Source organism: Modestobacter sp. SYSU DS0904 (assembly GCF_054051115.1).
Window position 1 is genome coordinate 1 of the sequence record NZ_JBJHAQ010000013.1, and the last position, 112,776, is coordinate 112,776.

106 protein-coding genes, 1 tRNA gene and 1 riboswitch (1 of these 108 only partly in view) are annotated in these 112,776 nt (G+C 74.6%); of the genes, 51 read left to right on the forward strand and 56 right to left on the reverse strand.

What is annotated here, in order from left to right; all coding sequences use genetic code 11:
- The first annotated feature begins 64 nt into the window (after positions 1-64).
- The 4 genes from recR (at position 65) to ACI79U_RS10600 (ending at position 3,555) form a co-directional block, all read left to right on the forward strand.
- Positions 65-664, forward strand: a complete 600-nt coding sequence (gene recR, locus ACI79U_RS10585; RefSeq protein ID WP_457071791.1) for a recombination mediator RecR — start codon at positions 65-67, stop codon at positions 662-664.
- A 287-nt stretch (positions 665-951) separates the two neighbouring features.
- Positions 952-2,046 carry a methionine ABC transporter ATP-binding protein gene (locus ACI79U_RS10590; protein WP_457071789.1) on the forward strand — a complete coding sequence of 365 codons (1,095 nt, stop codon included), beginning with the start codon at positions 952-954 and terminating at the stop codon, positions 2,044-2,046.
- Positions 2,043-2,699: a methionine ABC transporter permease gene (locus ACI79U_RS10595; RefSeq protein ID WP_457071787.1), complete on the forward strand. Its 657-nt coding sequence runs from the start codon at positions 2,043-2,045 to the stop codon at positions 2,697-2,699. The genes ACI79U_RS10590 and ACI79U_RS10595 overlap by 4 nt, the downstream gene beginning before the upstream one ends.
- Positions 2,700-2,736: 37 nt before the next feature.
- On the forward strand, positions 2,737-3,555 hold the full coding sequence (locus tag ACI79U_RS10600) for a MetQ/NlpA family ABC transporter substrate-binding protein (protein ID WP_457071785.1): 819 nt from the start codon (positions 2,737-2,739) through the stop codon (positions 3,553-3,555).
- A gap of 44 nt (positions 3,556-3,599) precedes the next feature.
- On the opposite strand, the gene ACI79U_RS10605 is transcribed toward ACI79U_RS10600, so the two are convergent.
- Positions 3,600-3,959: a Rieske (2Fe-2S) protein gene (locus ACI79U_RS10605; RefSeq protein ID WP_457071782.1), complete on the reverse strand. Its 360-nt coding sequence runs from the start codon at positions 3,957-3,959 to the stop codon at positions 3,600-3,602.
- Positions 3,960-4,132: 173 nt separating this feature from the next.
- Between ACI79U_RS10605 and ACI79U_RS10610 the strand changes: the two genes are divergently transcribed.
- From ACI79U_RS10610 to ACI79U_RS10635, 6 genes are all read left to right on the forward strand, one after another.
- Positions 4,133-4,891 carry a VOC family protein gene (locus ACI79U_RS10610; RefSeq protein ID WP_457071780.1) on the forward strand — a complete coding sequence of 253 codons (759 nt, stop codon included), beginning with the start codon at positions 4,133-4,135 and terminating at the stop codon, positions 4,889-4,891.
- Between the two features lie 86 nt (positions 4,892-4,977).
- Complete coding sequence (locus tag ACI79U_RS10615; protein ID WP_457071778.1) at positions 4,978-7,014, forward strand: TPM domain-containing protein; 2,037 nt, start codon at positions 4,978-4,980, stop codon at positions 7,012-7,014.
- 214 nt (positions 7,015-7,228) lie between these two features.
- Positions 7,229-8,872: an ABC transporter substrate-binding protein gene (locus ACI79U_RS10620; protein WP_457071776.1), complete on the forward strand. Its 1,644-nt coding sequence runs from the start codon at positions 7,229-7,231 to the stop codon at positions 8,870-8,872.
- A 60-nt stretch (positions 8,873-8,932) separates the two neighbouring features.
- Complete coding sequence (locus tag ACI79U_RS10625) at positions 8,933-10,030, forward strand: ABC transporter permease (RefSeq protein WP_457071773.1); 1,098 nt, start codon at positions 8,933-8,935, stop codon at positions 10,028-10,030.
- Between the two features lies 1 nt (position 10,031).
- Positions 10,032-11,099, forward strand: a complete 1,068-nt coding sequence (locus ACI79U_RS10630; protein WP_457071771.1) for an ABC transporter permease — start codon at positions 10,032-10,034, stop codon at positions 11,097-11,099.
- A complete protein-coding gene (locus tag ACI79U_RS10635; protein WP_457071769.1) occupies positions 11,096-12,844 on the forward strand; it encodes a dipeptide ABC transporter ATP-binding protein in 1,749 nt (582 codons plus the stop codon). The genes ACI79U_RS10630 and ACI79U_RS10635 overlap by 4 nt, the downstream gene beginning before the upstream one ends.
- A gap of 16 nt (positions 12,845-12,860) precedes the next feature.
- Here ACI79U_RS10635 and ACI79U_RS10640 read toward each other — a convergent pair whose 3' ends face one another.
- The 14 genes from ACI79U_RS10640 to ACI79U_RS10705 form a co-directional block, all read right to left on the reverse strand.
- Positions 12,861-13,211 (reverse strand): cation:proton antiporter, encoded by a 351-nt coding sequence (locus ACI79U_RS10640; protein ID WP_457071767.1) that lies wholly within the window; start codon positions 13,209-13,211, stop codon positions 12,861-12,863.
- On the reverse strand, positions 13,208-13,462 hold the full coding sequence (locus tag ACI79U_RS10645; protein WP_457071765.1) for a monovalent cation/H+ antiporter complex subunit F: 255 nt from the start codon (positions 13,460-13,462) through the stop codon (positions 13,208-13,210). Before ACI79U_RS10645 ends, ACI79U_RS10640 begins: the two co-directional genes overlap by 4 nt.
- On the reverse strand, positions 13,462-13,896 hold the full coding sequence (locus ACI79U_RS10650; RefSeq protein WP_457071763.1) for a Na+/H+ antiporter subunit E: 435 nt from the start codon (positions 13,894-13,896) through the stop codon (positions 13,462-13,464). The genes ACI79U_RS10645 and ACI79U_RS10650 overlap by 1 nt, the downstream gene beginning before the upstream one ends.
- Positions 13,893-15,467, reverse strand: a complete 1,575-nt coding sequence (locus ACI79U_RS10655; RefSeq protein WP_457071760.1) for a monovalent cation/H+ antiporter subunit D family protein — start codon at positions 15,465-15,467, stop codon at positions 13,893-13,895. Before ACI79U_RS10655 ends, ACI79U_RS10650 begins: the two co-directional genes overlap by 4 nt.
- Positions 15,464-15,883: a sodium:proton antiporter gene (locus ACI79U_RS10660; RefSeq protein WP_457071758.1), complete on the reverse strand. Its 420-nt coding sequence runs from the start codon at positions 15,881-15,883 to the stop codon at positions 15,464-15,466. Before ACI79U_RS10660 ends, ACI79U_RS10655 begins: the two co-directional genes overlap by 4 nt.
- Complete coding sequence (gene mbhE, locus ACI79U_RS10665) at positions 15,880-18,693, reverse strand: hydrogen gas-evolving membrane-bound hydrogenase subunit E (RefSeq protein WP_457071756.1); 2,814 nt, start codon at positions 18,691-18,693, stop codon at positions 15,880-15,882. The genes ACI79U_RS10660 and mbhE overlap by 4 nt, the downstream gene beginning before the upstream one ends.
- A 239-nt stretch (positions 18,694-18,932) precedes the next feature.
- Positions 18,933-19,931, reverse strand: coding sequence for a pirin family protein (locus ACI79U_RS10670; RefSeq protein WP_457071754.1), 999 nt, complete (start codon positions 19,929-19,931; stop codon positions 18,933-18,935).
- A gap of 77 nt (positions 19,932-20,008) precedes the next feature.
- Positions 20,009-20,968 (reverse strand): glycoside hydrolase family 88 protein, encoded by a 960-nt coding sequence (locus tag ACI79U_RS10675; RefSeq protein ID WP_457071752.1) that lies wholly within the window; start codon positions 20,966-20,968, stop codon positions 20,009-20,011.
- Positions 20,969-21,174: 206 nt separating this feature from the next.
- Entirely contained in the window at positions 21,175-21,900 is a 726-nt protein-coding gene (locus ACI79U_RS10680) for an SDR family NAD(P)-dependent oxidoreductase (RefSeq protein ID WP_457072791.1), read from the reverse strand.
- Positions 21,897-23,294: a GH1 family beta-glucosidase gene (locus ACI79U_RS10685; RefSeq protein ID WP_457068272.1), complete on the reverse strand. Its 1,398-nt coding sequence runs from the start codon at positions 23,292-23,294 to the stop codon at positions 21,897-21,899. Before ACI79U_RS10685 ends, ACI79U_RS10680 begins: the two co-directional genes overlap by 4 nt.
- A gap of 83 nt (positions 23,295-23,377) precedes the next feature.
- Positions 23,378-24,466, reverse strand: a complete 1,089-nt coding sequence (locus ACI79U_RS10690; protein ID WP_457068269.1) for an ABC transporter ATP-binding protein — start codon at positions 24,464-24,466, stop codon at positions 23,378-23,380.
- A 51-nt stretch (positions 24,467-24,517) separates the two neighbouring features.
- Positions 24,518-25,429 carry a carbohydrate ABC transporter permease gene (locus ACI79U_RS10695; RefSeq protein WP_457068264.1) on the reverse strand — a complete coding sequence of 304 codons (912 nt, stop codon included), beginning with the start codon at positions 25,427-25,429 and terminating at the stop codon, positions 24,518-24,520.
- A 9-nt stretch (positions 25,430-25,438) separates the two neighbouring features.
- Entirely contained in the window at positions 25,439-26,422 is a 984-nt protein-coding gene (locus tag ACI79U_RS10700) for a carbohydrate ABC transporter permease (protein WP_457068262.1), read from the reverse strand.
- Positions 26,423-26,596: 174 nt separating this feature from the next.
- Positions 26,597-27,916 (reverse strand): ABC transporter substrate-binding protein, encoded by a 1,320-nt coding sequence (locus tag ACI79U_RS10705; protein WP_457068259.1) that lies wholly within the window; start codon positions 27,914-27,916, stop codon positions 26,597-26,599.
- Positions 27,917-28,114: 198 nt separating this feature from the next.
- Here ACI79U_RS10705 and ACI79U_RS10710 point away from each other — a divergent pair, with 198 nt between their 5' ends.
- The 13 genes from ACI79U_RS10710 (at position 28,115) to ACI79U_RS10770 (ending at position 43,306) form a co-directional block, all read left to right on the forward strand.
- Positions 28,115-29,143, forward strand: coding sequence for a LacI family DNA-binding transcriptional regulator (locus ACI79U_RS10710; protein ID WP_457068257.1), 1,029 nt, complete (start codon positions 28,115-28,117; stop codon positions 29,141-29,143).
- Between the two features lie 190 nt (positions 29,144-29,333).
- Complete coding sequence (locus tag ACI79U_RS10715) at positions 29,334-31,010, forward strand: circularly permuted type 2 ATP-grasp protein (RefSeq protein ID WP_457072645.1); 1,677 nt, start codon at positions 29,334-29,336, stop codon at positions 31,008-31,010.
- On the forward strand, positions 31,004-31,954 hold the full coding sequence (locus ACI79U_RS10720) for an alpha-E domain-containing protein (protein ID WP_457068253.1): 951 nt from the start codon (positions 31,004-31,006) through the stop codon (positions 31,952-31,954). Before ACI79U_RS10715 ends, ACI79U_RS10720 begins: the two co-directional genes overlap by 7 nt.
- A 4-nt stretch (positions 31,955-31,958) precedes the next feature.
- On the forward strand, positions 31,959-32,861 hold the full coding sequence (locus ACI79U_RS10725) for a transglutaminase family protein (protein WP_457068250.1): 903 nt from the start codon (positions 31,959-31,961) through the stop codon (positions 32,859-32,861).
- Positions 32,862-32,930: 69 nt separating this feature from the next.
- Positions 32,931-33,575 carry a dihydrofolate reductase family protein gene (locus ACI79U_RS10730; protein ID WP_457068248.1) on the forward strand — a complete coding sequence of 215 codons (645 nt, stop codon included), beginning with the start codon at positions 32,931-32,933 and terminating at the stop codon, positions 33,573-33,575.
- Positions 33,576-33,634: 59 nt separating this feature from the next.
- A complete protein-coding gene (locus ACI79U_RS10735) occupies positions 33,635-35,491 on the forward strand; it encodes an ABC-F family ATP-binding cassette domain-containing protein (RefSeq protein WP_457068246.1) in 1,857 nt (618 codons plus the stop codon).
- 223 nt (positions 35,492-35,714) lie between these two features.
- On the forward strand, positions 35,715-38,603 hold the full coding sequence (locus tag ACI79U_RS10740) for a Na+/H+ antiporter subunit A (RefSeq protein WP_457068244.1): 2,889 nt from the start codon (positions 35,715-35,717) through the stop codon (positions 38,601-38,603).
- Complete coding sequence (locus tag ACI79U_RS10745; RefSeq protein WP_457068241.1) at positions 38,600-39,142, forward strand: Na(+)/H(+) antiporter subunit C; 543 nt, start codon at positions 38,600-38,602, stop codon at positions 39,140-39,142. Before ACI79U_RS10740 ends, ACI79U_RS10745 begins: the two co-directional genes overlap by 4 nt.
- Positions 39,139-40,905, forward strand: coding sequence for a Na+/H+ antiporter subunit D (locus ACI79U_RS10750; RefSeq protein ID WP_457068239.1), 1,767 nt, complete (start codon positions 39,139-39,141; stop codon positions 40,903-40,905). Before ACI79U_RS10745 ends, ACI79U_RS10750 begins: the two co-directional genes overlap by 4 nt.
- Positions 40,902-41,489, forward strand: a complete 588-nt coding sequence (locus tag ACI79U_RS10755; RefSeq protein WP_457068237.1) for a Na+/H+ antiporter subunit E — start codon at positions 40,902-40,904, stop codon at positions 41,487-41,489. Before ACI79U_RS10750 ends, ACI79U_RS10755 begins: the two co-directional genes overlap by 4 nt.
- Positions 41,486-41,827 carry a monovalent cation/H+ antiporter complex subunit F gene (locus ACI79U_RS10760; protein ID WP_457068234.1) on the forward strand — a complete coding sequence of 114 codons (342 nt, stop codon included), beginning with the start codon at positions 41,486-41,488 and terminating at the stop codon, positions 41,825-41,827. Before ACI79U_RS10755 ends, ACI79U_RS10760 begins: the two co-directional genes overlap by 4 nt.
- The gene (gene mnhG / locus ACI79U_RS10765) at positions 41,824-42,315 is read left to right on the forward strand and encodes a monovalent cation/H(+) antiporter subunit G (protein WP_457068232.1); all 492 of its coding nucleotides are present in this window, start codon (positions 41,824-41,826) and stop codon (positions 42,313-42,315) included. Before ACI79U_RS10760 ends, mnhG begins: the two co-directional genes overlap by 4 nt.
- Before the next feature lie 58 nt (positions 42,316-42,373).
- The gene (locus tag ACI79U_RS10770; RefSeq protein ID WP_457068229.1) at positions 42,374-43,306 is read left to right on the forward strand and encodes an LppW family protein; all 933 of its coding nucleotides are present in this window, start codon (positions 42,374-42,376) and stop codon (positions 43,304-43,306) included.
- A 19-nt stretch (positions 43,307-43,325) separates the two neighbouring features.
- Here ACI79U_RS10770 and leuA read toward each other — a convergent pair whose 3' ends face one another.
- Positions 43,326-45,059, reverse strand: coding sequence for a 2-isopropylmalate synthase (gene leuA, locus ACI79U_RS10775; protein ID WP_457068227.1), 1,734 nt, complete (start codon positions 45,057-45,059; stop codon positions 43,326-43,328).
- 226 nt (positions 45,060-45,285) lie between these two features.
- Positions 45,286-45,930, reverse strand: a complete 645-nt coding sequence (locus ACI79U_RS10780; RefSeq protein WP_457068225.1) for a helix-turn-helix domain-containing protein — start codon at positions 45,928-45,930, stop codon at positions 45,286-45,288.
- A gap of 431 nt (positions 45,931-46,361) precedes the next feature.
- Between ACI79U_RS10780 and ACI79U_RS10785 the strand changes: the two genes are divergently transcribed.
- Positions 46,362-47,630 (forward strand): aspartate kinase, encoded by a 1,269-nt coding sequence (locus ACI79U_RS10785; RefSeq protein ID WP_457068222.1) that lies wholly within the window; start codon positions 46,362-46,364, stop codon positions 47,628-47,630.
- Positions 47,627-48,658 carry an aspartate-semialdehyde dehydrogenase gene (locus ACI79U_RS10790; protein ID WP_457068219.1) on the forward strand — a complete coding sequence of 344 codons (1,032 nt, stop codon included), beginning with the start codon at positions 47,627-47,629 and terminating at the stop codon, positions 48,656-48,658. The genes ACI79U_RS10785 and ACI79U_RS10790 overlap by 4 nt, the downstream gene beginning before the upstream one ends.
- A 221-nt stretch (positions 48,659-48,879) precedes the next feature.
- Here ACI79U_RS10790 and ACI79U_RS10795 read toward each other — a convergent pair whose 3' ends face one another.
- From ACI79U_RS10795 to ACI79U_RS10815, 5 genes are all read right to left on the reverse strand, one after another.
- Positions 48,880-50,694, reverse strand: a complete 1,815-nt coding sequence (locus tag ACI79U_RS10795) for a prolyl oligopeptidase family serine peptidase (protein WP_457068216.1) — start codon at positions 50,692-50,694, stop codon at positions 48,880-48,882.
- A 4-nt stretch (positions 50,695-50,698) separates the two neighbouring features.
- Positions 50,699-51,775 (reverse strand): hemolysin family protein, encoded by a 1,077-nt coding sequence (locus ACI79U_RS10800; protein ID WP_457068214.1) that lies wholly within the window; start codon positions 51,773-51,775, stop codon positions 50,699-50,701.
- Positions 51,772-53,175 carry a hemolysin family protein gene (locus ACI79U_RS10805; RefSeq protein ID WP_457068212.1) on the reverse strand — a complete coding sequence of 468 codons (1,404 nt, stop codon included), beginning with the start codon at positions 53,173-53,175 and terminating at the stop codon, positions 51,772-51,774. The genes ACI79U_RS10800 and ACI79U_RS10805 overlap by 4 nt, the downstream gene beginning before the upstream one ends.
- 103 nt (positions 53,176-53,278) lie before the next feature.
- Positions 53,279-53,355 (reverse strand) — tRNA-Pro (locus ACI79U_RS10810).
- A gap of 60 nt (positions 53,356-53,415) precedes the next feature.
- Positions 53,416-54,321 carry a metallophosphoesterase gene (locus tag ACI79U_RS10815; protein ID WP_457068210.1) on the reverse strand — a complete coding sequence of 302 codons (906 nt, stop codon included), beginning with the start codon at positions 54,319-54,321 and terminating at the stop codon, positions 53,416-53,418.
- Positions 54,322-54,389: 68 nt separating this feature from the next.
- On the opposite strand from ACI79U_RS10815, the gene ACI79U_RS10820 reads away from it, so the two are divergent.
- Positions 54,390-54,842, forward strand: a complete 453-nt coding sequence (locus ACI79U_RS10820) for a GatB/YqeY domain-containing protein (protein WP_457068208.1) — start codon at positions 54,390-54,392, stop codon at positions 54,840-54,842.
- A 61-nt stretch (positions 54,843-54,903) separates the two neighbouring features.
- Here ACI79U_RS10820 and ACI79U_RS10825 read toward each other — a convergent pair whose 3' ends face one another.
- From ACI79U_RS10825 to ACI79U_RS10840, 4 genes are all read right to left on the reverse strand, one after another.
- A complete protein-coding gene (locus tag ACI79U_RS10825; protein WP_457068206.1) occupies positions 54,904-57,144 on the reverse strand; it encodes a transglycosylase domain-containing protein in 2,241 nt (746 codons plus the stop codon).
- 122 nt (positions 57,145-57,266) lie between these two features.
- Positions 57,267-58,418 (reverse strand): fatty acid desaturase, encoded by a 1,152-nt coding sequence (locus ACI79U_RS10830; RefSeq protein WP_457068204.1) that lies wholly within the window; start codon positions 58,416-58,418, stop codon positions 57,267-57,269.
- 141 nt (positions 58,419-58,559) lie between these two features.
- Entirely contained in the window at positions 58,560-59,768 is a 1,209-nt protein-coding gene (locus ACI79U_RS10835; protein WP_457068201.1) for an ArsA family ATPase, read from the reverse strand.
- Complete coding sequence (locus ACI79U_RS10840) at positions 59,765-60,757, reverse strand: ArsA-related P-loop ATPase (protein ID WP_457068198.1); 993 nt, start codon at positions 60,755-60,757, stop codon at positions 59,765-59,767. The genes ACI79U_RS10835 and ACI79U_RS10840 overlap by 4 nt, the downstream gene beginning before the upstream one ends.
- Positions 60,758-60,813: 56 nt before the next feature.
- Between ACI79U_RS10840 and ACI79U_RS10845 the strand changes: the two genes are divergently transcribed.
- The 3 genes from ACI79U_RS10845 to ACI79U_RS10855 all read left to right on the forward strand — a co-directional run bounded on the left by ACI79U_RS10845 (position 60,814) and on the right by ACI79U_RS10855 (position 62,452).
- On the forward strand, positions 60,814-60,984 hold the full coding sequence (locus tag ACI79U_RS10845) for a hypothetical protein (RefSeq protein WP_166521355.1): 171 nt from the start codon (positions 60,814-60,816) through the stop codon (positions 60,982-60,984).
- Between the two features lie 7 nt (positions 60,985-60,991).
- Complete coding sequence (locus ACI79U_RS10850) at positions 60,992-61,459, forward strand: RidA family protein (protein ID WP_457068196.1); 468 nt, start codon at positions 60,992-60,994, stop codon at positions 61,457-61,459.
- A gap of 186 nt (positions 61,460-61,645) precedes the next feature.
- Positions 61,646-62,452 (forward strand): NUDIX hydrolase, encoded by an 807-nt coding sequence (locus ACI79U_RS10855; RefSeq protein WP_457068194.1) that lies wholly within the window; start codon positions 61,646-61,648, stop codon positions 62,450-62,452.
- Between the two features lie 101 nt (positions 62,453-62,553).
- Here ACI79U_RS10855 and ACI79U_RS10860 read toward each other — a convergent pair whose 3' ends face one another.
- Entirely contained in the window at positions 62,554-63,228 is a 675-nt protein-coding gene (locus ACI79U_RS10860) for a Crp/Fnr family transcriptional regulator (RefSeq protein WP_457068192.1), read from the reverse strand.
- A 149-nt stretch (positions 63,229-63,377) separates the two neighbouring features.
- Positions 63,378-63,671, reverse strand: a complete 294-nt coding sequence (locus ACI79U_RS10865; RefSeq protein WP_457068190.1) for a hypothetical protein — start codon at positions 63,669-63,671, stop codon at positions 63,378-63,380.
- A gap of 158 nt (positions 63,672-63,829) precedes the next feature.
- Here ACI79U_RS10865 and nth point away from each other — a divergent pair, with 158 nt between their 5' ends.
- From nth to ACI79U_RS10890, 5 genes are read left to right on the forward strand one after another with little or no spacing between them, the layout of a single operon-like run.
- On the forward strand, positions 63,830-64,630 hold the full coding sequence (gene nth, locus ACI79U_RS10870; RefSeq protein ID WP_457068187.1) for an endonuclease III: 801 nt from the start codon (positions 63,830-63,832) through the stop codon (positions 64,628-64,630).
- Positions 64,627-65,232, forward strand: coding sequence for a TlpA family protein disulfide reductase (locus ACI79U_RS10875; protein ID WP_457068184.1), 606 nt, complete (start codon positions 64,627-64,629; stop codon positions 65,230-65,232). Before nth ends, ACI79U_RS10875 begins: the two co-directional genes overlap by 4 nt.
- The gene (locus tag ACI79U_RS10880) at positions 65,229-66,002 is read left to right on the forward strand and encodes an NUDIX hydrolase (protein WP_457068182.1); all 774 of its coding nucleotides are present in this window, start codon (positions 65,229-65,231) and stop codon (positions 66,000-66,002) included. The genes ACI79U_RS10875 and ACI79U_RS10880 overlap by 4 nt, the downstream gene beginning before the upstream one ends.
- Positions 65,999-66,481, forward strand: a complete 483-nt coding sequence (locus ACI79U_RS10885; protein WP_457068180.1) for a plastocyanin/azurin family copper-binding protein — start codon at positions 65,999-66,001, stop codon at positions 66,479-66,481. The genes ACI79U_RS10880 and ACI79U_RS10885 overlap by 4 nt, the downstream gene beginning before the upstream one ends.
- Positions 66,478-67,659 carry a MarP family serine protease gene (locus ACI79U_RS10890; RefSeq protein WP_457068178.1) on the forward strand — a complete coding sequence of 394 codons (1,182 nt, stop codon included), beginning with the start codon at positions 66,478-66,480 and terminating at the stop codon, positions 67,657-67,659. Before ACI79U_RS10885 ends, ACI79U_RS10890 begins: the two co-directional genes overlap by 4 nt.
- A gap of 72 nt (positions 67,660-67,731) precedes the next feature.
- Here ACI79U_RS10890 and ACI79U_RS10895 read toward each other — a convergent pair whose 3' ends face one another.
- From ACI79U_RS10895 to acs, 3 genes are all read right to left on the reverse strand, one after another.
- On the reverse strand, positions 67,732-68,658 hold the full coding sequence (locus ACI79U_RS10895) for an alpha/beta fold hydrolase (RefSeq protein ID WP_457068175.1): 927 nt from the start codon (positions 68,656-68,658) through the stop codon (positions 67,732-67,734).
- A gap of 4 nt (positions 68,659-68,662) precedes the next feature.
- The gene (locus tag ACI79U_RS10900) at positions 68,663-69,166 is read right to left on the reverse strand and encodes a phage holin family protein (protein ID WP_457068172.1); all 504 of its coding nucleotides are present in this window, start codon (positions 69,164-69,166) and stop codon (positions 68,663-68,665) included.
- A gap of 397 nt (positions 69,167-69,563) precedes the next feature.
- A complete protein-coding gene (gene acs, locus ACI79U_RS10905) occupies positions 69,564-71,540 on the reverse strand; it encodes an acetate--CoA ligase (protein WP_457068170.1) in 1,977 nt (658 codons plus the stop codon).
- Between the two features lie 136 nt (positions 71,541-71,676).
- Here acs and ACI79U_RS10910 point away from each other — a divergent pair, with 136 nt between their 5' ends.
- A complete protein-coding gene (locus ACI79U_RS10910; RefSeq protein ID WP_457068167.1) occupies positions 71,677-72,435 on the forward strand; it encodes a (2Fe-2S)-binding protein in 759 nt (252 codons plus the stop codon).
- A gap of 384 nt (positions 72,436-72,819) precedes the next feature.
- On the opposite strand, the gene cobA is transcribed toward ACI79U_RS10910, so the two are convergent.
- From cobA to ACI79U_RS10955, 9 genes are read right to left on the reverse strand one after another with little or no spacing between them, the layout of a single operon-like run.
- A complete protein-coding gene (cobA, locus tag ACI79U_RS10915; protein ID WP_457068164.1) occupies positions 72,820-74,061 on the reverse strand; it encodes a uroporphyrinogen-III C-methyltransferase in 1,242 nt (413 codons plus the stop codon).
- Positions 74,048-75,616 (reverse strand): Rv2231c family pyridoxal phosphate-dependent protein CobC, encoded by a 1,569-nt coding sequence (cobC, locus tag ACI79U_RS10920; protein WP_457068162.1) that lies wholly within the window; start codon positions 75,614-75,616, stop codon positions 74,048-74,050. The genes cobA and cobC overlap by 14 nt, the downstream gene beginning before the upstream one ends.
- The gene (locus tag ACI79U_RS10925) at positions 75,613-76,458 is read right to left on the reverse strand and encodes an energy-coupling factor ABC transporter ATP-binding protein (RefSeq protein ID WP_457068160.1); all 846 of its coding nucleotides are present in this window, start codon (positions 76,456-76,458) and stop codon (positions 75,613-75,615) included. The genes cobC and ACI79U_RS10925 overlap by 4 nt, the downstream gene beginning before the upstream one ends.
- Complete coding sequence (cbiQ, locus tag ACI79U_RS10930) at positions 76,455-77,189, reverse strand: cobalt ECF transporter T component CbiQ (RefSeq protein ID WP_457068157.1); 735 nt, start codon at positions 77,187-77,189, stop codon at positions 76,455-76,457. Before cbiQ ends, ACI79U_RS10925 begins: the two co-directional genes overlap by 4 nt.
- Entirely contained in the window at positions 77,186-77,497 is a 312-nt protein-coding gene (locus tag ACI79U_RS10935) for an energy-coupling factor ABC transporter substrate-binding protein (protein ID WP_457068155.1), read from the reverse strand. Before ACI79U_RS10935 ends, cbiQ begins: the two co-directional genes overlap by 4 nt.
- A complete protein-coding gene (locus tag ACI79U_RS10940; RefSeq protein WP_457068153.1) occupies positions 77,494-78,228 on the reverse strand; it encodes an energy-coupling factor ABC transporter permease in 735 nt (244 codons plus the stop codon). The genes ACI79U_RS10935 and ACI79U_RS10940 overlap by 4 nt, the downstream gene beginning before the upstream one ends.
- Complete coding sequence (locus ACI79U_RS10945) at positions 78,215-79,597, reverse strand: cobyrinate a,c-diamide synthase (protein WP_457068150.1); 1,383 nt, start codon at positions 79,595-79,597, stop codon at positions 78,215-78,217. Before ACI79U_RS10945 ends, ACI79U_RS10940 begins: the two co-directional genes overlap by 14 nt.
- Positions 79,594-80,208, reverse strand: coding sequence for a cob(I)yrinic acid a,c-diamide adenosyltransferase (cobO, locus tag ACI79U_RS10950; RefSeq protein WP_457068148.1), 615 nt, complete (start codon positions 80,206-80,208; stop codon positions 79,594-79,596). Before cobO ends, ACI79U_RS10945 begins: the two co-directional genes overlap by 4 nt.
- 1 nt (position 80,209) lies before the next feature.
- Positions 80,210-82,297, reverse strand: a complete 2,088-nt coding sequence (locus ACI79U_RS10955) for a putative cobaltochelatase (protein ID WP_457068146.1) — start codon at positions 82,295-82,297, stop codon at positions 80,210-80,212.
- 62 nt (positions 82,298-82,359) lie between these two features.
- A riboswitch (cobalamin riboswitch) is annotated at positions 82,360-82,432 on the reverse strand.
- A gap of 103 nt (positions 82,433-82,535) precedes the next feature.
- Between ACI79U_RS10955 and ACI79U_RS10960 the strand changes: the two genes are divergently transcribed.
- From ACI79U_RS10960 to ACI79U_RS10985, 6 genes are all read left to right on the forward strand, one after another.
- Entirely contained in the window at positions 82,536-82,988 is a 453-nt protein-coding gene (locus tag ACI79U_RS10960) for a hypothetical protein (RefSeq protein ID WP_457068144.1), read from the forward strand.
- On the forward strand, positions 82,985-83,461 hold the full coding sequence (locus ACI79U_RS10965) for a hypothetical protein (protein ID WP_457068142.1): 477 nt from the start codon (positions 82,985-82,987) through the stop codon (positions 83,459-83,461). The genes ACI79U_RS10960 and ACI79U_RS10965 overlap by 4 nt, the downstream gene beginning before the upstream one ends.
- Positions 83,458-83,751, forward strand: coding sequence for a transcriptional regulator (locus tag ACI79U_RS10970; RefSeq protein ID WP_457068140.1), 294 nt, complete (start codon positions 83,458-83,460; stop codon positions 83,749-83,751). The genes ACI79U_RS10965 and ACI79U_RS10970 overlap by 4 nt, the downstream gene beginning before the upstream one ends.
- A gap of 33 nt (positions 83,752-83,784) precedes the next feature.
- Positions 83,785-84,861 (forward strand): AbrB family transcriptional regulator, encoded by a 1,077-nt coding sequence (locus ACI79U_RS10975; RefSeq protein WP_457068138.1) that lies wholly within the window; start codon positions 83,785-83,787, stop codon positions 84,859-84,861.
- Positions 84,862-84,959: 98 nt separating this feature from the next.
- Positions 84,960-86,021 carry an AI-2E family transporter gene (locus ACI79U_RS10980; RefSeq protein ID WP_457068136.1) on the forward strand — a complete coding sequence of 354 codons (1,062 nt, stop codon included), beginning with the start codon at positions 84,960-84,962 and terminating at the stop codon, positions 86,019-86,021.
- Between the two features lie 144 nt (positions 86,022-86,165).
- Positions 86,166-86,378, forward strand: a complete 213-nt coding sequence (locus ACI79U_RS10985; RefSeq protein WP_457068134.1) for a hypothetical protein — start codon at positions 86,166-86,168, stop codon at positions 86,376-86,378.
- 4 nt (positions 86,379-86,382) lie between these two features.
- Here the strand turns inward: ACI79U_RS10985 and ACI79U_RS10990 are convergent, their stop codons facing one another.
- Positions 86,383-86,880 carry a type II toxin-antitoxin system PemK/MazF family toxin gene (locus ACI79U_RS10990; RefSeq protein WP_457068132.1) on the reverse strand — a complete coding sequence of 166 codons (498 nt, stop codon included), beginning with the start codon at positions 86,878-86,880 and terminating at the stop codon, positions 86,383-86,385.
- 228 nt (positions 86,881-87,108) lie between these two features.
- Here ACI79U_RS10990 and ACI79U_RS10995 point away from each other — a divergent pair, with 228 nt between their 5' ends.
- Positions 87,109-87,306, forward strand: coding sequence for a hypothetical protein (locus ACI79U_RS10995; RefSeq protein ID WP_457068130.1), 198 nt, complete (start codon positions 87,109-87,111; stop codon positions 87,304-87,306).
- A gap of 10 nt (positions 87,307-87,316) precedes the next feature.
- On the opposite strand, the gene ACI79U_RS11000 is transcribed toward ACI79U_RS10995, so the two are convergent.
- From ACI79U_RS11000 to ACI79U_RS11025, 6 genes are all read right to left on the reverse strand, one after another.
- The gene (locus ACI79U_RS11000) at positions 87,317-87,946 is read right to left on the reverse strand and encodes an MSMEG_1061 family FMN-dependent PPOX-type flavoprotein (protein WP_457068128.1); all 630 of its coding nucleotides are present in this window, start codon (positions 87,944-87,946) and stop codon (positions 87,317-87,319) included.
- Between the two features lie 56 nt (positions 87,947-88,002).
- Positions 88,003-89,502 (reverse strand): cobyric acid synthase, encoded by a 1,500-nt coding sequence (locus ACI79U_RS11005; protein ID WP_457068125.1) that lies wholly within the window; start codon positions 89,500-89,502, stop codon positions 88,003-88,005.
- On the reverse strand, positions 89,499-90,164 hold the full coding sequence (locus ACI79U_RS11010; RefSeq protein ID WP_457068123.1) for a lysophospholipid acyltransferase family protein: 666 nt from the start codon (positions 90,162-90,164) through the stop codon (positions 89,499-89,501). Before ACI79U_RS11010 ends, ACI79U_RS11005 begins: the two co-directional genes overlap by 4 nt.
- A gap of 123 nt (positions 90,165-90,287) precedes the next feature.
- Positions 90,288-91,040 carry a PAS and ANTAR domain-containing protein gene (locus ACI79U_RS11015; RefSeq protein WP_457068121.1) on the reverse strand — a complete coding sequence of 251 codons (753 nt, stop codon included), beginning with the start codon at positions 91,038-91,040 and terminating at the stop codon, positions 90,288-90,290.
- Between the two features lie 207 nt (positions 91,041-91,247).
- Complete coding sequence (gene yczR, locus ACI79U_RS11020) at positions 91,248-92,696, reverse strand: MocR-like transcription factor YczR (RefSeq protein WP_457068118.1); 1,449 nt, start codon at positions 92,694-92,696, stop codon at positions 91,248-91,250.
- Between the two features lie 263 nt (positions 92,697-92,959).
- A complete protein-coding gene (locus ACI79U_RS11025) occupies positions 92,960-93,931 on the reverse strand; it encodes a cobalamin biosynthesis protein (RefSeq protein ID WP_457068116.1) in 972 nt (323 codons plus the stop codon).
- A gap of 47 nt (positions 93,932-93,978) precedes the next feature.
- On the opposite strand from ACI79U_RS11025, the gene def reads away from it, so the two are divergent.
- From def to cobM, 3 genes are all read left to right on the forward strand, one after another.
- Positions 93,979-94,536, forward strand: coding sequence for a peptide deformylase (gene def / locus ACI79U_RS11030; RefSeq protein ID WP_457068113.1), 558 nt, complete (start codon positions 93,979-93,981; stop codon positions 94,534-94,536).
- A 79-nt stretch (positions 94,537-94,615) separates the two neighbouring features.
- Positions 94,616-95,827, forward strand: a complete 1,212-nt coding sequence (gene cbiE / locus ACI79U_RS11035; RefSeq protein ID WP_457068111.1) for a precorrin-6y C5,15-methyltransferase (decarboxylating) subunit CbiE — start codon at positions 94,616-94,618, stop codon at positions 95,825-95,827.
- 139 nt (positions 95,828-95,966) lie between these two features.
- Positions 95,967-96,707: a precorrin-4 C(11)-methyltransferase gene (cobM, locus tag ACI79U_RS11040; RefSeq protein WP_457068109.1), complete on the forward strand. Its 741-nt coding sequence runs from the start codon at positions 95,967-95,969 to the stop codon at positions 96,705-96,707.
- A gap of 2 nt (positions 96,708-96,709) precedes the next feature.
- Here the strand turns inward: cobM and ACI79U_RS11045 are convergent, their stop codons facing one another.
- Positions 96,710-97,792 (reverse strand): cobalt-precorrin-5B (C(1))-methyltransferase, encoded by a 1,083-nt coding sequence (locus tag ACI79U_RS11045; protein ID WP_457068106.1) that lies wholly within the window; start codon positions 97,790-97,792, stop codon positions 96,710-96,712.
- 95 nt (positions 97,793-97,887) lie between these two features.
- Between ACI79U_RS11045 and ACI79U_RS11050 the strand changes: the two genes are divergently transcribed.
- The 5 genes from ACI79U_RS11050 to ACI79U_RS11070 all read left to right on the forward strand — a co-directional run bounded on the left by ACI79U_RS11050 (position 97,888) and on the right by ACI79U_RS11070 (position 104,351).
- Complete coding sequence (locus ACI79U_RS11050; protein WP_457068103.1) at positions 97,888-98,619, forward strand: cobalt-precorrin-6A reductase; 732 nt, start codon at positions 97,888-97,890, stop codon at positions 98,617-98,619.
- Positions 98,616-99,260, forward strand: coding sequence for an HAD hydrolase-like protein (locus ACI79U_RS11055; RefSeq protein ID WP_457068100.1), 645 nt, complete (start codon positions 98,616-98,618; stop codon positions 99,258-99,260). Before ACI79U_RS11050 ends, ACI79U_RS11055 begins: the two co-directional genes overlap by 4 nt.
- 94 nt (positions 99,261-99,354) lie before the next feature.
- A complete protein-coding gene (locus ACI79U_RS11060; RefSeq protein WP_457068097.1) occupies positions 99,355-100,839 on the forward strand; it encodes a P-loop ATPase, Sll1717 family in 1,485 nt (494 codons plus the stop codon).
- A gap of 231 nt (positions 100,840-101,070) precedes the next feature.
- The gene (locus ACI79U_RS11065; protein WP_457068094.1) at positions 101,071-102,768 is read left to right on the forward strand and encodes an ABC transporter; all 1,698 of its coding nucleotides are present in this window, start codon (positions 101,071-101,073) and stop codon (positions 102,766-102,768) included.
- 11 nt (positions 102,769-102,779) lie between these two features.
- The gene (locus tag ACI79U_RS11070; protein ID WP_457068091.1) at positions 102,780-104,351 is read left to right on the forward strand and encodes a GTPase; all 1,572 of its coding nucleotides are present in this window, start codon (positions 102,780-102,782) and stop codon (positions 104,349-104,351) included.
- A gap of 55 nt (positions 104,352-104,406) precedes the next feature.
- Here the strand turns inward: ACI79U_RS11070 and ACI79U_RS11075 are convergent, their stop codons facing one another.
- The 6 genes from ACI79U_RS11075 to ACI79U_RS11100 form a co-directional block, all read right to left on the reverse strand.
- Complete coding sequence (locus ACI79U_RS11075; RefSeq protein ID WP_457068277.1) at positions 104,407-104,793, reverse strand: VOC family protein; 387 nt, start codon at positions 104,791-104,793, stop codon at positions 104,407-104,409.
- A gap of 48 nt (positions 104,794-104,841) precedes the next feature.
- Positions 104,842-106,098: an MFS transporter gene (locus tag ACI79U_RS11080; protein ID WP_457068088.1), complete on the reverse strand. Its 1,257-nt coding sequence runs from the start codon at positions 106,096-106,098 to the stop codon at positions 104,842-104,844.
- 54 nt (positions 106,099-106,152) lie between these two features.
- A complete protein-coding gene (locus tag ACI79U_RS11085) occupies positions 106,153-107,676 on the reverse strand; it encodes a precorrin-2 C(20)-methyltransferase (protein ID WP_457068085.1) in 1,524 nt (507 codons plus the stop codon).
- 32 nt (positions 107,677-107,708) lie between these two features.
- On the reverse strand, positions 107,709-108,329 hold the full coding sequence (locus ACI79U_RS11090) for a precorrin-8X methylmutase (protein WP_457068083.1): 621 nt from the start codon (positions 108,327-108,329) through the stop codon (positions 107,709-107,711).
- A complete protein-coding gene (locus ACI79U_RS11095; protein WP_457068081.1) occupies positions 108,329-109,519 on the reverse strand; it encodes a precorrin-3B synthase in 1,191 nt (396 codons plus the stop codon). The genes ACI79U_RS11090 and ACI79U_RS11095 overlap by 1 nt, the downstream gene beginning before the upstream one ends.
- Before the next feature lie 74 nt (positions 109,520-109,593).
- Positions 109,594-110,316, reverse strand: coding sequence for a DUF4383 domain-containing protein (locus ACI79U_RS11100; RefSeq protein WP_457068079.1), 723 nt, complete (start codon positions 110,314-110,316; stop codon positions 109,594-109,596).
- A 190-nt stretch (positions 110,317-110,506) separates the two neighbouring features.
- On the opposite strand from ACI79U_RS11100, the gene ACI79U_RS11105 reads away from it, so the two are divergent.
- Positions 110,507-110,836, forward strand: coding sequence for a tetratricopeptide repeat protein (locus ACI79U_RS11105; protein WP_457068077.1), 330 nt, complete (start codon positions 110,507-110,509; stop codon positions 110,834-110,836).
- Between the two features lie 99 nt (positions 110,837-110,935).
- Here ACI79U_RS11105 and ACI79U_RS11110 read toward each other — a convergent pair whose 3' ends face one another.
- Both ACI79U_RS11110 and ACI79U_RS11115 read right to left on the reverse strand, forming a co-directional pair.
- Positions 110,936-112,525: an alanine/glycine:cation symporter family protein gene (locus tag ACI79U_RS11110; protein ID WP_457068075.1), complete on the reverse strand. Its 1,590-nt coding sequence runs from the start codon at positions 112,523-112,525 to the stop codon at positions 110,936-110,938.
- Positions 112,525-112,776: the 3' portion of a universal stress protein gene (locus tag ACI79U_RS11115; RefSeq protein WP_457068073.1), read on the reverse strand. Its footprint extends 186 nt past the window's final position; 252 of the gene's 438 nt are visible here — the last part of the coding sequence; its start codon lies off the right edge, out of view — the gene reads right to left on this strand; it ends in the stop codon at positions 112,525-112,527. Before ACI79U_RS11115 ends, ACI79U_RS11110 begins: the two co-directional genes overlap by 1 nt.

The window sequence follows — 112,776 nt, forward strand, 5'->3', positions numbered from 1 at the left end:
CCCCCCGCGGCGCTCCGGCCGCGGCCGGAGCCCCGCGGGAGTTCCTGCCTTCCCGAGGAGAACCGTGTACGAGGGCGCTGTCCAGGACCTGATCGACGAGCTCGGGCGACTGCCCGGCGTCGGCCCGAAGAGTGCCCAGCGCATCGCCTTCCACCTGCTGGCCGCCGAGTCGGCCGACGTGGGCCGGCTGGTCGCCGCGCTGCAGCGGGTGCAGGCGGAGGTCCGCTTCTGCGTGACCTGCTACAACATCGCCGAGGGCGAGCAGTGCCGGATCTGCCGTGACCCGCGCCGCACCCTCGACACCATCTGCGTCGTCGAGGAGCCCAAGGACGTCGTCGCGATCGAGCGCACCCGGGAGTTCCGCGGGCGGTACCACGTGCTCGGCGGTGCGATCAGCCCGATCGAGGGCATCGGCCCCGACGACCTGCGGGTCAAGGAGCTGATGACCCGGCTGATGGACGGCACGGTCACCGAGCTGATCATCGCCACCGACCCCAACCTCGAGGGCGAGGCGACCGCCGCCTACCTGGCCCGGCTGGTCGGGCCGCTCGGGCTGGCCGTCTCCCGGCTGGCCAGCGGCCTGCCGGTGGGGGGCGACCTGGAGTACGCCGACGAGGTCACCCTGGGGCGGGCGTTCGAGGGCCGCCGCCGCATCGACGCATGAGGCAACCACCGCGCCGAAGTGGCCACTTCGGCGCGGTGGTTGAGCGTTCCATCACAGCGGGGGCCCGGAAGTGGCGGGCGCGGCGGGAGCGGGGGAGTCTGGACGAGTGGTCGAGCCGGGTTCGTTGACGCGTCGTCGCGCCATCGACCTGATGCGCGTCGCCAGCACGCTCTGACCGGCGGCGTCCCGCCCCTCCCGCCGAGGAGCTCCCGGACGGCGTCCGTGCGCGATGACGCCGGCCCCGGGGAGCAGCGCCCGACCGCCCGCCCCTGCCCGAGGACCCGCCCATGATCGAGCTGTCCGACGTCCGCAAGGTCTTCCCCGCCCGCCGCGGTGCCGGCGAGGTGGTCGCCGTCGACGGCGTGAGCCTGTCGGTCGCCCGCGGCGAGTTCGCCGGCGTCGTCGGCCCCAGCGGCTCGGGCAAGAGCACGCTGGCCCGGCTGGTGAACCTGCTGGAGCGGCCCACGTCGGGCACGGTCACCGTCGACGGCCAGGTGCTCACCGACCTCGACGACGACGGCGTCCGCCGGGCCCGGCGCAGCGTCGGCATGATCTTCCAGCACTTCCACCTGCTCGACTCGCGCACCGCCGCCGGCAACGTCGAGCACCCGCTGGAGCTGGCCGGGGTGGGCCGCGCCGAGCGCCGCCGCCGGGTCGCCGAGCTGCTCGACCTCGTGGGGCTGGCCGACCGGCACGGCTCCCGGCCCGCTCAGCTCTCCGGTGGCCAGAAGCAGCGGGTCGCCATCGCCCGGGCGCTGGCCGCCCGCCCCACCGTGCTGCTGTGCGACGAGGCGACCTCGGCGCTCGACCCGGCGAGCACCACCGGCGTGCTCGACCTGCTCCGCCAGGTCCGCGCCGAGCTCGGCCTCACCGTGCTGCTGATCACCCACGAGATGGCCGTGGTCAAGGCCGTCTGCGACAGCGCGGTGCTGATGAGCGACGGGCGGGTGGTCGACGGTGGCCCGCTGGCCGAGGTGCTCACCCGCCCGGACTCGGCGCTGGCCGCCCAGCTGGTCCCCGCGCCGCCCGTCGACCCCACCGGGGACGGCGACCTGGTCGCGGTCACCGTCACCGACGCGGCCCCCGAGGCGCGGGTGCTGCGGGTGCTCGCCGGCGAGCTGGGGCTCTCGGTTGAGGTGGCCGGCGGCTCGGTCGAGTCCGTCGCCGGTCACCGGTTCGGCCGGCTGCTGCTGCGGGTCCAGGGCGACGACGGCGGCCGGCTGGACACCGCCCTCGCCCGGCTGCGGGCGGACGGCGCGCTGGTCGAGCGGGCCGTGCCGACCGGGGAACGCCGCATGCCGGGCGCCGACGACCAGCCTGCTGCGGACCCCGGGCCACCCGACGTCCAGCAGCTCGCCGACGCCCCGGAGGTGCAGCGGTGAACTGGGACCGGATCGCGCCCCAGCTGGTCGACGCCAGCGGCGAGACCCTCTACATGGTCGGCGTCTCCACCGCGCTCACCGTGCTGCTCGGCGTCCCGCTCGGGGTGCTGCTGACGGTGACGGCCCCGGGTGCGCTGGCGCCGCACCCGCTGCTGAACCGGCTGCTCGGCCTGGTCGTCAACCTGGGCCGTTCGCTGCCGTTCATCATCCTGCTGGTCCTGGTCGCGCCGGTCACCCGCGGCATCGTGGGGACGACGATCGGCTCGACCGCGACGATCGTGCCGCTGACCATCGGCGCCGTCCCGTTCCTGGCCCGCCTGGTGGAGACCAGCCTGCGCGAGGTGGCGCACGGCAAGGTCGAGGCCACCCTCGCGATGGGCGCCCGCCGGCGCGACGTCGTCCGCACCGTGCTGCTGCCCGAGGCGCTGCCGTCGGTGGTCGCCGGCATCACCGTCACCGTCGTCGCGCTGATCAGCTACTCGGCGATGGCCGGGGCGATCGGCGGCGGCGGGCTGGGCGACTTCGCCATCCGCTACGGCTACCAGCAGTTCCGCACCGACATCACCGTGGTCACCGTCGTGGTGCTGCTCGCCGTCGTCCAGGCCCTGCAGTGGGCCGGCGACCGCTGGGCGCGCCGCCTCGCCCACGCCTGACCCCACGACCGAACCACTCCGGAAGACGAGGACACCCATGCGCTCGAAGCTCACCCTGACCGCCGCCGCGTTCACCACCGCGCTGACCCTGTCCGCCTGCGGGGGCGGCGACGCCGAGCTCTCCGGCGCCGACGAGCCCTTGCAGGTGGGCGCCTCGCCGGTGCCGCACGGGGAGATCCTGCGGTACATCGACGAGGAGCTGGCCGACGACGCCGGCCTGGACCTGGAGGTCGTCGAGTTCACCGACTACGTGCAGCCGAACACCGCGCTGGCCGACGGGTCGATCGACGCCAACTACTTCCAGACGATCCCCTACCTGGAGGAGCAGGAGGCCAGCGCCGGGTACGACTTCACCCCGCTGGCGCCGGTGCACATCGAGCCGCTGGGCATCTACTCCGAGTCGCTGACCGACCTGGCCGCGCTGCCCGACGGCGCCACCGTGGCGATCCCCAACGACCCGACCAACGCCGGCCGCGCACTGCGGCTGCTGGCCGCCAACGACCTGATCACGCTGGCCGACACCGGGGACTCCGCGCCCACCGCGCTGGACGTCGAGGAGAACCCGAAGAACCTGCAGATCACCGAGATCGAGGCCGCGCAGCTGCCCCGCTCGCTCACCGACGTCGACGCCGCGGTGATCAACGGCAACTACGCCATCGACGCCGACCTGGTGCCGGCCGAGGACGCGCTGGCGCTGGAGGAGGCGGAGGGCAACCCCAACGCCAACCTGCTGGTCGTGCGCACCGGCGACGAGGACGACGAGCGGATCCAGCAGCTGGAGGAGCTGCTGCACTCCGACGAGGTGCGCACCTTCATCGAGGAGACCTACGAGGGCGCGGTCATCCCGGCGTTCTGAGCTCCCTCCTCGCCGAAGTGGCCACTTCGGCGAGGAGAGGGAGCTCATCCGTGGACGACGACGTCGTCCCCGGAGCGCACCGCCCGGCGGACCCGCAGCCGGGCCACCTGGCCGAACCAGCGCACCAGCGTCGTGTAGCCCGGCGTCGGCCCGTGCCAGCCGAGGAAACCGCGCGGTCCGGTGACCATCTCCCCGGTGGAGGTGTCGTAGCGGGCCTGGTGCCACGGGCAGACCAGGCAGCCCTCGGCGTCGACGGTGCCCTCGGCCAGGTCGGCGAGCTGGTGGCGGCAGCGCCGGGAGACGGCGGACAGCCGCCCGGCCGAGTTGGTCACCGCCCAGGAGCCGGCCGGGCGCACGGCACCGGGTGGCAGGTCGGCGGCGGGGACGCGGTGGTGGTCGGGCACGGGGCCTCCTGGCCTCGGTGGGTGCCCGGGCACCTACCCACGGCAGCGACACGGGAGTCCTCCGCCGGAGTGCCGGTGCACCGGGCCCGGGAGGTCGGGAAAGCGTCGGACCCCGGCGGGACGGTCGTCGCCTCGGCCGCCCGACCGAGCGCAGTCCTTCCCGAGGAGGAGACATGCCCACTCGCGACACCGCCTGGCCCCCCGGCACGCCCTGCTGGGTCGATCTCGGCACCCCCGACGTCGACGCCGCCCGGTCGTTCTACGCGGCGTTCCTGGACTGGACCCACCGCGACCCGGGCCCGGATTCCGGCGGCTACCTGATGTGCCTGAAGGACGGGCACGAGGCAGCCGGGCTCGGCCCGCAGCAGGACCCGGCCGACCCACCCCGCTGGACGACCTACTTCGCCACCGACGACGCCGACGCGACGGCGGCCCGGGTGACCGCGGCCGGCGGTGCGGTGCTCGCCCCACCGATGGACGTCGGCCCGGCCGGCCGGATGGCGATCGCCGCCGACCCGCAGGGCAACCCGTTCGGCCTCTGGCAGGCCGGCACCACCACCGGGGTGCAGGTGTTCAACGAGCCCGGCGCGGTCGTCTGGAACGAGGTCGCGGTCGACGACCCGGCCGCGGCGCGGGAGTTCTACGCCGCGGTGTTCGACTTCCGCTTCGACGAGATCCCCGATGCCGGCGGGTACTGCACCTTCGCGACCGGGGACCATCCGCTGGGCGGCCTCGGCGGCGTCACACCCGGCCTGCCCCGCGGCTGGCTGACGGCGTTCGCCGTGGCCTCGACCGACGACGCGGTCCGCGCGGTGCAGGCCGGTGGCGGCACGGTGCTGATGCCCGCCGAGGACACCCCCTACGGCCGGGTCGCCGTGGTCGCCGACCCGCAGGGCGCCCCGTTCACGGTGATGCAGGAGCTCGCCGGCTGACCGGGCAGCACGCGGCCGGGCCGTCCCGGCGTCCCGGCCGGAGCGGGCTTGGAGCGCGGCACAGCGTGATCGGCGACGATGGGTGCATGCGCCTCCCCGTGCGATCCCTGACCGTCGGCGTCCTCGGTGCGGCCGGTGTGCTGCTCGGCGCCGGCCCGGCCCTGGCCGTGCCCCCGTTCGCGCCCACCGAGCAGCTGGTCGACCAGGCCGACGTGCTGAGCAGCGCGGAGGAGGCGGAGGTCGAGTCCGCGCTGCAGGAGCTGCAGACCGAGGACGGCACCCAGCTGTACGTCGTCTACGTCGAGTCCTTCGACGGGCTGAGCCAGGGCGCCTGGGCCGAGCAGGCCTTCGACCTGGCGGGGCTGGGCACGAACGAGGCCCTGTTCGCGGTGGCCACGGAGGACCAGTTCACCAGCTTCGAGGTTGGGCCCAACAGCCCGGTGACCGAGGCCGAGTTCGCCTCGCTGGTCACCACCGACGTCGAACCAGAGCTGGGCAGCGGTGACTGGGCCGGGGCCGCGGTCACGCTGGCCGAGGGGATCCGCACCGGCGGTGGATCGGCCGGCTCCACCGATGGCGGGGGAGCGGGGGCGCTGGGCGTGCTCGCCGCGATCGCCCTCGTCGGCGGTGGCGGGTACGCGCTGGTGCGCAGCCGGCGCCGCAAGAAGCAGCAGGCGGCCCAGGAGCGGGCGGCCCGGGAGCGCGCCGCCGCCGAGGCGGCCGCCCGCGACCCGCACCACGGCACCCCGACCGAGCAGCTGATGTTCCGCGCCAGCGAGGAGCTGCTGGCGCTCGACGAGGCGGTCAAGACCTCCGAGCTCGACCTCGCCTACGCCCGGTCGCAGTACGGCGAGCAGCCGGTCGCCGGGTTCCAGGAGGCGCTGGACGCCTCCAAGGCCGAGCTGTCGCACGCGTTCACGATCCGCCAGGAGCTCGACGACGACATCCCCGAGGACGAGCCCACCCAGCGCCGCATGCTCACCGAGCTGCTGCAGCTCACCGCGGCATCGTCCGCCCGGCTGGACGCCCAGTCGGAGGCCTACGCCCGGCTGCGTCACCTCGAGGAGTCCGCACCCGAGGCACTGGCCGCGCTCGTCCCGATGGTCGACACGGTGCGCGCCCGGCTGCCCGAGGCCGAGCGCACGCTCCAGCAGCTGCAGCAGCGCTACGCCCGCAGCGCCTGGTCGCCGGTCGCCGACAACGTGACCGAGGCGCAGGCGCGGACCGAGCTCGCCGAGCAGGCGCTGGCGCACGGCCGGGCCGAGCTCGAGGAGGGCCGCTCGGCGGCCGCCGTGCCGGCGGTCCGCACCGCCGAGGACGCGCTGGCGCAGGCCCGCACCCTGCTGGACTCGGTCGGCCGGGTGGCCGGCGAGCTGGCCTCGGCGGGGGACCGGTTCACCGCGGTGCGGGCGGAGACCGAGAAGGACATCGCGGAGGCCCAGGCGCTGCTCGGCCGCGGGGTGGACACCCCCGGTCTGCGCGAGCAGCTGGCCCGCGCGGAGAGCGCGCTCGCCGCCGCCACCGCCCAGTGGCAGCCGCGCGACGGCGCGCTGCCCGACCCGCTGGCGGTCGTGCGGCAGCTCGACGAGGCCGACCTGGCGCTGGAGGCCGCGCTCGAGCCGGCGCGGGACCTCCGCCAGCAGCAGCAGCGCGCGGCCGCGCACCTGCAGCAGGCGGTGCGGGCGGCGGACACCTCGATCGCGGTGGCGCAGGACTTCATCGCCACCCGCCGCGGCGCCGTCGGCAGCGTGGCCCGCACCCGGCTCGCCGAAGCCGACCGGAGCCTGGACGACGCCTCGCGCACGGCCGCGGACGACCCGGTCGCGGCGCTGCGGTCGGCGCAGCGGGCCGACGCACTCGCCCGGCAGGCGCTGGCCCAGGCTCAGCAGGACGTACAGGACTACATGTCCGGCGGGTACGGCGGCGGCTACCGCCGCGGCGGCGGCGGGCTCGGCGGCGGGTTCGCCGGGGGCATGGCCGGCGGGATGCTCGGTGGCCTCCTGCTCGGCGGCCTCGGCGGCGGTTACGGCGGCGGCTTCGGCGGCGGGGGTGGCGGTGGCGGCTTCAGCGGGGGCGGCAGCTTCGGTGGTGGCGGGGGCTTCAGCGGGGGCGGCAGCTTCTGAGCGCCCCGGGCCGGCAGCGGCCGGCCTTGCCAGACGGTGGACGTGACGTGCCCCTCAGATGAACGGCCGCGGGGTCACAACACCATCACAGGTCGGCACCCGCCGTCCCGTCTGGTGGGAAAGGTGTGTTAGTCATGCATTCCCATGACCACAGGCGGCCGGGGCGGGCGCCTGTGCGCCCACCGGGCCGCCTGGACGAAGAACGAGGTGGCGGATGAACTCCGTGTCCAGGAGCGGCCGGCGTGCGCTGGTCGCGACGGCGGGCATCACGGCGACGGCGCTCGCGCTGGCGGCGTGCGGTGGCGGCAGCGACGACGGCGGCTCCGGTGGGAGCGGTGGCGGCGAGTCGCTGATCATCGGGACCAGCGACAAGATCACCACGATCGACCCGGCCGGTTCGTACGACAACGGCTCCTTCGCCGTGATGAACCAGGTCTACCCGTTCCTGATGAACACCCCGCTGGGCAGCCCGGACGTCGAGCCGGACATCGCCGAGTCGGCGGAGTTCACCTCGCCGACGCAGTACACGGTCACCCTCAAGCCGGGGCTCACCTTCGCCAACGGCAACGAGCTGACCTCCTCCGACGTCAAGTTCTCCTTCGACCGCATGGTCGCGATCAACGACGAGAGCGGCCCGGCGTCGCTGCTGTACAACCTCGACAGCGTCGAGACCCCGGACGAGCAGACCGTCGTGTTCAACCTCAAGACGGGCAACGACCAGGTCTTCCCGCAGATCCTGTCCAGCCCCGCGGGCCCGATCGTCGACGAGGACGTCTTCGCCGCCGACGCGCTCACCCCGGACCAGGAGATCGTCGACGGCCAGGCCTTCGCCGGCCCCTACACGATCACCGACTACGACCAGAACAACCTGGTCTCCTACGAGGCGTTCGACGGCTACGAGGGCCTGCTCGGGGCCCCGAAGACCGACGAGGTCAGCGTCCGCTACTACGCCGACGCCTCGAACCTGAAGCTGGACGTGCAGGAGGGCAACATCGACGTTGCCTTCCGCAGCCTGAGCGCGACCGACGTCGAGGACCTGCGCGGCAACGACGAGGTCCAGGTCGTCGACGGCCCCGGCGGCGAGATCCGCTACATCGTCTTCAACTTCAACACCCAGCCCTACGGCGCGACCACGCCGGAGGCCGACCCGGCCAAGGCGCTGGCCGTGCGCCAGGCGGTGGCCGGGCTGATCGACCGCGAGGAGCTGGCCGAGCAGGTCTACAAGGGCACCTTCACCCCGCTGTACTCCTACGTGCCCGAGGGCCTGACCGGTGCCGTCGAGCCGCTGCGGGAGAAGTACGGCGACGGCGAGGGCGGCCCGGACGCCGAGGCCGCCGCGCAGCTGCTGCAGGCCGCCGGGGTGCAGACCCCGGTGCAGCTGAACCTGCAGTACTCCAACGACCACTACGGCCCGTCCTCGGGTGACGAGTACGCCCTGATCAAGGACCAGCTGGAGTCCTCCGGGCTGTTCACCGTCGACCTGCAGACCACCGAGTGGACGCAGTACTCCGAGCAGCGCACCGCCGACGTCTACCCGGCCTACCAGCTCGGCTGGTTCCCGGACTACTCCGACGCCGACAACTACCTGACGCCGTTCTTCCTCACGGAGAACTTCCTGGGCAACCACTACGAGAACCAGCAGGTCAACGACCTGATCCTGCAGCAGGCGACGACGGCCGACCCGGCCGAGCGGCAGGCGCTGATCGAGCAGATCCAGCAGCTGGTGGCCGACGACCTGTCGACCGTCCCGTACCTGCAGGGCGCCCAGGTGGCCGTCACCGGCACCGACGTCGACGGCGCCCAGGACACCCTGGACCCGTCGTTCAAGTTCCGGTACGGCGCCCTCTCCAAGGGCTGATCCACCCTCCGCACCACCCCGGCCCGCCCTCCGACGGGTCGTCCTGATGGACTGGGAGCGATGACCACGACCTCCGAGCTGGCCGGGAAAGCCACCGAGCCGGCCGCACCACCCGCGAGCCGCCGACGGCGCACCGGCGGCGGACTGGGGAGCTACCTCCTCGTCCGCTTCCTGCTGATCTTCCCGACGATCTTCATCCTGGTCACCACCGTCTTCTTCCTGATGCGCGCCACCGGTGACCCGATCACCGCCGCGCTCGGCGGCCGGCTGCCGGCCGACCAGCTGCAGGAGCGGATCAGGGAGGCCGGCTACGACCGGCCGCTGTTCACCCAGTACCTGGAGTACCTCGGCAACGTCTTCACCGGGGACTTCGGCACCACGCTCAGCGACCGGCGCCCGGTCACCGAGGTGCTCACCACGTTCGGTGCCGCCACCCTCGAGCTGACCTTCTACGCCCTGCTGGTCGCCTTCGTCGTCGGCATCCCGCTGGGGCAGCTCGCCGCCTACATGCGGGACCGGGGGCCCGACGCGATGCTGCGGGTCTTCGCGATCCTCTGCTACGCCACCCCGGTCTTCTTCGCCGGCCTGCTGCTCAAGCTCGTGTTCGCCGTCCAGCTGGACTGGCTCCCGGTCGCCGGGCGGGCCTCCACCCGGACCGAGATCGAGCTGCAGCGCCTGGACGGGCAGACCGGCATCTACCTGATCGACGCGATCCGCACCGGCGACCCCGACGTGCTCGTCGACGTGCTGCAGCACGCCGTCCTGCCCGCGGTCGCCCTGGGCCTGCTCACCGCCGGGGTCTTCCTCCGGCTGGTGCGCACCAACGTCATCGGCACGCTGGGCAGCGGCTACGTCGAGGCCGCCCGCTCGCGCGGGGTCGGGGAGTACCGGCTGCTGCGCAAGCACGCATACCGCCCCGCGCTGATCCCGATCATCACCGTCATCGGCATGCAGATCGCCATGCTGATGGCCGGCGCGGTGCTCACCGAGACCACCTTCGAGTGGAAGGGCCTGGGCTTCCAGCTCGCCCAGTACCTGCAGGCCCGCGACTTCGTCGCGGTCCAGGGGATCGTCGCGCTGCTGGCGGTCATCGTCGCGGTCACCAACTTCGTCGTCGACGTGATCGCCGCGCTCATCGACCCCCGGGTGAGGTACTGAGATGGCCACCGCCACAGACGCCGCCACCGCGTCCACCGGCCGCCGCCGCACCTGGCGGCAGCTGCCCGTCGTCCACCAGCTGCGGCAGAGCGTCGGCCTGCAGCGCGGCATGCTCGTCGCCGGGCTGGTACTCGCCGCCGTCTTCGTGCTCACCGCGGTGTTCGCCCCGCTGCTGGCGCCCTACGAGTACAGCCAGCTGCGCGACGCGCAGGGCTCCTTCGGCGCGCAGCAGCCGCCGTCGGCCGACCACTGGCTCGGCACGACCGTCGGCGGCTACGACGTGCTGTCCCGGGTGATCTGGGGCTCCCGGACGGCGCTGTACGTGATCATCGTCGCGATCGCCCTGTCGCTGGTCCTCGGCGTGCTGCTCGGCCTGGTCTCCGGCTACTTCGGCGGCTGGCTGGACCGGGTGCTCGTGGTCGTCGCCGACGCCATCTACGCCTTCCCCCCGCTGCTGCTGGCGATCATCGTGGCGATCGTGATCAGCGGTGGGCAGTCGAGCATGTGGGGCGGCATCTGGGCGGCCGCCATCTCGATCACCGTGGTCTTCATCCCGCAGTACTTCCGGGTGGTCCGCGCGGAGACGGTGCGGATCAAGTCCGAGGCGTTCGTCGAGTCCGCCCGGGTGATCGGCGCCAGCAACCGGCGGATCATGCTGCGGCACGTGCTGCGCAACGCCACCCGCACGCTGCCGCTGATCCTCACGCTCAACGCCTCCGAGGCGATCCTCACCCTCGCCGGGCTGGGCTTCCTCGGCTTCGGCATCGAGCCGACCGAGGCCGCCGAGTGGGGCTTCGACCTCAACCGGGCGCTCTCGGACGTCACCAGCGGCATCTGGTGGACCGCGCTGTTCCCGGGCCTGGCGATCGTGCTGGTGGTGCTCGGGCTCACGCTGGTCGGGGAGAGCCTCAACGACCTCGCCGACCCGCGGCTGCGCACCCGCCGCCGGGCCGCCCAGCAGCAGCCCGAGGGTGCGGCCGAGGTGTCCGCGGTACCCGGCGGTGCGCTGAGCGCCGGGCCGGGCGGGGTCGATGGGCTCGAGAACCAGGGACGGGGAGACCGGAGATGACCACCGCCAACACGGCCGGCACCGACGCGACCGGCACCAACGCGACCGGGCCGGGCAGCGGTGACGTCGTGGAGATCCGCGACCTCGCGGTCTCCTTCGCCACCGACGCCGGCACCGTGGCCGCCGTCCGCGACGTGAGCCTGACGGTCGCCGCCGGTGAGGTGCTGGCGATCGTCGGGGAGAGCGGCAGCGGCAAGACGGTCACCGCGCGCACCATCCTCGGCCTGCTGCCGGAGACGGCCACCGCGCGCGGCGCGGTCGTGCTGCGCAGCCGGGACGGCGGCAGCTCGCACGACGTCGTCACGCTGCGGGGCAGCCAGCTGCGCCAGGTGCGCGGGCAGGACGCCGCGATGGTGTTCCAGGAGCCCTCGACGGCGCTGAACCCGGTCTACCCGGTGGGCTGGCAGATCACCGAGGGGCTGCGCGCGCACGGCAAGCTCGGCAAGGCCGAGGCCCGGGCCAAGGCGATCGACGTGCTGCGCCGGGTGGGCATCCCCGACCCGGAGACCCGGATCGACCACTACCCGCACCAGTTCTCCGGCGGGCAGAAGCAGCGCATCGTCATCGCCCAGGCGCTGGTGCTCGACCCCGGCGTGATCGTCGCCGACGAGCCGACCACCGCCCTGGACGTCACCGTGCAGGCGGAGATCCTCGACCTGCTGCGCCGCTGCCGCGACGACTTCGGCGCAGCGATCGTGCTGATCACGCACAACATGGGCGTGGTCGCCGACCTCGCCGACCGGGTGGCGGTGATGTACCGCGGGGAGCTGGTCGAGCAGGCCGACGTCCGCACGCTGTTCGCGTCGCCGAAGGAGCCCTACACCCAGCAGCTGCTGGCTGCCGTCCCGCGGCTGGGCGGCGGGTCGGTGAACGCCCGGGCGCGGGCCGAGCAGCGCGCGCCGGGCTGGGCCGGGACCACCCCGGTGGTCTCGGCGCGGGACCTGCGGATCGTCTACCCCGGCCGGCTGCGCAAGCCCGACTTCACCGCCGTCGACGGCGTCAGCTTCGACATCCGGCCCGGCGAGGTGCTCGGGCTGGTGGGGGAGAGCGGCAGCGGCAAGACCACGATCGGCCGCGCGATCGCCGGGCTCACCAAGGTCAGCGGCGGGTCGCTGCAGGTGCTGGGCACGGAGATGAACGGGATGCGGGAGCGCACCTTCCGCCCGGTGCGCGAGCGGATCGGCTTCGTCTTCCAGGACCCGGCGACCAGCTTCAACCCGTTGCTCACCATCGCCGACGCGGTGGCCGAGCCGCTGGTGGTGCACAAGCGGGCGAAGGACCCCCGTGCCGCCCGCCGGCGGGTCGACGAGCTGCTCGAGGCGGTGCAGCTGCCCAGGGCCTTCGGCGACCGGTACCCGCACGAGCTCTCCGGTGGGCAGCGGCAGCGGGCCAGCCTGGCCCGTGCGCTGGCACTGGACCCCGAACTGCTGGTGGCCGACGAGCCGACCTCGGCCCTGGACGTCTCGGTGCAGGCCCGGGTGCTGGAGCTCTTCGCCGAGCTGCAGCGGGAGCTCGGGTTCGCCGCGCTGTTCATCAGCCACGACCTGGCCGTCGTCGACCTGCTGGCCGACCGGATCGCGGTGCTGCTCCGCGGTCGGCTGGTCGAGGAGGGCACCGGTGCCGAGGTGCTCGGCGCGCCGGAGCACGCCTACACCCGGCGGCTGCTGGCCTCGCTGCCGGTGCCCGACCCCGACCAGCAGGCCGCCCGCCGGGCCGAGTGGGAGCGGCTGCGCGCCGACGAGTGACCCGCGCGCGCCCGGGTCACCGGGAGCCGGACCCGTCCTCAGGCTCCCGGTCGCTCACCCCGAGCTCGTCGGTGTGGGTGCGCCGGGTCAGCGGGGCCGCGGTCAGCCGCGCCGCCTGGCCGACCTCGAAACCGGCGATCGGCACGGTGAACAGCTGCAGCGCGGCGGCGACGAGCAGGGTCACGGTGGCGCCGGTGTCGGACACCTGCAACGCGACGCCGAGCAGCACGCAGACCAGCCCGAGGCTGGCGGCCTTGGCCACGGCGTTGGTCCGGTTGTAGACGTCGGGGAGCCGGAGCAGGCCGACGGCGGCCACCCCGACCAGCGCCACCCCCAGCAGCAGGACGACGTCGCCCAGCGCGCTCACCGGGACCGCCTCGCGACCAGCCGGGCCAGCGCCACCGTGGCCAGGAAGCCGACCAGGGTGCCCACCAGCACCAGGTCGAGCAGCGCCGGCGCCTGCATCCGCACGGACAGGACGGCGACCGCGCACAGCGTCACCACGAACCCGAAGTCGACCCCGAGCACCCGGTCGGCATCGGTCGGCCCGAAGACGATGCGCGCCACGGCCGCCAGCAGTGACAGCGCGAGCACGACGAGCGCCGCGTCGAGGACCATCAGCCTTCCTCCCTCTCCGGTGCGGCCGGCTTCCCGGCGGCCCGCCCGGTGGACCGGCCGGAGGGTTCCCCGCTGCGCCGCCAGGCGGCCAGCATCCGGTCCTCCAGCCGGTACAGCTCGTCCCGGGTCTCCGCCACGTCGCTGACGTGCATGACGTGCGCGGCGACGTCGACGGTGCCGCCCTCCGCCCGCCGGTCGTGCGAGGCGATCACCATCGTGCCGGGGGTGAGCCCGATCAGGGCGATGAAGGAGGCCACCTCCAGGTCGGTGCGGCCGCCCAGCTCGAGCCGGATGACCGCCGGGGTGACCCCGATGCCGGGGGTGACGATCTCCCGGGCCACCTCGAAGTTGGCCAGCAGGAACCGCCCGGCGTAGCTCACCGCGAAGGAGACCAGCCGGCCGGCGTGCCGCAGCGTGCGCCCGACCGCGCTCACCGGGTCGTCACCGCGGTCACCCAGTCGCCCGGGTCGACCAGGCCGGCGGCCGCCGCGCCGGCCGCCTGCAGCAGCGGCTCGGCCCAGACCCCCAGCACCAGCGCGGTGCCGGCCAGCAGCAGCGGCGGGCCGACCAGCGCCGCCCGCACCCCGCGCCCGGCCCGGGGCCGGGTGGCCGTGCTCCCGGTGCCGCCGGCGCCGGGCCCCGCCGGGGCGGCCCGCCCGGCCTCGTCGGCCTGCCCCGCCTCGTCGACGCGCTCGGGGAGACCGTCGTCCGGCGGGACCCAGAACACCCGGTTCCACACCTTCAGCATCGACACCAGGGTGATCAGGCTGACCGCGAGCAGCGCCGCGGTCACCCACCAGGCGCCGGCGGCCACCGTGGCCGACGCCAGCTGCAGCTTGCCGACGAAACCGGAGGTGGGCGGGATGCCGACCAGCGCCAGCGCGCAGCCCCCGAAGGCCACCGCGAGCACCCGCTCGCGGCGCGCCAGCCCGCCGAGGCGGTCGAGGGTGTCGGTGCCGTACCGGGTGCGGAGCGCGCCGCCGACCATGAACAGACCCGCCTTCACCAGCACGTACTGGACCAGGAAGAACAGCGCCGCGGTGAACCCGGCCAGCGTGGCGAGCCCGAGGCCGACCAGCACGTACCCGATCTGGCTGACCATGTGCGACAGCAGCACCCGCCGGATGCTGCTCTCCCCGACCGCGGCCAGCACCCCGACCACCATGGTCAGCACGGCCGCGGTCAGCAGCAGCCAGCGCAGGTCCGGGTCGCGGTCGAACAGCACCGCGTACAGCCGGAACAGGACGTACAACCCGACCTTGGTGAGCAGTCCGGAGAACAGCGTGGTCACCGCCGGCCCGGCCACCGCGTAGGAGCCGGGCAGCCAGCTGTGGAACGGCACGACGGCCGACTTCACCGCCATCGCCAGCATCGCCACCCCGGCGGCGAGCGCGGCCGGGGTGCCGGCCGCGGCCACCCCGGCGAGCTCGCCCAGCTGCACGGTGCCGGTCACGCCGTAGAGCAGGCCGATGCCGGCCAGGAACATCGTCGAGGCGAGCAGGTTCACGGTGACGTAGAGCCGGCTGCCCGCCACCCGCTGCCGCTCCCGGCCCAGCGCGAGCAGCACGTAGCTGGGCACGAGCATGACCTCGACGAAGACGAAGAGGTTGAACAGGTCCGCGGTCAGCAGCGCACCGGAGACGCCGGCGGACATGACCAGCACCAGCGGCACCGTCAACGGGGCGTCGTCCTCCCCGGTGCCGATCGCGTAGACCAGGCTCAGCAGCACGACGACCGAGGTCAGCAGCAGCATCAGGGCGCTCAGCGCGTCGGCGGCGAAGGTGATCGCGACGACCGTCGGCCACCCGGCGACCCGCAGCACCGGGATCTCGCCGCCCATCGCGCCGGCCAGCAGCACCACGGCGATCACGACCACCGCCGCGCTGACGGCGATCCCCACCGCGCGGTCGACCGGGGAGGAGCCGGGCCGCCGTCGGCCGAGCAGGAGCAGCGCCCCGGCGGCCAGCAGCGGGGCGAGCACCGGGGCGGCGAGCAGCGCGCTCACCGCGGGCCGGCCGCATCGTCGCCGGCGACGTCCGGGGCCGGTGGGGTGACCGGGTCGGGGACGGCGTCGACGGGGACCCCGGCCGAGGCGGTGCCCGGGTCGTCGACCGTCCCGTCGTCGTCCTCGGGGTCGACCCGGCCGGCCCGCGCCAGGCCGAGCAGGTAGACGGTGATCGCGAACGTGATCACGATCGCGGTCAGCACGAAGGCCTGCGGCAGCGGGTCGGCCGCCGGCTCGTCCCCGTTCTGCCCGGGGAGCGGCAGCCCCCGCCGGTGTGATCCGCCGGCGGCCAGCACCAGCAGGTTGACCGCGTGCCCGAGGAGGACGAACCCGACCACCACGCGCAGCATGGTGCGCTGCAGCACCAGGTACACGCCGGCGGCCAGCAGGAGCCCGACGGCCAGCGCGGCGGTCACCGCGAGCTCCCCACGGCCGCGAGGCCGTCGTCGGCCGGGTGTTCGGCGCCCCTCGCCGGGGTGCGGCCGCGGTCGTCCCCGGCGGCCCGGTCGGCGAGGGTGTCCGTCGTCGCGGCGACCAGCCCGAGCACCAGCAGGGAGACGCCGAGGTCGAACAGCAGCGACGAGCCGGCGCCCAGGGCGGACAGCCCCGGCACGTCGAAGGGCTGCAGCGGCGGGTTGCCGGACAGCAGTGGCACCGTGGCGACCCCGATGAGGACCACCATGCCGGCGCCGGTCAGCGGCCGGCCCCGCAGTGCCCGGCTCAGGCGGGGGTAGGGGCCGAGCACCAGACGCTGCAGGACCACGGCGATCCCGGCCACCAGCGCGGCGATGAACCCGCCGCCCGGGGCGTCGTGCCCGCGCCAGAGCAGGAACGCCGACAGGACCAGCATGCCGGGGACCAGCACCCGGGTGCTCACCCGCAGCACGACGTCCTCGGTGGGGGTGCCGGTGCCGGCGATCGAGTCCCGGGCGCCGGTGGCCGGCGGGCGAGCGGTGCCGGCGCGGGCGCGCAGGACCAGCAGGCCGACCGCGGCGACGCCGACCACCACCGACTCCAGCAAGGTGTCCAGGCCACGGAAGTCGACCAGCACGGTGTTGACCACGTTGCCCCCGCCGGTGAGGTCGTCCGCCCGCTCCAGGTAGAAGTCGCCGGCCGGGGAGAGCTCGCGGCGGCCGGTGAACGCCGCCGTCGCCCCGGCTCCCGCCAGCCCGACCGCCCCCGCCAGGGCAGCCGCCGGCCAGCGCCGGGCCCGGCTGCCGTGCGGCAGCCCGGTCGGGGTGCCGCGGAGCACGAGCACCAGCACCACGGCGGTGAGCACCTCGACCAGCAGCAGGGTGAGGGCCACGTCGACCGCGCCGGCGAGCACCAGCCACACGGAGACGAGCAGGCCCACCACCCCGACCAGGGCGACGAGGACCAGCGCCGAGCCGGTCACCACCGCACCGGCCAGCGCGAGCGCCAGCAGCCCCAGCAACGGCCACTCGACCGGCTCCGAGCTCCCCGCCCGGGGCGGGAGGTCGCCGAGGGCGATGACGCCGACACCGGCCAGCACCGCCACCCCCAGCACGGGGCGGGCCAGGTGCGCGGCGAGCGCGGGCACCCGGTCGGGACGACCGAGCGCGGTGCCGGCGTGCAGCAGCCGGGTGTGGGCCCCCTCGAACAGCTCGCTGCTGTCCGGCAACCGCATGCGCTGCAGCACGCGGTCCACCGCGTCGCGCTGCCAGAACAGCAGCAGCCCGGCCGTGAGCGTGACCGCGGACATGCCCAGCTCCGGGGTGAACCCGTGCCACAGGTAGACCTCCGGCGGGTCCGCGCCGGGCAGCGCGGCGCCGGTCGCGGCCCCCACCAGCGGGTCCAGCCGCGAGACGGCCGGGCCGAGCAGCAGACCGGCGACGGAGGCGACCGCGGCCGGGGCGAGGAACGACGCCGCCGGCTCGTGCAGGTCCGGCGGTTCGGTGGCACCGCCACCGAACGCGCCGTACACGATGCGTGCGCTGTAGGCGACGGTGAACGCGGAGGCCAGCACCGCGGCCGACGCGGCGACCGGGCCGGCCCAGGGCGCCAGCTCGGTGTCGAGGAAGCCGGCGAACAGGTACTCCTTGCTGACGAACCCCAGCAGCGGTGGCACTCCGGCCAGGGACAGCGCCGCCAGGCCGGTGAAGGTCGCCGTCCAGGGCATCACCCGGCGCAGCCCGGACAGCTCCCGCACGTCGCGGCGGCCGGTCTCCTCGTCGATGATCCCCACCAGCATGAACAGCGTCGCCTTGAACAACGCGTGCGCCATGGTGTGCAGCAGCGCCGCGGCCAGCGCCTCGGAGGTGCCCACCCCGATCGCGGCCACCAGCAGGCCGAGCTGGCTGACCGTCGACTGGGCCAGCACGGCCTTGAGGTCGTGCTCGCGCAGCGCCATCACCGCCCCGGCCACGGCGGTGGTCAGCCCGACCACGATCAGGGTCGCCTGCCACGCGGGCTGGTCGGCGTACAGCGGGCTGAACCGGATCAGCAGGTAGATGCCCGCCTTGACCATCGTCGCCGCGTGCAGGTAGGCGCTCACCGGCGTCATCGCGACCATCGCGCCGGGCAGCCAGAAGTGCACCGGCAGCTGGGCGGACTTGGTGAAGGCGGCGACCGCCAGCAACGCCCCGACGGGCAGCGCCACCGGGGAGTCGAGCACCACGGCCGGGTCGGCGAGGACGGCGGACAGCCGGGTGGTGCCCGCGGTCACCGAGATCAGGACGACGGCGGCCAGCAGTGCCAGCCCGCCGGTCACGGTGACCAGCAGTGCCTGCCGGGCGGCGCGGGTCGCGGGGGTGCCCGCCGTGGAGATCAGGGCGAACGAGCAGAGGGTGGTCAGCTCCCAGCAGACGTAGAGCAGCACCAGGTCGTCGGCCAGCACCAGCCCGACCATCGCCGCGGCGAAGAAGGTGAGCAGCGGGTAGAGCGGTCCCCGGGCCTCCTCCTCGTCGATGTAGTGCGGGCAGTAGGCCAGCACCAGGGCACCGACGCCGAGGGCGATCAGGCAGAAGACCAGCGAGACGCCGTCCAGCCGCAGGGTGAGGGAGACGTCCAGGCTCGGCAGCCACTCCACCGACCGCTCGACCACCGAGCCGGCCAGCACCGCGGGGGTGTGGGTGAGCAGCAGCCCGCCCACCAGCAGGAACCCCGCCGCCAGGACGTACCCGGTGCTCGGCCCCAGCCGGCGGACCAGCAACGGGGCCAGCGCCGTGAGCGCCAGCAGCGCTCCGAGCGCGACGAGCAGGGTCACCGAGCGGCTCCAGGGGTCGGGGACGGGCCTGCCGACCAGACTTCCCGGCGCACCGGTGTCGAAACTAGGCGCTGCTGGGAGGACCTGCAGGTCGGCGTCGGTGCGCGGTGCCCGACCCGCGGACCTGCCTCAGCGTTCCCGGCCGCGGGCCTGCACCGGGGTCGGGGGCAGCGCTGGGGCGGCCAGCCGGTGGCCGGCGAACCCGGGGACGCGTCCCGGTGGTGCTCACGGCCGGCTTCCTACGCCGTCTCGCCGCGCACGTCACCGTGCGCCACGCGCTGGGCCGGGACGCTGCCCAGCCGGCCGGCGGAGAAGTCGGTGTAGGCGTCCAGCAGCTCCTGTCGGGTGTTCATGACGAACGGCCCGTACATGGCGATCGGCTCGCGGATCGGCAGCCCGCCGAGGACCACGACGTCCAGGTCCGGGGTGCGCGACTGCGCGTGCCGGTCGCCGGGCCGGGTGCCGTGCACGGTCACGGTGTCGCCGGGGCCCAGCACGGCGAGCTGGCCGGTGTGCACCGGGTGGCCGTCGATGCCGACCGCGCCGCTGCCGGAGAGCACGTAGACCAGGGCGTTGAAGTCCGGGCGCCAGGGCAGCTGCAGCGTGGCACCGGGGGAGACGGTGGCGTGCACCATCGCCATCGGGGTGTAGGTGCTGCCCGGGCCGGTGTGCCCGCCGACGTCGCCGGCGATCACCCGGAGCAGCGCGCCGCCGTCCGGGCTGGCCAGCAGCACCGACTCGTGCGCGCGCAGGTCCTGGTACCGCGGCTCCACCCACTTGCGGGCCCGGGGCAGGTTCACCCACAGCTGCAGGCCGTGGAACAGGCCGCCGCTGAGCACCAGCGCCTCCGGCGGCTTCTCGATGTGCAGCACCCCTGAGCCGGCGGTCATCCACTGGGTGTCGCCGTTGCTGATCGTGCCGCCGCCACCGTGGCTGTCGGCGTGCTCGAAGGTGCCGTCGAGCAGGTAGGTGACGGTCTCGAAGCCCCGGTGCGGGTGCCAGGCGGTGCCCTTCGGCTCGCCCGGGGCGTACTCGACCTCGCCCATCTGGTCCATGTGCAGGAACGGATCCAGGTCACGCAGGTCCACGCCGGCGAAGGCGCGGCGGACCGGGAACCCCTCGCCCTCGTAACCCTGCGGTGCGCTGGTGACCGAGCGGGTGCGCCGCTGGACGGTGCGCGGCGCGGGCAGCGGCACCCGGGGCAGGGCGGTGGTGTCCTCGACGGTGACGGCGGGCATGGTGGCCTCACTTCTGTTGAATGCTCAACCAGATGCCACTGTAAGTCGGCCGGAGCCGGACGTCTTCCCCGCGCGGGTCACCCGGCCTGGTGGTCCCGTCGCCAGCGGCGCTCCGCGGCCTCGGCGAGCAGCAGGAACGCCTGTGCCTCCGGGGAGTGGCCGGGCCGGTCGAAGTGCGGCGCCGCGCTGGCCCCGCCCACCCGGCCCAGCGGGTCGAGCCGGTCCACCGCCGCGGCCAGCAGCTCGCTGCCCAGGCCGGCGCAGTCGGCCGGGAGCCAGCCCTCGGCGGCTCCGGTGAGGGCCGCCCAGGCGAACATCGCCGCCACCGTCGGGTCCGGTCGGCTGGCCGGGTCGTCGAGCACGTCGCCGAGCAGTCCGTCGGGACGGCGGAGCGCGGCGGCCGCCGTCAGCAGACCGCGCACCTCCGCGGCCACCTCCACGCCGCGCCGCCCGGGCAGCCAGCGGACTGCGCGGGCCAGACCGGCCACCACCCAGCCGTTGCCGGTGCCCCAGGCGCGGGCGTCGGCCGGCCGGCCGGTGTCCTCGTCCCAGCGGGCCGCCCACAGCCCGGTGTCCGGGTCGCGCAGCCGGGCCCGGTGCCCGTCGAGCTGGTCGAGCGCGGCGACCGCGGCCCCGGTGGCGGCGAGGAACGGCACCACCATGTACACGGTGTCGGCCCACACCTGCCGGCCCTCGACCAGGTGGAACAACGTGCCGTCGTCGGCCCGGGGCGCCCCGCCGAGCAGCCAGCCGCGCTGCCGGGCGACGGCCGCGGCCAGGCCCTCGTCGCCGGTGCGGCCGGCCACCAGGTCGACGAACTCGGCCACCGCCCCGCCGTTCACCGAGCAGCGCGGGTCGAGCTCGGCCAGCCGCCCGTCGGGCAGCTGCCGGGCCACCGCGTCGTCGACCAGCACGCGCAGCGCGGCCGCCGTGCCCGACACCTCGAGCACGGCGGCCGTGAGCCCCTGGTCCCAGCTGTGCCGCTGGGTGACCAGGAGAGCCGACAGGACCTGCGTGCGGACCTCGTCGTCCAGCACGGTGCCTCCTCCAGTCTGCGGTCCGCTCCTCGGTCGCTGGCGCTCCCTGCGATGCTCCCGGCGTCAGCGGACGAGCAGTCTGCGGTCCGCTCCTCGGTCGCTGGCGCTCCCTGCGATGCTCCCGGCGTCAGCGGACGAGCAGTCTTCGGTCCGCTCCTCGGTCGCTGGCGCTCCCTGCGATGCTCCCGGCGTCAGCGGACGAGCTCTCAGAAGTCGATCTCGGTGCCGTCCTTGAAGATCCGGCCGGTCACCGTCGTCGGCTCGCGCAGCAGCGCCAGTGCGCCCTCCGCGCTCTCCTCCGGGGTGCCCGGGGCCTCCTGGCCGCCGAGGTCGGTGCGCACCCAGCCCGGGTCGAGGGCGTTGACCGCGACCTCGCCGGCGAGCTGGGCGGCCTGCATGAGCACCAGCCCGTTGAGCGCCCACTTGCTGACCCGGTAGCTGCCGATGCCGGCGTCCCGGATGAGCTCGGTGGTGCCCGCCCCGGAGCTGACGTGCACCACCCGCGGCTCCTCGGCCTTGCGCAGCGCGGGCAGCAGCGCCAGCACCAGGCGGTGCGGGACGACGCAGTTGACCAGCAGGCTCTCCTCGAGCGTGCCCGCCGGCTCGTCCTCGAACCGCGGCTCGCGGGCGAGCATCACCCCCGCGTTATTCAGCAGCACGTCCAGCGCGCCCCACCGTTCCCCGACCGCCTCGGCCAGCCGGTGCGGCGTGGCCTCGTCGGTGAGCTCGGCGACGACCGGGGTGAACGTGCCGCGGCCGTCGGCCAGCTCCCGGGTGAGCTCGGCGAGCCGCTGCTCGTCCCGGGCGGTGCCGATCACGTCGGCGCCGGCCGCGACCAGCTTCCGGGCGACGGCCGCGCCGACCCCGCGGGAGGCGCCGGTGAGCAGCACCCGGCGTCCCGCGAGGTCGGCGCTGGACCCGTCGGCCGTCACACGCCGTCCTTGGCGCTGCGGATGACGTCGGCGTAGGTGCGGGCGCTGTCCTTCGGCGTCCGGACCTGGGTCTCGTAGTCGACGTGCACGATGCCGAACCGCTGGTCGTAGCCGCGGGCCCACTCGTAGTTGTCCAGCAGCGACCAGGCGAAGTACCCGCGCACGTCGGCGCCGGCCTGCATCGCCTCGGTCATCGCGGACAGGTGCCGCAGCAGGTAGTCGACCCGCTCCGGGTCGTGCACCTGCCCGTCGGCGGACACCTGGTCCGGCCAGGCCGACCCGTTCTCGGTGATGAACATCGGCAGGCCCGGGGCGACCCCGCTGATCCAGGTCAGCAGCTCGGTGAACGCCTCCGGGTTGATGCCCCAGCCCATCGTGGTGGTCGGGCCCTCGGGCTCGAGGTCCGCCACCAGCTCGGCGCCGATGAACGCCGACTGCTTGCCGGTGGGCTCGCTGACCGCCCGCACGGTCGACTGGAAGTAGTAGTTCACGCCCAGCCAGTCGACGGGGGTGGAGATGATCTCCAGGTCGCCGTCCTCGACGGGCAGCGGGGCGCCGGCGGCGGCCAGGTCCGCGGCGACGTCGGCCGGGTACTCCCCGGTGACGACCGGCACGAGGAACATCCGGTTCTGCTGGCCGTCGAGGCGGCGGGCGGCGTCGAGGTCGGCGGCGGAGTCGGTGGCCGGCTTCATCGGGGTGAAGTTCAGCGTGATGCCCAGGTGGTCGGCGCCCTTGTCGCGCAGCGTCTGGATCGCCAGGCCGTGACCGAGCAGCAGGTGGTGCACCGCCCGGGAGGCCTCGACCGGGTCGGTGTGGCCCGGGGCGTGCTGGCCGGCCATGTACCCCAGCAGCGAGCTGCACATCGGCTCGTTCAGGGTCGACCAGTGCGGCACCCGGTCACCGAGGGCGTCGTAGAGCACCCCGGCGTACTCGGCGAAGCGGTAGGCTGTGTCGCGGTCGGTCCAGCCGCCCTTGTCCTGCAGCGCCTGGGGCAGGTCCCAGTGGTAGAGGGTCAGCCACGGGGCGATGCCGGCGTCGAGCAGCTCGTCGACCAGCCGGCGGTAGAAGTCCACCCCGCGCTGCTCGATGCGGCCGGTGCCCTCGGGCAGGATCCGCGACCAGGAGACGGAGAAGCGGTAGGCGTCCAGCCCCAGCTCCTTCATCAGCGCGACGTCGGCCGGGTAGCGCGCGTAGTGCTCGCAGGCGACGTCGCCGGTGTGGCCCAGGTGGGTCTTGCCGGGGGTGTGGCTGAAGGTGTCCCAGATCGACGGGCCGCGGCCGTCGACGTCGACGGCGCCCTCGATCTGGTAGGCGGCGGTGGCTGCGCCGAACGCGAACCCCGGGGGGAACAGGAGGCCGGCGGTCCGGTCCTCGCGGACGTCGGTGGAGGTCATGACGGGGTGTGCTCCTTGCTGGGGACGGGTGTGGCCGGCGCGCCCCGCCGCTGGGGCGCGCGAGTCGTGGAGAAGTGTGCGCGTCAATCGACGCGCAGGCCGCTCGTGGGGTCGAAGACGTGCAGCTGGCCGGGCAGCACGGAGACGTGCACCCGGTCGCCCGCGGCCGCGGTGGTGCGCGGCTCGGTGCGGATGATCACCTCGGCGCCGTCGTCGGCACTGCCGGTGAGGTGGGCGTAGAGGAACGCGTCGCTGCCCAGGTGCTCGACGAGGTCGACGTGGACCGGGACGCCGTTCCCGGCGGGGGCCAGCACGACGGCCTCCGGCCGGAAGCCGACGGTGACCTGGCCGTTGCCGGCCGCCGCCCGGGTCAGCTGCTCGCGGGGCACCGGCAGCACCGCGCCGCCCAGCTGCACGCCGCCGTCGACCGCCGGCCCGGTGGCGATGTTCATCGCCGGGGAGCCGATGAAGCCGGCGACGAAGACGTTGGCCGGCCGGTCGTAGAGGGAGCCGGGGGTGTCGCACTGCTGCAGGAGGCCGTCCTTGAGCACCGCGACGCGGTCGCCCATCGTCATCGCCTCGACCTGGTCGTGGGTGACGTAGACGGTGGTGGTGCCCAGCCGGCGCTGCAGGGCGGCGATCTGGGTGCGGGTCTGCACGCGCAGCTTGGCGTCGAGGTTGGACAGCGGCTCGTCCATCAGGAACACCTGCGGGTTGCGCACGATCGCCCGCCCCATCGCCACCCGCTGCCGCTGGCCGCCGGAGAGGGCCTTGGGCCGGCGGGACAGGTACGGCTCCAGGTCCAGGATCTTCGCCGCCTCCCGCACCCGGGTGGCGCGCTCGTCCTTGGAGATGCCGGCGAGCTTGAGCGCGAAGCCCATGTTCTCCTCCACCGTCATGTGCGGGTAGAGGGCGTAGCTCTGGAACACCATGGCGATGTCCCGCTCCTTGGGCGGCTGGTCGGTCACGTCCCGCTCGCCGATGACGATCGAGCCGGAGTCGACCTCCTCCAGCCCGGCCAGCATCCGCAGCGAGGTGGACTTGCCGCAGCCCGAGGGGCCGACCAGGACGAGGAACTCGCCGTCGGCGATCTCCAGGTCGAGTGCGTCGACCGCGGGCCGCTCGGCCTTGGGGTAGATCCGGGTGGCGTGGTCGAAGGTGACGGTGGCCATGTCAGGCGCCTTTCCGGCTGAGGGGGAGGGGGATCGGGGGGTGGGCGCCGGTCATCCCTTCACCGCGCCCTGCATGATCCCGCCGACGATCTGCTTGCCGAGGATCGCGAAGACGATGAGCACCGGCAGGGTGCCCAACAGGGTGCCGGCCATGATCACCGCGCGCTGCGGGACGTAGCCGGAGCCGAGCCCCGCCAGCGCGACCTGGACGGTCGGGTTGGCGGTGGTCAGCGCGATGAGCGGCCAGAAGAACTCGTTCCAGGCGGTCAGGAACGTGAGCATCGCCAGCACGGCCATCGCCGGGCGGGCCACCGGCAGCACGATCGAGCGGAAGATCCGGAAGGTCGACGCGCCGTCGACCCGGCCGGCCTCCAGCAGCTCGTTGGGCAGCGCGGAGATCAGGAACTGGCGCATGAAGAAGACGCCGAAGGCGCTGACCAGGGTGGGCAGGATGACCGCCTGCAGCTGGTTCACCCACTGCAGCTCGGCGATCATCATGAACAGCGGGATCACCGCGAGCTGGGTGGGCACCATCATCGTGCCGATCACCAGCGCCAGCAGCATTCCGCGGCCGCGGAACTGCAGCTTGGCGAAGGCGAACCCGGCCAGCGTGCAGAACAGCACGGTGCCCACGGTGATCGCGCTGGAGACGAGCACCGAGTTCAGGATGGCCAGCCCGATCGGGGCCTGGTCCAGCGCCAGCCGCATGTTGTCGAAGAAGCTGGCGTTGGGCAGGAACGGCGGCGGGGTCGCCGCGATCTCGGCGTTGGTGTGCGAACCGGCCACCACCGTCCAGTACAGCGGGAAGATCGACACCAGCGACACCAGGGTCAGCAGGGTGTAGGCGACCGGACCCGCCTTGGTGTTCTTGCCGCCGGCGCCCTTGCCCCGCCGGGTCGGCCGCGCGGTGGGGGGCGGGGGTGCCTGGGTGTTCTCCGTGCTCGGGAGGGCGATCGTCGCCATGCCCGCCTCCTACCGCTCGGCCCGGGCGCGGAGGCGGCCGATGACGGCGTTGACCCCCACGATCACCAGGATGATCAGGAACATCGCCCAGGCCGTGGTGGCCGCCTGCCCGATGTGGAAGTTGGTCCAGCCCTGCTGGTACATCAGCAGGCCCAGCGTCTGGTACTGACCTGCCGAGCCACCGCTGGTCGTGCCGTTGCCGGCGAACAGCAGCGGCTCACCGAACAGCTGCACGGCGCCGATGGTCGAGATGACGACGGTGAAGAGGATGGTGGGGCGCAGCGACGGGATCGTCACGTGCAGGAACTGCTTCCACTTGCTGGCGCCGTCGATCTCCGCGGCCTCGTAGAGCTCGCCGGGGATCGACTGCATCGCGGCCAGGTAGATCAGTGCGTTGTAGCCGGTCCAGCGCCAGGTCACGATCACGGCGATGGCGATCTGGCTGGTCCAGGTGCCGGCCTCCCAGTCGATCCGGGACAGGCCGACGGCCTCCAGTGCGGTGTTGATCAGGCCGTAGTCGCGGCCGAAGAGCTGGGCGAAGACCAGGGTCGCGGCGGCGATGCTGGTCGCGTAGGGCATCAGCATCACGGTGCGGAAGAAGGTCCGGCCGCGGAGCTTGTAGTTGAGCAGGTGCGCCAGGCCCAGGGCCATGCACAGCTGGGGGACCGTGGCGAGGATCCCGATGGTGAGCGTGTTGCGGGCGGCGTTCCAGAAGAACTCGCTCTGCAGCAGGTTGCGGTAGTTCTCCAGGCCGACGAACTCACCGCCGCTGATGTTGCTCAGGCTGGTCCGGTGCAGCGAGATCCAGGCGGTGTAGAGGAACGGGTACAGGCTGAAGGCCGCGAAGACCAGGAAGAACGGGGCGACGTAGGCGTAGCCCCAGCGGTTCTGGGTGAGGCGCCGCCGCCTGCGCGGGGCGGCCGGGGCGGCAGCGGGATCGGGTGGGGGTGCGGCGATGGCCGCCTCGCGGACGGTGCCACTCGCGATGGTCATACGAGGTCCTGACGGTCGGGTGCGCGGGTCGGGCGGGCGAGGGGTCCTTCGATCAGGGACCCGGCCGGGGCAGCCGGTCCCGCCGCCGGTGCGGTCGGCGGGAGCGGTGCAGGTGCCCGGGAGCGGGAGACGCTCCCGGGCACCGCGTCCGGTTCGGCGTGCCGAGCGGGGTGCTCAGCCGCCGATTGCCTGCTGGGCAGCCTCGAGAGCGTCCTGGAACGCGTCGTCGGGGCTGGTCCCGCGGGTGGCGATGTCCGTCAGGCCGGTGGTGAAGGCCTCCTGGATCTGGGTGTCGTACGGGCCGATCGGCGTCCGGCGGATGTTGGCCGCCGACTCACCGAAGATCGCGCCGGTCGGTGCGCCGCTGAAGTACTCGTTCACCGCGTCCTGGACGCCCGGGTCCTCGGCCGCCTGCGGGCTGGAGGGGAAGTGCGCCGCCTCGGTGAACATCTTCACCTGCTGCTCCGGCGCGGTCAGCCACTCGACCAGGTCCTTCGCGGCCTCGACGTTCGGGCCGTCGGCCGGGACGGCCAGGAACGAGCCGCCCCAGTTGCTGCCCGACTCGGCCGCGCCGGGCAGCGGGGCGATGTCCCACAGACCGGCGCCGGCGTCACCCATCTGGGAGTTGATGTAGCCGAGCATCCAGGCCGGGCAGGCGATGGTGGCGAAGGCGCCGTTGGCGAACGCGGCGTTCCACTCGTCACCGAACTGGCTGAGGTTGGCGGTCAGCCCCTCCTCGGCGGCCTGGCTGGCGTAGCCCCAGGCGGTCTCGACCCCGTCGCTCTCCGCCGGGATGGGGTTGCCCTCCTCGTCGTTGTAGGCGACGTCGCCCTGGTAGACCGAGGAGGAGAAGATGCTCGCCGGGCTGTCGACGAAGGCGGCGTTGGTCGTGGACTTGTACTGGCGCGCGGTGTCGAGGTAGTCGTCCCAGCTGGTCCACAGCTGCCCGACCTCCTCGCGCTCGGTGGGCAGGCCGGCCTGCTGGAACAGGTCCTTGCGGTAGCACATGGCCTGCGGGCCGGTGTCGGTGCCGAGGGCGATCGTGGCGCCGTCCTGGGTGGAGGCCTGGCCCCACTTCCAGTCGTAGAAGTTGCCCTCCAGCTCGTCGGCGTTCTCCTCCTGGCTCCAGTCGACGAACGAGTCGGCGTGGTTGCGCACGACGTCGGCGATGAAGCCGATCTCCAGGGCCTGGACGTCGTCGAGGCCGGAGTTGGCGGCCAGCCGGGTCTGCAGCGACTTGTAGTAGGCCGCGGACTGGGCGACGTTGTTCTGCTTGATGGTGACGTTCGGGTGCAGCGCCATGTACTCCTCGTAGAGACCGGCGTTGTCGAAGTCCATCGTGCCGAACGTGCCGACCGTCAGGGTGACGGGGGCGTCCGGGTCGTAGTCCTCGGCGCTGGCGCTCGAACCGCCGGAACCGCCGCAACCGGCGGTCAGCAGGGCTGCGGCCAGCGCCGCCCCGAACACCGCCTTGCCTCGCGTGGAACGGGACATCTGACCTCCTGGGGAGACCCCGGGGCGATGCTCCGATGCATGGCCGCTGCGGGGTGTGAGAACGCTCTCACGGCTGTGCGGCACAGAGTGGTGTGGGTCACCTTCCAGTGTCAAGTAACGGTTGGGACACGGTCTGAGGCTGTGCGGGAGCGCTCTCACGAGGCACCATGGACACCTCACCCCGAGCACTGGAGCCCGATGACCGACACCAGCACGCGTCCGGCGTCCCCGACGCTGGACGAGGTCGCCGTGCTCGCCGGCGTGTCGCGGGCCACCGTCTCCCGGGTCATCAACGACTCGCCGCGGGTGAGCCCGGAGGCCCGCGAGGCGGTGCGGTCGGCGGTCGCGCAGCTGCGCTACGTCCCCAACCGGATGGCGCGCAGCCTGGTCACCCGGCGCACCGACACCATCGCGCTGGTGCTCAACGAGCCCAACACCCAGGTGTTCAGCGACCCGTTCTTCGCCAGCATCGTGCGCGGGGTGTCGGCGACCCTGGCCGACACCGACCTCAACCTGGTGCTGCTCACCGCTCGCGACGAGCGCGAGCAGCAGAAGATCGGCCGCTACGCCCGCCAGGGCCACGTCGACGGCGTGATCCTGATGTCGGTGCACAGCGACGACCCGCTGCCGGGCATCCTCGAGGAGGCCGGCATCCCGCTGGTGCTCTGCGGCCGGCCCTTCGACGGCCGGGAGCTGGCCTACGTCGACGCCGACAACCAGGGCGGCGCCGAGCTGGCCACCCGGCACCTGATCAGCACCGGCCGGCGGCGCATCGGCACGGTCACCGGCCCGCTGGACATGATCGCCGGCGTCGACCGGCTGCACGGGTGGCGGTCGGCGCTGCAGGCCGCCGGCGTGGAGGCCGCGCCCCGGCTGGTGGCGGAGGGCGACTTCACCGAGGCCGGTGGCGCCCGGGCGATGGCCGAGCTGCTCGAGGACGCCCCCGACCTCGACGCGGTGTTCGTCGCCTCCGACCCGATGGCCGTCGGTGCGCTGCGGGCGCTGCGGGCGGCGGGCCGCCGGGTGCCCGAGGACGTCGCCGTCGTCGGCTTCGACGACGCCGCCGTCGCCGCGACCTGCGACCCGCCGCTGACCACGGTCGCCCAGCCGCTGGGCGACATGACCCCGCTGCTCACCGAACTGCTGCTGCGCCAGATCGAGGGCGAGGGCGAGCGCGCGGAGTCCCGGGTGCTGCCGACCCAGCTGGTCCGCCGGGCTTCCGCCTGAAGAAGGACCCCGCTGCTCCCCGCGCCTCGCGAGCTCGGCGCGGGCCCCTGCAGCGGGGCCGTTCCATCCGGTCGCCTGGCTCGCGGCGGGCCCCTGCGAGGGGGCCGTTCCAGCACGTCACCGGGGGCGTTCCCGCGCGTCACCGGTCGTCCGAAACGCGCGGGACACACGGCGTGTCTAGGTTCGTCGCATGGCGGACCTCTTCGACGGCTACCCCCTCGGGCAGCAGTGGGACGAGATGTTCGCGGCGCCGGCCCAGCCGAGGCCGCCGTACACCGGGCTCTTCAGCTCGCTGCAGCCGATGTCGGGCGAGGAGCTCGCCGCCCGCGCCGACGTCCTCTCCCAGACCTACCGCGACGCCGGGGTGACCTTCGCGCACGCCGGTGAGGAGCAGCCCTTCCCGCTGGACATCGTGCCGCGGGTGATCGGGGCGGCGGAGTGGTCGGTGATCGAGCGCGGGGTGACCCAGCGGGTGCACGCGCTCGAGGCGTTCCTGGCCGACGTCTACGGCGCCGGCCAGGTGTTCGCCGACGGGGTCGTGCCGCGCAGCGTCGTCACCACCAGCGCCCACTTCCACCGCGCCGCGCACGGCCTGGTGCCGCCCAACGGCGTCCGGGTGCACGTCAGCGGCATCGACCTGGTGCGCGACGAGGCCGGTGACTTCCGGGTGCTGGAGGACAACCTCCGCTCGCCGTCGGGGGTCAGCTACGTGATCACCAACCGGGCGGCGATGAGCCAGGTGCTGCCCGAGCTGTTCGCCGACCACCGGATCCTGCCGGTCGCGGACTACCCGGGCCGGCTGCTGGCCGCGCTCAAGGCCTCCGCCCCGCCGTCGGTCGCCGACCCCACCGTCGTGCTGCTGACCCCCGGCGTCTACAACTCCGCCTACTTCGAGCACGCCCTGCTGGCCCGGCAGATGGGCGTCGAGCTGGTCGAGGGCCGCGACCTGGTGTGCTCCGGCGGTCAGGTGAGCATGCGGACGACGGACGGGCAGCAGCGCGTCGACGTCATCTACCGGCGGATCGACGACGAGTTCCTCGACCCGGTGCACTTCCGCTCGGACTCGGTGATCGGCTGCGCCGGGGTGCTCAACGCCGCCCGGGCGGGGCGGGTCACCATCGCCAACGCGGTGGGCAACGGCGTCGCCGACGACAAGCTGCTCTACACCTGGGTGCCCGACCTGATCCGGTACTACCTGGCCGAGGAGCCGGTGCTGGCCAACGCCGAGACGCACCGGCTCGACGATCCCGACGTGGTCGAGTGGGTGCTGGCCAACGTCGACCAGCTGGTGCTCAAGCCGGTCGACGGCTCCGGTGGCAAGGGCATCGTCATCGGGCCCCGGGCCGACGAACGGACGCTGGCCGAGCTCGCGGTCAAGGTGCGCAGCAGCCCGCGGGACTGGATCGCGCAGAAGCCGATCGGGCTCTCGACGTCGCCCACGCTGATCGACGGCCGGATCGCCCCCCGCCACGTCGACCTGCGGCCCTTCGCGGTCAACGACGGCTCCGACGTCTGGGTACTGCCCGGCGGGCTGACCCGGGTGGCGCTGCCGGAGGGCGAGCTGGTGGTGAACTCCAGCCAGGGCGGCGGCTCCAAGGACACCTGGGTGATCACCCCGCCCCGGCCGGCGGCCGAGGCGGCGCCCGAGCACGACGTCACCCGGATCGAGTTCACCACCGCCGACCTGCCCGCCGACCCGCCCGCGCAGGACCCCGGCCCGCCCAACGACAACGCCCTGGCCCAGTCCCAGCAGCAGCAGCAAGGGACCAGCACCGAGGTGGCCACTTCGGCGAACTCGGGGCGCTCGGAGGGGAGGCCGGGGCGCCGAAGTGACCACCTCGGCGCGGTGGGGAGCGCGGGATGCTGAGCCGGATCGCGGAGTCGCTGTTCTGGATCGGCCGGTACGTGGAGCGCGCCGACGACACCGCCCGGATCCTCGACGTGCACACCCAGCGGCTGGTCGAGGACCCGTGGATCGACGAGCGCCGGGCCTGCGCCAACCTGCTCGCGCTGATGGGCGCGCCCTGCGCGGAGTCCGAGGCCGACACCGAGCGGGTGCTGGCGACGCTCGCCTTCGACCGGGCCAGCCCGAGCTCGATCGTCGGCGCGCTCTCGGCGGCCCGGGAGAACGCCCGCGGTGCCCGCGAGGTGCTGTCGGCGGAGATCTGGGAGTCGCTCAACGTCACGCACAACGCGCTGCCCCAGCAGCGCACGATGGCCCGCCGCTACGGGCCGCACTCGCTGTTCCGGTTCGTCCGCGAGCGCTCGGCGATGGTCTTCGGGCTGGCCGACGCCACGATGAGCCGCGACGAGAGCTGGCTGTTCCTGATCCTCGGCCGGTCGCTGGAACGCGTGGACATGACCGCCCGGATGCTCTCCACCCGCGTGCTGGCCGGTGACTCGGCGCCGTCCTGGACGCTGGTGCTGCGCTCCACCGGCGCCTACGAGCCCTACCTGCGCACCTACCGCGGCGCGGTGAACTCCAGCCGGGCCGCGGAGTTCCTGCTGCTGGACCGGTTGTTCCCCCGCTCGGTGTTCGCCGCGCTCGAGCAGGCCGAGGGCTGCCTCGCCGAGCTGGAGCGGGCCAACGTGCGGGAGGGGCACCGGATCGGCGTCGCCGGCGAGGCGCACCGGATCGTCGGCCGGGCGCGGACCATGCTGGAGTTCATGCAGACCGACGAGATCCTGGCGACCCTGCCGGCCCGCCTCGACGAGCTGCAGCGGATGAGCTCGACCGCCAGCGAGGCCGTCACCACGCGGTTCTTCACCGAACAGGCGCCCCAGGTGTGGGTGCCCGAAGGGGCGGTCTGAGTCCATGACCCAGTTCCAGACCCAGCACTCCCCGGTGCAGGCCGTGCCCACCCGGGTCGGTGCCGACCGGTGGCGGCTGCAGATCGTGCACCGCAGTGCCTTCCGCTACGCCGGCCCGGTCCGCTCCTCGTACAACGAGGCGCGAATGACCCCGGAGAACAGCACCCGGCAGACCACGCTCCGCTCCCGGGTGGAGATCGAGCCGGCCGCCACGGTGCTCGCCTACCGCGACTACTGGGGTGCGACCGTCACCGCCTTCGACCTGCACGGCCCGCACACCGAGCTGGTGGTCACCGCGACGTCGGTGGTCGAGGCCGGGCCGGAGCCGCACCTGCCCGACCCGGTCGGCTGGGCGGAGCTGGCGACGCCGGACGTGCTGGACCGCTTCGGCGAGATGCTGCGGCCGACGACGCTGACCGCGATGGACGCCCCGGTGGTCCGCGCGGTGCGCGCCGCGGTCGGTGACGCCGGGCCGCGCGAGGCCGGGCACGTGGTCTGCCGGTTCGTCCGGGAGCACATCGAGTACCTCTCCGGCGCGACCAACGTGAAGACCAACGCGATGCAGGCGTGGACCCACGGCAAGGGCGTCTGCCAGGACATCTCGCACGTGTCGATCGGCCTGCTGCGCGCGCTGGGGCTGCCGGCCCGCTACGTCTCCGGGTACCTGCACCCCACGCGCGACGCCGGCATCGGCCAGGCGGTCACCGGGGAGAGCCACGCCTGGGTCGAGTGGTGGGACGGCGGGTGGTCCGGCTACGACCCGACCAACTCGGTGGCGGTCGGGCCGCGGCACGTCACCCTGGGCCGGGGGCGCGACTACTCCGACGTGCCGCCGCTCAAGGGCATCTTCTCCGGCCCGGGCAGCGAGGGGCACAGCGTGACGGTGGAGGTCACCCGGCTGGCCTGAGCCGGACGGCGATGAGTTCCGCGGCCTGCGGTGGTCTGTCCTGGCACCGACGAGTCCGAGGAGAGTCCCGTGTCGCAACTGCTCAGGGTCCACAACGTCATGCTGTCCAGCGACGGGTTCGGCGCCGGGGAGGGGCAGAGCCTCGAGCGGCCGTTCGGCCACGCCGACCCGGCGGTGCTGGGTGCCTGGGCCTTCGCCACCGCGAGCTGGCCGAACCGCACCGAGCCCGGCGGCACCCGCGGCCTGGACGACCACTTCATGCGTGAGTTCACCCGCAACATCGGCGCCGAGATCATGGGCCGGAACAAGTTCGGGCCGCAGCGCGGACCGTGGACCGACCACGAGTGGCAGGGCTGGTGGGGCGACGAGCCGCCGTTCCACACGCCGGTGTTCGTGCTGACGCACCACCCGCGTCCCTCGTTCACCCTGTCGGACACCACGTTCCACTTCGTCGGCGGCGATCCGGCCACGGTCCTGGCGCAGGCAAAGGCGGCGGCCGGCGGCCGGGACGTCCGGCTCGGCGGCGGGGCGACCTCCATCCGGCAGTTCCTGGACGCCGACCTGGTCGACACCCTGCACGTCGCCGTCGCCCCGGTGGAGATCGGCGCGGGCTCCCGGTTGTGGACCTCACCCGACGAGCTGGGCGACCGGTTCCACCACGAGGTCGTGCCCAGCCCGAGCGGGGTGACCCACCACCTGTTCTGGCGGCGCTGACACCCGCTGCCGCGGGCAGCCGACGGCCGCCGGCGGTGGACCTGGGATGCTGGTCGGCGATGAGCGCACCCCTGAACCTGGTCAACCTCGAGCGGGTGTCGAAGGCCCACGGGACGACGGTGATCCTGGACGACGTCTCCCTCGGCGTCGCCGCCGGTGAACGGATCGGCGTGGTCGGGCGCAACGGGGGCGGCAAGTCCACCCTGCTCGGCGTCCTCACCGGCACCCAGGAGCCGGACTCGGGCCGGGTCACCCGCCGCGGCGACCTGGCGATGGGCGTGCTCGACCAGACCGGCACCCTGCCGCCGGGGACGACGGTGCGCGACGTCGTGCTGCCGCCCTCCCGGTTCGCCGCCGAGCACGAGTGGGCCGGTGACGCCGCCGTCCGCTCGGTGCTCACCGGGCTGGAGCTGGACCGGATGGGGCTGGACTCCCCGGTCGCCCCGATGTCCGGCGGTGAACGGCGCCGCGTCGCGCTGGCCGCCCAGCTGATCCGCCCGCTGGACCTGCTGGTGCTCGACGAGCCGACCAACCACCTCGACGTCGAGGGCGTCGCGTGGCTGGCCGAGTACGTGAAGGCCCGCACCGGCGGCCTCATCGTCGTCACCCACGACCGCTGGTTCCTCGACGAGGTCTCCACCACCACGTGGGAGGTCGCCGACGGCGCGGTGCACGCCTACGAGGGTGGCTACTCGGCCTACACGCTGGCCCGGGCCGAGCGGTCCCGGATCGCCAACGTGACCGAGGAGCGCCGGCTCAACCTGGTGCGCAAGGAGCTGGCCTGGCTGCGCCGTGGCCCGCCGGCCCGCACCAGCAAGCCGAAGTTCCGGATCGAGGCCGCCCAGGCGCTGATCGCCGACGAGCCGCCCGCGCGCGACACCATGGCGCTGGCCGGCTTCGCCGCGCGTCGGCTCGGCAAGACGGTCTACGACGTCGAGGACGTCACCTACACGGTGCGCGGCCGCGGCCCGGTGGACGACGACGCCGACCCGGCCGGTCCCGCGGACCCGGCGGCGCCCGCCGAGCGCACGCTGTTCCGCGACCTGACCTGGCACGTCGGCCCGGGCGACCGGATCGGCGTCGTCGGGGTGAACGGCGCGGGCAAGACCTCGCTGCTCAAGCTGCTGGTCGGCGAGGTGCAGCCGGACGCCGGCAAGGTCGTCGTCGGCCAGACGGTGGCTCAGGCGTACCTGTCCCAGCACGTCACCGAGCTCGACCCGCGGCAGCGGGTGCTCGAGGCGGTGCAGGACGTCGCCCGGATCGCGAAGATCGGCAACCAGGAGATCTCCGCCTCCACGCTCGCCGAGCGCTTCGGGTTCGCGGCGAACCGGCAGTGGACGCCGGTGGGCGACCTCTCCGGTGGCGAGCGGCGCCGGCTGCAGCTGCTCCGGCTGCTGATGGCCGAGCCGAACGTGCTGCTGCTCGACGAGCCGACCAACGACCTGGACATCGACACCCTGACCGCGCTGGAGGACCTGCTCGACAGCTTCCCCGGCACGGTGCTGGTGGTCAGCCACGACCGGTACTTCGTCGACCGGGTCTGCGACTCGGTGGTCGCGCTGATGGGCGACGGCTCGCTGGCCGCACTGCCCGGCGGGGTGGAGGAGTACCTGCGGCGGCGCGCTGCCGGGGAGGCCGCGCTGCCGGGGTCGGGTGCGGCGGCGCCGATCGGCAGCACCCCGGCGCCCGCGCACAGCGCCGCGGACGCCCGGACCGCCCGCAAGGAGGCGTCCCGCCTGGAGCGCCGGATGCTCAAGCTGGACGGCGACGAGAAGAAGCTGCACGAGCAGCTGGCCGCGGCCGCCACCGACTACGCGAAGGCCGCCGAGCTGGACGCGCAGCTGCGGGCGGTGCAGGCGGAGAAGGAGCAGGTCGAGACCGACTGGCTGGCCGCGGCGGAGATCGCCGAGGGCTGAGGAAGGACCCCGGTGCCCCCCACGGCTCGCAGGCTCGCCGCGGGGCCCTGCACCGGGGCCGACGAACGGGCATCGGGGTGGGGAACGCGGCCCGCGCCGGTGAAGATCGCCTCGAGTCGCCGGGAGCGGCGGTCGCCGGGAAGATGGGGCGCAACGATTCGATCGCGCCGAACAGCGGTGCGTGCACCCGCACGCCCGGCCGACGACGACCGGAAGGGACCCGTTGGGCCTGCTGCTGATCCTCCACCTCGCTGCCGCGGTGGTCGCGCCGCTGCTCGTGCGGTGGTGGGGGCGGCAGGCCTTCCTCGCCCTCGCCCTGGTCCCGGGCGTGGCCTTCGGCTGGGTGCTGACCCGGCTGGGGACCGTGATCGACGGGGACGAGATCCGCGAGACCGTCTCCTGGATCCCCGCGCTGGACCTGCAGATCGCGCTGCGGCTGGACGCCCTGTCGCTCACCTTCGCCGCCCTGGTCACCGGGGTCGGCGCGCTGGTGCTGGTGTACTGCGCGCGCTACTTCGAGCCCGACGAGGAGGGCGTGGGCCGGTTCGCCGGCGTGATGACCGCCTTCGCGGGCTCGATGCTGGGCCTGGTGCTGGCCGACGACGTGCTGGTGCTCTACGTCTTCTGGGAGCTCACCACCGTCTTCTCGTTCCTGCTGATCGGCGGCTCGGGGGGGAAGCTGGCCGGACGGCGGGCGGCCAGCCAGGCGCTGCTGCTCACCACCGCCGGGGGCCTGGCCATGCTGGTCGGGCTGCTGATGATCTCCTTCGCCAGCGGCAGCCGGCTGCTGTCGGAGATCGTCGCCGACCCGGGCAGCGGTCCGGTGCTGGTGGTCGGCACGGTGCTGGTCCTGGCCGGCGCGGTGACCAAGTCGGCGATGGTGCCCTTCCACTTCTGGCTGCCCGCCGCGATGGAGGCGCCGACCCCGGTCAGCGCCTACCTGCACGCGGCGGCGATGGTCAAGGCCGGCATCTACCTGGTCGCCCGGCTGGCCCCCGGCTTCGCCGACGTCCCCGGCTGGCGGCCGATCGTGCTGGGCCTGGGTGTGGCCACCATGCTGATCGGCGGCTGGCGCTCGCTGCGGCAGAACGACCTCAAGCTGCTGCTGGCCTTCAGCACGGTCAGCCAGCTCGGCTTCCTGATCACCATGGTCGGCGCCGGCAGCGAGGAGCTGGCCGCGGCCGGTCTGGCCATGACCATCGCGCACGCGCTGAGCAAGTCGACGCTGTTCCTCACCGTCGGGGTGGTCGACCACGCGACCGGGGTCCGCGACCTGCGGCTGCTGTCCGGCCTGGGCCGCCGGATGCCGGTGCTCGCGGGCATCGGCACGCTGGCCGCCGCCAGCCTGGTCGGCCTGCCACCGTTCCTGGGGTTCGTCGGCAAGGAGGCCGCGTTCACCGCACTGTGGGAGGGCGGGCTGCCCGACCGGGTCACCGCCGTCGTCGTCCTGGTCGGTCTGGTGCTCGGCTCGGTGTTCACCGCCGCCTACTGCGCCCGGTTCCTGTGGGGTGCGTTCGCCCGCAAGCCGGAGCTGCCGGACACCGCGCCGGCGGAGCTGGAGCACCACCCCGGGCCGCTGTTCCTGGCCGCGCCGGCCGTGCTGGCGCTGGCCGGGCTCGCCGCCGGTCCGGCCAGCCCGCTGCTGGACCACCTGGTGGTCCGCTACGCCGAGACCCTGCCGCTGATCGCCCCCGAGTCCGAGCACCTGGCGCTGTGGCACGGCCTGCAGCCCGCCCTCGCGCTCTCCGCGGTCACCCTGCTCGGTGGCGCCGCGATCTTCTTCCTGCGCGCGCAGTTCACCCGGCTGCAGCACCGGCTGGCCGTGGGCGCCTCCGCCGACGAGGGCTACTGGAACACCCTCCAGGCGCTCGACCGGCTCGCGGTCCTGGTCACCGGGACGACGCAGCGCGGGTCGCTGCCCGCCTACCTGGGCACCATCCTCGTCGTCGTCCTGGTGCTGCCCGGGTCGGTGCTGCTCTTCCAGGCGCCCTGGCCGCAGGAGTGGCGTGCCTGGGACTCCCCGCTGCAGGCGCTGGTGGGTGCGGTGGTGGTGATCGCCGCGGCCGTGGCCGTGCCGATCCGGCAGCGGCTGTCGGCGGTGCTCGTCGTCGGCGTGACCGGCTACGGGCTGGCGGTGCTGTTCGTGCTGCACGGCGCCCCGGACCTCGCGCTGACCCAGTTCCTGGTCGAGACGCTCAGCCTGGTGGTCTTCGTGCTGGTGCTCCGCCGGCTCCCCAAGGACATCAGCGAGCGGCACCGCCCCGCCGAGCGGACGATCCGGGGGGTGCTGGCGGTCTCCGTCGGCGTGCTGATGGCCGGGGTCGGCGCCGCGGCGCTGAGCGCCCGCACGGCCACGCCGGCCTCCACCGACATCCCGGAGCTCGCCCTGGAGGAGGGGCACGGGGAGAACGTCGTCAACGTCATCCTCGTCGACATCCGTGCCTGGGACACCCTCGGCGAGCTCTCCGTGCTCGTCGTGGCGGCCACCGGCGTGGCGAGCCTGGTCTTCCTCCGCAGCCGGACCGGCGCGGTCGACCGGCCGGGGGAGGAGCAGACGACCGGGGACGACCCGGTCACCGCCCGGCGGGCGCCGAAGAGCCGGTGGCTCGCGGCGACGTCGACCCTGGCACCCCAGCGGCGTTCGGTGGTGCTCGAGGTGGCCACCCGCTTCCTGTTCCACCCCATCGTCGTGTTCTCGCTCTTCCTGCTGTTCTCCGGGCACAACCAGCCCGGTGGCGGCTTCGCCGGCGGGCTGGTGGCCGGGCTGGCCCTGGTGCTCCGGTACCTGGCCGGTGGGCGCTACGAGCTCGGTGAGGCGGCCCCCGTCGCCCCGGGGCTGCTGCTCGGGAGCGGCCTGCTGCTCGCCGGGGGCACCGGGCTGGCCGGCCTGCTGCTGGGCGGTGCGGTGCTCGAGTCCGCCTACCTGGAGACCGACGTCGCGGTGCTCGGCCACGTGAGCCTGCCCACCGCCCTGTTCTTCGACATCGGCGTCTACCTCATCGTCGTCGGACTGGTCCTCGACGTGCTCCGCAGCCTGGGTGCCGAGCAGGACCGGCAGGAGGACGAGCAGGACCCGATCGAGACCGCTCCCGAGGAGGTGATCGCCCGATGACCCCCACCATCGTGCTCCCGGTCGTCATCGGAGGCCTCTATGCGGCGGGCGTCTACCTGCTGCTCGACCGCAGCCTGACCCGGGTGATCCTCGGCTTCATCCTGCTGGGCAACGCGACGAACCTGCTGCTGCTGTCCGCCAGCGGCCGGACCGGGCTCTCCCCGATCTTCGGTTACGCCGAGGCCGAGGAGATGAGCGACCCGCTGCCCCAGGCCCTGGTGCTCACCGCGATCGTGATCACGTTCGGCGTCACCGCCTTCCTGCTGGCGATGGTGCACCGGTCGTGGCGGCTGGTCCGGCAGGAGGTCATCGAGATCGACGAGGAGGACCGGCGGGTGGCTGCCCGGCAGGGCATGGACGCCGACGACATGGACCCCGACGACATCGAGCCCGACCAGCTCGCCCCGCAGGACCGGCCGGCCGGGAAGGGCAACACCCTGCAGTCCGAGGTCGACGTGGAGCAGCAACTGGCGCAGCGGTACGGCGAGTTCGCCGCCGACGACATCGGGCTCCCCCCGACCCGGCGGGGCGAGCAGTGATCGGCACCCTCGCACCGCTGCCGGTGCTGCTGCCGCTGCTGGGGGCGGCTGCCGCCCTGCTGGTCGGCCGGCACCCACGCATCCAGCGCACGGTCAGCATCGTGGTGCTGGCCGCGGTGGTGGGTGTCTCGGTCGCCCTGCTGCTCATCGCCGACGCCCAGGGCGCGGCCGCGGTCGCCGTCGGTGACTGGCCGGTCCCGGTGGCGATCATGCTCGTGGTCGACCGCCTCTCGGCGCTGATGCTGGTGGTGGCCAGCACGGTCGGGCTGGGGGTGCTCGTGTTCGCCGTGGGCCAGGGCACGGCCGACGGCGACGAGGAGACCCCGCTGTCGATCTTCCACCCGACGTTCCTCGTGCTGATCGCCGGCGTGAGCTACGCCTTCCTCGCCGGGGACCTGTTCAACCTCTACGTGGGCTTCGAGGTCCTGCTGACCTCCAGCTACGTGCTCCTCACCCTGGGCGGCTCGGCACCGAGAATCCGGGCCGGCATCACCTACGTCGTGGTGAGCCTGCTCAGCTCGCTGCTCTTCCTCGCCTCGATCGCGCTGGTCTACGCCGCGACCGGAACGGTGAACCTCGCCCAGCTGGCCGGCCGGCTGGCCGAGCTCCCGGACGGCACCCAGCTCATGCTGCAGGCGCTGCTGCTGATCGCCTTCGGCATCAAGGCGGCGGTCTTCCCGCTATCGGCCTGGCTGCCCGACAGCTACCCGACCGCGCCGGCCCCGGTCACCGCCGTCTTCGCCGGGCTGCTCACCAAGGTCGGTGTCTACGCCATCATCCGCACGCAGACCCTGCTGTTCCCCGGCGGCGCGCTCGACGACGTGCTCATGTGGGCCGCCCTGGCCACCATGGTGGTCGGCATCCTGGGCGCGGTGGCGCAGACCGACGTCCGGCGCATCCTGTCCTTCACGCTGGTCAGCCACATCGGCTACATGGTCTTCGGGATCGCGCTGGCGACCACGGCCGGCCTGGCCGGCGCGATCTTCTACGTCGTCCACCACATCGCCATCCAGACGACGCTCTTCCTGGTCGCCGGACTCATCGAGCGGCGGGGCGGCACGACGTCGACGGCCCGCCTCGGTGGGCTCGCCACCGCATCCCCCGTGCTGGCGGTGCTCTTCTTCGTGCCGGCGATGAACCTGGCCGGCATCCCCCCGTTCTCCGGCTTCATCGGCAAGGTGGGACTGCTCGACGCCGGCGTCGCCGTGGGCGGCTGGCAGGTGTACGTGCTGGTGGGCGGTGCGGTGGTGACCAGCCTCCTCACCCTGGTGGCGATGTCCCGGGTGTGGACCCGGGCGTTCTGGCGGCCGCCGACGCAGGCCGCGTCGGCGGACACCGCAGCCGCCGCGGCCCGCGACGCGGGGCCGGACGACGGTCCGGACGACGGCCCCGACGACCCCGCCGCGGGCGGCGACGGGCCGGCCGAGGACGTGCTGCCCGAGGCCCTGGTCCGCGGGGCGACCTCCACCACCGAGGTCCGCCGGACGGGCCGTCGCGGTGCCTGGCAGCGGCACGTCGCCGTGGCGACGGGAGCACCCGGCGGGGGTGCGGGCCAGCCGAGGGGTGGGGCCGAGGACGCCCGGGCGTCGACGCGACCGCTCCCCGCGGTGATGCTGGCGGCCACCACGGCGATGGTCGCGCTCACCGTCGGCCTCACGGTGATCGCCGGTCCGCTGTACGGGATGACGCAGCGGGCCGCCGGTGACCTGCGGGAGCGGACGCCCTACATCGAGGCAGTCAACGGTGAGGAGGTGTACCGGTGACGCTCGAGGCCCCCGGCCAGCGGGTGCGGCACCGGGCCCCGCTGCTGGTCTGGCTGGTGCTGATCTGGATCCTGCTGTGGGGCACCTGGTCCTGGGCGAACCTCATCTCCGGGTTGGTGGTCGCCCTGGCGGTGACCGTGCTCCTCCCGCTGCCCGCGGTCGTCGGCGGCGCGCGGCTGCACCCGGTGGCGGCGCTGTACTTCCTCGGCCACTTCCTGGTGAACCTCACGGTGTCCAGCGCCCAGGTCGCGTGGCAGACGCTGCGGCCCAGCGGCATCCGGCAGAGCGCGGTCATCCTGGTGCAGCTGCGCACCGATTCCGACCTGCTGCTCAGCGTCATCGCACAGACCCTCACGCTGGTCCCCGGGTCCATGGTGCTGGACCTGGACCGGCGGCGGATGGCCCTGGGCGTCCACGTGCTGGACGTCGGCAGCGAGGCCGACGTCGAACGCCAGCGCGCGGACGTGCTGGCGACGGAGCGGCGGGTGGTGCGTGCCTTCGGATCGGCGGAGGACATCGCGCGGCTGGACCGGGAACCCACCCCGGGCGGCTCCACCCCCGCCACCGCGGAGCCCGGCCGATGAGCGTGGTCGTGGCCGTGATCTACGGGATGCTGGGGCTGGGCGCGGTGCTGGCGATGGTGCGGCTGGCGCTGGGTCCCTCCCTGCTGGACCGGGTGGTGGCCACCGACACCATCCTGGTGATCGTGACGGCCGGCCTCGCGGTGCACGCGGCACTGGACCGCGACCCGACGGTCGTCCCGGTGCTGGTGGTCGTCGCCCTGCTCGTCTTCGTGGGCGCCGTCTCCGTGGCGCGCTACGTCGGCGGCATGCTGCTGCGCACCGGGGCGGACGACGAGGACCTCGGGGTGTCCCCGGCGGCCGCGCAGCTCGACGAGCCCGAGGGCGGAGGGAGATCGTGAACGACTTCGACTCGGTGGCCGACTGGATCGCCGCGGCGTGCCTGCTGACGGGGGCGTTCCTCTGCCTCACCGCGGGGGTCGGGCTGCTCAGGTTCCCCGACGTCCTGTCCCGGATGCACGCGGGCACCAAGCCGCAGGTGATGGGCGTGCTGCTGATCATGGTCGGTGGTGCGATCCGGCTCTCCGGCTGGTCGGCGACCTGGATGCTCCTGCTGGTCGCGGCGTTCCAGCTGATCACCGCGCCGGTCAACGCGCACATGGTCAGCCGCATGGCCTACCGGCGCCGGCACGTCGACCGCGACCTGCTGCTCGTCGACGAGCTCGGGGTCGCAGTGCGCGGGGCCGAACTGCGCGCGGGTGAGGAGGGGATGAGCGGGGACCAGCCCGCCGACGCCCCCACCGATCCTCCGACCGGGACCCACACGGCCGACGACACCCAGCCCAGCGACGCCCAAGCCGAGGACACCCGCCCGACCGCGATCGGCTGAGCCGCCCGGTTGCCGCCAGCATCCAGCGGAGGGCAACCGGACGGCGCACCATGGGTGCATGACCGGTCGGATCCGGCAGGCGGGCGGCGCGGTGGCCGGCGCGCTGACCGCGGGCGCACTCGTGGCCACCCTGCTGGTGGGCGATGCACTCCGCACCCCGGGCTCGGCGGCGGAGGTGGCCGTCACCGTGGCCCCCGAGGTGCCGGCCCGCCAGCCGGAGCGGGACGCCGCCCGGGGACCCTTCGGTCCGTTCCCCACGCCCCGGGTGGTCGAGAAGGCCGCCGTGCTGACCGCGCTCCACGTCATCGCCGCCCCCGCCGCTGCCTCGCTGAACGCGGTGGTGCTGGACGAGGGCGGGCAGCGGCTGCTGGCCACCTCGGCCGCCGACCGGCCGGTGCCCAGCGCCTCACTGGCCAAGCTGCTGGTGGTGCAGCAGCTGCTCGACCGGTCGGCGGCCGGGGTGCTGACGCTCGGCCCGGCCGACCGGGAGCGGATGGAGCGGGCGATCACCGTCTCCGACGACCGGGCGATGAGCCGGCTCTGGGTGGACCACGACGGAGCCCGCCTGGTGGCGGACGCGGCGGCGGAGTTCGGGCTGACCGCCACCGCCCCACCGGAGGTGCCGGGCCAGTGGGGCGAGGCACCGACCAGCGCCGCGGACGGCGCGCGCTTCCTCGCCGCACTCACCGTGCCACCGGTCGCGCCGGGCGCGGACACCCTGCTGGAGTGGATGCGGGGAGCCACGGCCCGGGCGGCGGACGGGTTCGACCAGCGGTTCGGCTTCTTCGCGGCCGGGCCGGGCACCGGCGCGGCGGTCAAGCAGGGGTGGATGTGCTGCGTGGACGGTCGGCGGCACCTGCACTCGGTGGGGGTGCTGGCCGACGGGCGGATCGCCGTCCTGCTGTCCGAGGCGCCGACGTCGTCGACCTGGGCGCAGCTGCGCCGCGCCGTCGACGACGCCGCGGCGGCGCTGGTGGCCGGCACGGCCTGAGGGCCGTGCCGGCCGGCGGTCAGCGCTGGGCGCGGTTGACCGCGGAGACGATCGCCCGCAGCGAGGCGGTGACGATGTTGGCGTCGATGCCCACACCCCACAGCACCCGCTCGCCCACGGCGCACTCGACGTAGGAGGCGGCGCGGGCGTCGCCCCCGGCGGAGAGGGCGTGCTCGGCGTAGTCGAGCACCCGGACGTCGACGTCCACGGTGCGCAGCGCGGCCACGAACGCGGCGATCGGGCCGTTGCCCCGGCCCTCCAGGGTGACCGGCACCCCGTTGTCGACCAGGTCGACCCGGATCACGTCCGGGCCGCTCCCCGACGCGGTGTGCTCGTGCCCGGAGAGGGCGAACCGGCCCCAGGGCGCGTCGGCGTCGGGCAGGTACTCGCTGCTGAACGCCGTCCACATCTGGGCGGCGGTGACCTCGCCGCCCTCGTCGTCGGTGTGCCGCTGGACCACGGCGCTGAACTCGATCTGCAGCCGCCGCGGCAGGTCCAGCTGGTTCTCGGTCTTCATGATGTAGGCGACGCCGCCCTTGCCCGACTGGCTGTTCACCCGGATGACCGCCTCGTAGCTGCGGCCGACGTCCTTGGGGTCGATCGGCAGGTACGGGACCGCCCACGGGATCTCGTCGACGGTCTTCCCGGCGGCCGCGGCGTCGGCGGCCAGCGCCGTGAAGCCCTTGTTGATCGCGTCCTGGTGGGAGCCGGAGAAGGCGGTGTAGACCAGGTCGCCGCCGTAGGGGTGCCGCTCGTGCACGCCCAGCTGGTTGCAGTACTCGACGGTGCGGCGGATCTCGTCGATGTCGGAGAAGTCGATCTGCGGGTCGATGCCCTGGCTGAACAGGTTCAGCCCCAGGGTCACCAGGTCGACGTTGCCGGTGCGCTCCCCGTTGCCGAACAGGCAGCCCTCGATGCGGTCGGCGCCGGCCCGGTAGCCCAGCTCGGCGGCGGCGACGGCGGTGCCCCGGTCGTTGTGCGGGTGGAGGGACAGCACGACGGCGTCCCGGCGGCCCAGGTTGCGGTGCATCCACTCGATCTGGTCGGCGTAGACGGTCGGTTCGGCCATCTCCACCGTCGCCGGCAGGTTGAGGATGGCCGGCTGGTCGGCGGTCGGCTCCCACACGTCGGTGACCGCGTTGCAGACCTCGACCGCGAACTCCAGCTCGGTGCCGGTGAAGGACTCGGGGGAGTACTCGAACCGGATCTCGGTGTCACCGGCCTGCTCGGCCAGCTTGCGCACGAGCCGCGCGCCGTGGACGGCGATGTCGGTGATCCCGGCCCGGTCGGAGTTGAAGACGACCCGCCGCTGCAGGGTGGAGGTGGAGTTGTACAGGTGGACGATCGCCTGGCGTGCGCCGCGCAGGGAGTCGAACGTCCGCTCGATCAGCTCGTCGCGCGCCTGCGTGAGCACCTGGATGGTGACGTCGTCGGGTACGGCGTCGTCCTCGATCAGCTGGCGGATGAAGTCGAAGTCGGTCTGGCTGGCCGCCGGGAAGCCGACCTCGATCTCCTTGTAGCCCATCCGGACCAGCAGCTCGAACATCCGCCGCTTGCGCTCGGGGCTCATCGGGTCGATCAGGGCCTGGTTGCCGTCGCGCAGGTCGACCGCGCACCAGCGCGGCGCCTCGGTGGTGACCGTCTCGGGCCAGGTGCGGTCCGGCAGCGGCACCGGGGTGAACGGCGCGTACTTGCCGATCGGCATCCCGGAGGGGCGCTGGGGGTTGCGGGCGTGCGGGTGGGACTCGCTCATCGGAGGTCTCCTCGTGCGCGGGCTGGCGTGCGCGGATGGCGCAACAGCTCCGGGGGGCGGTCAGCAGGCGCCGGGTACGCGCGAACACCGCGGCGAGGGGGCCGACCTAGGAGAGGGCCTCGCCGCGGCGGGTAAGGAGGAGGCTGCCGCGCACGGGACCACCGTAGCAGCGGCGTCCGTCCCGGGCAGTCGCGCCGGGCGCTCGGTCCCGCCCCGTGGACGCCGGTCAGGCGAGATCGCACCGGCACGGGCAGTCCCCGACGTGGTCGCCGGCGGCCGGGTCGTCGGCGACCAGCAGGTCGTCGCAGCCCGGCGGGCAGGTGCAGAGCGGCTCGGGGAGGGGGCGCGGGCGCCACCCCTCCGCCAGCCGGCGCTCCCGCTCCGTCGCGGCCGCGCGGGCCGCTGCCCGGCGCCGTTCCGCGGCCCGCTCGGCGAGTGAGTCCCCGGCGTACGGCACCGGGTGGTCGGGGGCGGTGCCCCGTGTCGCGCGCCCCCGGTCGCGCACCGAGCGGTCGAGGTCGAAGGTGAACTCCGGCCGGCGCCGGGTGTACCGGACCTCGTCGGCCCACCAGCGCTCGTCGCCGTGCCGGAGGTCGAGGTGTGCGGGGAACCGGCGCCCGGCCCGGTCGGTGGCCGCGTCGCCGGTCATCGGCGGGAGTTCGGATCCGTCCGCGTGCAGCAGCGCGACCCGGGCTCCCGCGAGTGCGGCGATGCGGACCAGTTCACCCACGCCCAGGTCCGACCGGCCGGTCTCGACGCGGGCGATGCGCGCCTGGGTCAACCCGGTCGCCTCGGCGAGTTCCCGTTGCGACAGGTCCGCCTCGCGGCGCAGCCGGCGCAGCAGCCCCGCAGCCGGCTGGTCGTCGTCCACCCCGCGCGTGGTGCCGCAGCGACCGGGCGGGTGGGGGTCACCGAGGTGATCTGTGGACAGTCGTGCGCTGAGTCGCCGGGGATGTCAGAGCTCGATGGGCTCGGCAGGTCGGTCCGGCGGTGGTCGTGCCGTGAGTCGCTCCAGACGTCAGTGCACGAGCTTCCGGGAACGGACGACCCGGAGGCTTCCGGGAACGGACGACCCGGGGGCTTCCGGGAACGGACGACCGGGGGGCTGCGGGGAGGACGATCTGGCGGTTGGGTGCTCGGGGGCGCCGTCGTCCGCAACATGTCGTGCCCACGATCGGCGGGCGGCGAGACCGTGCGGCGGGTGACGGCGCGCGCCGGAATGCTTGCGGCGGGCTACCACGGCAGGGCGTCCGGTGCCCGTGCGGGCGCGGGGACGGTGCGGCGCGCCGGTAGCCTTGCGCCGTGGCCCTGGTCGTGCAGAAGTACGGAGGCTCCTCCGTCGCGAACGCCGAGCGCGTCAAGCGCGTCGCGGAGCGGATCGTCGAGGCGAAGAAGAACGGCGACGACGTCGTCGTGGTGGTGTCCGCCATGGGCGACACGACCGACGAACTGCTGGACCAGGCCAGCCAGATCACCGAGAACCCACCGGGCCGTGAGCTGGACATGCTGCTCACCGCCGGCGAGCGGATCTCGATGGCGCTGCTGGCGATCGCGATCTCCACGCACGGCTACGAGGCGCGGTCGTTCACCGGGTCGCAGGCGGGGGTCATCACCACCTCCAGCCACGGCAAGGCCCGGATCATCGACGTCACCCCCGGGCGTCTGCGCGACGCCCTCGACGACGGCTCGATCGTCATCGTCGCCGGCTTCCAGGGCGTCAGCCAGGACACCAAGGACGTCACGACCCTGGGCCGCGGTGGTTCCGACACCACCGCCGTCGCGGTCGCGGCGGCGCTGGACGCCGACGTCTGCGAGATCTACACCGACGTCGACGGCGTCTTCACCGCCGACCCGCGGATCGTCCCCAACGCCCGGCGGCTGGAGACCATCACCTACGAGGAGATGCTCGAGCTGGCCGCCTCCGGGGCCAAGGTGCTCATGCTCCGCTGCGTCGAGTACGCCCGCCGGTACGGCATCCCGGTGCACGTCCGCAGCTCCTACTCACAGCTCCCCGGCACGATCGTGGCCGGCTCGATGGAGGACCTCACCGTGGAACAGGCGATCATCACCGGCGTCGCGCACGACCGGAGCGAGGGCAAGATCACCGTCTCCGGGGTGCCGGACCGCCCGGGTGAGGCAGCGCAGATCTTCCGCGTGCTGGCCGACGCCGAGGTCAACATCGACATGATCGTGCAGAACGTCTCCGCCCAGGCCAGCAAGCTGACCGACATCTCCTTCACCCTGCCGGTGAGCGACGGCCCCACCGCGCTGGCCGCGCTGGAGCGGGTCAAGCACACCGTCGGCTACACCGACGTCAGCTTCGACCAGCACATCGGCAAGGTCTCCCTGGTCGGCGCCGGCATGCGCTCGCACCCGGGCGTCTCGGCGAAGTTCTTCGGCGCGCTCGCCGACGCCGGGGTCAACCTCGAGCTGATCAGCACCTCGGAGATCCGCATCTCCGTGGTCTGCCGCGACACCGACGTCGACCTCGCCGTCCGCGCGGTGCACGACGCGTTCGACCTCGGCTCGGACCAGGCCGAGGCAGTGGTCTACGGAGGTACCGGACGATGAGCCGCCCGCTGCACCTGGGGATCGTCGGCGCGACCGGTCAGGTCGGCGTGGCGATGCGCTCGATCCTGGCGGAGCGGAACTTCCCGCTGGCGTCGATCCGCTTCTTCGCCTCCGCTCGATCGGCCGGCAGCACGCTGCCCTGGGGCGACGGCGAGATCGTCGTCGAGGACGCCGCCACCGCCGACCCGACCGGGCTGGACGTCGCGCTGTTCTCCGCCGGCGCCACGACCTCGCGGGCCCAGGCCCCGCGGTTCGCCGCGGCCGGCGTCACGGTGATCGACAACAGCTCCGCGTTCCGCCGCGACCCGGCGATCCCGCTGGTCTGCAGCGAGGTCAACCCCGGGGACATCGCGCTGGCCGCCGAGGGCCGGATCATCGCCAACCCGAACTGCACCACGATGGCCGCGATGCCGGTGCTCAAGCCGCTGCACGACGAGGCCGGTCTGACCCGGATCGTGGCCAGCACCTACCAGGCCGTCTCCGGCTCCGGCGTCGCCGGCGTCCGCGAGCTGCACGGGCAGGCACTCGCCGTCGCCGACAAGGCCGACGCGCTCGCCTACGACGGATCGGCCGCGGCGTTCCCGGCACCGGCCGTCTACGTCGCGCCGATCGCGTTCAACGTGCTGCCGATGGCCGGCTCGGTCGTCGACGACGGCTCCTTCGAGACCGACGAGGAGCAGAAGCTCCGCAACGAGAGCCGCAAGATCCTCGGCATCCCCGAGCTGCGGGTCTCCGGCACCTGCGTGCGGGTGCCGGTGTTCACCGGGCACTCGCTGTCACTGAACATCGAGTTCGAGCGCGAGCTCACCGTGGCCCGGGCGACCGAACTGCTGTCGACCGCGCCGGGCGTGCAGCTGGTCGACGTCCCCACGCCGCTGCAGGCCGCCGGCAACGACCCCAGCTACGTGGGCCGGATCCGGCAGGACGGCGACCGCGGCCTGGCGCTGTTCGTCAGCAACGACAACCTGCGCAAGGGCGCGGCGCTCAACACCGTCCAGATCGCGGAGTTGATCGCTGGTTCACGGTGACCCTCCGGGTCACACCGCGGCCAGGGGGCGTGCCCCGGCTGCGTTGAGCCGTTTCGCCGCTGCTCGTCGGGCAGCCTCCGGCCGCCGCGACGAGCAGCGGCTGCGGCACGCGGTGCCCGCCCGGCGGGAGCCTCCGGCCCCGCGCCGGGCAGGCACCAGCAGCTTCGCTACGGTGCCGCGGTCCGTACCCGTTGGGTGGTCGCTGCTACGGCGTGACCGCCTTACGGCTTCACGTGCTTCAGGGCGAAGGCGAGGGCGACCTCGACCTGGCGGATGGTCTCCTCGATGACCAGGGAGCCGTGGCCGGCGTCGAAGCGGTACACCTCGTGCGCCTTGCCCTTCGCGGCCAGGGCGTCGACGTAGTTGTCGATCTGCCGGATCGGGCAGCGCGGGTCGTTCGCCCCGGCGACCACCAGCACCGGCGCGGTGACGTCGTCGACGTAGGTGATCGGCGAGGACCGCACGTAGACGTCGCGCACCTCCTCCGGTGACCCGCCGAACAGCGCGCGGTCGTAGGCGCGCAGCCCCTCCATCTCGTCCTCGTAGGCGGCCAGGTAGTCCGCGACCGGCACCTCGGCGATCCCGGCCGCCCACCGCTCCGGCTGGGTGCCCAGCCCGAGCAGGGTGAGGAACCCGCCCCATGAGCCACCGGTCAGCACCGCGCGGGCCGGGTCGACGACCCCCTCGGCGACGAGGGCGTCGTAGACGGCGGCGACGTCCTCCAGCTCGGTGAGCCCGGGCCGGCCGGTGAGGGCGTCGCGCCACTGGCTGCCGTAGCCGGTCGAACCGCGGTAGTTGACGTGCACCACCGCGTAGCCGGCGTCGACGTACGCCGCCCGCCGCGCGCGGTAGGAGTCGTCGTCCTGGGCCTCCGGCCCACCGTGCACCAGGAACGCCGCGGCGAACGGCCCCTCCCCGGCCGGGCGGACCAGCAGCGCGTGCACGTCGCCGCCCGGCCCGGGCACCCAGCGGTCCTCCACCGGGTAGGCCGCCGGCGGCTCGTCGCCCGGCGCGGCCAGCACCACGGGCCCGTCGGCGCGGCGGATCACCGGGGGGTGCGCCGCGGAGGACCAGGCCAGTTCCACCGTGCCGTCGGGGCGCACGGTGGCGCCCCGGACGACGCCCTGCGGGGTCTCCAGCTGGGTGAGGGAGCCGGTCCCCAGGTCGTAGCGGTACAGCTCGCTGCGTGCGGCGTGGTCGTGGCCGACCAGCAGCGCCGAGCCGTCGGGGTACCAGCCGGCGGTGACGTCACCGGGCAGGTCCAGCTCGAGCTCGGTCTCGGCGTCGGCGGCGACGTCCCAGATCAGCAGCTCCTCGCGCCCGCGCCGCTCGTGCCCGACCAGCAGGCGCTGGTCACCGGCGACGGGGGAGAAGCTCAGCGCGTGCAGCCCGCGGCCCTCGCCGTCCCACTTGTCGCTGACCACCGACAGGTCGCCGGTGCGCAGCACCCGCAGCGCGGGGTAGCGCGGGTCGCCGTGCTCGGAGTGCGAGTAGACGAGCAGCGCGTCGTCGCGGGACAGCGCGTCGACCGAGGCGGGGTCCGGTGAGGTGTAGAAGACCGCGGGCGAGCCGCCGGACGGCGCGATCCACAGCTCGCTGCCGTCGTCGGTCGAGCGGCCGATGGCGACCACGGTGCGGCCGATCTCCAGGCCCGCGGGGTAGGCCGGGCCGACCTCGGGGACCGCCACCTCGTCCGCGCCACCGGCGAAGGGCTGGGCGCGCCACACGCCGAACTCGTCGCCGTCGGTGTCGGCGAACCACCAGATCCGCTCGCCGTCGGGGCTGATCGTGGCCGCCGACGTGCCGTTGGGCCGGTCGGTGACCTGCCGGTGGGCGTCGGTCTCCCGGTCCCAGGCGTACTGCTCGACGACGCCGCTGACGTCGGAGGCGTAGACGTTGCGGTGCGGGGCGTCCTCGGCCCAGTCCGGGAGGCTGATCCGCGGTGCGCGGAACCGGGCCTGCCAGCGGGCGGTGACCTCCGGCGGCAGGGCGGGGGCCACGGAGGCGGGGGGTGCGGCGTTCGGCTCGGCGGTCACCGGGTCATCTTCCCCCTGCGCCGGCGGCGACCTGCCCGGCGGCCGCCCGGTCGACGCCGGCGTCGCGGACGTCCCCGATCAGCTGCTCGAGCACGTCCTCCAGCATCACCACGCCGAGCGTCCGGCCGCCGTCGACGACCCGGCCCAGGTGCGCACCGCTGCGGCGCATCGCCTGCAGCACCTCGGGCAGCGGTTCGTCGGCGGACAGCTCCACGAAGTCCTTGACCGCACTGTCGGGCACCGGCTGGTCCCGGTGCGACGGCCCGGCGTCCAGCACGTCCTTGACGTGCACGTAGCCGGCCAGCGCGCCGTCCGGCCGGCGCATCGGGTAGCGGGAGAAGCCGTGCTCGGCCACCACCGACTCCAGCTGCCGCGGGGTGGTCTCCCGCGGCACGGTGATCAGGTCGTCCAGGGGGAGCAGGACCGACCGGGTGTCGTTCTGCTCGAAGGTCAGCGCGCCGGCGGCCAGCTCGCTGACCTCGATGCCCAGCAGCCCCTCCCGCCGCGACTGGGTGATCATCGAGCGGATCTCACCGGCGTCGAAGCTGGCCGAGACCTCGTCGGTGGGGGTGACCCCGAACAGCCGCACGAAGCCGTTGGCGACGGTGTTGAAGAACCAGATGAAGGGCTTGAGCACCCGCACGAGCACGGCCAGCGGCGGGCCGAGGGCGATCGCCGCCCGGTCCGGCCCGGCGATGGTGATGTTCTTCGGCACCATCTCGCCCAGCACCATGTGCAGCACGGTGACCAGCGACAGGGCGAGCACCAGCGCGATCGGGTGCAGCAGAGCCCCCGGCACGCCGGCGGCCTCCAGCGGCGCCTCGATCAGGTGCGCGACGGCGGGCTCCCCGATCGCGCCCAGACCCAGCGAGCACAGCGTGATGCCCAGCTGGGCCCCGGCCATCATCTGGCTGACGTTGCGCATCGCGGCCAGCGTCTTCTGCGCGCGCACCGACCCGGCCTCCGCGCGCGGCTCGATCTGGTCGGCGCGGGCGGAGACGAGCGCGAACTCGGCGGCGACGAAGAAGGCGTTGCCCAGCAGGAGGGCGAGGAGGATCAGCAGGCTCAGCCAGTCGCTCATGCCGGGGCCACCTCTCGGTCGGGGCGGACGGCGGTGGCGCCGGTCGGCTGCGGGGTGTCGGCGGGGCGGGTGTCCGCGGGTCGGGTGCCGGCGGCGCCCTCGTCGTCCCGGGCGGGGGTGGGCGTGGCCCGCAGCCGGGCGATGCGCCGTCCCTCGACCTCGTCGACGGTGAGCCGCCAGCCCTCGATCTCCACCGACTCGCCCTCCTCGGGGAGGTGGGCCAGGCGCTCCACGACGAACCCGGCGACGGTCTCGTACCGGCCCTCCGGCACCGCGATGCCGGTGCGCTCGCGCAGCTCGTCCGGGCGCAGCAGGCCGGAGACCAGCCAGTCGGGCGACTCACGGCGCAGCTGGCGCAGCGGCCGGTCGGTCTCGTCGGTGATCTCCCCGACCAGCTCCTCGACGATGTCCTCCAGCGTCACGATGCCGTGCGTGGCGCCCCACTCGTCGACGACCAGGGCCAGCTGCAGCCCCTGCTCGCGCAGCAGGTCCAGCAGCGGGTCCAGCCGCAGCGACGACGGGACGGCGAGCACCGGCTGGGCCAGCTCCCCGGCGGTGCGCTGGAGCCGCTCCTCGTCGGGGACGGACACCGCGTGCTTGACGTGCACCACCCCGGTGACCTCGTCGAGGTCGGCGCCGTAGACCGGGAAGCGGGAGTTGCCCGACCGGACGGCAGCGTCGATGACGTCGGCCGCGGTCGCCGCCGAGCTCAGCGTCCACAGCCGGGTGCGCGGGGTCATGACGTCGGTGGCGAACTTCTCCCGCAGCCCGAGGGAGCGGGCCAGCAGCCGGGCGGCGACGGGGGAGAGGTCGCCCTCCTCGGCCGAGCGCCGGGCGACCGCGGCCAGGCCCTGGGCGTCGCGGGTGTCGTCGAGCCCCTCGCGGGGCTCGAACCCCAGCCGGCGCACGATCGCGTTGGCCAGGCTCTGGAGGGTGCGCACCACCGGGCCGGCCACCGTGGTGAACAGCCGCATGCCGGGCGCGACCACCGAGGCGGTCGGCAGCGGCCGGGCGATCGCCAGGTTCTTCGGCCCCAGCTCGCCGATGATCATCTGCAGGAAGGTGGCCAGGAAGATGGCCAGCGCGATCGCGATCGGGGTGGTGGTGCTCCCGGGCAGCCCGAGGGCCTCGAGCACCGGCTCGATCAGCCCACCCAGGGCCGGCTCGGCGAGGAAGCCGACCACCAGCGTGGTCAGCGTGATGCCCAGCTGGGCCGCCGACAGCTGGGTGGACAGGCCCCGCAGGGCCGTCACGACACCCGCGGCGCCCGTCACGCCGGCCGCCGCGGCCTCCTCGGCCTTGCCGCGGTCGACGGTGGTGAGGGAGAACTCGGCCGCGACGAAGAACCCGGTGAGCGCGGTCAGCAGCACGGCTGCCAGCAGGAGCAGCCATTCGGTCACCCTGCTGCGGGTGCCCGCGCGCCGACGGGCGGAAACGGTGCGGGGGAGTGACCTGCGCCCCGAACGCACTCAGGGACCGCCGGATCGGCGGTCCCTGAGTGGCTGGTCGGGGTGACAGGATTTGAACCTGCGGCCTCGTCGTCCCGAACGACGCGCGCTACCAAGCTGCGCCACACCCCGTGGTGCGTCGACAACTGTAGCCGATGCCCGATCCCGCTCTGCGGCCCCCTGCGGGGTCGCTCAGCGGGCGGTGAGGGTGAGCAGGGTGGCTTCCGGGGGGCAGGCGAAGCGGACCGGCGCGTAGGGGCTGGTGCCCAGGCCCGCGGAGACGTGCAGCCAGGTGCCGGTCGGGTGCTCCGGGGTCGGCTCGGTCCAGCGGTGCAGCCAGCGCACGTGCTCCCGGTCGATGCCGCAGTTGGTGACCAGGGCGCCGTAGAACGGCACCCGGAGCTGGCCGCCGTGGGTGTGCCCGCACAGCAGCAGGTCGTAGCCGTCGGCGGCGAACCGGTCGAGCACCCGCGGCTCGGGGGAGTGCACCAGCCCGATCCGGACGTCGGCGGTTCGGTCCGCCGCGCCGGCGACGTCGTCGTACCGGTCCAGCTGCAGGTGCGGGTCGTCCACGCCGGCGAAGGCGATCCGGGTGCCCCCGACGGTCAGCGACCCGGTGGCGTTGGTGAGGTCCAGCCAGCCGCGCCCGGTCATCCCGTCGCGCAGCTCGCGCCAGGGCAGCTCGTCGCCGTGCACCCGCTTGTGATTCGTCTTGAAGTACTTCAGCGGGTTCTTCGGCCGGGGGGCGTAGTAGTCGTTGCTGGCGAGCACGAACGCGCCGGGGAGGTCCATCAGCGGGTCGAGGGCGCGCAGCGTCGGCGGGACGGCGTCCATCCCGGCCAGGTTGTCGCCGGTGGTGATCACCAGGTCGGGCTGCAGCCCGGCCAGCCCGGCGACCCACTCCTGCTTGCTGTGCTGGCCCGCCGTCATGTGCAGGTCGGAGAGCTGGAGGACCCGCAGCGGGGCGGAGCCCGGGGGCAGCACCGGGACGTCGAAGCGGCGCAGCGTCCAGTGGGTGCGCTCGATCAGGCCCGCGTAGGCAACGGTGGCCGCCCCGGTGGCGAGCACGGCGGTGGGGACGGCGGTGATCGCGCGCATCCCCCGAGACTAGGGCGCGGGGGGAACTCCGTCGCAGCCGCGGTGGCCCGGGTGGCAGGCTCGGCACCGTGGCTGAGCTGAAGGAACGACTGCGCACCGACCTGACCACCGCGATGAAGGGCCGCGACGAGCTGCGCACCGCGACGCTGCGGATGGTGCTGGCCGCCGTCTCGGCCGAGGAGGTGTCCGGCAAGGAGGCCCGCGAGCTGTCCGACGACGAGGTGCAGGCCGTGCTGCGCCGGGAGGCGAAGAAGCGCCGGGAGGCCGCCGAGGCCTTCGCCGGCGCCGGGCGGGCCGAGCAGGCCGAGCGCGAGCGGGCCGAGGAGGGCGTCGTCGCCGCCTACCTGCCCGCCCAGCTCGAGGACGCCGACCTGACCGCGCTGGTGGCCGACGTGATCACCCGGACCGGGGCGGCGGGGATGAAGGACATGGGCCGGGTGATGGGTGCGGTCCAGGGCGCGGTCGCCGGGCGCGCCGAGGGCGGCCGGGTCGCCGCCGAGGTCCGCCGCCAGCTGGGCTGACCCGGCCCCGTCCCGGGGCCCGCCCTGAGCCTGCGAAGGGTGGGGAGGACGGGGTCCTTCCTCAGTCCGTCGGTTCGCCGTCGGTGGGCGCCGGCGCCTCGGCCGGGGGCGCCGGCTCCGAGGTCTCCGGCGGCGGCGCGGGGGAGCTGCTCGGGGACGAGGGAGCGCCGCCACCGGTGGTCCGCTGGCTCCGGTTCCGCGGGGTCCGGTCGTCATCGTCGTCGTTCGAGGACGACGTCCGAGGGCCGATCGGCGCCGCGTCCACGCCGCGTCCGGCGAACTTCGGATCGGCCGGCGGGAACGCCGCGGTCTCCTGGCCGCTCAGGATCGGCTCCATCGCCTGGCGCCAGATGGTGGCCGGCTTGCCACCGCCGTACCCGCCGACGCTGTCGATGCCCAGCGGGCGGAACACCATGACGCTGGCGGTGTACTCCGGCGTGTAGCCGACGAAGGTCACCGAGTCGTTGTTGTTGACCGTGCCGGTCTTGCCGGCGATCTGGTGGCCGGCGATGTAGGCGTTGCGGCCGGTCTGCAGCCGGTTGCCCGGCTCGACGTCCTTGCGCAGCATCTGGTTCAGCGTGTTCGCGATGCCGGGCTCCAGCACCTGCTCGCACTGCTCGCCCCGGACCACCGGCTCGCCGTCCTCATCGGTCAGCGGCTCGCCGTTGCGGTCGGTGATGGACAGCACCGGCGTCGGCTCGCACTTCACCCCGCCGGCTGCCAGGGTCGCGTAGGAGTTGGCCAGGTCCAGCGGGCTGACCGGCTCCGGGCTGTACGGGAAGGACGCCAGGTTGCCCTCGATCCACTCCTCGGCGGGCTTCTGGTTCGGCGCGTCGAAGCCCATGCCCAGCCGCTGCGCCATCCGCACCGCCGGCTCGACGCTGCCCAGGGCGTCCTCCAGCGCCAGGAAGTAGGTGTTGGAGGACGCGTACAGCGCCTGGGTCATGGTCATCGTGCGGGGGTAGTTGTTGCCCACGTTGCCGACCGAGTACGGGACCTTCCGGCCCTCGTCGTTGTAGGTCGTGAAGACGCGGGAGGTGTAGGGCTCGCTCGCGGTGATGGTGTGGCTGGCCGGCAGCCCCTTCTCCAGCGCCGCGGCGGCCACGAAGGTCTTGAACGTCGACCCGGAGCCCTTGCTGGGGGTCACCGCGAAGTTGACCGACTCGCAGCCGGCGGCCGGGTCACCGCACCCGAACGTGCGGTTCACGCTCATCGCCAGCACGTGCCCGGTGCCCGGCTCGATCGCGTCGTAGACGCCGATCAGCTCGTCGGTGAGGCCCACGGTGCCCAGCACGGCCTGGTCACCGGCCACCTGCATGTCCGGGCGCAGGGTGGTCTGGATGGTCCAGCCGCCGTTGTTGATCTCGCTGGGGGACAGCCCGAGCGTGCCGGTCAGGTAGCCGTAGAGGTAGTCGCAGAAGAACCCGCCGACGCTGGCGTAGGCGCAGCCGTTGGGTGCGTTGCCGCCCTCGGCGACCGGGATCGGCGAGGCCGTCACGTCGGCCAGCTCCTGGTCGGTGATGTGACCGAGCTGGTGCATCCGGTTCAGCACCTGGTCGCGGCGCTGCTGGGCGAGCTCCGGGTAGTCGATCGGGTTGTTCCGCGGGGTCTGCACCAGACCGGCGAGCACGGCGGCCTGCGGCAGCTGCAGGTCGACGGCGTCCATGCTGAAGTACTTCTGCGCCGCGGCCTGGATGCCGTACGCCCCGCTCCCGAAGTACGCGATGTTCAGGTAGCGGGTGAGGATCTCGTCCTTGGAGTACTCCTCCTCCAGGGCGAGGGCCAGCCGCGCCTCGCGGAGCTTGCGCCCCACCGTCTCGTCGAGGGCGGCGTCCCGCTCCTCCTGGGTCTTCGCCGTCTCGACCAGGGTCTGCTTCACCAGCTGCTGGGTGAGCGTCGACCCGCCCTCGAGCACCTCGCCGGCGGCCAGGTTCTTCATCAGGGCACGGGTGGTGCCCTCGACGTCCAGACCGCGGTGGTCGTAGAAGCGCGAGTCCTCGATGTCGACCAGCGCCTGCTTCATCACGTCGGAGATCTGGTCGGCGGCGACCGGCGTCCGGTTGTGCTCGTAGAACTGGGTGATCACCTGGCCGTCGGCGGCGAGCACCGTGGTGTTGCCGTTCGGCGTCTTGTCGGTGAGCTCGACCGGCAGGGCGTCGAGCAGGCTCGCCGAGTTGCGGGCGACCAGCCCGGGTCCACCGACCCAGGGCAGCAGCATGGCGGCGACCAGGGCACCGGCCACGACGACGGTCGCAGCCAGCTTGGCGAGGGCACCGAGACGGAGACGCGCGGAGTTCGACATCGCAGGCCAAGGTACCTGTCCGTGGCGTGTCCGCGGGGGCCTCGACCGGCGACGCGCGGACGCCGGGCGTGGCGTCCGCGCGTCGCCGGTCGAGCCGGTCGGGCGGGGGTCGGGCGGGCGGGTCAGGCGGAGTGGTAGCGGTTGGCCCGGGCGAACGTGCCCATGTCGTTGAACCGGACGCCGTTGGCGGCCAGCACCGGGTGGATGTCGCGCTCCATCAGCTGCCGCACGTAGAAGGGGTCGGCCACGTAGAAGTGGTGGATCGGGTGGGTGCTGCCGAAGTTCAGGCAGAACACCTGGAACGGCACCAGGTACCACTTGTCGAACACCTGGGTCTGCTGCAGCACGTTCCCCTGCTCGACGTCCCCCTGGTAGTGCATGTTGCTGCTGATGAAGTGCAGGCAGAAGCCGCGCCACACGTTCGGTCCCACCCAGACGACGGTCAGCACGGTGAGCGCGTGCAGCAGCCCGGCTGGGACGGCGGCTCCGGCCCAGGTGGCCACGTGCAGGGCGAGGAAGCCGTACCAGATGGTGATCGCCACCGGGGTCAGCCCGATGCTCGCCTTGAGGATGGTGCGCCGCCACAGCGCGTCCTCGTCGTCCTCCGGCCGGGTCGTGACGATCCGGATCAACGCCGGCACGTACGGGTCGAGCAGGCTGTAGAGCCGGACCGGGCCCCACGGCTTCCCGTTGGTGATCGACACCTCCTCGATGTCGTCGGGGAGACCGGAGTACGCGTGGTGCCGCAGGTGCAGGCGGATCCGGTAGACCGGGTTGATCGTGTACGGGCGGATCGCCCAGACGCCGAACAGCAGCGCGTATCGCACGGCCTTGCGGCGGCGGAAGTAGAGGGCGTGGATCAGGTCGTGCTCCACCTCGTGGCCGACCGCGGCGAAGGCCGCGGACAGCAGCACGGTCACGTACCAGGGCAGCACGCCGGTCAGGTAGAGCGCGCCGGAGCCGACGAACCCGGCGACGGCGACGCCGAAGGCGGCCAGGCCGAGGGCGTCCTGGTGGCGCAGCACCGGGTGGTCGCGGCGCAGCTCCTGCGACCGGCGCCGGATCGCCGCGGTGATCACCTTGGTCCGCGCCCGGTCGTCGGCGGACAGCCCCCTGGTGTCGACCGGGATGTCGACGTCGACCGGGATGTCGAACGCGACGGGCTCCGGGCTGCCGCCGGGCCGCGTCGTCATCGTGCCGAAGACCCCGATCCCGGGGGGCGTCGGCCGCGGCTGGTCGGCGTCGGGGACGTCCACCCCTGGGGCTGTGGTCATGCGGCTGCCTCACTCCTCCGGCTGATCGGTCGCGGCGGGCCGTAACGGAGTGTGAGGGGTGGGTCCAGCCGCTCGGGTTGCGAGCTCGACACGTTCGGGTTACGTACGTCTGCCGTTCGCTCCGGAGCGTGAGAGCGGTGGTCAGGCCGCCGGACGGCGGACGGGCAGCACCCGGCTGCGCGGGGTGCCGGTACCGGTGTCGTCCTCGTCGGCGAGCAGCGCGGCCGCCATCACCCGGAGCCCGTCCAGGTCGTGCACGTCGCCGGCCGCGGCGGGGACGGTGCGCACCGGCACCTCCGGGTGCGCGCTGGTGAACCGGTCGGCCAGCCGCTGCTCCCGGGTGGCCTGGGCCATCCGCTCGGCGTGCACCCGCAGCGCCCCGGCCGCCAGCGAGGCGTCCGGCCCGCCCGCCTCGCCGACCGCCTCGGCCGCGGCCTCGGCGCGGGTGGCCGACAACCCGGTGGTCGCCGGCGGGTGCGTCCGGTTCAGCACCAGCCCGGCCAGCGGCATCCCCTCGGTGGAGAGGCGGTCGACGAAGTAGGAGGCCTCCCGGAGCGCATCGGGCTCGGGGGCGGCGACGACGACGAAGGCGGTGCCGGGCTGGCGCAGCAGCTCGTAGGTGGCGGTGGCCCGCTCCCGGAAGCCGCCGAACATCGTGTCCAGCGCGGAGACGAACGCGGAGATGTCGTTGAGCAGCTGCCCGCCGAGGATCTTGCTGATGATCCGGCTGAACAGGCTGAAACCGGCGCCGAACAGCCGGACCCCGGCCCGACCGCCGGCCCGGGCGGGCGCGGTGAGCAGCCGGATCATCGTGCCGTCGAGGAACCGGCTCATCCGGTTCGGGGCGTCCAGGAAGTCCAGCGCCGAGCGGGACGGCGGGGTGTCGACGATCACCAGGTCCCAGCGCTCGCTGGCCCGCAGCTGCCCCAGCTTCTCCATCGCCATGTACTCCTGCGTGCCGGCGAAGGAGGAGGAGAGCGCCTGGTAGAAGGGGTTCTCGAAGATCACCCGCGCCCGCTCGGGCGTCGAGTGCGCGGACACCACGTCGTCGAACGTCCGCTTCATGTCCAGCATCATCGCGTGCAGCTCGCCGTCGACCCCCGGCGTCTCGACCAGCCGCGGCTCGTTGTCCAGCTCCACCAGGCCGAGGGACTGGGCCAGCCGGCGGGCCGGGTCGATGGTGAGGACGACGACCTGCCGGCCGGCCTCCGCCGCCGCCAGGGCCAGCGCCGCCGACGTCGTCGTCTTGCCCACCCCGCCGGAGCCGCAGCAGACCACGATCCGGGTGGCCGGGTCGCGGACCAGCTCGGCCAGGTCCATCGCCGGGGCCCGGTGCTGCGGGGCGCTCACGCGGCCGCCTCCGCCGTCAGGTGCCCCTCCAGGCGCTCGGCCAGCTCGAACAGGCAGCCCAGGTCGATCGGCCCGACCGACAGCGGCAGCTCGACCGTGGGCCGGCCGAGTGCGGCGACGTCGGCGCGCAGCGCGTCCTGCGCCGTCCAGCGGCGGGCGTGCTCCACCACCTCGGCGACCAGCCCCTCGGCCAGCTGGTCGCCGCCGGCGAGCTCCGTCGCCGCCAGCGCCGGCGCGAGGTCGGCCGCCGTCAGCCCGCCGTCGGCCGCCCGGGCCAGCGCGTCGGGTGGCAGCAGCGGCTCGCTGGCCATGTTGACGATCACCGAACCCACCGGCAGCCCGGCCTCGCGCAGCTCGCCGATCGCGTCGGCGGTCTCCTGCACCGGCATGTCCTCCAGCATCGTGACCAGGTGGACGGCGGTCTGCGGTGACCGGAACACGGCCATCACCCCGTCGCTCTGGGTCTTGATCGGACCGGAGCGGGCCAGCCCGGCCACCTCGTTGGTGACGTTGAGGAAGCGGGTGATCCGCCCGGTCGGCGGGGCGTCGACGACGACGGCGTCGTACACCGGCCGACCGTTCTCCCGGCGGGTCACCGCCTCCTTGATCTTCCCGGTGAGCAGCACGTCGCGCAGGCCCGGGGCGATCGCGGTGGCGAAGTCGATCGCGCCCATCTTGCGCAGCGCGTAGCCGGCCCGCTTCAGGTTGTAGAACATGTCGAGGTACTCCAGGAACGCCGCCTCGACGTCGATGGCCAGCGCCTTCACCTCGCCCCCGCCGCGCGCGACGGCGACCCGGCGCTCCTCGTAGGGCAGCGGTGGGGTGTCGAACAGCTGGGCGATGCCCTGCCGGCCCTCGGTCTCGACGAGCAGCACGTGGTGCCCGTCGGCGGCCAGTGCCAGGGCGAGCGCGGCGGCGACCGTCGTCTTCCCGGTGCCGCCCTTGCCGGTCACGACATGGCACCGCACGGAGCGGGGGGCGAGCGTCACCGGATCAGCGTACGAGCGGTCGTCCCCGCCCGCTGGAGCTGCGCTAGCGTCGCGGCATGAGCGAAGCCCGCCGTACCTGGGAGTACGCCACCATCCCGCTGCTGATCCACAACACGAAGGCGATCCTGGACTCCTGGGGCGTCGACGGCTGGGAGCTGGTCACCGTCCTCCAGGGTCCCGGCGGCGGCGACCAGCTGGTCGCCTACCTCAAGCGCCCGACGAGCTGAGGCCGGCATGAGCACCCCGCAGAGCTGGCACGCCCGGCTGGCCGAGCTGGGCGTCCGGCTGCCCCCGGTCGCGGCCCCGGTCGCCGCCTACGTCCCGGCGGTCCGCACCGGTCAACTGGTCTTCACCTCCGGGCAGCTGCCCTTCGTCGACGGCGGGCTCCGCCGCTCCGGCAAGGTGGGCGGCTCGGTCGACGTCGAGGACGCCGCGGCCGACGCCAAGGTCTGCGCGCTCAACGCGCTCGCCGCGATCGACGACCTGGTCGGCCTGGACAACGTCGCCCGGGTCGTGCGGGTGGTCGGCTACGTGGCCAGCGCGGAGGGGTTCAGCGCCCAGCCGCGGGTGGTCAACGGGGCCAGCGAGTTCCTCGGCCGGGTCTTCGGCGAGGCCGGGCACCACGCCCGCAGCGCCGTCGGCGTCGCCGAGCTGCCGATGAACGCCCCGGTCGAGGTGGAACTCACCGTCGAGCTGCGATGACATCGCGATCCTCCGGATCGCGCCGCCATGACACTGCGTTCCTCCGGATCGCCTCGCGATCAGGTGCCGGTGCCGGTTGCGACGAGCGGGTCCCCGTGTCGTCGTCAGGGAGCCTCCGGCCCCCGTGCCGTCGCCACCGCCTCCTTCGTCGGCGTCCGTAGGCGTCGGCGTCCGTAGGGTCGTTCCGTGAACTCCTCAGCTCCTGTGCCGGTGCGGCAGGCCGCGACGGTGTTGCTGGTGCGGGACGGTGACGCCGGGCTGGAGGTCCACCTGCTGCGCCGCACCCGCGGGATGCCCGCCGCCGGGGGGATGACCGCCTACCCCGGTGGCGGCGTCGACGAGCGGGACGGGGACGTGGAGACCGCCTGGGTCGGGCCGCCGCCGGCGGAGTGGGCCGCGGTCTGGGGCTGCGACGAGCGGCTGGCGCGGGAGCTGGTGTGCGCCGCCGTCCGGGAGACCTTCGAGGAGGCCGGCGTGCTGCTGGCCGGGCCGCCCGAGGGGGGCGGCGTCGTCCCGGATGTCTCCGGCGAGGACTGGGAGGCCCAGCGGCGGGCGCTGGTCGCCCGCGAGCTGTCCCTCGCCGAGCTGCTGGCCGCCCGCGGCCTGGCCGTGCGGGCGGACCTGCTGCGCCCGTTCGCGCACTGGATCACCCCGCCGGCCGAACGCCGCCGGTACGACACCAAGTTCTTCCTCGCCCTGCTGCCGGTCGGCCAGGAGGCCCGGGACGTCTCCGGCGAGGCGGACGAGGCGGGCTGGTCCACCCCGGCCGCCGCGCTCGCGGCCCACACCGCGGGCACCCGGCCGATGCTGCCGCCGACCGTGCACACCCTGGGCCAGCTGGCCGCCTTCCCCGACGCGGCGGCCGCCCTGGCCGGGTCGCCACCGGCGCCGGTGGTGCCGATCAGCCCGAGGTTCGTGCGCGGGCCCGACGGCCTGGTCGCCGTGCTGCCCGACGGCACCCGCATCCCGATGGTGCGGCCGCCCCGCGACTGACGAGGGCCCCCACTCCGGTTCGAGTGAGGGCCCACGTCAGCGGCCCGCCTGCAGGGTCCCGCCGCGAGCGTGCGAGCGGTGGGGGGCAGGCGGGTCCTTCTTCAGCGCGCGCGTCGCCGCAGCCGCTCCTCGTCGAGGACGACGACGGACTTGCCCTGCAGCTGGATCCAGCCGCGGTGCACGAAGTCGGCCAGCGCCTTGTTCACCGTCTCGCGGGAGGCGCCGACCAGCTGGGCCAGCTCCTCCTGGGTGAGGTCGTGCTTGACCCGCAGGCCCTCGCCCTCGCGGCTGCCGAAGCGGTCGGCCATCTGCAGCAGCGCCTTGGCCACCCGGCCGGGCACGTCGGTGAAGATGAGGTCGGCGACCGAGTCGTTGGTGCGGCGCAGCCGGCGGGCCAGCACGCGCAGCAGCTGCTCGCCGATCTCCGGGTGCGCGGTGATCCACGGGCGCAGCATCGTGTTCGGCATCTTGGCCAGCCGCACGTCGGTGACCGCCGTGGCGGTGGCGGTGCGCGGACCGGGGTCGAAGACCGACAGCTCACCGAACTGGTCGGAGGGGCCCATGACGGCCAGCACGTTCTCGCGGCCGTCCGGCGCCCGCCGGGAGAGCTTGATCTTGCCGGAGAGCACGACGTAGAGGCTGTCGCCCGACTCGCCCTCGTTGAAGACCACGCGGCCGCGGGGCAGCAGCACCGTCTCCAGCGCGCTGGCCACCGGCTCGGCGGCCTCCTCCGACAGCCCCTGGAAGAGCCCGGACTGGGCAAGTACCTCGTCCACGTGCACCTCTCGCAACGTCCTCGCGGGGGCGATGGCGACCCGCGTTCCCGCAGAGTCTAGGCCCTGTGGCCAGGCTCACCCGTGCGGTCCGTCACCGGCCTGCCCACTCAGAGTGGGGCCGAACCATCGGCGCGGGCCCGGACGGCCGCTCAGTCGGGGTCGCGGTCGTCCTCGCCGTGCGTGCTGTCGAAGTCCAGCACCGCCGGCTGGGCCGGCGGGGTCATGTTCCGCGGGCGGCGCCGGCGGCGGGCGCGCCAGCGGCTCATCGCCCGGCGGATGCCCGAGGAGGCCAGGGTGCCCACCTCGCCCGGGGTGGCCGTGTCGAGGAACGCCTCGACCTCGCGCGGCGACGTGGGCCGGCGCAGCGGCTCCTCGACCCGCTCCATGACCAGCAGGAACGCGATCAGCAGCGGCGGGAACAGGATGACGATGAGGGCGACCACGAGCACCTCCTCGGCGGCGTCCCCGGGCGGGGAGGCCCGGGTGGGGACACGACGTCCGTCGTGCGGTCTGGGCGCGCGCCCGGCCGGATGCCGGGCGGTGCACCAGCATCGAGTATGACCGGCGGTCGCTGTCGGTGCCGACGCCTACCCTCGGTCGCGTGTCCGAGCCCGTGACCCCGCCGGCGTACACCCGGCCCGCCGCACCCCGCCGTCCGGCTCGCGCCGCCCGGCTGGGTGTCCCGCCCTTCGACCCCGAGGAGAGCCCGCTGGCCCGCACCCGGCGGGCCCGGCGGATCAACCGGGAACTGGCGCTGATCCACCCCGACGCGCACTGCGAGCTGGACTTCAGCACGCCGCTGGAGCTGCTGGTCGCCACCGTCCTGTCCGCGCAGACGACGGACAAGACGGTGAACAAGGTGACGCCGACCCTCTTCGCCCGGTACCCGACCGCCGCCGCCTACGCCGGGGCCGACCGGGCCGAGCTCGAGGAGATCCTGAAGCCCACCGGGTTCTTCCGGGCGAAGGCCAACTCGGTGCTCGGGCTGGGGCAGGCACTGGTCGAGCGCTTCGACGGCGAGGTGCCCGCCCGGCTGGCCGACCTGGTGACGCTGCCCGGCGTCGGCCGCAAGACCGCCAACGTCGTGCTCGGCAACGCCTTCGGGGTGCCCGGGCTCACCGTCGACACCCACTTCGGTCGGCTGGTGCGCCGGTTCGGCTGGACCGGGGAGGAGGACCCGGTCAAGGTCGAGACCGAGGTGGCCGAGCTGATCCCGAAGAAGGAGTGGACGATCTTCTCCCACCGGGTGATCTTCCACGGCCGGCGCGTGTGCCACGCCAAGAAGCCGGCCTGCGGCGCGTGCGGCCTCGCCTCGTGGTGCCCGTCCTACGGCGTCGGGCCGGTCGACCCGCAGGTGGCGGAGAAGCTGGTGAAGACCCCGGCCGCCTCGGACACCGAGTGACCAGCCTGCTGGCCCGCCGCCTCCTGCCGGTGCTCGCGGCCGGGCTGCTGGTGCTCACCGGCTGCACCTCCGACGCGGCCGACGACCCGGCCCGGGCGGCCGAGCCACCGGCCACCGGCGCCGCCCCCGACGTGCGGACCGACCTGGCGGCCTGCCCCGAGCAGCCCGACGAGCCGGCGCCGGACGGCGAGCTGACCGGGCTGTCGCTCGCCTGCTTCACCGGCGGCCGCCTCGACCTGGGCCGGGCGCAGGGCACGCCCACCGTGGTCAACCTGTGGGCCAGCTGGTGCCCGCCCTGCCGGGAGGAGCTGCCCGTGGTGCAGGAGCTGGCCGACACCGCCGGCGACCGGCTGCGCGTGCTGGGCGTCGACAGCCAGGACCGCGCCGCCGCGGGCGCCTCCTTCGCCGACGACGCCGGGGTCACCCTGCCCACCGCCTTCGACGAGGACGGCGAGGTCGCCACGGCGCTCGGCCTCCGCGGCCTGCCGCACACGGTGTTCCTCGCCGCCGACGGCTCGGTGGCGCACGTGCAGATCGGGCAGGTGCACTCGCTGGCCGAGTTCCAGGAGCTGGTCGCGGAGCACCTGGGCGTGCAGCTGTGACCGTCGCACCCGATGAGCTGGCCGATCTCCCCGAGCACGTCCGCCGCCTGGTCGCGACGGCCGGTGAGCTGTCGCTGTGGCACCGGCACGACCCCCGCGCCGCCCGCTCGGCCAGTGCCCGCCGGTCCGCGGTGCTCCTGCTGTTCGGCGAGGGGCCCGCGGGTCCGGACGTGCTGCTCATCGAGAAGGCCGCCCACCTGCGCCGGCACGCCGGCCAGCCGGCCTTCCCGGGCGGCGGCGCCGACCCGGGGGAGGACTACCCGGTGGCGACGGCGCTGCGCGAGGCGCACGAGGAGGCCGGCATCGACCCGGCCGGGGTTCGGGTGCTGACCACCCTGCCGGCGCTCTTCCTCGGCCCGTCGGACAACCTGGTCGTCCCGGTGGTCGGCTGGTGGGACGACCCGCGGGACGTGACGGTCGGCGACCCGTACGAGGTGGCCCGGGTGGCCCGGGTACCGCTGGCCGAGCTGGCCGATCCGGTCAACCGGTTCCGGGTGGGCCACCCGAGCGGCTACGTCGGCCCGGCCTTCGACGTCGCCGGGATGGTCGTGTGGGGGTTCACCGCGGCGCTGCTGGACGCCGTCCTGGAGGCAGCCGGCCTGGCCCGCCCCTGGGACGAGCGCGACGTCCGGCCGCTCGCCGTCCCCCCGGCGCCGGCCCGGCCGGCCGTCGGCGACCCGCTGGACGCCGGGGTGGCCGACCGCGCCGCGCCGGCGGTGGCCGACGACGCCGGGCGCACAGGCGGCCCGCGTACCGTCCCGGGACCATGAGCGCAGCCGAGGCCCGCCCACGCGCGCGGCGGAGCCCCCGCCGACCGGCAGCCGTGCTGCTGGTGGTCCTCGCCCTGCTCGGGCTGGTCCTGGCCGGCTGCGGCAACCAGACGCCCGCGCTGCCGGAGGCCACCCGCACCGCCGGCGGTGACGTCGGCACGGTGACCACCACGGCCGACGGCGTCCAGGAGATCACCTTGACCACCGGCGACGACTACGTCTTCACGCCGGACACCTTCACCGTCGAGCCGGGCACCGTGCGGGTGACCGTGCGCAACGAGGCCGACCAGCTGACGCACAACTTCCGCTTCACCCCGGACACCGGCCCGGCGCCGATCGAGCCGGCCATCCCGGTGCTCTCCCCGGGGGAGGAGGACACCATCGAGTTCGAGGTGACCGAGCCGGGCGACTACCCCTTCGAGTGCAGCTTCCACATCGCGCTCGGCCAGGTCGGGACGATGACGGTGCGCGCTCCGTGAGCTTGGTCGACGTCGCGCTGATCGTCCTGGCGATGGTCTTCGCGCTCTCCGGCTTCCGGCAGGGCCTGATCGTGTCGGCGACCTCGTTCGTGGGCTTCTTCGGCGGCGCGGTGCTCGGGGCCCAGCTCTCCGGGCCGATCGCCGACGAGCTGGCCACCTCCTCGGTAACCCGGGTGTTCGTCGCGCTGGTCGTCGTCCTCGCCGGCGCGCTGCTCGGCCAGCTGCTGGCCGGGGTGGTGGGCCGCGCGGTGCGCACCCGGCTCACCTGGGAGCCGGTGAAGGTGCTCGACTCGGTCGCCGGGGCGGTGGTCTCGGCCGTCGCGGTGCTGCTGGTGGCGTGGATGGTCGCCATCCCGCTGGCCAGCTCCCCGTTCCCCGGGGTGGCCTCGCAGGTGCGTGAGTCGACCCTGGTGCAGTCGGTCGACCGCGCGGTCCCCGAGCAGGTGCGCTCGCTCTACGAGTCACTGCGCGACGCGATCGACCGCCAGGGGCTGCCCGACGTCCTCGACCCGCTCACGCCCACCCAGGCGCGCGACGTCCCCGCCCCGGACCAGGCGCTGCTGGCCAGCCCGGTGGTCACGCAGGTGCGCGGGTCGGTGGTGCAGATCCGGGGGATCGCCGGCTCCTGCGCCCGGCAGATCGACGGGTCGGGGTTCGTCTACGCCGACGAGCGGGTGATGACCAACGCCCACGTGCTGGCCGGGGTCAGCCGGCCCACCGTCAGCGCCGAGGGCCAGGTCTACGAGGCCACCCCGGTCTACGTCGACGAGGAGACCGACGTCGCGGTGCTCGCCGTCCCGGGGCTGCCGCAGGTGCCGCTGCGGTTCACCCCGGCGCCGGCCGACACCGGCGACGACGCCATCGTCATGGGCTACCCGGGCGGCGGGGACCTGTACGTCGGCCCGGCGCGGGTGCGCGACCGCGGGCCGATCAGCGGGCCGGACTTCCGGGCGGTGCGCACCGTCGAGCGCGACGTCTACGCCTTGTACGGGCAGGTGCGCGCGGGCAACTCCGGGGGGCCGCTGCTGGCGCCGGACGGCTCGGTGCTCGGGGTGGTCTTCGCCTCGGCGATCGACGACCCGGACACCGGCTACGCGCTGACCTACGACCAGGTCCGGACGGCGGCCGAGCAGGGGCAGCGCGCGGTCACCGCGGTGGGCACCGGCGCCTGCGAGTAGTCGAAGGACCCCGCTGCCCCCCACCGCTCGCACGCTCGCGGCGGGACCCTGCAGAGGGGCCGTTCCAGCACGTCACCTTGCCCAGTCGGCGATCGCCGCGGTGACCTCGTCCGGGGCCTCCTCGTGCGGGAAGTGCCCGACCCCGGGCAGCTCGCGCCAGCGGTAGGCGCCGGCCACGTAGCGGTCCGATCCGCGCGCGGTGGCCGGCAGGACGTGCGTGTCCTGGGCACCGTGCAGCTGCAGCGTCGGCGCGGTGATCGGCGCGGCCATCCGCCGGGCGAACCGCAGCCCGTCCGGCCGCAGCTGCGACCGGCCGGCCCAGCGGTAGTACTCCATCGCCCCGTAGGCGGCCTGCGGGATGCGGGCCGCGGAGCGGTAGCGCTCCACCGCCTCGGCGAAGTCGCTGGTGTGCACCCAGGACGGCCCCGACCAGCGCCGCATCAGGTCGGCGACCGGGTCGTCGTCGGCGCGGGTGAGGCGCTGCTCGGGCAGCCGGGGCAGCTGGAAGCGCAGGGCGTAGGCCATCGCGCGGCGCTGCTGGGCGGTGGACATCCCGGCGCGCAGCCGGCGGGGGTGGGCGGCGGAGATGACCACCAGCCGGCGGACGGTGCGCGGGTGCAGGGCGGCCATCGTCCAGCCGACCAGCCCACCCCAGTCCGAGCCGACGACCACGGCCTCGGTCTCCCCGAGGGAGCGGATGACCGCCGCCGCGTCGGCCGCCGCGGTGGGCAGGTCGTAGCCGCGCGGTGGCTTGTCGCTGGCCCCGTAGCCCCGCAGGTCGGGGGCGACCACCCGCAGCCCGGCCGCCGCCAGCCCGGTGAGCTGGGAGCGCCAGGCCCACCAGAACTCCGGGAAGCCGTGCAGCAGCAGCACCAGCGGTCCCTCGCCCGCCTCGGCCGCGTGCAGCCGGACGCCGTTGGCGGAGACGTCGCGGTGCGACCAGGGACCGGGCAGCAGTGCGCTGGTGGCGTCGGGCAGCCCCTCGCCGGGGAGGGTCACCGGGTCAGCGCAGGGGGGCGTGCGCGTCCTGCCGGACGACCTGGCCGTCGCGGACGGTGGGCAGGTCGTGCGTGCGCTGGCCGGGGGCCTCTCGCCGCATCACGTCGGGCAGGTCCTGCAGCGTCTCGATGGTGCGCTCGGGCTTCTTGATCTTCTTGACCAGCCGCCAGCCCACCAGGCCGACGACCGCGGCCAGCAGGACCAGGAGGGCGAAGACGATGAGGAACGCCGCCCAGCGGGGGAGCCAGACGGCGAGCAGTTCGGCGAGGAAGAAGAAGAAGAAGAAACCGGCGAAGGCGAGCATCGCGCCGGCGGCGGCGAACGCCCCGGCGCCGGCGCCGCCCCGCTTGACGGAGGCGCCGATCTCGGCCTTGGCCAGCTCGATCTCCGAGCGGACCAGGGTGGAGACGTCGGCCATCGCGCTCTTGGCCAGCGTGCCGACCGAGGGCTCGGTGGAGCCGGCGGCGGTCGATCCCGACTGCGGGTGCGACGGCAGACTGTGGGCCACGGGTGGCTCCTCCCTCATCGGCGCCGGGCGGACTCCCGGCGCATCGGACTGCGCATGATCGTGCCGCATGCGGCCGATCGTCGCTGTCCGGGGTCACCCGGGAGGAGGGGGCTCACCCGATGTCACAGCGGCACGGACAGTCGGTGACGTGCGGGTTCCCGGGCGTCCCGGCGACGTCGGAGGGGCACCAGGAGCGCTCCCCGGCGGTACCCGATCGGGACGGGGGAGAGGCGCGGCACCGGGTGGGGGCGGAGCTGGTGGGGGCGGAGCTGATGGGGTGGGAGCTTGTGCTCTGCTCACCGGGGGTGAGCAGAGCACAAGCTCCCAGCAGTGACCTCTGTCCCGTTCCGGGGCCCGACCCGAGCTCGCGAGGGGTGCTGAGGGCGGGGCGCCGCCCTCAGTCGTCGGAGCCGCTGGAGGGCAGCTTGGCGCTGATGAGCTCCATCACCGAGGAGTCGGTGAGGGTGGTGACGTCGCCCAGCTCCCGGTTCTCGGCCACGTCACGGAGCAGGCGGCGCATGATCTTGCCCGAACGGGTCTTCGGCAGCTCCTGCACGACCATGATCTGCCGCGGGCTGGCGATCGGGCCGATCTCCTTGCGGACGTGCAGCCGCAGCTCCTTGACCAGCTCCTCACCCCGGTCGACGGCGTCCCCGCGGAGGATGACGAAGGCGACGATGCCCTGGCCGGTGGTCGGGTCGGTGGCGCCCACCACGGCCGCCTCGGCCACCGTCGGGTGGCTGACCAGGGCCGACTCCACCTCGGTCGTGGAGATCCGGTGCCCGGACACGTTCATCACGTCGTCGACCCGGCCGAGCAGCCAGATGTTGCCGTCGGCGTCCTTCTTGGCGCCGTCGCCGGCGAAGTAGACGTTCTTGCCGAACCGGGACCAGTAGGTGTCGACGTACCGGTCGTCGTCGCCCCAGATGGTGCGCAGCATCGCCGGCCACGGCTCGGTGAGCACCAGCAGGCCGGTGGAGTCGTCGGCGAGCTCGTTGCCCTCGTCGTCGACGACCTTGGCGGAGATCCCGGGGAACGGGTGCTGGGCGGAGCCGGGGACGAGCTTCGTGACGCCGGGCAGCGGGGTGATCATGTGGCCGCCGGTCTCGGTCTGCCACCAGGTGTCCACGATCGGGCAGCGGCCACCGCCGATGTTCTTGTGGTACCAGAGCCAGGCCTCGGGGTTGATCGGCTCACCGACCGAGCCGAGCAGCCGCAGCGAGGAGAGGTCGAACCCGGCCGGGACGTCGTCGCCCCACTTCATGAACGTGCGGATCGTGGTCGGGGCGGTGTACAGGACCGTGACCCCGTACTGCTGCACGATCTCCCACCAGCGGCCCCGGTGCGGGGTCTCCGGGGTGCCCTCGTACATCACCGAGGTGGCCCGGTTGGCCAGCGGTCCGTAGACGATGTAGCTGTGCCCGGTGACCCAGCCGACGTCGGCCGCGGTCCAGAAGACGTCGGTGTCCGGCTTGAGGTCGAACGTCGCCCAGTGGGTGTAGCTGACCTGGGTGAGGTAGCCGCCGGAGGTGTGCAGGATCCCCTTGGGCTTCGCCGTCGTGCCGGAGGTGTACATGATGTAGAGCGGGTGCTCGGCGTCGAAGGCCTGCGCCTCGTGCTCGGCCGACTGCCCGGCGACCAGCTCGTGCCACCAGACGTCGCGGCCCTCGGTCCACTCGACGTCGGTCTCGGTGCGCTTGACCACCAGCACGCTGCGCACGCCGTCGGTCTTGGTCAGCGCCTCGTCCACGTTCGGCTTGAGCGGGCTCGGCGCGCCCCGCCGGTAGCCGCCGTCGGCGGTGATGACGACCTTGGCGTCGGCGTCGGTGATCCGGCTGGCCAGCGCGTCGGGGGAGAAGCCACCGAAGACGACCATGTGGACGGCGCCGATGCGGGCGCAGGCCAGCATGGAGATCACCGCCTCCGGGATCATCGGCAGGTAGATCGCCACCCGGTCGCCGGCGTTCACACCGAGCTCGGTGAGCGCGTTCGCCGTGCGGCAGACCTCGTCCTTGAGCTCGGCGTAGGTCAGCGTGCGGGTGTCGCCGGGCTCGCCGACCCAGTGGTAGGCGACCTGGTCGCCGTGGCCGGCGTCCACGTGCCGGTCGACGCAGTTGACCGCGACGTTGAGCTTCCCCCCGACGAACCACTTCGCGAACGGCGGGTTGCTCCAGTCCAGCGCCTGGTCCCACGGCTGCGCCCAGTCCAGTCGGCGGGCGGCGTCCTCCCAGAAGCCGACCCGGTCGGCCGCGGCCCGCTCGTAGGTGTCGGGCCCCGCGTTGGCGGAGGCGGCGAGCGCCTCCGGGGGCGGGAACCCGCCCTCGGGCAGCTGGCTGGACAGGCCCTGGGCGTCGTTCGTCTGGGTCTCGCTCATGCGCCACCTCCGGATCCGGGCGTCACCCCACCGGTGAGGCGACGCTGTCTCTGCTGCACAAACCTATGGCCCCGGTCACCTCCTCGTCAGGTGCCCCCGCGCGCCGCCTGGAACGCGGCCGGGCGAAACTGTCGTGGTGGACACCGGGACGGACGGGGAGCCCCGGGACGACGGTCGGGCCACCCGGTTCGCCGGGCTGCCCGGTGCCGCCGCGCTGGGGCTGGTGCCGCCGCCGTCGGCCGCCGCCGTCCCGGCGACCCGGTTGACCGACCCGGACTGGACCCACGAGGTGCTCGCGGCCCGGGCCGCCCGCCAGGGCACCGACGACGTGCGGGTGCTGGCCACCGTGTGGTGGTACTCGACCTCGAGCGTGCTGCTGGGACCCGTCCTCGCCGGGCTGGTCACCGGGGTGCCGGTGTCCGCCCGGCTCGCCGACACCACGGTGCACCTGCTCAGCGGGTACGCCCCGGTCGCCGCGTCGGCCGGCCGCCCGGCCGACGGTGCCGACCCGGCCGGTGACCTGCGCGCCGCCCTGGCGGCGGTGATCACCGCGGTGGCCCGGGCCGGGGGGCTGCGGGAGCGGCCGCTGTGGGCGATCGCCACCGACTCCCTCGCCAACCGGCTCCTCGCGCTGGGCCGCGCCACCGGCGGCGTCGCGGCGGCCACCGCCCTGGCCGGCCCGCTCGCCGCCGCGGTCGGCACGCCGCTGCCGGCGCCGCGGTTCGTCGACGTCCCCCGGCCCGGTGGCGGGGCGGTCCGGTTCACCCGCCGCGCGTCCTGCTGCCTGCTCTACCGGGTGCCGCACGAGGCCACCTGCACGGCGTGCCCGCGGCGCCCCCCGGCGCACCGCGAGGTGCTGCTCGAGGACTCCGCGGCGCGGGTGCCGCCGGACTGAGGCTCAGCCGCAGATCGCGGTGTCGATGGTCTCCTCGAGCCGGAGCGCCTGCTCCTGGGTGGTCGGGTCGCCGGTGACCACGACGACCGCACCACGCCCGTCGCTGGTGACGGCGTTTCGGGTGTGCGTCCCCGGCAGGTCCCCGCCGTGACCCCAGGCGGTGCCGCCGCAGCTGAGGTCGTTGGGTCTGCAGCCCCAGCCCGTACCCCACGGTGCCGCGCGCTGCCGTGCCGTCCGCGGGCACCGTCCGCTGCATCTCGGCCAGCAGCTCCGGCGCGAGCAGCTCGCCGTCGATCAGCGCGTGGCCGAAGCGCAGCAGGTCCCGCGGGGAGGAGACCAGCGCACCGCGTGGGCGTCCGGTGACCCGCCGCGGCGCAGCACGCATCAGGCCGGCGGTGCGCCGAGGCCGACGACCGGGCCGACCACCCAGACCGCCGGCGGGCGGATGTCGGCGTCGGCGATCGCCTGGCCCAGGCCGGCGAGGGTGGTGCGCACCGTGCGCTGGCCGGGGGTGGCCCCGTCGGCGACCACGGCGACCGGCGTCTGCGGGTCGCGACCGTGCTCGACCAGCGCCGCGGCGATCCGCGGTGCGGTGTCCACGCCCATCAGGACCACGACCGTGCCGCGCAGCCGGCCCAGCGCCGCCCAGTCGACCAGCGAGGCCGGGTGCCCCGGCGGGACGTGCCCGGAGACGACGACGAACTCGTGCGTCATGCCGCGGTGGGTGACCGGCACCCCGGCCAGCCCGGGGACGGCGATCGCGCTGGTCACCCCGGGCACGACCTCCACCGGCACCCCGGCGGCGGCGCACGCCTCGAGCTCCTCCCAGCCGCGCCCGAAGACGAACGGGTCGCCGCCCTTGAGGCGCACCACCCGCTTGCCGGCCAGCGCCCGGTCGACCAGCAGCTGGTTGATCTGCTCCTGGGCCATGGACCGCCCGCGCGGCAGCTTGGAGGCGTCGATCACCTCGACCTCGGCGGGCAGCGAGGCGAGCAGGCCCTGCGGGGCGAGGTGGTCGGCGACGACGACGTCGGCGGTGGCCACCGCGTGCCGGCCGCGGACGGTGACCAGGCCGGGGTCACCGGGCCCGCCGCCGACCAGCACCACGCTGCCCGCGCCGCCCGGGGAGGTGCGCGCGGCGCGGTCGGAGATCGAGCCGTCGGTGATCCCGGCCAGCACCGCGTCGCGGACCCCGATGGCCCGCTGCGGGTCACCGCCACCGTGCACGCCGACCACCAGGTCGCCCTGCCGGCCGACGGCGGGGGTCCAGGCGCTGGAGGCCGACCGGTCGTCGGCGCGGGCGCAGAACACCCGGGCCCGCTCGGCCTCCTCGGCGATCGCGGCGTTGACGCCCGGGTCGTCGGTCGCGGCGACGGCGTACCAGGCGCCGTCCAGGTCGCCGCGCACGTACCGGCGGGGGTGCCAGGTCACCGAGCCGGGGCCGACCAGCGCCTCCAGGGCCGGGGTGACCTCGGGGCTGACCACGGTGACCAGGGCGCGGGCCTCCAGCAGCCCGGCCACCCGGCGGTGGGCCACCTGGCCGCCGCCGACCACCACGACACGGCGTCCGGCCAGGCGCAGCCCGACCGGGTAGACGGCGGCCGGGGCGGGGTCAGTCGCGGTCATCGGCTCTCTTCTGCCAGGGGTGCGGGGCGGGGAGGTCGGCGGCGACGTCGGCGGCGACAGGGGTGGAGATCCCCGCAAGGATCGCAGCCAGGGCTCCCGCGAAGGCACGCGAGGTCCCCGGATCGCGCACCGCGACCCGGAGATGGTCACCGGTCAGCCCCGGGAAGGTGTCCCCGCGGCGCACCGCCCAGCCCTCCTGGCGCAGCCGTTCGCGGACCGCTGCGCCGCCGGGCACCCGGAGCAGCACGAACGCCGACGACGGGTCGCCGACGACCGTCACGCCGTCCGGCAGCGCGTCGACCAGCGCGCGCCGGTGCGTGGCCAGCCGGCGGGCGACGGCGTCGGCCTCGGCCCGGGCGCGGTCGGTGCTGCACGCGACCAGCGCGGCCAGCGCGGGGGTCGAGACCGGCCAGTGCGGCTGCTGGGCGGCGAGCGCGGCGACCAGGTCGGCCGGCCCGAGGGCGTAGCCGACCCGCAGCCCGGCCAGCCCCCAGGTCTTGGTCAGGCTGCGCACCACCAGCAGACCGGGCAGGTCGTCGCGCTGTGCGAGGGACGCCGGCTCACCGGGCACCGAGTCGGCGAACGCCTCGTCGACCACCAGCACCCGGCCGGGCCGGGCCAGCGCGGCGACCGTCTCGGCGGGGTGCAGCACCGACGTCGGGTTGGTCGGGTTGCCCAGCACCACCAGGTCGGCGTCGTCCGGCACGGCGGCCGGGTCCAGCCGGTAGCCCGGGGCGGGCAGCAGCAGCCGCTCGACCGGGTGGCCGGCCGCCCGCAGCGCCGCCTCCGGCTCGGTGAACGAGGGGTGCACGACGACGGCCCGCCGCGGGGTGAGCGCCCGGGCGAGCAGGGTGAACGTCTCGGCCGCCCCCGCGGTGAGCAGCACCTCGGCGGGGGAGCGCCGGTGCGCGGCGGCGACGGCGGCGCGGGCGGGGCCGGGGTCGGGGTAGCCGGCGCTGGCGTCCAGCGCCTCGTGCAGCACCGTGCGCAGCCAGTCCGGCGGCGCGTCGGCCCGCACGTTCACCGCGAGGTCGACCAGCCCGGGGCCGACCTCGACGTCGCCGTGGTGCCGCAGGTCGACGTCGTCGTCGTGCTCCTCGCCCAAGTGGCCACTTGGGCGAGCAGGTCGTGCGCCACCTTCCTCGCCGAAGTGGCCACTTCGGCGAGTCGGTTGCCCGGCACCTTCTTCGCCCGAGTGGCCACTTCGGCGCCCGGTGGCGACCGCCACCGTCACCCGGCCGCGCACCGTCCTGCCGACGACGAGCCGGCCACCGCCGAGCAGCGCGGCGGCCTCGGCGACCGATGCGGTGCCCACCGCGGCCGCGACCCGCGCCGAGGGGGCCGGCACGGGCACCGCCGCCAGCACCGGCGCGGGGTGCCCGGTCAGCGGCCAGCCCCGCCGCGCGGCGGCCTCGCGCAGCCCGGGTTCCGCGGCCCGCACGTCCAGCGTGGCGAGCACGACCGGGCCGGCGTCCGGCGGGAGCACCGCGTCGATCGCGGCCAGCACCTCGTCGGCGGTCACCCCGCTCCGGGCCCCGACGCCCACGGTGATCACGCCCGCACGCCGGGGGAGTCGGGCAGCGCGTCGAGCAGGGCGTCGGCGTCGCGCGGGAGGGTGCCCGCGGGCAGCAGCCCGAGCTCGCGCAGCCGGACGCCGACGGTCAGCGCCCAGGGCCGGTCCAGCCGGGCCCGGGCCAGCAGCGCGTCGTCGCCCAGCACGACCTCCGGCAGGCCCTGCACCACCCGGCCGTCGACGACGACGGCGACCTCGTCGGCCCAGCGCAGCGCCAGGTCGACGTCGTGGGTGCTCATCACCACCGTCGAGTCGGCCTCCTGCAACCGGGCCAGCGCGGCCAGCGCCTCGCCGACCGCGGTCGGGTCCAGCCCGGCGGTCGGCTCGTCCAGCAGCAGCACGCATGGGCGCATCGCCACCGCGCCGGCCATCGCCACCCGCTTGCGCTCGCCGTAGGACAGCTGGTGGGTGGGCCGGTCGGCCAGGTGGGTGACCGCGAGCAGCTCCAGCGCCTCGGCGACCCGGGCGCGCACCTCGTCCTCGGCCAGCCCCAGGTTCACCGGGCCGAAGGAGATGTCCTGCGCGACGGAGGCGCTGAACAGCTGGTCGTCGGGGTCCTGCAGCACCAGCTGCACCGTCTGCCGGTGCGCGCGCAGGCCCTTCCGGGTGTGGTGCAGCTCGGCGCCGTCCAGGGTGACCCGGCCGCGGGTCGGCTCCAGCGCCCCGGACAGGCAGCGCAGCAGCGTCGTCTTCCCCGAGCCGTTGGCGCCCAGCACCGCCAGCCGCCGGCCCGCCGGGACGGTGAGCGAGGCGCCGTCGAGCACCGGCCGGCGGCGGTCGTAGCCGGCGGTGAGCCCGGCCGCGGCCAGCGTCAGGTGACTCATGCCAGCACCCCGACGGCGACCAGCGCGGCCAGCCCGGCGACGGTGAGCGCCTCGAACCGGCGGGAGCCCGGCAGCGTCTCGGGCAGCACCCGCAGGCCGGTCTCCATGCCCCGGCCGGCCAGCCCGTCCTGCAGCCGCCGGGCCCGGTCCCAGGAACGGGTCAGCACGGCGGCGGCGAGCACGCCGCTGGAGCGGTAGGAACGGCGCACGGTGGAGTGGCCCATCCGCGCGGTCTGCGCCTCCCGGATGGTGGTCAGGCTGGTGAGCAGCACGAACAGCAGGCGGTAGGTGACCGAGGCGACCTCCACCACCGCGGCCGGCACGCGCAGCCGCTGCAGCGCGGGCAGCAGGTCCGACATCGGCGTGGTCGTCGCCAGCAGCAGCACCGCGGCGCTGCCGGCCAGCGCGTGCCCGACCAGCCCGCCTGCCTGCGCCGCGGCGTCCGGGGCCCAGCCCAGCCCCCCGTCACCGATCTGCACCACCGCGGTCAGCGCGCCGATGGTGATGAACGCCAGCGGCAGCCGGATGGCCCGGCCGAAGGTGCGCGCCGGCACCCGGGCCGGGCCGAGCGCCAGGACGACGGCGGCCAGCCCGACCAGCACGCTGCCCGGCCACACCGGCAGCACCAGGGCGCTGAGCACCAGCCCGCCGGACAGCAGCAGCTTGTCCGCCGGGGACCGCCGCCGCCAGGCGCTGCTCCAGGCGGCGTCGTCGATCGCGAGCCCGGTCACGGCCCGGTGCTGGATCTCTCCGCGGCCCGGTGCGCCGTCCGCCGGCCGCGCAACCGGCCGAGGACGTACCCGAGCACGCCGCCGCCCAGCGCGGCCTGCAGCGCGAACAGCCCCGACTCGATCTCCGAGGAGCCGGGGGAGAAGACCGACTCGAACCACGGCTCGTAGTCCGGGGCGGACTCCTGCACCAGCTCGGTCGCCTGGCTGTCGGTGCCGGCGTACTCGCTGTCCCGGTCCAGCAGCAGCGGCGTGGCGAACAGCGCGATCACGGCCAGCACCAGCAGCGCGGTGACCAGGTGCCGCCTCATCGGAGCCCCTCCCGCGCCGCGCCGTCCCCGCTCTCCCCGAGGCGCACCGGCGCGGGTTCGGGTTCGGGTTCGGGGCGGAGGATGCCGAGGCGCTCCAGCTCGGGGCGGGCGTTGACGGTGAGCACCCGGAACAGCAGGACGCCGAGCAGCCCCTCGCCGATCGCCAGCGGTATCTGGGTGAGCGCGAAGACGCTCAGGTACTTCAGCGCCGCGCCGGCCAGCCCGCTCTCCGCGTCCGGGAAGGCGAGCGCCAGCTGCAGCGACGTCGTCACGTAGGTGGCCAGGTCGGCCAGCGCCATCGCGGCGAACACCCCGGGCAGCAGGCCGCCGCCGCAGCGGCGCACCAGCCGGTAGGCGCCGTAGCCCACCCACGGCCCGACCACCGCCATGGAGAACGCGTTGGCACCCAGGGTGGTCAGGCCGCCGTGGGCGAGCAGCAGCGCCTGGAACAGCAGCACCACCGTGCCCAGCAGCGCCATCACCGGGGGCCGGAACAGGACGGCGCCCAGCCCGGTGCCCGTCGGGTGGCTGGAGCTGCCGTTGAACGAGGGCAGTTTGATCGCGCTCAGCACGAAGGTGAACGCGCCGGCCGCGCCGAGCAGCAGCGTCGACTCCGGGTGCTCGCGGACCTCCTTCACCACCGCGCGGGCGCCGTGCACCACGAAGGGCGCGGCGGCGAGCGTCCAGCCGAGCGCGTGGGTCTCGGGGAGGAACCCCTCAGCGATGTGCACGGCCGACCTCCTGGGGGAGCCGCGCGGCGGCGGCGACGAAGCGGGTGGCCATCCCCGGTGATCCGGCCCAGTTCAGGTGCAGGTAGCTGGCGTGCACGTTGGCGCTGACGAAGCCCTCCGGGCCGTCGGCGTTCCACTGCCAGGCCGGTGTCGGACCGGCCGCCGGGCCGGCGGTGGTGCGGTGGAACTCGTGCCCGCGCACCCGGGTGCCGGCCGGGGCGAGCACGCTGTCGGTCAGCGCGACCGCGGCCCGGTAGCCCAGCGTGAGCCGCGGGTGCATCGCCGTCGTCGTCGGCAGCACGCCGCACATCGGCTCGCCGTCCAGCTCCTGGGACAGGTACAGCAGCCCGGCGCACTCGGCGGCGATCGGCGCCCCGGACCGGGCCAGTTCGGCGATCGCCGTGCGCAGCCCGACGTTGGCGCTCAGCGCGCTGGCGTGCACCTCGGGGAAGCCCCCGCCGACCACCAGCGCCCGGGTGCCCGCGGGGAGGGCGTCGTCCCGCAGCGGGTCGACGGTCACCACCTCGGCACCGGCGGCGGTGAGCAGCTCGGCGGTCTCGGCGTAGCCGAAGGTGAACGCCGGGCCGCCGGCGACGGCGACCACCGGCCGGCCCTCCACGCGGGTGACCTCGGTGGCCGGGTCCCACGGCTCGCCGGCCAGGTCGGGTGCGGTGCGGGCCAGCCGGAGGACGGCGTCCAGGTCGACGCTGGACTCCACCACCGCGCCCAGCGCGCGCACCGTGCGCACCGCCTCGGCCGACCGCTCGGCGGCGGGGACCAGGCCGAGGTGGCGGGAGGGGGTGTGCAGGTCCTCGATCCGCCGGACCGCACCGAGCACCGGCACCCCGGCCGCGCCCAGCGCCTCGCGCAGGATCGCCTCGTGCCGGTCGGAGCCGACCCGGTTGAGGACGACGCCGCCGATCCGCACCGTCGGGTCGAAGGTGGCGAACCCGTGCACCAGCGCGGCCACGCTGCGCGCCTGCGACGCGGCGTCCACGACCAGCACCACCGGGGCCTGCAGGTGCGCGGCGACCTGCGCGGTGGAGCCGTAGCCGGGCTCGACGCTGGCGTGCGCGGCGCCGTCGAAGAGGCCCATCACGCCCTCGACCACCGCGACGTCGGCGCCGCGGGAGCCGTGCAGGAACAGCGGGGTGATCCGGTCGTCGCCGACCAACCACATGTCCAGGTTGCGGCCCGGGCGGCCGGCGGCGAGGCCGTGGTAGCCCGGGTCGATGTAGTCCGGGCCCACCTTGTGCGGGCTCACGGTGAGCCCGCGGGCGGTCAGCGCGGCGATCAGGCCGGTGGTGATCGACGTCTTGCCGGCGTTCGACGACGGCGCAGCGACGACGATCCGCGGGATGGCCGTCACCACTCGATCCCCCGCTGGCCCTTCTGACCGGCGTCCATCGGGTGCTTGACCTTGGTCATCTCCACGACCAGGTCCGCGGCCTCGATCAGCGCCGGCGCGGCGTCGCGCCCGGTGATGACGACGTGCTGGCTGCCCGGCCGGTTCGTCAGGGTCTCCACGACGTCCGCGACGTCCACCCAGCCCCACTTCAGCGGGTAGGTGAACTCGTCGAGCACGTAGAAGCGGTGCGCCTCGGCGGCCAGGTCACGCTTGATCTGCGCCCAGCCCTCGGCGGCGTCGGCGGCGTGGTCGGTCTCGGTGCCGGCCCGGCGCGACCACGACCAGCCCGAGCCCATCTTGTGCCAGACGACCGGGCCACCCTCGCCGGTGGTCTCGTGCAGCCGGCCCAGCGCGGTCAGCGCGTTCTCCTCGCCGACCTTCCACTTGGCGCTCTTGACGAACTGGTAGACCGCGATCGACCAGCCCTGGTTCCAGGCCCGCATCGCCATCCCGAAGGCGGCGGTGGACTTGCCCTTCATCTCCCCGGTGTGCACGGCGAGCAGCGGGCGGTTGCGGCGCTGGCGCGTGGTCAGCCCGTCGACCGGGACCGCGGTGACCTGTCCCTGGGGCATGTCAGGCGGCCTCTCGCACCGTGCGGACCAGCGATTCCGCGCCCAGTTCCTCGAGCCGCATCGTCTGCGCGCCGAGCGCGGCGCCCAGCGAGGCGGCCAGCCCCAGCCGCACCGGGCCGGACTCGCAGTCGACGACGACGCTGGCGACGTCCGCCGTCGCGAGCAGCCCGGCCGCCCGGCGGGCGTCGGCGAGGTGGTCGCCACCGCGGGCGCCGGTCGCCCGGCCGTCGGTGACGACGACGAGCAGCGGCCGGCGCTGCGGGTCGCGCACCCGCTCCAGCCGCAGCGTCTCGTGCGCCTTGAGCAGCCCGGCGGCCAGCGGCGTCCGCCCGCCGGTGGGCAGGCTGGTCAGCCGGGCGGCGGCGGCCTCCACCGACCAGGTGGGCGGCAGGGCCAGCTCGGCCTCGCCGCCGCGGAAGGTGATCAGCCCGACCTTGTCCCGGCGCTGGTAGGCGTCCAGCAGCAGGGAGAGGACAGCGCCCTTGACCGCGGCCATCCGCGACCGCGCGCCCATCGACCCGCTGGCGTCGACGACGAAGAGGACCAGGTTGCCCTCGCGGCCCTCGAGCGTGGCCTGGCGCAGGTCGGCGCGTTCGATGCGCAACGCCCGGCCGGTGCGGCCGCGCGACCGCTGGTGGGGGGCGGCGGCGACCACCGTGTCGACCAGGTGCAGCTTGGTCACGGTGCCCTCGGGCGTGCGCGAGCCGACCACCCGGCCGCGCTCGCTGCGGGCCCGGGACCGCCGGCCGGCCGCGCCCGCGCCGATGCCGGGGACCTCCAGCCGGCGGGTGCGGAACGGGTCGGACGGCGCGACGGCCGCCTTCTCCGGGGCGGGTGCGGCGTCGGTGTGCCCGCCGCCCTCGCCCCGCGGCGCCGTCGTCGGCGGCTCCTCGTCGCCATCGTGGCCACTTTGGCGATCGGGACCGGCGTCGTCCGCGCCATTGTGGCCACTTCGGTCAGGCGGGGCCTCGCCTTCCGCGCCATCGTGGCCACTCGGGTGCGGTGGGGGGCCGTCGGGCGGGGAGTCGGGGCCGCCGTCGGGGTCCTCGGGCGGGGTCGGGTCGTCGTCCGGGCCCTCCTCGGGGCGGGAGTCCGACAGCGCCTGCTCCAGCGTCTCGTCGTCCAGGCCGGGGGCGTCGAAGGGGTTGCGCCGGCGGCGGTGCGGGAGAGCGAGCCGGGCGGCGACCCGGACGTCGTCCTCGGTCACCTCGGTGCGGCCGCACCAGGCGGCGTGCGCGATCGCGGCGCGGGCGGTGACCAGGTCGGCGCGCAGCCCGTCGACGTCGAAGGCGGCGCAGACGCTGGTCACCTGGCGCAGCGCGGCGTCGCTCAGCACCACCCGGGGCAGCAGTGCGCGGGCGGTGGCGATCTGTCCGGCCAGCTCGCGCTCGGAGTCAGCCCAGGCGGCGGCGAAGCCGGCCGGGTCGGCGTCGTACCCGAACCGGCGGCGCACGACCTCGGCGCGCAGGTCGGCGTCCCGGGGGGCGGCGACCTCGACGGTGAGGCCGAACCGGTCCAGCAGCTGGGGCCGGAGCTCGCCCTCCTCCGGGTTCATGGTGCCGACCAGCAGGAACCGTGCGGCGTGCCGCACCGAGACACCCTCGCGCTCGACGTAGGCGCGGCCCAGCGCGGCGGCGTCCAGCAGCAGGTCGACCAGGTGGTCGTGCAGCAGGTTGACCTCGTCGACGTACAGGACGCCGCGGTGCGCCCCGGCCAGCAGCCCGGGCTCGAAGGACTTCACGCCCTCGGTGAGCGCGCGCTCCAGGTCCAGCGAGCCGACCAGCCGGTCCTCCGAGGCGCCGACCGGCAGCTCGACCAGCCGGGCCGGGCGGGTGACCCCGCGGTCGTCGGCGGAGTGCGGGCCGTCGGGGCACTCCGGGTCGGGAGCGGCGGGGTCGCAGGCGAAGCGGCAGCCGGCCACGACGTCGACCGGCGGCAGGACCGCGGCCAGCGCGCGCACCGTCGTCGACTTGGCCGTGCCCTTCTCCCCGCGCACCAGCACCCCGCCGACGGCGGGGGAGACGGCGTTGAGCAGCAGGGCCAGTCGCATGTCGTCCATGCCGACGACGGCGCCGAAGGGATAGGTCATGAGCAGACCACGGGTCCTCTCCCCGGGTGTCCACGCCCGGAGGTGGCAGGAGGCGACGGCGGGAGTTCCTGACTCACCGGCTCGGGAGCCGGCTCACAGTGGCGGGACCGCGCCGGAGTCGCACCGGGCTTCCTCCACTGCCGTCGCAGTTGGAGCGCCATTCGACCACGGGAACCCGGGACGGGGACAGGGGCGTGTCTCTTGACGGATCGGAAAGTCGTCCGCCACACTTTCCGCCATGGAAAGCGACGGGGTGACGGCGGACCGCGAGCAGGCAGCGGCCCAGCTCGCGGAGCTGCAGGCCGGCCGGGCACAGCTCGCCGACCGGGTCATGCAGCCGTGGTGGCACGACGTGGCGGCGGGGCTGCTGCTCTTCGGGTTCTTCGCCTCCTCGGTGGTGGAGACCTCCTGGGTGCGCGCGGTGGCGGTGCTCGTCCTGGCCGGGGGCCTCGGCTGGCTGGCGTGGAGCTACCGCCGACGGACCGGGGTCTGGGCGTCGCCGGACGGCAGGGTGTGGCTGACCTGGGTACCCCTGGCCCTGGCCGTGTCCGTGCCGGCGCTCGTGCTGGCGGAGGACCACGGCCAGCGGTGGGCGATGCCGGTGGCCGGCGCCGTCCTCGGCGTGGCGCTGGCCCTGCTGAGCCGCCGGTGGACCCGTCGCTGGATCGCCGAGCTGCGGGGCCCGGTGTGACCGGCGAGGACGGCGCCCCGACGGCGACCGACCGGGAGACGGCGGCCACCCAGCTCGCCACCCTGCGCGCCGACCGCGCCGCGCTGGCCGACCGGGCGATGCAGCCGTGGTGGTACGACGCGGCGCTGGGGGCGATGGTCTTCGGTCTCTTCGCGTCCTACTCGCTGTGGTACCCGTGGCTCACCCTCACCGCCGTCGTGCTGTTCGGGGCGGGCCTGCGCTGGCTGATGTGGGTCTACTGGTGCCTGACGGGGACGTGGGTCAGCGGCGACCGGCCCGGGCCCACCCGCCGCGCCTGGTGGGTCTGGCTCGCGGGCGCGACCGCCGTCCTCGTCCCGGCGCTGGTGCTGGAGTTCGGCTTCGACGTGCCCGGCGCGATGGTGGTGGCCGGGGCCGTCCTCGGGGTCGGCATCGCGCTGGTCAGCCGGTGGTGGAGCCGCATCTACGTCGCGGAGCTCCGGAGCGGGCTGTGACCGCCGTCGAGCCGCGGTTCGACGCCGTCGTCCACGCCCCGCCCCGGCTGCAGGTCTGCGGACTGCTCGCGGCCGTCGACTCGATGGACTTCCCCGCGGTGCGGGACGCCGTGGGCGTCAGCGACTCGGTGCTCTCCAAGCACGTCAAGCAGCTGGAGGAGGCGGGCTACGTGCAGGTGCGGAAGGCGACGATCGCCTCCCGGCAGCGCACCAGCCTGGCGCTCACCAGGGCGGGGCGGGTCGCGTTCGACGCGCACGTCGCCGAGCTCCGCCGCATCGCCGGCCTGTGAGGAGCTGAGGCGCGGCTACGGCAGAGTGCACGCGTGCAGCGGGGACGACGGCGGTTGCTGGTCGACTGGGCGGTCGTCCTCCTCGCCGCGGTGCTGCTGGCGCTGGTCATGGACCTGCTCGCGGTGCCCTCCCCGGCGCTGTTCGGTGGGTTGGCCGCGGGGCTGGGGCGGGCGCTGATCGGCCGCACCCGGCTGGTGCTGCCCCGGCCGGCGCTGACCGGGGCACAGGCGCTGATCGGGGTCTCGGCCGGCGCGCTGGTGCAGCCCGAGACCCTCCGGGTCGTCGCCGAGCACTGGCTGCCGGTGCTGGTGATCACCGTGGCCACCCTGCTGGTGAGCCTGGCCGCCGGGCAGCTGATGGGCCTGCAGCGGGGCGTCAGCTCGGTGACCGGCGCCTTCTCGATGATCGCCGGCGGGGCATCCGGGATCACCGCGATGGCCCGCGACCTCGGCGCCGACGCCCAGCTGGTGGGGGTGCTGCAGTACCTGCGGGTGCTGGTGATCGTGGTGGCGATGCCGGTGGTGGCGACCACGGTCTACGGCGCCGGGGTCGACGGGGGCGCCTCCTCCGGTGGGACGCCGGTCGACGACGGCCCGGGCTGGGTCGCGGGGCTGGTGTTCACCGCGGTCTGCGTGGCGGCCGGGCTGGTGCTCGGCCGCGTCGCCCGCATCCCGGTCGGTGCCCTGCTCGGGCCGCTGACCGTCGCCGCCGTGCTGGACCTGACCGGTGTCGCGCAGGGCGCCGGGGTGCCCGGGCCGGTGGAGGCGGCCGCCTTCCTGGCGATCGGGCTGCAGGTGGGCATCGGGCTCACCCGGCCGAGCCTGCGGGTGGTCGGCCGGGCGCTGCCGCTGGCGCTCGGGCTGATCGTCGGCGTCATCGTGGCGTGCGCCGGGCTCGGCCTGGTGCTGTCGGCGACCGCCGGGGTCAGCCGCCTGGACGGCTACCTGGCCACCACCCCGGGCGGGCTGTACGCGGTGCTGGCCACCGCCAGCGGCAGCGGGGCGGACGCGACGTTCGTGCTCGCCGTCCAGGTGCTGCGGCTGTTCGTCATGCTCTTCACCGCCCCGCTGCTGGCCCGCTGGCTGCGCCGGGAGCAGCCGCCGACCTAGCCGCCCGCCGGTGTGGCCGCCCCGCTGGTGTGCCGCCCCGCCGGCAGCGATCGGCGGGCGCCATGTGTCAGGTCGCGCTGGCGTGGCATCTCCTGGGCATGGCAGTCGACGAACCCCGATCCGACCTCGACGGCCGGGCGGCCCCCGCCTGGCTGGTGCGCGCGGCCGCCGTGGGCGGGCGGGTGCTCGTGCTCGCGGTCCTGGTCTGGCTGCTCGCCGGCCTGGCAGTGAAGCTCACCCTGGTGCTGGTCGCGCTGCTGACCGGGCTGCTGCTCGCCGGGGTGGCCGCGCCGGCGGTGGGCTGGGCGAGCCGTCGAGGCGTGCCGCGGTGGGTGTCGGCCGGAGCGGCGGTGCTGCTGCTCCTGGTGGTGCTGGCCGGTGTCGGGCTCGGCCTGACCGCGCGCATCGCCGCCCAGCTGCCCGACCTCCGCGACGCCCTGGACCGGGTGTCGACCCAGCTCTCGGAGGGCCTCGGCATCTCGATGCCCTCCCTCGGTGACCTGACGGGCGGTGGGCAGGGGAGCGCCGGCGTCGGGGCGCTGATCGGGCCGGCCCAGACCGTCCTCGAGGGCCTCCTCGCCGTCTTCCTCGCCCTCGCGCTGGCCTTCCTGCTCCTGGTCAGCGGCCCGGGCATGTGGCAGTGGCTGCTCGGCAAGTTCGGCGGTCGGCTGCGGGAGGACGTCGACGCCGGCGGCCGGGCGGCGTGGGGCACGGTGGGCGCCTACGTGCGCGGGCTGACCGTCGTGGCCCTGTTCGACGCGGTCGGCATCGGGCTCGGCCTGCTGCTGCTCGGCGTCCCGCTGGCGCTCACCCTGGCCGTGCTGCAGTTCCTCGCGTCCTACATCCCCACCGTCGGCGCCTTCGTCGCCGGGGCGGTGGCCGTGCTGGTCGCCTACGGCGCGCAGGGGCTGGGCACCGCCACTCTGGTGCTGGGACTGGTCGTGCTCGTGCAGCAGCTCGGCAACGACGTGGTCGAGCCGTACGTGATGAAGAACCGGCTGCCGATCAACGCGGCGATGGTCCTGATCGCGGTGACGGCCGGTGGGCTGCTGTGGGGACTGGCGGGCGCGCTGCTGTTCGTGCCGCTGCTCGCCGCGGCCTCGGCGGCCGGCCACGAGGTCTGGACGCGGCACGGATCACCTCCGATCGCCGGCGGCTGAGCGCCGGCGGTACGGGACGAGCCGCCCGTCCGTGCCTACCCTGGTCGGGGCCGCCACCCGGCGAGGCACTGGCACCGAGCGAGGAGGACCGCTCTGTCCGAGGACGACACGACCGCAACCGGCGCTCCCGAGGACGAGGGCGCCGTGCTGCTGTTCGTCGGTGGGCCGCTCGACGGCCGGGTGGAGGTCCGCGAGGCCCGGCACGGCGATCCGCTGCCCACCGTCACCCACGTCCACCTGCACGGCGGGCCGAAGGTCGTGCACCGCTACGACCTGCAGAGCCTGACCGAGGGTGCCGGCGTGTACCACCTGCGGCCGCGTGTCCCCGCGCACGAGAGCGAGCCCTCCGCCGACTGACCGGTCAGCGGCCGTGCAGGCGGCGGACCTCGGTCGCGACCACGTCGAACCGGGCCCGGTCCAGGGTGGCCCCCTCCCGGCGGACGTCACCGGCGGCCAGCCGCAGCACCCGGTCGACGCGCACCTCGCTGGGGCGGCCCCGCCGGTCCCAGGCGCCGCTGCCGATGTCGACCCAGTGCCGCCCGCGCCGGGCCTCGTCGGCGGCGTCCCGGTCGTGGTCCCGGCTGGTGAGCATCAGGCCCAGCAGCGCCTCGCCGTCCCGACCGACCACCAGCACCGGGCGGTCCTTGCCGCGACCGTCGGCCTCCTCGAAGGGGACCCACGCCCAGACGATCTCCCCGGGGTCGGGGCGGCCGTCGTCCCGGGGTCGGTAGTCCAGCTCCAGCGGCCGCTCGGGGTCGGTCACCGCGCGGGTGGTGGCCGGACGTGCACGGCGCGGCGCACCCGTCGTCCGCACCGCCGACGCCAGTCGGCCCAGCACCCCGCGCCATCCGCTCGTCATGCCCGGACGGTAGGCGAGCGGGCACGCGGCGTGCCGGTCGGGGACACGCCGGTCTCGGATCCGAATCGCCGCGTCGGTCGTTCCGCCAGCACTCCGCAGGTGTGATCCTCGCGACGAACGGTGCTCGATCGGCCGCAGAGTGGTCACGTCGACGGTTGGGACGACCGACGACTGGCCACTACGGGACGACGGCGGTGACCGCTGCCGCCAGTGGGGGGAGGGCATGTGATGAGCACGGCCCAGCCGGTGCAGCCGGTCAACGTCGCGGGTCCGACGACCGTCCGGGCCAGTGCCCTGGCCGCGTGGCAGCTGGTCGAGGACGCGCGCTACCGGCCCGAACGCCGGGCCCGCGCGGATCGGATCCGGCTGCTCGCCCAGCGCGCGGTGGCCGCCCGCAGGGCCGAGCGGGAGGAGCTCGCCGGCTGACCGCCGCGGGCTACAGCTCCCGGGCCAGGTCCGCGCGGATCGTCGCGTCGTCGGGCAGCGGGGTGTCGAGCCGGCAGTGCTCGCGCAGCACCTCGCCGAACGGCGTCATCGTCGACCGGTCGACGTGGGTGCTCGGGTCCCACAGGCCCGAGCGCATGACCGCCTTGCCGCACTGGAAGTAGGCCCGCTGCACCTGGATCACCAGCACCGAGCGGGGCGCCCGGCCGAACTCGGTCAGGTCGACGCCCAGGTCGTCCGGGCCGGCGAGCGACGTCGTCCCGAACACCTTGAGCGTCTCCTCCGCGCCCGGCACGAAGAACAGCAGCGCGGCCCGCGGGTTGTCGATCAGGTTCCGCAGGCTGTCGACCCGGTTGTTGCCGGTCCGGTCGGGCAGCGCGAGCCGGTGCTCGTCGAGCACGTGCACGAAGCCCGGGTCGCCGCCGCGCGGGCTGATCTCCGGCCAGCCGTCGGCATCGGCCGTGGCGAGCGTGGCGAAGGGGGAGAGCCCGATGAACGCCGCGCAGTGCCGGTCGATCCGGTCGATCTCCTTGTCCAGCACCAGCTGGCTCGGCGGCCGGTAGCCGGCGAGCACCTCCTGGTCGGAGCGGGCGTTGCCGGTGCCGGCGGGGCTGCTGTCCACGCCCCGACGGTAGCGGTCCGGTGATCGCCGTCGGCCGGACGGCGTCCCCGGTCCGATCAGCGGAGATCCAGTCCCGCGCCCAGCACCGGCAGGCCGGCCGGGGGGCCGTGCTCGATGAGCCGCCAGAGCGCGCCGGTGTCGGCGTGCTCGGCGATCAGGTCGCCGAGGGCGTCCAGCCGGGCCTCCCGGACCGCGGCGAAGTCGGTGTCCGGCGCCGCGGTGAACCGGCGCCCGGCGATCCGGGCGACCTCGGTGAGGAAGGCCCGGCGGAAGCCGTCGTCCTCCAGCGCGCCGTGCCACGTCGTCCCGAAGACCGAGCCGGCGCGGGCGCCGTCCAGGAAGGGCTCGGCGTCGTCGTCGAGACGGACCACGCCGTGGTGGATCTCGTAGCCGCGGACCCGCTGACCGAGGGCGGAGCCGGAGGGGCGGCCCAGGGTCTTCTCCCGGGCGAAGGTCACGTCGGCGGGCAGCAGCCCGAGCCCGGGGACGACGCCGGTCCGGGACTCGACGTCGTCGGTGATCGTGCGGGCCAGCATCTGGTGGCCGCCGCAGATGCCGAGCACCGCCCGGCCCGCGGCGGCGTGGCGCGTGACGGCGTCGGCCAGCCCGGCCTCCCGCAGCCACTGCAGGTCGGCCACGGTCGAGCGGGAGCCGGGCAGCACCACCAGGTCTGCGTCGGCGAGCTCCTCCGGGCGGGTGGCCCAGCGCACCAGCACCCCCGGCTCGGCGGCGAGCGCGTCGAGGTCGGTGAAGTTCGACAGCCGGGGCAGCCGGGCCACCGACACCCGCAGCACGTCCTCCCCGTGCGGCGGCAGCGCCGGGCCGCGGACGGCGTCGATGCCGAGGGAGTCCTCGACGTCCAGGTGCAGGCCGGTGCGGAAGGGCAGCACGCCGAGGGTCGGGCGGCCGGTGAGGTCGCGCAGCTGGTCCAGGCCGGGGGCGAGCAGCCGGGCGTCACCGCGGAACTTGTTCACCAGGAAGCCGGCCACCAGCCGCTGGTCGGCCGGGGGCATGAGGGCGAGGGTTCCGTAGAGCGCGGCGAAGACCCCGCCGCGGTCGATGTCGCCGACCACCACCACCGGCAGCTGCGCGGCGGTGGCCAGGCCCATGTTGGCGATGTCGTCGGCGCGCAGGTTGATCTCGGTGGGGGAGCCCGCGCCCTCGCAGACCACCACGTCGAACCGGGACCGCAGGTCGGCCAGGCAGGCCAGCGCCTGCTCCAGCAGGGCGGCCTTCATCGGCCGGTAGGACAGTGCGGTGACGTCGGCGACCGGCCTGCCCAGCACGACGACCTGGCTTGCGTTCTCCCCGCCGGGCTTGAGCAGCACCGGGTTCATCGCCGCCTCCGGCTCGACCCGGGCGGCGGCGGCCTGCATGACCTGGGCCCGCCCGATCTCCGCGCCGTCGGCGGTGACCATGGAGTTGTTGCTCATGTTCTGCGCCTTGAACGGGGCGACCGAGACCCCCTGGCGCACCAGCCAGCGGCAGATGCCGGCGGTGACCACCGACTTGCCGGCGTCGGAGGTGGTGCCGGCGACGAGCAGCGCGCCCGTCATGCCGCGGTCGAGGTGCTGCCCCAGCCGGCCTTCTCCTGACCGGAGAGCTCGGCGATCGCCTCCATCACCTGGTCGGTGACCTCCCGGCGGGCCCGGCCCTTGCCGGCCAGGCCGCGGTGCTCGGGGAAGGTCAGCGGCTCACCGAAGGTGACCCGGATGCGGTGCGGGCGCGGCCAGCGTGCGCCGACCGGCTGCACCCGGTCGGTGCCGTGCACCGCCACCGGCACCACCGGGCAGTCGGCGGTGAGCGCCAGCCAGGCGACGCCGGTCTTGCCGCGGGCCAGCCGGCCGTCGCGGGACCGGGTGCCCTCGGGGTAGACGCCGAACGCCCCGCCGGCGCGGAGCACCCCCATCGCGGTGTCCAGCGCGGCCTGCGCCGCCCGGGAGGCCTCCCGCTCGACCGGGAGCGCACCGAGCGCGGTGAACAGCGTCCGGGTCAGCCAGCCTCCGATGCCCGAGCCGTGCCAGTACTCGGACTTGGCCAGGTAACCGACCTTGCGGGGGGCCATCAGCGGGATGGCGAAGCTGTCGATGAAGGAGAGGTGGTTGCTGGCCAGGATCACCGGGCCGGTGAGGGGGACGTTGGCCCGGCCGGTGACCGTGGGCCGGAAGGCCACGATGAACAGCGGCCGCAGCACGAACCGGGCGAACAGGTAGAACACGCGCCGGCCTCCCCTCGCTCGTCCCGCACCCGGATCACCGGCTCCGGTGCCGGGCGGTCCCGGCATCCTCTCCGACGCGCGCCGGGGCGGGACGAGCGGGGGCAGACGGACCAGCTGCCGGGGTCAGACCCGGCGGCCGGGCGGGCAGGCGTCGTGCAGGATGTCGCGGACGTCGGCCGGCAGGGGCTGGCGCCCACTGGCCGAGTCGATGATCGACACCGCCACCTCGCGCACCTTCCGGTGGGTGTGGCTGGAGATGTGCGCGAGCAGGTCGAAGGCGACCTGGTCGCCGCAGCCCATCAGCAGCATCAGGATGCCCTTGGCCTGCTCGATGGCCGCCCGGCTGGCCATCGCGGTCCGCAGCTGCTCGACCTCGGTCTCCAGCCGGTGCACCGGGTCGGTGGGGTCGGTGGCTGCGGGGGTCGGCGGGTGGGCGCGCTCGTCGGTCAGGTCGACGAGCAGCCCGGCGAGCACGGTGACCCGGCCGGCGTGGTCGACCTCCGGCTCGCACACCAGCAGGGCGCGGCGCAGCCGGCCGTCCGGGCGGATCAGCCGGTGCTCGCGGGTGAAGGGGCTGCCGGCGGTGGCGGCGGTCCGCAGCGCCTCCCGGACGGCCGGGCGGTCGTCGCGGTGGACGTGGGCCAGCAGCAGCTGGACCGACGGCTGGACGGTGGCCGGGTCCAGCCCCTGGAGGGCGAACAGCTCGGGGGACCACCACCACTGCCCGGTGGCGAGCTCGCCGCGGAAGCGCCCGGTGAGGCCGGCGGCCGGCCCGGTCGTGGGCCCGGGGTCGCCGTCGCCGGGGTGTCCGGCCGGCGCAGGCTGCGGGGCGGTGGTGGTCGCGGTGGGGGCGGTGGCCATGGCGCTGAGGGGCATCGACTCGACCGATCTCGACAGCGAACCGGCGTCAGCCGGCGGGCTCTCCGCGCGCCGTGTTCTCGACGGGGAGTGCCGTCACCCTCCGCGGGCGACCGCCCCTGCAAGTTACCGACCACCACCGTTCCGTGCTCAAGGGAGAAAGGGGGCGCGTTCGGCCACCCCGGCGGCGTCATGACCGGCTGTGATGGGCCCGGTACAGCCGGGTCAGACGACGGTGCGTGGCGCCGGTGCCCGGCCGAGGTCGTGGCGCAGCTCGCCGGCGAGTCCGGCCAGCACCTCCACGGCGGTGCGCAGCTGCTCGGCCGGTCGGGTGAAGGGCAGCCGGAGGTGGTCGTCGAAGGCGTGGCCGGTGCCGAAGACCCGCCCCTCGGCCAGCAGCACCCCCCGCGGCGCGGCGGCGGCGGCCAGCGCGGCGGAGCTGAGCCCGGGCGGCAGGGCGCACCACACCGACAGCCCGCCGCCCGGTGGGTGCACCCGCCACTCCGGCAGCCGCTCGGCGAGCGCGGTCAGCAGTGCGGCGCGCTGGACGCGCAGCTGCTCGCGCCGCTCGGCGAGCACGGCGTCCAGGTCGCGCACCAGCAGGGTGGCGGTCAGCTGGTCGAGCAGGCCGACGGAGAGCTGGCGGCGGCCGAGCACCCCGGCCAGCCGGGCGGCCAGTGCGGCGTCGGTGCGCAGCCAGCCGATCCGCAGCCCGCCCCAGACCGCCTTCGCCAGACCGCCGAGGGTGACGGTGGCGGCATCGGGCAGCCCGGCGGCGTACGGCGGCAGCGGGCCGTCGTCCAGGTACAGCTCGGCGCACACCTCGTCGACGACGGTGAGCACGCCCTGCTGCCAGAGCGTGGCGGCCAGCCGGCGCCGGCCGGCCGCCGACATCCGTGCGCCCGTGGGATTGGTGAAGTCCGGCATCAGGTAGGCCAGTCGCGGGCCGCTCTGCCGGGCCGCCAGGTGGGCGGCCTCGACCAGGGCGTCGGGGTGCTCCGCGTCGACGGCGACCGGCACCAGCCGGGCCCCGGCGCCCTCGACGACGCGCAGCGCGCCGGGGTAGCTGGGGTGCTCGACCAGCACCCGGTCGCCGGGCTCGAGCAGCGCGTCCGCGACGACGGCGGCGGCGTCGCCCACCCCGGCGGTGACCACGATCTGCTCCGGGTCGGTGGGCAGGCCGCGCGCGGTGAACCGGTCGGCGATCGCCGCCCGCAGCTCAGGCAGCCCGCCCGGGGCGTAGCCGTGCCCGGCGGTGAGCGCGGGCAGCCGCTCCAGCGCGGCCCGGTAGGCGGGTTCGAGCTGGGAGGTCGCCGCGGGTGCGGCGTGGGCGAGGTCGATGTGCCCGGGGACGTCCTGCGGCAGCCAGTCGCGCGCGGGGGCGCCGCCGGGCGGCTCCAGCACCGTGCCCGAGCCGTGCCGGGTCCGGGCCCAGCCCTCCTCGCGCAGCACCCGGTAGGCCGAGGCGACGGTCACCCGGCTGGTGGCCAGCGCGGTGGCCAGGTCGCGTTCGGCGGGCAGGCGCGACCCGGCCGCGAGCCGGCCGGCGTCGACCAGCTCCCGGATCCGCCGGGCCAGCCCGGCGTACCGGGGCGCCGGCAGCGCAGCGACCGGCCCGACCAGGGTGGCCAGCTCCTGCGCGGGAGTGGACTGGTCGACGGCGACGGGTGGCATGGCGCCACCCTGCCAGATTGGCCTGCTTTCAGCCACGCCGGACGATGCCACTGTTCCGCCATGACCCCTACCGGCGGCCTGGCCGTCCTGATCGTCCTGTTCCTGGTGCTGGGTGCGCTGGCCGGGCACACCCTGCTGGTCACCCTGCGCGGCGGGCTCGGGCCCGCCGACCCACCGGCCAGCCACCCGCACGTCGACCCGGCCGGTTTCCCGGTCCTGCCCGAGCCGCGCGGCGCGCTGCCCCGGCACCCGGCCCAGCCGCGTCAGGCGCGCGGACCCCGGCGGGTGTTCCGCCGCACCCGGCTGATCGCGGCCAAGATCGCCGCGGTCGTCCACACCACCCGGGAGAGCCGGGCGGCGCGGCGGATGTCCGCGCGCACCGGCGGCTGACCGTCGCCGAGGGTGGGCCGTTCCTCCACCCGGCTGCCGTACACGTTGCGCCCGCCCAGCCGCAGGTCCAGCGCCCCGGCCAGCGCGGCCTCGCACCGCCCGGCGTTCGGGCTGGGGTGCGCGCCGCCGTCCCGCCGCCAGGCCCGCCACGCACCGCTGGCCGACCCGGCGGCGACCGGGGCGGCGGCCACGGTGAGGGCCGCGGTGAGCCGGGCCGGGACCCAGTTGAGGACGTCGTCCAGCCGGGCGGAGGCCCAGCCGAAGCGCTCGTACCGGGCCGACCGGTAGCCGACCATCGCGTCCAGGGTGTTGGCCGCCCGGTAGCCGAGCAGCCCGGGCAGCCCGGCCACCGCGCCCCAGAACAGCGGCGCGACGGCGGCGTCGGAGGTGTTCTCCGCGACCGACTCCACCGTGGCCCGGACCAGCTCGGGCTCGGCCAGCCCCGAGGGGTTGCGTCCGGCGAGGGTGGACAGGTGCGCCCGGGCGGCGGGCAGGTCCCCGGCGTCGAGGTGGTGCGCCATCGTGGCCGCCGCCCGGTCCAGCGAGGTGCCGCCGAGCACCGTCCAGGTGGCCAGCGCGGTGACCGCCGTCCGGGCGGCCGGGGAGGCGGCGGTGGCCCGGGCCAGGACGGTGCCCAGCGCGGTCGCCGTCCCGACGCAGGCGGCCGTGTACGCCACGCCCGTGGCCCGGTCGTCGCGCCAGACGCGGCGTTCCAGCGCGGCCGCGGCCCGGCCGAAGCCGGCGACCGGGTGGCAGCGGCGCGGATCGGCGAGCAGCAGGTCGGCAGCCGCGCCCAGGGCCAGGCCCGCGGCGGTCGCCCGGCGGGTGGCGGAGGCGCTGGACATCCCGGTCACTGTAGGGAGCGGCGCCCGGGTCCCTAGGATCGACGGTCATGCGCCTGCCCGGCCGTTACGACGGCGTCGCCCGGCCGATCGTCACCTACGGCAGCAACCCCGTGCTGCACCGTCCCTGCGCCCCGGTCACCGTCTTCGACCGGGCGCTGCGGCACCTGGTGCTGGACATGTTCGCCAGCATGCAGGCCGCCGACGGCGTGGGGCTGGCGGCCAACCAGATCGGCGTCGACGCGCGGGTGTTCGTCATCGACTGCCCGGACGCGCACGGCGAGGACGTCGCCGGCTACGTGGTCAACCCGGAGCTGACCATCCTGCCGCCGGCCGACGACGAGCCGGCGACCGAGACCACCGAGGAGGGCTGTCTCTCGGTCCCCGGTCCGTACGCCGAGCTGCCGCGGGCCTTCCGGGCGCGGGTGGACGGCGTCGACGTGCACGGAGACCCCACCTCGATCGAGGCGACCGGGATGGCCGCGCGCTGCCTGCAGCACGAGGTCGACCACCTCAACGGCACCGTCTACGTCGACCTGCTGCCCGAGGAGCTGCGCGAGCGGCTGCTGGCCGAGGCGGCCGGCCCGGAGGGCGAGCTCCCCGCGTGACGACGGTCGAGGGGGCATCGCAGGGAGCGCCAGCGACCGGGGAGCGGATCGAGGCCGGAGTCGCGCCGGTGTGCGCCGCGTGAGCGGGTTCTCGGTGACCGTCGTCGGGATCGGTGCCGACGGCTGGGACGGGTTGTCGCCGGTGGCGCAGCGGGCGATCGCGGGCGCCGAGGTGCTGCGCGGCAGCGCCCGGCAGCTCGACCTGGTGCCGCCGGCGGTCACCGCCGAGCGGGTGCCGTGGCCCGCGCCGATGACGCCCGCGCTGGCCGGGCTGCCCGACGCCCACCCGGGGCGGCGGGTCGTGGTGCTGGCCAGCGGTGACCCGATGTTCTCCGGGGTCGGCACCTCGCTGGTCCGGCTGTTCGGCGCCGACGCCGTCGAGGTCGTCCCGCACCCGTCGTCGGTGACGCTGGCCTGTGCCCGGCTGGGCTGGGCGGTGGAGGAGACCACCGTGGTCTCCGTCGTCGGCCGCCCGGTGGAGCTGCTCGCCCCGCACGTCACCCCGGGCCGCCGGCTGCTGGTGCTGGGCTCCGACGGGCGCACCCCGGCCGAGATCGCCGACCGGCTGACCGCCTGGGGGCACGGCGGCAGCCGGCTGACCGCGCTGGCCCAGCTCGGCGGCCCGGGCGAGGGCCGGTCCACCGGCACCGCCGCCGCCTGGCCGCACCCGGAGACCGACCCGCTGGTGGTGACCGCGGTCGAGGTGGTCACCGACCCCGGCGCCACCCCGCTGCCGACGGTGCCCGGCCTGCCCGACGACGCGTACCTGAACGACGGGCAGCTGACCAAGCGCGACGTCCGGGCGGTCACGCTGGCCCGGCTGGTCCCGTTGCCCGGCCAGCTGCTGTGGGACGTCGGCGCCGGCGCCGGGTCGATCGGCATCGAGTGGATGCGGGTGCACCCGACCTGCCGGGCGGTCGCCGTGGAGGCCGATCCGGCGCGGGCGGAGCGGATCGCGCGGAACGCCGACCGGCTCGGCGTCCCCGACCTGCGGGTGGTGCCCGGCTCCGCGCCCGACGCCCTGGTCGACCTGCCTCCGCCGGACGCCGTCTTCGTCGGGGGCGGGGCCACCACCCCGCTGCTGCTGGACACCGTCTGGGCGGCGCTCGCCCCCGGTGGCCGGCTGGTGGTGAACGCGGTGACCCTGGAGAGCGAGGCGGTGCTCGCCGAGTGGCACGGCCGCTGCGGCGGCTCGCTGACCCGGCTGTCGGTCGCCCAGGCCCAGCCTGTCGGCGGCTTCACCGGCTGGAAGCCGGCCATGCCCGTGACGATCTGGAGCGTGCAGAGGTGACCGGGATGCACGGATCTCCGCCCGGAGGGCGTCGGTGGACGCGACGCGGGGCCGGAGGCTCCCGGCGCGGACGCCGGGAAGGGCTCCGCGCACCCGGGGCACGGCACCTGGCCGCGGTGCGATCCGGCAGGATCGCGGAGTGGTAGTCCACTTCATCGGGGCGGGGCCGGGGGCCGCGGACCTGATCACCGTGCGGGCGGCGCGGATCATCGCCGCGAGCCCGGTCTGCCTGTACGCCGGCGCGCTGGTGCCCCGGGAGCTGCTGGACACCGCCCCGGCCGGCGCCCGGCTGGTCGACACCGCCGACCTGGACCTGGACCGGATCACCGCCGAGCTGGTCGCTGCGCACCAGGCCGGTCTCGACGTCGCCCGGCTGCACTCCGGCGATCCCTCGGTCTACAGCGCGATGGCCGAGCAGATGCGCCGGCTGGACGCCGCGGGGGTGCCCTACGACGTCGTCCCGGGGGTGCCGGCGTTCGCGGCGGCCGCCGCCAGCCTGAAGCGGGAGCTGACCGTGCCCGGGGTGGCGCAGACCGTCGTCCTCACCCGGACCTCGGCGCGGTCGACGCCGATGCCGCCGGGGGAGGAGCTGGCCGCCTACGCCGCCACCGGCGCGACGCTGGTGCTGCACCTGGCCGTGCAGCGCCTGGACGTGCTCGCCCCCGAGCTGGCCGCGCACTACGGCGGTGACTGCCCGGTCGCGGTGGTCGCGCGGGCCAGCCGGGACGACGAGCTGACGTTGCGCGGCACGCTCGCCGACATCGCGCAGCAGGTCGCCGACGCCGGGGTGAAGCGCACCGCCGTCGTCATCATCGGCCGGGTGCTGACCGCCGGGGAGTTCCCGGACAGCCACCTCTACTCGACGACGCGCCCGCGCTGATGTCAGGCGCGGCCGACGACCACCCCGGCGCGGTCGATCACCACGACGTCGACCTCGACCGGGGCGCCGAGCAGCACGCCCTCCGCCGTCCGGCGGGCGCCGGCGGCGACCAGGTCGCCCAGCGGCAGCCCGGCGGCCTGGCACTGCCGCAGCGCGTCCAGCGCGGTGTTCGCGCCCCGCACGCCGTCGACCAGGTCCGCGGCGCCGCCGGCGTCGGCCACCAGCTGCGCCAGCGCGGTGAACGACACCTGGGAGCGCGCCGAGTGCAGGTCCAGGTGCCCCTCGGCCAGCTTGGTGAGCTTGCCGATGCCCCCGGCCACGGTCAGCCGCGGCACCGGGTGGCGGCGCAGGTACTTCAGCACCGCGCCGGCGAAGTCGCCCATGTCCAGCAGCGCGTCGTCCGGCAGGCCGTACAGCTGCTGCGCCACCCGCTCGCTGGTCGACCCGGTGCACCCGGCGACGTGCTCCCGCCCGGCGGCCCGGGCGACGTCGATGCCGCGGCGGATCGAGTCGATCCACGACGAGCAGGAGTAGGGGACGACGACGCCGGTGGTGCCCAGCACCGACAGGCCACCGAGGATGCCCAGCCGCGGGTTCCACGTCTTCCGGGCGAGCTCGGCGCCGCCGGCGATGGAGATCTCGACGACGACGTCGCCGGTGCCACCGTGCTCGCGCGCCACCGCCGCCACGTGCTCGCGGATGAACTGGCGCGGCATCGGGTTGATCGCCGGCTCGCCCACCGCCAGGGGGAGGCCGGGCTTGGTCACCGTGCCCACACCCTCGCCGGCGCGGAACAGCACGCCGCTGCCGGGTTCGCCGCGGGTCACCCGTGCGGAGACCAGCGCGCCGTGGGTGACGTCGGGGTCGTCGCCGGCGTCCTTGACGATGCCGGCGCTCGCGGCGTCGTCGGTCAGCCGCTCCTTCGCCAGGGCGAAGGACGGGTGCCGGTCGTTGGGCAGGTCGATCTGCACCGGGTCGGGGAAGTCGCCGGTGAGCAGCGCGGTGTAGGCGGCGGTGGTGGCCGCGGTCGCGCAGGCGCCCGTCGTCCAGCCGTGCCGCAGCCCTGCGCTGCCGTCCCTGCTCACGGGACCATCGTGCACGGCCGTCGAGTGACGACCTGTCGACGCCTCGTTCGCCGTGCAGGCGTGGACGACTCGACACTCGGCGACGGGGGAACGGCGTGACCGGCCAGGTGCTGGTGCTCGGGGGCACGGGGGAGGCCCGGCGGCTCGCCGCGGCGCTGCTCGCCGAGGGGTTCGACGTGCTCTCGTCGCTGGCCGGCCGGGTCGCCGACCCGGTGCTGCCCGAGGGGCCGGTGCGGATCGGCGGGTTCGGCGGCGCCGACGGGCTGGCCGCGTGGCTGGCCGAGCACGCGCCGCGCGCCGTCGTCGACGCCACCCACCCGTTCGCCGCGCGGATCACCGCGAACGCCGTCCGGGCGGCGGCCGCGCACGGCACCCCGCTGCTGCGGTTGCAGCGGCCCGGTTGGACCCCGCAGCCGGGGGACACCTGGCGACATGTCGACACGTCGACCGCGGCGGCCGAGGCGGTGGCCGGGTACCGCAGCGTCTTCCTGACCACCGGCCGGCAGGGCGTGGGGGTCTTCGCCGGGCTGCCCGGGCGGGTGCTGGTCCGCTCGGTCGACCCGCCCGACGAGCCGCTGCCCGCGGGCGCGACGCTGCTGCTGGACCGCGGGCCGTTCAGCGTCGCCGACGAGCTGGCGCTGATGCGGGAGCACGCGGTCGACGTCGTCGTCACCAAGGACTCCGGCGGGCACCTCACCGAGGCCAAGCTGATCGCCGCCCGGCAGCTGGGCATCCCGGTGGTGCTGATCCGCCGGCCGCCGCTGCCGGCCGGCGTCGAGACGGTCGCCACCGTGGAGGACGCGGTGCAGTGGGTGCAGGCGACGTGACCAGGCTGGTGCTGTTCGACCTCGACGGCACGCTGGTCGACTCCACGCCGGGCATCTGGGCGTCGATCCGGGTGGCCGCGGCCGAGCTGGGGCTGCCCGGACCGACGCAGGCCCAGCTGCGGTCGATGGTCGGGCCGCCGCTCTGGGAGGGGTTCGCCGGCGCCTTCGGCCTCGCCGGGGACGACCTCGACCGGGCGGTGGCCGCCTACCGCGCGCACTACACGGCCGGCGCGGTCCTCGACGCCGACGTGTACCCCGGCATCGCCGAGCTGCTGACCGAGCTGGCCGACGGCGGCGCGCGGCTGGCGGTGGCCACCAGCAAGCCCGAGCCGTTCGCCCTCCGCATCCTCGAGCACACCGGTCTGCTGCCGCGGTTCGCGAGCGTGCACGGCGCCACGCTGGACGGGCGGGTGCGGCACAAGGAGCAGGTGGTCGCCGCGGCCCTCGCCGCACACCCGGACGGCGAGCGGCCGGTGCTGGTGGGCGACCGCGAGCACGACGTGCTCGGCGCCCGGGTGCACGGCCTGCCGTGCATCGGCGCCGGCTGGGGGCCGGCACCGCCCGGTGAGCTGGTCGCGGCCGGCGCGGCCGCGATCGCCGGCACCCCGGCCGAGGTGCCCGCCCTGCTCGCCCGGCTGTGAGCGGGCCGCGGGCTACCGGCCACGCTGCGCGACAAGCGCTTGGCTCGGGTGCCATGCCAATAGTCAGGAGGCCGCTAGGGTCGGGCACCAGGGCGTGGCTGGCTTCCACGCAGCCAGCGCATCGCAGACGGAGGGGACGAAAGCAATCGTGCGGCTCGCGGATAAGGGCATGACGGTTGGCGATGTGGACCTTGGAGGCTTCGATGCCGAATCGGACCACGGTTTGACCAACCACTTCGTGCGGACGCCAATCGTCAAGCGCATATTCGGCCCACGAAAGTACCTGATCCTCGGACGGAAAGGCTCAGGAAAGTCGGCTTTGTTCAGGGAGTTGCCGAAGCTTGCCACGCAAGAGGCGGGGTCGGTCGTAGTTCTTTCGCTGACGCCAGACGCTTACGCGTGGGGTGCACTTAGGAGCTACCAGGAGCAGGGCCTGTCGGGTGAGCATGCGCATGCGAACGCTTGGAAGTTGACCCTCGTCGTCGAGATGGCGGCGCGTTTGACTGCCGCAGGCATGACTTGGCACGAATCCGTGTACGCGCATGCCGCAACCTTATCCTCATTCATCAAGGCCAACTTCGACGACGGTTCCGATCTGCGTGTCGCACGATCGCTGTATAAGGGCATCGAGTCATTCGATCTGAGTGCCCTCGGCTTGGGAGTTGGAGTTACTCGAGGTAGGCGCGATCCTGCCACGGCGCCTGTCACTCCTGCAGTGACCGAAGCGCTGTTGGGGCACATTAAGGCCCTACTGAAAGATGTACGCCTCATAGTTCAGTTGGATCGGCTGGACGATGCATGGCAGGGGAAAGCCGAGGATCGTACTCTTATTGCTGGGCTGCTGCGTGCCGTCAAAGACTTGAACGACTCGTTCGCCGCAGTAGAACTCAACAGCAAGGTTATCGTCTTCCTTCGGTCCGATATTTACGACTCACTGTCTTTTGATGACAGTGACAAGCATCGCCAGGGCGAGTTGAGGATCGTCTGGACGGCGGGCAGCCTGCGCGACCTTGTCAATGCGCGACTACCTGACGAGGTGACTGTCGATGAGCTACTGCAGCAGGAGTCGATGCGAGGGGGGACGACTCCGTTCGACTACATTCTTCGGAGGACCTTTTATCGTCCGCGCGAGGTGCTCCAGTATCTCCAGCTAGCGCTTGATGAAGCAGGAGATCTCGAGGAGCAGGTGTGGATCGTCGATATCACAAATAGTGAGCCGCAATTCAGTGCCTGGAAAGTCGCGGATCTCAAGCAGGAGTACGAGAAGGCGGTGCCTGAGCTCGCATCATTGATCGACGCGCTCCAGCAGCAAACAACTCCGCTAGATAGCGTGGACGATCTTGAGGCGGTTCTAACCGACCGGGTACCCGCCATTGTGTCTGAGAAGACGGCGCGTTGGTGCTCTTCGGCGCTATGGGATGCATCCGTTATCGGGGCCCGTTTGAACGGCACCGGGGCGGTCCGGTTCAGAAGTACAGACCCGAACTTCTCCATGCCGACAGATGGGGTGGTCTACGTGCACTTTGGGCTGATGAAGGGCCTGAATGTGAAGGAGCGTAGAAAGTCAAAGGAAGCGTAATTCACGCTGGTAGCACATCCATCTCAGGGACGTCATCTTGCCTGTCGTCTAGCGTTCTTGGCGACTTCTCGGGTTAGTGATGTAATGCGTGTTTTTGGGCTCATTCTGAATTGGAGTACCAGGATCGGACAATCATTCGAGCCAACTTCGTCGCGGGACGGGTGAGGTGCCACTACCCGCGCTGCCGTCGGCCGAGGGGTGAGACGCCCCCCGCGCGGGCAGGATGCGGCGGTGACGAGCCCCCCGCTGACCGACGCGCTCCAGGCGCTGCGCGACGAGGTCGCCGCCGCGCCGCTCGGGTTGGCCACCCCCGGGCGGGACGCCGCGGCCCGCACCGCCGCCGACGTGGTGCACCAGGTCGACGACTACCTGCTGCCCCGCTTGCGCGACCTGGACGCCCCGCTGCTCACCGTCGTCGGGGGTTCCACCGGCGCCGGGAAGTCGACCCTGGTCAACAGCCTGCTGCGCGCGCACGTCACCGCGCCGGGCGTGCTGCGGCCCACCACCCGGGCGCCCGTGCTGGTCTGCGCCCAGGCGGACCGGGCGGCCTTCGCCGGCGACCGGGTGCTGCCCGGGCTGGCCCGCACCACCGGTGGCGTGGCCGGCGTCGGCGGGCTGCAGCTGGTGACGCACGACGGGCTGCCGGCCGGGCTGGCGCTGGTCGACGCCCCCGACGTCGACTCGGTGGTGGAGACCAACCGCGACCTGGCCGGCCAGCTGCTCGCCGCCGCCGACCTCTGGGTCTTCGTGACGACGGCGGCCCGCTACGCCGACGCCGTCCCCTGGGACCTGCTGCGGACGGCGCAGGAGCGGGGGACCGCGCTGGCCGTCGTCCTGGACCGGGTGCCGCCGGAGGCGACGACCGAGGTGGCCGCGGACCTCGCCGGGATGCTCGAGCGCGGCGGGCTGGGCGCGGCCCGGCTGTTCGTGGTCGAGGAGCGGCCGCTGGCCGACGGGTTCCTCCCCGAGGATCAGGTCGGGCCGCTGCGGGCCTGGCTGCACGCGCTCGCCGCCGACGCCGAGCAGCGGGCCGCCGTCGTCCGGCAGACCCTGGCCGGGGCGCTGGCCAGCCTCGACGAGCGGGTCACCGGCGTCGAGGCCGGGGTGGTCGAGCAGGCGATCGCCGCCGACGCGCTGTCGACCGCGGCCGACGCGAGCTACGCCCGCGCCCGCGCCGCGGTCGACGAGGGCGTGGGCAACGGCAGCCTGCTGCGCGGGGAGGTGCTCTCCCGCTGGCAGGAGTTCGTCGGCACCGGGGAGTGGATGCGCTCGCTGCAGGGGCAGGTCGGCCGGCTGCGTGACCGGGTCACCGCCTCGCTGACCGGCCGGCCCACCCCCGCCGACTCGCTGCAGGGGGCGCTGGAGTCCGGCGTCGAGCTGCTGCTCCGCGCCGAGGCCGACGCCGCCGCCGAACGCACGGTCACCAACTGGCGCACGCTGCCCGGCGGGCCGACGCTGCTCGCCGGCCGGGAGGCCGAGCTGGAGGGCGTCTCCCCGTCGTTCACCGGTGCGGCGGCCGATGCCGTGCGCGACTGGCAGGGCACCGTGCTGGAGCTGGTCCGCACCGAGGGTGCCGGCAAGCGGTCCCGCGCCCGGTTGATGTCCTGGGGGGTGAACGGCGCCGGCGCGGTGGTGATGATCGCGGTGTTCGCCTCGACCGGCGGTCTGGTCGGGGGCGAGATCGCGGTCGCCGGGGGCACCACGGTGATCGGCCAGCGGGTGCTGGAGGCGGTGTTCGGCGACGCCGCCGTCCGGGAGCTCGCCGCCCGGGCCCGGGCCGACCTGGACGCCCGCGCCGACGTGCTGCTGCGCGAGGAGCAGGGGCGCTTCGACGAGCTGCTGGCCGGCGTGGCACCCGCGCCCGGGGCGGCCGAGCGGCTGCGTGCCGCCGTCGCCGCGCTGGCGACCGCCCGGGGCGCCGCCGCGTGAGGCGGCGGGAGGTGCCGCTCGCCGATCGGCTGGGCGCGCTGCGCGAGGCGGTCGAGGTCGCCGAGGGGCGGCTGGAGGTGCCCGAGACCGGTGCCGCCCGGTCACTGCTGGCGAAGGCCGGCGCGCGGGAGGCGCTCGGCGACGCCACCGTGGTCGCGCTGGCCGGCGCGACCGGCAGCGGCAAGTCGACGCTGTTCAACGCGCTCTCCGGGGACGAGGTGAGCACGCCGGGCGTGCGCCGGCCGACGACCGGCATCGCGCACGCCAGCGTCTGGGGCACCGACGGCGCCGACCGGCTGCTCGACTGGCTGGAGGTGCCCCGCCGGCACCGGGTCGAGCAGGGCGATCCCGCGCTGGACGGGCTGGTGCTGCTCGACCTCCCCGACCACGACAGCGTGCGGGTGGAGCACCGGCTGGAGGTGGACCGGCTGGTGCAGCTGGTCGACGTGCTGGTCTGGGTGCTCGACCCGCAGAAGTACGCCGACGCCGCCGTCCACTCCCGCTACCTGGCGCCGCTGGCGGGGCACGCCGGGGTGCTCGTCGTCGTCCTCAACCAGGTCGACCGGCTCGACGAGGCCGCGGCCCGCGCCTGCCTGGCCGACCTGCGCGGCCTGCTCGACGCCGAGGGGCTGGCCGGCACGCCGCTGCTGGCCACGGCGGCGCGCACCGGCGCCGGGCTGCCCGAGCTGCGCGCGGAGCTGGCCCGCCGGGTGGGCGCCCGCCGGGCCGCCACCGACCGGCTGACCGCGGATGCCCGAGGCGCTGCCGCGGCCCTGGCCGCGCACTGCGCGCCCGACGCCGGGCCCGACCGCAGCCGGGAGCGGAGCGAGCGGGACGGGCTGGTCGGTGCGCTGGCGGACGCGGCCGGCGTCCCGGCGGTGGCCACGGCCGTGGAGCAGTCGGCCCGCCGCCGCGGCGCCGAGCACACCGGCTGGCCGGTGCTGCGCTGGACGTCGAAGCTCCGTGCCGACCCGCTGCGCCGGCTGCACCTGGGCTCCGAGGCCGCCCGCACGTCGCTGCCGCCGGCCGGCGCGGTGCAGCAGGCGGCGCTGGGCGCGGCGCTGCGCCGGGCCCGGGACGAGGCCGGGCACGGTCTGCCGCAGGCGTGGCGGGACGAGCTGCGCCGCACCGCGGAGGTGTCCCAGGAGCGGCTGGCCGACCGGCTGGACCGGGCGGTGGCCGGCACCGACCTGGGCCCGCAGCGGACGCCGCTGTGGCAACGGGCCGTCGGCGGGCTGCAGTGGGTGCTGGCGCTGACCGCGCTGGCCGGGGCGCTGTGGCTGCTCGGCCTGGTCGGGCTGGGCCTGCTGCAGTTGGACGACGTCCTGCCGCTGCCCCGGGTCGAGGGCATCCCGCTGCCGACGCTGCTGCTGGTCGGCGGACTGCTGGCGGGGCTGCTGCTCGCGCTGGTGGCCCGCCCGCTGGTGCGTGCGGGGGCCAGACGACGTGGCCGGCAGGTGCGGCGGCGGCTGCTCGACCGGGTGGCCGAGGTGGCCGACGCGGAGGTGCTCGAGCCGCTGGGGGAGGCGCGCGCCGACCACGACCGGTTCTGCGCCGCCGTGGGCCGGGCCGGCGCCGGGTAGCGGGTCCCGCGGCGGTCAGCCGGGTGGCTGGGCGGTCAGCCGGGTGGCTGGGCGGTCAGCCGGGTGGCTGCAGGCGGGACGGCGGGTGCTCGGCCAGGCAGAACAGGTTGCCGTCCGGGTCGGCGAGCGTCGACCACTGCACCCAGGGATGCTCGTCGAGCACGTCCCACCGGTGGGTGGCGCCCAGCTCGATCGCCCGGGCGACCTCCCCGGCACGGCTGCCCCACGGCACGGTGAGGTCCAGGTGCTGCACCTGCCGTTCCGGGCGGGCGCCGGTGCGCGGCCGGAAGAACATGGCGAAGCCGTCGGGTTCCCGGGCGGAGACGAACACGTGGCCGGTCTCCTCCACGACGACGCCGCCGAGGAGCTCCGCCCAGAACGACGCCAGTGCCCGCGGTGAGGTGGCCTCGACCGTCACCGAGCCGAGGCTGATCGCGGTCATGACTGGCACGCACCGGAAGCTACGGTCGGGTGTCGGCAGGGACAACCGTCATCTGTCGTGCACCGGCTCCGGGCGCGGCTGGGCGGCCGGCGCCGGCACGGCCGCGGGACGGCGGCGGTTCAGGGCGAGCCCGGCGACGGCGGTCAGCGCGAGGGCGATGACCACCGCGCCGTAGACCTCGGCGGTGGCCTCCAGGCCGACGGAGTTGGCGGCGACCCCGGCGGCGATCGCGGGCAGGCTGAACGCCAGGTAGGCGACGGTGAAGACCGCCGACATCAGCGCGGCCCGCTGCCCCGGGTCGACGCCGGCGGTGACCGTCGCCAGCGCGCCCAGGAACGCGGCGCCGAAGCCGAACCCGGAGACCACGGCGGCCACGAAGAAGACCGCCAGCGACTGGGTCCACAGGGCGGCGATCGTGCCCGCGACGCCGGTGGCGAAGACCAGCGCGCCGATGGTCATGGCGCGGGCGGGGACGACCGACCGCATGACCAGGGCCCCGATCACGCCGGTGCCGTTGAGCGCCAGGATCGGCAGGGCGCCGGTGACGTGGTCGGTCACCCCGAACACCGCGGCGGCCAGCGACGGGCTCAGCGAGGCGTAGAGCCCACCGAGCGACCAGGTGGCGACCAGGCAGGGCAGCACGACCAGGAACGCCCGCCGTTGCGACGCCGGGACGTGCACGCTGGGCACCAGGGACGCGGCCAGCCCCGGTCGCCGGGGCGAGGTCTCGGGCAGCAGCAGCACCCAGGCCGCGGCGGCCAGGCAGAGCACGGTGAGCACCCCGAACACCCAGTCGGTGGGGGACGGGACGAACTGCACGGCCAGGCCGGCGCCGACCGCGCCGAGGGAGAGGCCGAGCCCCGGCCCGGCGGAGTTGACCAGCGGGCCCAGCGGCCGGTCCGCGCGCTGGGTGTCCAGCAGGGCGGCACCGAACGCGGCGGTCAGCGCCCCGGTGGCGAACCCCTGCACCACGCGGGCGACCAGCAGCCACCCGACGCCGTCGGCGGCCCAGAACAGGACCATCGACACCGCCTCGACCACCAGCGCCACGGCCAGCACCGGCCGCCGGCCGATGTGGTCGGACAGCCCGCCCACCACGAGCAGGGACAGCAGCAGGGCGAACGCGTAGACGCCGAAGACAACGGTCAGCGTGCCCGAGCCGAAGCCGAACTCCTCGGCGTAGACCCGGTACAGCGGGGAGGGGACGCCCGACGCCGCGAGCATGAGGATCAGCAGGACGGCGACCGACCAGAAGGCGGCCGGGCGGGAGAGCGTCACTCGGGGCACGACGGTTGCCAAGGACATCGACGTCCCGTCCCTTCCCGTCGAGGGGCAGAAATGGCCATTTCCGCCCTCCGGTCACCCCGGGTAGCGGCGGGAGGTGAAGACCTGGCCCGCGGGCGTCACCTGCGTCTGGGTCGAGCCGATCAGCAGCAGGCAGCGCATGTCGACCGTCTCCGGGTCCAGCCCGGCCAGCGTCGTCACCCGCACGGCCTCCTCCGGCCCGCCGACGTCCCGGCCGACGACGACCACGGTGTCCGGGTCGCGGACGTCCAGCAGTGCCTTCTGCGCCTCGGCCAGCTGGTGCGGCCGGGCCTTGGACCGCGGGTTGTACAGCGCCAGCACCAGGTCGGCGGCGGCCGCGGCGCGCAGCCGGTCCAGCACGACGTCCCAGGGCTTGAGGACGTCGGAGAGGCTGATCACCGCGAAGTCGTGCCCGAGCGGGGCGCCCACCTTCGACGCCACCGCCTGCGCCGCGGTGAGCCCGGGCAGCACCCGCACCTCGACGTCGGCGAACTCCGGCTGCGCGGCCACCTCGAGCACCGCCGCGGCCATCGCGAAGACGCCGGGGTCGCCGCTGGAGACCACCGCCACCCGCCGTCCGGACTGCGCCAGCCGCAGCGCCGCCGCGGCCCGCTCGGCCTCCACCCGGTTGTCGCTGGGGTGCCGGGTCTGCCGCGGGTTGGCCGGCACCCGGTCCAGGTAGGGGCCGTAGCCGACCAGGTCGTCGGCCTCGGCCAGCGCCTCGGCGACCTCCGGCGTCGTCCACGCCCGCTTGCCGGGGCCGAGCCCGACGACGACGACCTCGCCGCTGCGCAGCGCGTCGCCGTCGGCACGGTCGGGGGTGTTGCCCGGTCCGGTGAGCGGCGAGGGGAGCAGCGCCAGGGAGAAGTACGGGACCGTCTCGGGGTCGACCTCGGCCAGCGGGGCGACCCGCTGCCGGTCGGTGGTGGCCCGCTCGACGTAGTACGCCCGGTCGAGCACGCCGGCGGCGTCGAAGGCCTCCCGGACCTTGCCGAACGTGCGGCCCAGCTTCAGCACCGCGGCCGAGTCGGTGGTGGCCAGCCACTCGGCCAGCTCGTCGGCGGGCAGCGTGCCGGGCAGCACGGTGAGCACCTCGTCCCGCTCCACCAGCGGCCGGCCCAGCACCGCGGCGGCGCCGCTCACGCTGGTCACGCCCGGGACCACCTCGGTCGGGTACCGGTGCGCCAGCCGCTTGTGCATGTGCATGTAGGAGCCGTAGAAGAACGGGTCGCCCTCGGCGAGGACCACGACGTCCCGCCCGGCGTCGAGGTGCGCGGCCAGCCGGGCGGCGGCGGCCTCGTAGAACTCGTCGATCGCGCCCTGGTAGCCGCCGGGGTGGTCGGTGGTCTCGGTGGTCACCGGGTAGACCAGCAGCTCCTCGACCTGCCCGGCGCGCAGGTACGGCTCGGCCAGCCCGCGGGCCACCGACCGGCCGTGCTGGGCGGCGTGGAAGGCGACGACGTCGGCCGCGCCGATCAGCCGGGCCGCCTTGACGGTCACCAGCTCCGGGTCACCGGGGCCCAGCCCGACCCCGTACAGCCGCCCGGTGGCCGGCGTCCCCGTCGCCGAAGTGGCCACTTCGGCGCGAACTCGGGGCTCCTCGCGCCCGCTCATTCCTGGGCGCTCGCGATCGCGTTCACGGCGGCGGCGGTGATCGCGCTGCCGCCGCGCCGGCCGCGGACGACGAGGAAGTCCAGGTCCGAGGCGGCCAGCGCCTCCTTGGACTCGACCGCGCCGATGAAGCCCACCGGGATGCCGATCACCGCGGCCGGCCGGGGAGCCCCGTCGCGGACCATCTCCAGCAGGTGGAACAGCGCGGTCGGGGCGTTGCCGATCGCGACGACGGCGCCGTCGAGCCGCTCACCCCACAGGTGCATCGCCGCCGCGGTGCGGGTGGTGCCCAGCTCCCGGGCCAGGTCGGGGGTGCGCGGGTCGTTGAGCGTGCAGACGACGTCGTTGTCCTTCGGCAGCCGGCGCCGGGTGACCCCGGAAGCGACCATCTGCGCGTCGCAGAGCACCGGGGCGCCGGCGTGCAGCGCCTCCCGAGCCCGGGCGACCACGTCGTCGGACCAGGCCACGTCCTGCACCAGGTCGACCTGACCGCAGGCGTGGATCATCCGCACCGCGACCTGGGCGACGTCGGCGGGCAGCCCGGAGAGGTCGGCCTCGGCGCGGATCGTGGCGAAGGACTGCCGGTAGATCTCGGCGCCGTCGTGCTCGTAGGAGTACATCAGTCCTTCTCGATGAGGTAACCGGTCGGCGTCGCGACGACGTCGACCACACGGCCGGTCGGGCGGCCGCAGCGGCGGGCGCAGCCGGCCCAGTGCTGGCGGGCGCCGCCGGCCGGCAGCGTGCCGGCCGCCACGGCGGCGGTGGCGTCGGCCCGCACGTCGGCCAGCGACTTGGCGCACCCCGGCCGCCCGGCGCAGGTGGTGACCAGCCGCCACGGACTGGCCGGCTCGGTGACCAGGCCGGCGGCGGTGAGCGCGGCGACGGCCGGGGCGGCGTCGACCAGGTCGGGGACGACGACGGTGCGCCAGGTGGTGACCTCGACCTGGGGCGCCAGGTCGGCGAGCAGCTCCGCCTGGTCGGCCGCCAGCCGCCCCAGCGGCACGACCACGGCCAGCGCGGTGCGGCCGTCGTCCTGGGTCAGCACCCCGGCCGGCCCGGTCACCGGCGCGCTGACCCGCTCGCGGCCCGGGGCGTCCGGACGGCGGCCGGTGAGCCGCTCGGCGACCCGCGCCCAGCCGTCGGTCAGCTCGGCCAGCCGCCAGGCGGTGCCGCCCTGGGCCGCCCGCTCGGCGAGGAAGGCCGCGCTCGCGGCCAGCGCCAGGGCGACGGCGTCCACGGGCCGGGCGCGGACACCGGAGTCGGTGCCGCCGAGCAGCAGCGCGACCACGTCGGGGGCGAGCGCGAGCAGGGCCACGTCGGCGCCCGAGCCCGCGACGTCGCCGCGGCCGTCGTCGAAGGCGACCAGGAACCGGCCGGGCAGCTCGGCGAGCGTGGGGTCGGCCAGCAGCGCGGCGTCGAAGGAGCGCACCCAGGGCCGGACGTCGAGGTGCCCGCCCCGCCGGCCGGACAGGCTGCTGGCCAGCACGTTGCGCACCCGCTCGTGGGTGTCGCTGGGGAGCAGCCCGACCGCGGCCAGGCGCTCGCCCAGCCCGGTCTCGGCGCCGGCGGGCAGGCCGCGCAGCTGCAGGTTGCCGCGGCTGGTGAGCTCCAGGTGCCCGTCGCCGAGATCGCGGGCGGCGGCGGCCAGCGCGCGCAGCTGGCCGGCGGTCAGGGCCCCGCCGGGAACGCGCACCCGGGCCAGGCCACCGTCGGCGGCGGCGTGGGTCTGCAGGGCGCCGGGGCAGGCGTCGACGCGGTCCCGCGTCGGCCCGGGGCCGGGCGTGGGGGAGGTGGTCTGCGCGGAGGACATGGCGAGGGCGAGGCTACTTCCCCGGGAGCGGGGCCCTGCCGGACAGTCGGGGGACCGCCCGGCAGGGCGGCTGGTCACCGCAGTGCGCGACCGTCCATCTCCATCCAGACGCGGCGGCGGTCGGCGCGCGTGCGCACCTGGGCCATCGCGGTCACCCGGCGCTGCTGCTCCGGGGTCGCGCGGTGCTCCACGACGGCGAGCTCGGCGTCCCGCATCGCCCGCTCGGCGGCGGTCTCCGCCGGGCTGGTGGGGAGCTCCTGGTCGGCGTCGTCGACCTCGTCGTCGGCGGGCCGGTCGGTCCGGTAGGGCGAGTCCTCGGGCAGGTTGCCGCTGACCCGGCCGTAGGCGCCCAGGGTGAGCAGCACCAGCCCGGCGCCGATGGAGAAGATGACGTTGGCCATGGAGAAGGCCAGGAAGTTCCAGTCGGTCTCCAGCAACGCCAGGTTGGCCAGTGCCGAGACCAGGAACAGCGCCCCCACCGCGATCATCACGGTCGAGGCCGTGCGGGAGCTGTGCAGCGCGGCGGCGATCAGCACCGCCGCGGTGACCAGCGAGATCGTCGACAGCAGGCCGTTGGACGACAGGCCGAGGATGCGCTCGCCGTCGGTGGAGAAGTAGTCCAGGCCGTCGACGAGGCCGAGCACCCCGAAGGTCGCCAGCACCCCGGCGACGACGACGGCGCCGATGCGGTGCACGGCGGGCACCACCCGGGCGGCGCCGGTGGCCGGGGGCTCGGTGGGTTCGGTGTGCTCCCCGGTACGGGGGGAGGAGTGGCGGTGGCGCAGGGAGAGGGCCATGCGGGACTCCGGGAGTGGCAGGGCGTCGGACCGGGCCGGGCTGGCTCCGGCCTCCCCGCCATACCCAGGTGATTGCGGACAACTCGGTAGCGGACGTCCTTTCTCGTTTCGTTGCGTGATGGACCCAGTGCGGAGCGTCGCGGGGAAGCGATGGCGGGGTGCGGGTGTTCGGTCGGCCGGAAGGAGCGTCATGACCCAGCCGTTCGAGATCGACCTGCACTCCGAGTACCTGCGCGCCGATCTGTTCTTCGCCATGGGGCAGCCCACCGAGGCCGCCCGCGTCCTCGAGCCGGTGCTGGAGGCCGAGCCGGGCAACCAGGCCGCGCTGGAGCTGCTCGCCCGCAGTTGCTACGCCTCCGCGCAGCTGGGCCGGGCCGAGGAGCTGCTCGCCCGCCTGGTGGAGCTCGCGCCGGCCAACGGGTGGGCCCGCCGCGCGCTGGCCCGCACGCTGGAGCGGCAGAGCCGGGCCACCGAGGCCGTCGTCCACCACCGGCTGGCCGACGCGCTCGGCGCCGCCTGATCCAGGACCCGCTCGCCGGCTAGGGTCGACCCGCCCGGCCTGACGTGGAGCCGCGCCGTGGCACGGCTCCACGTCAGCTGGCCCGGGTCGACCCGGTGCTCAGCGGCCCTCGACGGAGGGGGGCAGGGTCGGGTTGGTCCCGTCCAGGCCGGTGCTGGCGGCGGTGCTGCCGCCCGTCGGGGAGGGCGTGATGCCCCGTTCGGCGACCGGCAGGAGCGCTCCGTGGGCCAACCGCTCGCGGTAGCCGAAGAGCTCCCGCTTCACCACCCGGCTCAGGATGTAGAGCCCGATGATGTTCGGCAGCGACATCAGGAAGATCATGCTGTCGGAGAAGCCGATCACCGCGTCGAGGGTCGAGGAGGCCCCGATGACGACGAAGATGCAGAAGATCAGCTTCCAGGTCCGGTCCACCACCATCGACTCGCCGAACAGGTAGGTCGACGCCTTCAGCCCGTAGTAGCTCCAGGCGAGCATCGTGGAGTAGGCGAACAGGATCACCGCGATCGCCAGCACGATCGGGAACCAGCCCGCCACCGTCCCGAAGGCGGCCGAGGTCGTCTCCACGCCCGGCGCACTGGCCTCGTCCGCCCAGGTGCCGGTGATCACGATGGCCAGCGCGGTCATCGTGCAGATGACGACGGTGTCGACGAAGGGCTCGAGGACGGCGACGTGGCCCTCGGTCGCCGGCTCGTTCGTCTTCACCGCGGAGTGGGCGATCGCGGCCGACCCCAGCCCGGCCTCGTTGCTGAACGCCGCCCGCCGGAAGCCCTGGATGAGCACGCCGACCACGCCGCCGAACCCGGCCTCGGGGCTGAACGCCGTCCGGATGATCTCCCAGAGGGCACTGGGGATCTCGGTGACGTTGGCGAACAGCACGGAGAGGCAGGCGATGACGTAGAAGACGGCCATGAACGGGACGAGCTTGTCGGTGACCCGGGCGATGCTCCGGATCCCCCCGATGATCACCGCGCCGACCAGGATCGCGAGCACCAGGCCGAAGACCGCGCCGGCCGCCCCGAACCCGAGCCAGCCGTCTGCGCCGCCGGTCACCGACTGGGCCTGGGCGAAGGCCTGGTTGGACTGGAACATGTTCCCGCCACCGACGGCGCCGCCCAGGGTGAAGATGCAGAACAGAACCGCGAGGACCTTGCCCAGCGTGCCCTTGCCCTTCTCCTTCAGCCCCTGGCTCAGGTAGTACATGGGCCCGCCGGAGACCCGGCCGTCGGCGTAGACCCTGCGGTACTTGACGCCGAGGGTGCACTCGACGCCCTTGGTGCACATGCCCACGAGGCCGGCGATGATCATCCAGAAGGTCGCCCCCGGTCCGCCGAGGGAGATGGCCACCGCGACCCCGGCGATGTTCCCCAGTCCGACCGTCCCGGAGACGGCGGTCGCCAGCGCCTGGAAGTGGGTGACCTCGCCGGCGTCCTCGGGGTCGTCGTACTTGCCCTTGATCAGCTGGATCGCGTGGCCGAAGGCCCGGAACTGGAAGCCGCGCAGGTAGATGGTGAAGAAGATCCCGGCCAGGACGAGCCAGACCACGATCAGCGGCAGCACGACGCCTTCGTCGATGAAGTCCAGCGGCACGCTGTAGAACACGATGTCGGAGATGAAGGTCGACACCGGGGAGAAGACGTCGTTGACCTGCTCGTCGAACGAGGCGGCCAGCACGTTCACGGACGAGGTCATCACGGCACCACCAGGACGGGGACGGGGGAGAGCTGGATGAGGCTGCTGGGGGTGGACCCGAACAGCAGCGTGCGGACCCGGCTCTGACCGACCCGGCCGACGATGATCCACGCGGCGTCGTGCTCGCGGGCGAGGGCGACGAGCGTCTCGGCGGGGTGCCCGTGCCGGACGACGCCGTCCACCTGCAGGTCGCCGGCGGCGGTGAGCCGGGCGATCGCCGGGTCCAGCACCCGTTCGTGGGCCGCCCTGGC

What these genes read in the sequence shown, in the direction of transcription:
- ACI79U_RS10600 (WP_457071785.1), top strand. Translation starts at nt 2,737, where the DNA reads ATGCGCTCGAAGCTCACCCTGACCGCCGCCGCGTTCACCACCGCGCTG.
- ACI79U_RS11075 (WP_457068277.1), bottom strand. Translation starts at nt 104,793, where the DNA reads ATGACCGCGATCAGCCTCGGCTCGGTGACGGTCGAGGCCACCTCACCG.
- ACI79U_RS11080 (WP_457068088.1), bottom strand. Translation starts at nt 106,098, where the DNA reads ATGTCCTTGGCAACCGTCGTGCCCCGAGTGACGCTCTCCCGCCCGGCC.
- ACI79U_RS10935 (WP_457068155.1), bottom strand. Translation starts at nt 77,497, where the DNA reads ATGAGGCGGCACCTGGTCACCGCGCTGCTGGTGCTGGCCGTGATCGCG.
- ACI79U_RS10845 (WP_166521355.1), top strand. Translation starts at nt 60,814, where the DNA reads ATGAGCGAAGCCCGCCGTACCTGGGAGTACGCCACCATCCCGCTGCTG.
- ACI79U_RS10760 (WP_457068234.1), top strand. Translation starts at nt 41,486, where the DNA reads ATGAGCGTGGTCGTGGCCGTGATCTACGGGATGCTGGGGCTGGGCGCG.
- ACI79U_RS11025 (WP_457068116.1), bottom strand. Translation starts at nt 93,931, where the DNA reads ATGTCCAGCGCCTCCGCCACCCGCCGGGCGACCGCCGCGGGCCTGGCC.
- ACI79U_RS10610 (WP_457071780.1), top strand. Translation starts at nt 4,133, where the DNA reads ATGCCCACTCGCGACACCGCCTGGCCCCCCGGCACGCCCTGCTGGGTC.
- ACI79U_RS11110 (WP_457068075.1), bottom strand. Translation starts at nt 112,525, where the DNA reads ATGACCTCGTCCGTGAACGTGCTGGCCGCCTCGTTCGACGAGCAGGTC.
- ACI79U_RS10725 (WP_457068250.1), top strand. Translation starts at nt 31,959, where the DNA reads ATGACCCAGTTCCAGACCCAGCACTCCCCGGTGCAGGCCGTGCCCACC.
- ACI79U_RS10705 (WP_457068259.1), bottom strand. Translation starts at nt 27,916, where the DNA reads ATGTCCCGTTCCACGCGAGGCAAGGCGGTGTTCGGGGCGGCGCTGGCC.
- ACI79U_RS10615 (WP_457071778.1), top strand. Translation starts at nt 4,978, where the DNA reads ATGCGCCTCCCCGTGCGATCCCTGACCGTCGGCGTCCTCGGTGCGGCC.
- leuA (WP_457068227.1), bottom strand. Translation starts at nt 45,059, where the DNA reads ATGAGCGAGTCCCACCCGCACGCCCGCAACCCCCAGCGCCCCTCCGGG.
- ACI79U_RS11015 (WP_457068121.1), bottom strand. Translation starts at nt 91,040, where the DNA reads ATGCCCCTCAGCGCCATGGCCACCGCCCCCACCGCGACCACCACCGCC.
- ACI79U_RS10980 (WP_457068136.1), top strand. Translation starts at nt 84,960, where the DNA reads ATGGCAGTCGACGAACCCCGATCCGACCTCGACGGCCGGGCGGCCCCC.
- cobA (WP_457068164.1), bottom strand. Translation starts at nt 74,061, where the DNA reads ATGACCGCGACTGACCCCGCCCCGGCCGCCGTCTACCCGGTCGGGCTG.
- ACI79U_RS10720 (WP_457068253.1), top strand. Translation starts at nt 31,004, where the DNA reads ATGCTGAGCCGGATCGCGGAGTCGCTGTTCTGGATCGGCCGGTACGTG.
- ACI79U_RS10885 (WP_457068180.1), top strand. Translation starts at nt 65,999, where the DNA reads ATGAGCGCAGCCGAGGCCCGCCCACGCGCGCGGCGGAGCCCCCGCCGA.
- ACI79U_RS10630 (WP_457071771.1), top strand. Translation starts at nt 10,032, where the DNA reads ATGGCCACCGCCACAGACGCCGCCACCGCGTCCACCGGCCGCCGCCGC.
- ACI79U_RS10745 (WP_457068241.1), top strand. Translation starts at nt 38,600, where the DNA reads ATGACCCCCACCATCGTGCTCCCGGTCGTCATCGGAGGCCTCTATGCG.
- ACI79U_RS10645 (WP_457071765.1), bottom strand. Translation starts at nt 13,462, where the DNA reads ATGGTCCTCGACGCGGCGCTCGTCGTGCTCGCGCTGTCACTGCTGGCG.
- ACI79U_RS11100 (WP_457068079.1), bottom strand. Translation starts at nt 110,316, where the DNA reads ATGGCCCTCTCCCTGCGCCACCGCCACTCCTCCCCCCGTACCGGGGAG.
- ACI79U_RS10815 (WP_457068210.1), bottom strand. Translation starts at nt 54,321, where the DNA reads ATGCGCGCGATCACCGCCGTCCCCACCGCCGTGCTCGCCACCGGGGCG.
- cobO (WP_457068148.1), bottom strand. Translation starts at nt 80,208, where the DNA reads ATGCCCCAGGGACAGGTCACCGCGGTCCCGGTCGACGGGCTGACCACG.
- ACI79U_RS10735 (WP_457068246.1), top strand. Translation starts at nt 33,635, where the DNA reads ATGAGCGCACCCCTGAACCTGGTCAACCTCGAGCGGGTGTCGAAGGCC.
- ACI79U_RS10800 (WP_457068214.1), bottom strand. Translation starts at nt 51,775, where the DNA reads ATGAGCGACTGGCTGAGCCTGCTGATCCTCCTCGCCCTCCTGCTGGGC.
- ACI79U_RS10995 (WP_457068130.1), top strand. Translation starts at nt 87,109, where the DNA reads ATGAGCACGGCCCAGCCGGTGCAGCCGGTCAACGTCGCGGGTCCGACG.
- ACI79U_RS10955 (WP_457068146.1), bottom strand. Translation starts at nt 82,297, where the DNA reads ATGACCTATCCCTTCGGCGCCGTCGTCGGCATGGACGACATGCGACTG.
- ACI79U_RS10670 (WP_457071754.1), bottom strand. Translation starts at nt 19,931, where the DNA reads ATGCCCGCCGTCACCGTCGAGGACACCACCGCCCTGCCCCGGGTGCCG.
- ACI79U_RS10790 (WP_457068219.1), top strand. Translation starts at nt 47,627, where the DNA reads ATGAGCCGCCCGCTGCACCTGGGGATCGTCGGCGCGACCGGTCAGGTC.
- ACI79U_RS10695 (WP_457068264.1), bottom strand. Translation starts at nt 25,429, where the DNA reads ATGGCGACGATCGCCCTCCCGAGCACGGAGAACACCCAGGCACCCCCG.
- ACI79U_RS10850 (WP_457068196.1), top strand. Translation starts at nt 60,992, where the DNA reads ATGAGCACCCCGCAGAGCTGGCACGCCCGGCTGGCCGAGCTGGGCGTC.
- ACI79U_RS10825 (WP_457068206.1), bottom strand. Translation starts at nt 57,144, where the DNA reads ATGTCGAACTCCGCGCGTCTCCGTCTCGGTGCCCTCGCCAAGCTGGCT.
- ACI79U_RS10635 (WP_457071769.1), top strand. Translation starts at nt 11,096, where the DNA reads ATGACCACCGCCAACACGGCCGGCACCGACGCGACCGGCACCAACGCG.
- ACI79U_RS11005 (WP_457068125.1), bottom strand. Translation starts at nt 89,502, where the DNA reads ATGACGGGCGCGCTGCTCGTCGCCGGCACCACCTCCGACGCCGGCAAG.
- ACI79U_RS10960 (WP_457068144.1), top strand. Translation starts at nt 82,536, where the DNA reads ATGGAAAGCGACGGGGTGACGGCGGACCGCGAGCAGGCAGCGGCCCAG.
- ACI79U_RS10620 (WP_457071776.1), top strand. Translation starts at nt 7,229, where the DNA reads ATGAACTCCGTGTCCAGGAGCGGCCGGCGTGCGCTGGTCGCGACGGCG.
- ACI79U_RS11105 (WP_457068077.1), top strand. Translation starts at nt 110,507, where the DNA reads ATGACCCAGCCGTTCGAGATCGACCTGCACTCCGAGTACCTGCGCGCC.
- ACI79U_RS10700 (WP_457068262.1), bottom strand. Translation starts at nt 26,422, where the DNA reads ATGACCATCGCGAGTGGCACCGTCCGCGAGGCGGCCATCGCCGCACCC.
- acs (WP_457068170.1), bottom strand. Translation starts at nt 71,540, where the DNA reads ATGAGCGAGACCCAGACGAACGACGCCCAGGGCCTGTCCAGCCAGCTG.
- ACI79U_RS11095 (WP_457068081.1), bottom strand. Translation starts at nt 109,519, where the DNA reads ATGTCCTCCGCGCAGACCACCTCCCCCACGCCCGGCCCCGGGCCGACG.
- ACI79U_RS10925 (WP_457068160.1), bottom strand. Translation starts at nt 76,458, where the DNA reads ATGAGTCACCTGACGCTGGCCGCGGCCGGGCTCACCGCCGGCTACGAC.
- ACI79U_RS10690 (WP_457068269.1), bottom strand. Translation starts at nt 24,466, where the DNA reads ATGGCCACCGTCACCTTCGACCACGCCACCCGGATCTACCCCAAGGCC.
- ACI79U_RS10830 (WP_457068204.1), bottom strand. Translation starts at nt 58,418, where the DNA reads ATGACCACAGCCCCAGGGGTGGACGTCCCCGACGCCGACCAGCCGCGG.
- ACI79U_RS11090 (WP_457068083.1), bottom strand. Translation starts at nt 108,329, where the DNA reads ATGTACTCCTACGAGCACGACGGCGCCGAGATCTACCGGCAGTCCTTC.
- ACI79U_RS10770 (WP_457068229.1), top strand. Translation starts at nt 42,374, where the DNA reads ATGACCGGTCGGATCCGGCAGGCGGGCGGCGCGGTGGCCGGCGCGCTG.
- ACI79U_RS10625 (WP_457071773.1), top strand. Translation starts at nt 8,933, where the DNA reads ATGACCACGACCTCCGAGCTGGCCGGGAAAGCCACCGAGCCGGCCGCA.
- ACI79U_RS10590 (WP_457071789.1), top strand. Translation starts at nt 952, where the DNA reads ATGATCGAGCTGTCCGACGTCCGCAAGGTCTTCCCCGCCCGCCGCGGT.
- ACI79U_RS10715 (WP_457072645.1), top strand. Translation starts at nt 29,334, where the DNA reads ATGGCGGACCTCTTCGACGGCTACCCCCTCGGGCAGCAGTGGGACGAG.
- ACI79U_RS10710 (WP_457068257.1), top strand. Translation starts at nt 28,115, where the DNA reads ATGACCGACACCAGCACGCGTCCGGCGTCCCCGACGCTGGACGAGGTC.
- yczR (WP_457068118.1), bottom strand. Translation starts at nt 92,696, where the DNA reads ATGCCACCCGTCGCCGTCGACCAGTCCACTCCCGCGCAGGAGCTGGCC.
- def (WP_457068113.1), top strand. Translation starts at nt 93,979, where the DNA reads ATGCGCCTGCCCGGCCGTTACGACGGCGTCGCCCGGCCGATCGTCACC.
- ACI79U_RS10685 (WP_457068272.1), bottom strand. Translation starts at nt 23,294, where the DNA reads ATGACCTCCACCGACGTCCGCGAGGACCGGACCGCCGGCCTCCTGTTC.
- ACI79U_RS10990 (WP_457068132.1), bottom strand. Translation starts at nt 86,880, where the DNA reads ATGACGAGCGGATGGCGCGGGGTGCTGGGCCGACTGGCGTCGGCGGTG.